Raw genomic sequence first — 112,019 nt, 5'->3', positions numbered from 1 at the left:
AGTCTGCTGCGCACGCTCTCCGGTCGTTATGACCAGGCCGCGCGGGCAGCGTCGACTGCATCTGCCTGAAGCGAAGATGACATCCGCATCAAACGAGCCGGGCGCGCGAGGCGGCAGCACACGCTTCTACCTGCAGGGCGAGCGCTGCGCAGTGATTCATTCCGACGCACCGGCGAGTCTGGCCTGCCAGCGCCGGATCTGGTGGCTGGCCGAAAAGCTGGTGGCCGGCGGGCGATTCCTGGACGTGGTGCCGGGCATGAACAATCTCGGTGTGGTGTTCGATCCGCAGCGGGAGTCCGCCGACACCGTGCTGGCGGATCTGCGCCGGCTGTGGCGCGGTGCTTCGGCAAAAACGCCTGCGCGGCGTGAAGTGCATATTCCGGTGGAATACGGTGGCGAGGCCGGGCCCGATCTTGCGGAGGCCGCCAGGCTTGTCGGCATGAAGCCGGCGCGGCTCGTCAAGGCGCACAGCTCGGCCGAGTACACGGTGTTCTTTCTGGGCTTTCAGCCTGGCTTCGCCTACATGGGCGGCCTGCCGCCCGAGCTTGAGATGCCCCGCCGGACGGAACCCCGTCTGGCCGTGCCGGCCGGCAGTGTCGGCATCGGCGGCGAGCAGACCGGGATCTATCCGGCGCAGAGCCCGGGCGGCTGGCAGCTGATCGGCCGCACCTCACTGAGCCTGTTTGACCCGGGCCGCGAGCAACCCTCGCTGCTGCTGCCGGGCGACACGGTTCGCTTCGTCGCGGAGCGTGTTCATGCTTGAGATCCTCAACCCCGGCCGCTTCAACACCGTGCAGGATCTGGGGCGGGAAGGCCTGCGGCATCTCGGCATCACGCAGGCCGGCGCGATGGATGCGCCTTCGCTGGTGCTGGCGAACCGCCTGGTGGACAACCCGCCGGGCGCCGCCGGGCTCGAAATCGTGTGCGGGCCGGTCGAGATCCGTTTCGAGCGGGACGGCTGGCTGGCCCTGACCGGTGCGCTGTTCGATGCGAAGCTCGATGATCGCGAGCTCTGGTCCGGTTGGCGTGAGCCCTTTCGTGCGGGTCAGCGTCTGCGCCTGAATGGGCCGCGCCGCGGGATGCGGCTCTATCTTGCGGTGGATGGCGGTATTGCGGTGCCGGAAGTGCTGGGCGCGCGTGCCACCGATCTGCAGGCGGGCTTCGGTGGCATGGCCGGGCGGGCGCTGCTGGCCGGCGACCGGCTGCCCCTGGGCCCCGCGCACGCCGCACTCACGGCCCGCTGTGGCGTGCTGCAACTCGAATGGGCGCCCGGCATACGGGTTCTGCCCGGCCCCGAGTTCGAGCAGTTCGAGCCCGCGGCGCGCAAGGCCTTTTTCGATTCGGGCTGGCAGGTCAGCAGCCAGAGCAACCGGATGGGCTGTCGCCTGCAGGGGCCGGTGCTCAAGCGCCGCGGCGCGCGTGACCTGCTCTCTCATCTGGTGCTGCCGGGCGTCATCCAGGTGCCACCTGCGGGGCAGCCGATCGTGCTGCTGGCCGACGCCCAGACCACCGGAGGCTATCCGCGCATCGCCAGCGTGATCGAGGCCGACCTGTGGAAACTTGCCCAGGTACGACCGGGGCAATCCGTGCATTTCGTTCAGACCGATGCCGCCGGCGCCGCGGCGGCGCGCCAGGTCTGGCTGCAGCATCTGAGACGATTCGAGTGGAGTGCCTATGGACACTGACAAGCTTCAGATCGACCTCAACGCCGATCTGGGCGAGGGTTGCGGAGACGACGCGGCGATCCTTGAGCGCGTGAGCTCGGCCAACATCGCCTGCGGCTGGCATGCGGGGGATTCCGACAGCATGCGGCTGGCCGTGCAGGCCGCCCTGCGCTGTGGCGTCGCCATTGGCGCACATCCCGGCTATGCCGATCGGGAGCATTTCGGCCGGCGTGAGCTCAAGCTGTCACTGGATTCCGTTTATTCCGCTGTCCTGTACCAGATCGGCGCGCTGGAGGCGATCGTGCGCGTCGAGGGCGGGCGGCTGGCGCATGTGAAACCGCATGGCGCGCTCTACAACCAGGCGGCGAAAGATCCGGCCCTGGCCGACGCCATCGCGATGGCGATACGCGACTTCGACCCCACGCTGAAGCTCATGGGCCTGGCCGGCAGCGAGCTGATCGCGGCGGCCGGCCGGCACGGGCTGGAGAGCATTTCCGAAGTCTTTGCAGACCGGGCGTACCTCTCGAGCGGCGCGCTGGCACCGCGGGGCCAGCCGGGAGCGGTGATCGAGGATGAAGGGCAGGCGCTGAGCCAGACGCTCGCCCTGGCGCGCGGTGAGCGCATCACGACGCTCGATGGCGGCCAGCTCGAATTGCGCGCAGAGAGCATCTGCCTGCATGGCGACGGCGCGCACGCTTTGGCCTTCGCCACGCGCATCCGCCAGACCCTGCAGGAAAACGGTTTCCGGGTCAGGGCAAGGGAACTGCTCTGAAGAACAGGTGTCATGTGCATGACACAGGTGCCGGCGTAGAGTCCGGCGTTCCGGCCGCGCTCAGCCAAGCGGATAGTTGATAGGGTTTCGCTATCAAAACTTTTGGCGCATTGAATTAGATTAATGCTTCGGCCGTCAGTACCATGGGAACCGTTCTTCAACACCCTTTGTTTTTCAGACAGGAGAGACAGATGTCCTACATCAATTCCGAAGTGAAGCCCTTCAAGGCCACCGCCTTCCACAACGGCAAGTTCATCGACGTGTCCGACGCCGATCTGAAGGGCAAGTGGTCCGTCGTGTTCTTCTACCCGGCCGACTTCACCTTCGTGTGCCCGACCGAACTTGGCGACATGGCCGACCTGTACCCCGAATTCAAGAAGCTGGGCGTCGAAGTGTATGCCGTGTCGACCGACACCCACTTCACCCACAAGGCCTGGCACGACACGTCGGACACCATCAAGAAGATCAGCTACCCGATGATCGGTGACCCCACCGGCACCATCACCCGCAACTTCGGCGTGATGATCGAGGAAGCCGGCCTGGCTGATCGCGGCACCTTCGTGATCGATCCGGAAGGCAAGATCCAGATCGTCGAGATCAATGCCGGTGGCATCGGTCGTGACGCGGGCGAACTGCTGCGCAAGGTGAAGGCTGCCCAGTACGTGGCCTCGCACCCGGGCGAAGTGTGCCCGGCGAAGTGGAAGGAAGGCGAAGCCACGCTGGCTCCGTCGCTGGACCTGGTCGGCAAGATCTGATTGTTCCTTCTTCCTGTGGCTGGCCGGGTTCCCGGCCGGCGCAGGAAAATGCCGGCGGGCTGCAGCCCGCCAGCACAGGCAGGAGCTGCAGATTACGCCCTCCAGCCCCAGAGAGCGCCCTAGCGGCAAGGATCCGGCGCCACCCATGAGCGCCGGACCACACATCGCCTGACCGACAGGCATCCCCGATCCCAACACCCTCCAGCCTCCGGTTAGCAGTCGGAGCCGGATGACTATCGACCAAAGAAAGAGCTGATCATGTTGGACGCTAACCTCAAGACCCAGCTGCAGGGCTATCTGACCCGTCTGCAGCAACCCATCGAACTCGTCGCCGCGCTCGACGACGGGGCCAAGTCGGCTGAAGTCCGCGAGCTGCTGGACGAGATCGTCGCGCTCTCCGACAAGATCACGCTGCGGGAAGATCCCACCGGTTCTGCCCGCAAGCCCTCCTTCGTCGTGCAGCGCGTCGGTCAGCCGATGGGCATCCGCTTCGCCGGCATTCCGTTGGGCCACGAATTCACTTCCCTCGTGCTCGCACTGCTGCAGGCCGGTGGTCATCCGCCCAAGGTGGATGCTGATGTCATCGAGCAGATCAAGGCGCTGCCGGGCAAGTACGCGTTCGAGGTCTTCATCTCGCTCTCCTGCCACAACTGCCCGGACGTGGTCCAGGCGCTCAACCTGATGGCGGTGCTGAACCCGAACGTGTCGACCACGATGATCGACGGCGCGCTGTTCCAGAATGAAGTGGAAGACCGGCAGATCATGGGCGTGCCGGCGGTCTATCTGAACGGCGAGCTGTTCGGCCAAGGCCGCATGACGATCGAGGAAATCATTGCCAAGCTCGACACCGGCGCTGCCGCGCGGGATGCCGAGAAAATTTCCGCCAAGGAAGCCTTCGACGTGCTGGTGGTGGGCGGCGGACCTGCCGGTTCGGCGGCCGCGATCTATGCCGCGCGCAAGGGCATCCGCACCGGTGTGCTGGCCGAGCGCTTCGGTGGCCAGGTGATGGACACGCTGGGCATCGAGAACTTCATTTCGGTGAAGGCGACCGAGGGTCCAAAGCTCGCGATGGCACTCGAAGAGCATGTGAAGGAATACGGTGTCGACATCATGAATCTTCAGCGCGCCAGCGCCCTGGTGCCGGTTGATGGCGGCATCGAGGTGAAGCTCGAGAATGGTGCTGTCGTGAAGAGCAAGACCGTGGTGCTGGCCACTGGCGCGCGCTGGCGCAACATGAATGTGCCGGGCGAGGCGGAGTTCCGCACCAAGGGCGTGGCCTACTGCCCGCACTGCGACGGTCCGCTGTTCCGCGGCAAGCGCGTGGCGGTCATCGGTGGCGGCAACTCGGGTGTGGAAGCGGCGATCGATCTGGCCGGCATCGTCGCGCATGTGACCCTGCTGGAGTTCGACAGCCAGTTGCGTGCCGACGCCGTGCTGCAGAAGAAGCTGCGCAGCCTGCCCAACGTAGACATCATCGTCTCGGCCCAGACGACTGAAGTGACCGGCACCGACAAGGTCAACGGCCTCAAGTACAAGGACCGTGTCAGTGGTGAAGAAAAGCGCATCGAGCTGGAAGGCATCTTCGTGCAGATCGGTCTGGTGCCCAACACCGACTGGCTCAAGGGCACGGTGAATCTCTCCCCGCGCGGCGAGATCGAGGTGGATGCCAAGGGCCAGACTTCGTTGCCGGGCGTGTTTGCCGCAGGCGACTGCACGACGGTGCCCTACAAGCAGATCATCATCGCCATGGGCGAGGGCTCCAAGGCCTCGCTGTCGGCCTTCGATCATCTGATCCGGACCTCCGCTGCCTGATCCCTTCAGGTCGTGGTGGTGCAGGGGCGAAGCTGCGAAAGCGGCTTCGCCCCGACTTTTTTCAGACGCGGAAAAACCGGAAGTCCGGATTGACGAAGTCTTCTACGGACTCGGGCAGGGGCGGCGTGTCGAGTAGCGAGGACGGCAGGCGGCGCAGCCGCAGCCAGATGCTGCAGGCCGCCGCTTCGCGCTCGTCAAGCCAGCCCAGCAGGAGCTCGCTTGCCTCCGCTGCCCCGCAGCTCAGGCGCAGTGCATCGATGGGCTGCCGGCAAGCCAGCATGCGCCCGTCGCCCAGCCAGCCGGTGGCGGCGGAGAAGTGCGCAATGAGTTGTCCGGGCTGGCTTTGCAGAAATGCCATCGGCATCGGCAGGCCATCCTCCGCCGCGCTGCGGAGCGCGCCCAGCAGTGCCTGGTCCGGACCATAGCGCGTTGCCACGCTCAGGCGTGCGTGATCCGGCAGGCTGTCTTCACCAGCATCTGCCAGACACTCCAGTGCGCCGAAGAGCCCCAGCTCGCACCAGCTGCCGAGCCTGCGCGGTCGGCTGCGCAGGCGGGCGAGCAGGCGTTCGCGCCAGTCCGTCGGCGGGGGCGATGCGATGCAGCGACCGAGGATCTGCCAGTGGCTCACGCACAGTCCTCCACAATGACCGTGGCATGACCGCCACCAAAGCCGAGGATGTTGTGGAGAATGAATCGGGCTTGTGGTGCCTCGTCGCACAGGCGCGCGCCGAGCGCCGGGTCGGCCGGTGCGCGGGGCGGCGCCCAGCAGGCCTCTTCGATACTGGCCGTGAGCAGGGCCAGTTCGGCCGCGCCAGAGGCGCCGAGCGTATGGCCCAGCTCCGCTTTCAGACTGGTGAGCGCAGGCAGCTTGCCGAGTGCGGCGCGCAGGCCTTCGAGCTCGGCCAGATCGCTGGCCGGGCTGCCGGCTGCCTGCAGCTTGACGAGGTCGATGTCGCCGGCATCCAGACCGGCTGTCGCGAGGGCCTGCTGCGTCATCCGGGTTACGGCTTCAGTCGAAGCTCCGGCAGGATCCCGGCCATCCACCACGTTTGCGCCGCCGGCCAAGCGCCAGCGCGTGGGTTCGGTGCCGAGCCGGATCGCTCCGATTGCCTCGCCCAGCACCAGCCCGCTGCGGTCTGCCGCGAGCGGGCGAGGGCGTTGGGTATCGAGCAGCTGCATCGCGGCGAAGCCTCCGCAGGTGAAGCGGTTGCGCAGTTCCACGCCCAACACGAGGGCTTGCGAGGCATTGCCCGAGCGGATGCGCTCTGCGGCGGCCAGCAGGGCATTGCTGGCGGAGGTGCAGGCGGTGGAGATCCAGTAGACCGGGCCGTGCCAGCCCAGCCAGCGGGCAATCGTGTCGCTGAAGTCGAGGCAGTCGCCGTGCAGGGCCGGATTGCTTTCGATGGCGCCGATGTGAATCGAGCAGCTGGCGATGAACAGCGGTGCGTCGATGTCGGCGGTGCCGCTTTCGGCCTGGGCGCGGGTGATCAGCCGGTGCGCGCGTGCGAGCCAGTCATCGTCTTCATCGGGAATGCCGAAGTAGGGCCAGGCGGGGGAACCGTCCGGGCCGCAGAGCCGGCCGGGCGCGACGCCGCCTGCCGCGAGGCAGGCTGTCGCACTCCGGAGGTCGGGACCGAGGGCGGAGACAAGTCCGCGGCCCTGGATGAAAACCTCGCGTGTCACGGCAGCCGCGGGCCGAGGTACGCCGCCAGCGTCGCCAGCGAAGCCATCGCGCGGCGAGTGTCCTTGCTGTCTGCAATCCGCACGCCGAGCTGTTTGTGAATGGCGACCGAGATCTGCAGGGCGTCCAGCGAGTCGAGCGCGAGACGGGCTTCCGGGCCGAAGAGAATTTCGTCCGGCGAGAGTCCGCCTTCCGGCTCGTCCTTGTCGCAGGCTTCGAGGATCAGGGTCTTGAGGGTGTCGATCAGTTTCATCATTTCATCCGGCGACGGAAGAGCAGCCCCGCAACGAGGCTCATGAAGAGTGCGAAGGCCAGCAGACGGCCCGCTGCAGGCACGACGGCCGCGACGTCGCCATGGCGCAGCAGGATCTGCAGCAGCCCTTCCAGGCTCCAGTTCATCGGCGACCAGGCCGCCGCTTTCTGCATGACCGGGGGCATCACGAAGACCGGCACCATGATGCCGCCGATCCCGGCCATGAGCAGGTTGCACATGGCGCCCAGCGCCGAAGCCTGGGCGTGACTGCGCACCAGGCTCGCCACCGCGAGTGCGAAGCCGATCGCGGCTGCGCTGATGGCGCCCAGCATGAGGACCAGGGCGAACCAGTCGATGCCGGCGAGCTGCAGGCGGTCTCCGCCCAGTGCGGGCATGAGCCAGACGCCGGCCGAGAGCATGAGTGCCGCCTGGATGGCATTGATGCCGAAATAGGGCAGGGCCTTGGCGAGAATCTGGATCCGGCGAGGCACCCCGAGGCTGCGCAGGCGCGAGAGCGTGCCCTCGGCGGCTTCCTGCACGAAGAGTCCGGCAATCGCGGTGACGACGAAGAACATGCCGAATACGAGCCAGGCCGGCACGTTCTGCTGGACGGCCGTGGGCCGCACGCCGGTGTCGAGCCGCTCCGACGCGACCAGCCGGGTGATGGCGTTGGCGCCCGGCCGGCCGGGTCCGTTGAAGCGCGCCTGGACAGCATCTGCGCGCAGCTCGCCGACGCTGGCGGCAAGCTCGGATTCAAGATTGCGGAACAGTGCGTACTCGAGGCCGGGGTCGGCAATCAGGCGGATCTTCTGCTCCCGCGGCGCATTCAGCGCCTCGATGGCCGTGTCGAAGTCCGGCGCGAAGCGGATCACATAGCGCAGCGTGCCGCTCGCGAGGGCGGCCTGCCAGTCGGCGGGGGCCGGTTGGGGCTGCCCCCGGCGCTTCTGCCATGCCTTGAGCAGGGTGTCGACATGGGCGCCCTGCGGCGCATCGATCACGGCGTAGGCCAGCTCCCGCGTTGAAGGCGTGTAGTAGTCCTTCAGGGCGAGCGACATGATCACGATGAAGACCAGCGGCATCAGGAACAATGCGGCCAGACCATGCGGGTCGCGGCAGAGCGCGAGCAGTTCCTTGCGGATCAGGGCTGCGAGCATCAGTTGTCCCTCAGGCTGCGGCGGGTCAGCTGCATGAAGAGCTGCTCCAGCCCATGACTGCCGTAGCGCACCGACTGCAGCGGAAGCGCTGCAGCCTCGAGCGCGGCCAGCACGCCGGCAGGCGAGCTACCCGGAGCCAGGCGCAGGCTGTATCCACCCTCCGCTTCGGCCTCCACCTGGCCAAAGGGCGCGAGCACAGCGCGCAGCGCGGCGTCGTCGCCGTCTGCACGCAGATGCAGCTGACGGCCTTCTTCTGCCAGCAGTTCGCCCAGCGGCGCGCTGCGCAGCACCCGGCCGTGATCGATGATGACAACATCATCGGCGATGGTTTCGATCTCCTCGATGTAGTGCGAGGTGTAGAGCACCGTGGTGCCTGCCGCCGCCAGCGCGCGGACGGAATCGAGCAGGAAGGCGCGGGACTGGGGATCGACGCCGACCGTGGGCTCGTCCAGCAGCAGGAGTTCGGGCTCGGGCAGCAGGGCGATGGCCAGGTTGAGCCGCCGCTTGAGGCCGCCTGAGAGCTGGCTCGCCTGCCGGCTGGCGAAAGCCTCCAGCTGGGTGAAGGCCATGCAGGCCGCGATCCGTGCGGCTTTGCGCGTGCCTTCGAGCCGGCAGACCGAGGCAAAGCAGGCGAGGTTTTCCGCCACCGTGAGCATGGGGTAGAAGGCATACTCCTGCGGCGCCAGCGTGATCCGCACCGGGTTGCGCGCCCGTGCCCCGGCGAGTGGCTCGCCCGCGAGACGGATGTCGCCTTGCTGGAGGGGCAGCAGGCCTGCAAGGTGAGCGATCAGGGTGGTCTTGCCGGCGCCGTTCGGGCCCAGCAGACCGGTGATGCGGCCCCGCCCGAGTTGCAGCGAAACGCCATCCAGCGCTGCCTGTTGTGCAGCCGGGTAGCGGAAGGAAAGACCGGAGACCGTCAGCATGTCATTTGCATGCCGCGCCCAGCGCGCGGAAGAAGGCTTCCTCGCGGTCGGCTAGTGCCCTCAGGAGCGTGGCGATGGCGGGCGGATCGAGCGGATCGCGCCCCTTGACCATGCGTGCGGCGGCCAGCGCGAAGTCGCGCCAGGCGTCACCGATGTCCATCAGCTGATCGGAGAGTGTCGCGAGCGCAGGGCGCCGGGTGATCACGGAGGCTTCCTGCAGGAAGGCGGCATAGATGAAACGGAAGCCCGCGCCGCCGGTGCCGATTTCTTCCTGCATGCGGACGACATGGCCGATGAAGGGGCTGCTGAGCGGATGAGCCGGATCCAGCCCGGCGATACGCTTGGCCAGCGTACGGATGCCGCGGACGCCGATCAGTGGAATGGGCGCGAGCATGTTGCGCACGGTGCGGCGGATGGCGGGCAACACGGCGGCCGCGTCGACTTCGCCCTGCGGCATGCGCTCGGGAAAATAGAGCAGTCCCTTCGGCGCCAGCGCGCCGCGCGCGAAGCGGGCGCGGGTCATGTCTGCGGTGGCGCAGCGTTGCGGATCTTCGGCGACCGGGTCGCTGACCAGATAGTCGTCTCCGTCCTTGCCGTAGACCAGCAGGTTGTGCGCGTTGAAGTGAAAGCGCATGGTTTCGGGAAAGTAGGGCAGCCAGAACACGGAGGTCTGCAGCCCCACCACCCGGCCTTCGGCCAGCAGTGCATCCAGTCGGGCCTGGCCTGCATCGGCCCGGCCGAATTTCTCGAAACGGAGGCGCGTGCCGAAAGCCGCCGCCGCGCCCTTGATGATGGCTTTCGGCTGCGCACGATAGGCGATCAGGGGCAGGCCGTTGATGCGGACGAAGGGCAGGTAGGCAAAGGAGAGCCCCGACGCGATGCCGAAAGCCAGCGGCTCGGAAATCCGCGCGCCATGGTGGCGCAGCAGGTTGGCGACGGTGCCGCTTTCGCAGTGGGCGGCGTGCTGGTGCTGATAGGTCATGGCTGCTCGGGCAGGCGGGAGATCTGTGCGGGAGAGAGGCCGAGTGCTTCCGCATAGCGTTGCAGCAGGCGGGGCGAGAGGCGGGCGAAGACCGCGGGGCGCAGATGGCGGCGGATGCGCCACTGCCACAGGCCGGTCGTCTGCGAAAGAAGCTCGAGATCCATGCGGCGGGCATACATCCAGTATTCCAGCGGCGCGCTCAGTCCGGCCAGGACACGGGCATGCGCTTCGGCGGCCTGGCCGGCAATGCGGTGGATGGCCTGATCGGTCACGATCTCTTCCACTTCCCAGCCGCGCGAGCTCACCAGCACCATGCGACCCTCGGCGTCGCGCGCGTAGAGCGCCTTGCGATGGCCGCCGAGGGTGTAGTTGCCTTCCTGTGGAACCTCGTCGATCTTCATCAGACAGCTTCCAGCATGATGAAGCCGCTCGAGAAGCGACCGCTTTCCGGTACGAACATCAGGATGCGCTGGCCGCGTTTCACGCGGCCGCTGCGGACCAGTTCATCGAGCATGATGTAGGGAGAGGCGGAGCCGGTGTTGCCCTTGGTGACGAGGTTGGTGAACCAGCGCTCGCGCGGGATCGGCAGGCCGACTTCGGCCAGCGCGGCTTCGACGGGGGCGGCGAAATACAGCGACGAGAGGTGCGGCAGAAACCAGTCGACGGCGTCCGCTTTCAGGCCGCGCTTGGCGATCAGCAGCGAGAGCGGTTCGGCCAGCGTGGCGCGCACGATGTTCTCGTTGAGCAGTTTTACATCCTGCTTGAGCGAGAAGAGCGAGCGTTCGCCGCGTTCGGCATGCGTGGTTTCGCGCCAGCTCGCGAGTGAGCCGTCTGCTTCCTTCTCGGCGCCGCAATACATGCAGGCCGGCAGCTCGTGGGCCGCCGAAGAGAGTTCGATCCAGTCGATGCGCAGCGGCGTCGGGCCGTTGGGCCGGTCTTCCAGCAGCATTGCGCCAGCTCCGTCGGACAGCATCCAGCGCAGGAAATCCTTTTCGAAAGCGAGCTGCGGCTGGGTTTCGAGCATCGCGAGCTGATGTTCGGTTTCGGCTTCGAACTCGCGGGCCCGCAGGCCGATCGATGCGAGCTCCGAACCTGTAGCCACTGCGCGACGGACTTCGCCGCTGCGCACATTGAGCCAGGCATGCTTGAGCGCGGCCGCTCCGGCGAGACAGATGCCGGCGAAGGCCACCGCTTCGAGGCGCGGCCAACCGAGTTCGCCATGCACCATCACTGCGTGATTGGGCATCATCTGGTCCGGCATCGAGGTGCCCACTGCCAGGCAGCCGACCTCGTCGAGATCGTCACCCAGGCTGCGGATGGCCGCTGCGGTGAGCGCGGCATTGGTCATCGCCGCCTTGCCGGTGTCGCGATCAATGGCGTAATGGCGTTGCTGGATGCCGTTGCTGCGCAGGATCAGGCGGCGAGCCTTGGAGGGTTTGCCGCCCGCCATGCCGAGCACGGTTTCCATTTCGTCGTTGGAGACCGGGTCAAGCGGCAGGTATGCGGCGGTACGGGTAATGAAAACTTCAGTCATATTGGGCGAGGCGCTCGGATCCCGAGCCGGAAGGCTGTTCGAAGTAGGCTTTGTGCCCGGCAAGCCGCCCGGCCATCAGCGGGCGGAACAGTGCCTGGACAGTCAGGCTTATCGGCAGGACTGTCAGGATCATCAAGACCAGGAACAGCAGATAAAGGATCAGCAGCGGGGCGCGCAGCGTGCTGCCTGGCTTGCCGGCGGCACGGAGCAGGTAGCCCCAGGCCAGAAAACTGCGCGTGCCGGCGCGCTCGCCCGTCAGCAGGCGAGGGTTGGCTTCAACGGCGCGGAGCCCCTTGAGCAGCGGGGCGCTGCCGCCTTCGCGATCGTCAAGCAGGGCGTCGCGCAGCGCGCGGCCGAAACGGCTGCAGCGGCGGATCTCTTCTTCCCCGATGCCTGCTGGCGGCAAGCCCGGAATGACGTCACGCCGGCCGGTGAGCATCCACGCAGGCGTCGTGAGCAGCGTGGCAAAGGTGGGGGCCCGGTCGGTGAGGACCACGTTGTCGATCAGGCGCGCACCGCAATCGTCGAGCAGTCCCTTCATTTTCTCGAACGCCATCATCCACATGTTGCGGCAGGCAATCACGGATACCACCGGCTTGCCGGCGAGCAGTCTGCGCGCAGCGGGATGTTTCAGAAAGGCCGTCACCGGTTGGCTTGGCGCCAGGAACCAGACCTGCCAGGGAAGGATGATGAGGTCGAAGCGCTCTTCCGGCGCGAATTGCGGGGCTTCGATTGCGCCGGGCGCCAGATGGGCCGATTCGGGGAAGGCATCAAGAAAACGCAGCAGGGGCCACGGGAACGGGAAGGGGCTGCAGGGTCGCAGGATTTCGACCCTGACCGAAATGCGTGCTTCGGCGATCAGGGGGGCCAGGAGACTGTCGGTAATTGCCGCGAGCTGCCCCGTCTGCGAGTAGGCGAGCACCAGCACGCGCTTGTGCGCGGGCGCTTCATGGGCCTCCGGTGCGGTCTGCATCGCCAGTTCGTGCTCGTGGTTGTATGCTCAAGGCGCGGGATTTTAACAGCATGGATGCTGGCCACGCCGCGCCCGCCCTCACTCCGCCACAGAAAGGATGGATTTCATCCGTTCCAGCCAGTCCTTCGCCTCAGGGCTGCTGTCGGCTGGCGCCCAGTCTGCCCGTTCACTGGCGGTCTCCGCGATGAAGGGGCCCTGTTTGACTTCCAGGATGACGGTGCCTGTCTGCAGCGAGACCACGCTGTGCCACACATTGGCGCCAAGCTCTACGCCGCAGCAGGCGCCCGCCGGCTCGACGACCCGGGCGGACGTGACATGGCCGGCGTCGTCGAACAGGATCAGCCCCAGGCTGCCGCGCAGAACAAAAAGATTCTCGCTCGCCGGAAGTGCGGCGTGGCGATGTGGCGCGACGTAGCTGCCTGGCTCGATGGCATTGAAGAGGCGCTGTACCGGTTCGGCGTGGTTCGCGTGCAGGTTGAAATGCTTGCGCAGGCGGGGCGCCAGGCGGGCCTCGTCGCTCAGTGCGTCGAGGAAAGCCTTGTCAATGAAGCGGACGGTCATGGCAGCGGACATCCGCTTACTGACCGAAGGTGAAGGTCGCCCCGAAATTGACGTAGGGATTGAGTCGCAAACCGCTGCCGTAACCGTAGGGATTCAGCCCGGTGGGGGTGCTGCTGGCCGGGCAGCCCACCAGCGGATTGCAGGGCAGGCCCGAGACGAAGGCGGTGCCGACTTCTGCCGAGAGCTTCCAGCTGCTGGCCCTGCGCGAACCTGTTTCCCAGCCCAGTCCGAAGAGCGGCATGGCATCCGGACGGCCTGCCGAACCGGTGAGGCCGGCGGTATTGCTCCAGTCGAGCCCCACCGACGTATGCAGGCCCGAACTGAACATCGGCCAATCGGCGCGCAGCATGTTGCGTGAGCGGGTCAGGCTTGCTTCGGAAATGCTGCCGGATTGCTCCGTGCCGGGCGCGGGGCTGGCCTGCTCGGGCGCTGCGGGCACAAAGCGCAGTTTGAGGCCATTTTCGGCAGCCTGCAGCGTGAGCCCTTCGCTGTATTCCTTCAGGCGCAAACCCGTGCCTTCAGCCTGTGCCGTGTGCACAGTCAGACAGAGCAAAGCAGCGAGGAATGAAAGGCTTCTTGCACGCATGGGGCCGGGGGAAGGCTGGAATTGATTGTTGTGTTTTCAATTCTAGCGGCTGAGCTGTTTCCGCCTGCCTTCCTGCCCACTATTCCGTCCGGCTTTTCCCCGAGCTGTGGGGGCCTTACCACAGGTCTTACTGATAGACGATTTCTACGCTCTCGTTGCTGAGCCATTCCTTCAGGCTATCGAGAAGACTGTCGTCCAGCCGCACCCGCCACTGGTCTCCCAGCGGAAGCTCGCCCTGCGCGTGCTTGTTACGATAGCGGATCCTGATCGGGCAACATCCGTCCTCCCGCGATCCCCGATAGTCGCCGAGAAGCATCTGCAAGTGCTTCACGGCAGCCGGTCCTCCGCCCGCCCTGGCCACTTCTCCGTTGATAGAGAGTCTCAGCAGTCGCGCATAACGGCCGCGCGCTTCCCCGAGCGTGATGAGCTTCTCGGCAATGACCCGGAAGCCGCCGCTGAATTCGTCGTTGGAGACCTTGCCTTCGACGATCAGCACTTCGTCCTGATTGATCTTGCCCTTGTTCGCTTCCAGCACTTCGGCATAGACCGTGATGTCCATCGGCATGCTGCCGTCATCAATGGTCACGAAGGCCACCTTGCCGCGGTTGCCCATCTTGACCCGGATGCCGGTGACGACGCCGGCCAGCATCTGCGGTTCGCGCTTGGCGTCGATGCGCGCCAGCGGCGTCCGGATGAATCGCCGGACTTCCGGTGCCGCGGTGTTGAATGGGTGGCCGGAGAGAAAGAAACCGATGGCGGTCTTTTCTTCCATCAGCAGCTGCTTTTCGGTCCAGGGGCGCGCCTCGACGTATTCCGGCGCGATCTCGGACGCGCCGTCGCCCATGTCGAACAGTCCGCCCTGGCCTGCGCTGGCCGCAGCCTGCTCGGCCGCCTCCATTGCAGTGGTCACCGTGGCCAGCAGTTTGGCGCGATGCGGTTTGCCATCGGGCGTGAGCGGCGCGATCGAGTCCAGCGCGCCGGCCCTGACCAGGGCTTCGACCACGCGGCGGTTGGCTGCACGCCGATCGATGCGGGCACAGAAGTCGAAGATGTCGCGGAAGGGGCCGCCTGATTCGCGAGCGGCGATGATGCCGCGGACGGCCGGCTCGCCACAGCCCTTGACTGCGCCCAGACCGTAGCGGATGGTCTTCGCGTCGGTCGGCTCGAAACGGTAGGGCGAGGCGTTGACGTCCGGCGGCAGGACCTTGATGCCGTTGGCGATCGTGTCTTCGTAGAAGATCTTGACCGTGTCGGTGTTGTCGAGGTCGGACGACATGGTCGCCGCCATGAAGGCCGAGCAGTGGTAGGCCTTGAGCCAGGCCGTGTGGTAGGTCACCACGGCATAGGCGGCGGTGTGCGACTTGTTGAAGCCGTATTCCGCAAACTGCGCCATCAGGTCGAAGAGTTTTTCGGCCAGAGCAGGGTCATAGCCCTTCTTGGCAGCACCTTCCGCGATGGTCGCGCGGTGCTTGTCCATTTCCTCTTTCTTCTTCTTGCCCATCGCCCGGCGCAGCATGTCCGCGCCACCCAGCGAGTAGCCGCCGATGATCTGCGAGATCTGCATCACCTGTTCCTGATACACGATCACGCCATAGGTCGGCTCCAGACAGGCTTTGAGGTCCGGGTGGAAATAGTCGATTTCCTGCTGGCCCTTCTTGCGCAGGATGAAGTTGTCCACCATGCCGGAGCCGAGTGGCCCGGGGCGGTAGAGTGCCAGCACGGCGATGATGTCTTCGAAGCGGTCGGGGCCGAGCTTCTTGAGAAGCTTCTTCATGCCGTCCGATTCCACCTGGAAGATCGCGGTGGTGTTGGCGTCCTTCAGGATCTGGTAGGCGGCCGGGTCTTCGAAGCCCAGACTCATGAGATCGGGCCGGGAGCCGGTGAGCTTCTCGACGTATTTGAGCGCGAGCTCGATGATGGTGAGGTTTCGCAGGCCGAGGAAGTCGAACTTCACCAGACCGATCTGCTCGACGTCGTCCTTGTCGAACTGCGAGACGGTGACCGCATCGTCGCCATCGGCCAGATAGATCGGGCAGAAGTCGGTGATCTTGCCCGGCGCGATCAGCACGCCCCCGGCGTGCATGCCGACGCCGCGCGTCATGCCTTCGAGCGGCAGGGCCAGCTCCCAGAGTTCGGAGACGGATTCGCCGTCGCCGCTGTCGGCCATCATTTCATTGATGCCGGGCTCGACTTCGCGCGCTTTTTCGAGTCCGAGCGGCTTGTTCTGCTCGATCGGGATCAGTTTCGAGAGGCGGTCGCACAGGCCATAGGGCAGGTCCAGTACGCGGCCGACGTCACGCACCACGGCTTTCGAGGCCATGGTGCCGAAGGTGGCGATCTGCGAGACGGCGTCATGCCCGTAGCGGTCGCGCACATAATCAATGACCCTGTAACGGTTCTCCTGGCAGAAGTCGATGTCGAAGTCAGGCATCGAGACCCGCTCGGGGTTCAGGAAGCGCTCGAAGAGCAGGGCGTAGGCGGTGGGGTCGAGGTCGGTGATCTTCAGCGCATAGGCCACCAGCGAGCCGGCACCGGAACCCCGGCCCGGGCCGATCGGCACGCCGTTGTTCTTGCCCCACTGGATGAAGTCCGCCACGATCAGGAAGTAACCCGGAAAGCCCATCTGGATGATGGTGTCGGTCTCGAACTTGAGGCGATCGTAGTAACGCGGACGTTCGCGGTCCCGTTCTTCCACGTTCGGGTAAAGCAGGGCCAGACGCTCTTCCAGCCCCTTTTTTGCCTCGAAAACCAGGAAGTCGTCGAGGCTCATGCCATCCGGCGTGGGGAACTGTGGCAGGTAGTTCTTGCCGAGCACTACCGAGAGCGAGCAGCGCTTGGCGATTTCGACGGCGTTTTCGAGCGCTTCAGGCAGGTCGGCAAAGAGTTCGACCATTTCCGCCTGGGTCTTGAAATACTGCTCCTCGGTAAAGAGCTTGGGCCGGCGCGTATCGGACAGCACATGGCCCTGGGCGATGCAGACCCGTGCTTCGTGAGCCTTGAAGTCCGAGCGCTGCAGGAACTGGACCGGATGGGTCGCCACCACAGGCAATGCGAGTTTTTCGGCCAGCGTCAGCGCTTGCTGGATGTAGGTTTCCGTTCCGGCATGGCCGGCGCGCTGGAGCTCGATGTAGAAGTTGTCCGGAAACCGGGCAGCCCAGTCGCTTGCCAGCGCTTCGGCCGACTTCTCGTTGCCGGCGGCCAGTGCTGCGGCGATGTCGCCCTGCTGGGCGCCGGAGAGGCAGATCAATCCGTCGGCCGATTCTGCGCTCAGCCACTCGCGGCGGATCTCTGCACGGCCGCGGTGCTTGTTTTCGATGTAGGCGCGGGAGAGAAGTTCGCAGAGCTTGCGGTACCCCTCGCGATGCTTGACGAGCAGCAACACGCGGAAGGGCTTGTCCCGCTCCGTGTCATTGGTGATCCAGGTGTCGAGGCCGATGACTGGCTTGATGCCCTTGCCGCGGCAGCCCTTGTAGTGCTTGACCATGCCGAACAGGTTGGCCAGGTCGGAAATGCCCAGCGCGGGCTGACCATCAGCGGCGGCGGCAGCGATGACGTCGTCGATGCGCGTGATGCCGTCCTCGATCGAGAACTCGGTATGCAGGCGCAGGTGGATGAAGGCGGGTGTGGCGGGGGTGATCTCAGGCATCCCGCAATTTTAGCGCGTCGCCGCCTGCCTGCCCCAGGTGTTTGTCAGACGGCTCAGGAGCGGGCGTTACGCTTGAAGAGGCTCATCTGCTCGATTACGGTGGGGACGTAGCGCTGCGTTTCGGGGTAGGGCGGAATGCTGTGACCGTTGCGGATCACGGCGTTCTCTCCGGCATTGAATGCCGCCAGCGCGAGGGATACGTCATCGCGGAACAGGGTCAGGAGCAGGCGAAGGTAGCGTGCGCCGCCGTCCAGATTCTGGCGAACGTCGAACGCGTCCCGAACGCCGAAGCGCTTCGCCGTGGCGGGCATCAACTGTGTCAGGCCCATCGCGCCTTTCGGCGAGCGGGCGTTCGGATTGGCGCGACTCTCGATGGCGACGACGGCCCGGAGCAGGAAGGGGTCCAGTCCATGCGTCCGTGCCGCAGATTCGATCCTTGCGTCCAGCGCGGGCGGCAAGCTGGCCATCAGTGCGCGCGAATCAGGGATGCCGATGGCCTTCGGGCCTTTCAGGTCGCGCCAGAGAAGCCGCGCGCGCGGATCACGCGGGACGTCGGAGTAGTTGTGGACGCCATGCTCGTCGATGAATCCATAGACATCCGCTCGCGCCGGCTCGAGTGGCAGGCCGGCAAGCAGCGCCGCGGCCAGCAGGGTCGGCAGCGTGCGTGAGTTTGTGCGGGGGGCGTTTTTTTCAGGCGGCGTAAGGGCGCAGGGCATCTTCGACAGCATTCAGCTCGCGGAGCAGGGTTTCGGTGAGCTGGGGCAAATCGCTTCGCGCATCCTCTTTTGCAGCCGTTTCCAGCGCCTGGGCTGCGGCCATGGCGTGTCGCGCGCCGAAGTTGCCGACGGCGCTCTTGATGCAGTGGGCCGTCTGGTGAATGGCATTGCGCTCGCCCGACGCCAGATCGGAGGCCAGCTGCCGTTTCAGCCCCTGGCTGTCGGCCAGGAAGACGGTCGCGATATCGCCGAACAGTTCTTCGTCTCCGCCGATCTGGTTGAGCGCCCAGCTCCTGTCTATGGCGCTGTCCTGCGGTGTCCGGGTCGGATTCATGGGCGGTTTTCCGTCGATCAGTCGTTATAGAGGCTGCGGATTTGAAGGATTTCTTCCCAGCATTCCAGAAACAGGTCTACGCATCGGGGATCGAAATGACTGCTTCGCCCCTCAAGCAGGTAGTCTCGCGCGGCTTCGAGCGTCCACGCTGCCTTGTAGGGTCGCACCGAGGTCAATGCGTCAAAAACGTCAGCCACGGCGACGATTCGCCCGACAATCGGGATGCTCTCTCCTGACTTGCCGTGCGGATAGCCTGTTCCATCAAACTTTTCATGGTGGTTCAGTGCGATTTCGGCGGCCATCTGCAACACGGGCGACGCGGAGTTCTTGAGGATCTCGTAACCGATCAGCGCGTGCTGGCGCATGATCTCGAGCTCGTTCTCGTCAAGCCGCCCCGGTTTGAGCAGGATGTGGTCCGGCGTACCCAGCTTTCCCACATCATGCATCGGTGCGGCCAGGAGCAGTGTATTGATGGCTTGCTCGGACATGCCGAGCTGACGAGCGATCAGTGCGGCGTAATGCGCCATGCGGGAGATGTGGGATCCCGTCTCGGGATCCCTGAATTCGGCGGCCCGTGCGAGTCGCAGGACGGTTTCACGCTCGCGCAGGTGCACTTCGCGCAATGCTTCTTCAACGATGGATGCCAGTTCCTCGGCCCGGAGTGCGGTGGCCGCCATGCTGGCGCGCAGGCGAAGCATGTTGCGAACACGGGGATTGAACTCGTTGCGGTCAATCGGCTTGGTCAGGAAATCCGTCGCGCCGGCATCCAGCGCCGCGTAACGGACTTCCTTTTCCGCTGCGGCCGTCACCATCAGGATCGGCTGATCCTGAAGCCCGGGATCGTTCCGGCAGCGACGGATGAATTCGAGCCCGTCCAGGCCCGGCATCATGTAGTCGACGATGATGAGGTCGGGCTTGTGCTCGATCACCCAGCTCAGTCCGAGCAGCGGGTCCGAGAAGATCTGGCACACCAGCCCGCTGTCGAGCCTGCTGACCAGGCTCTGCATGAGCATCAGGTTGACCGGTGTGTCTTCAATGATCGCTATGTTCATGTCGACCCGAGAGGCTGTGTGATGGCAAGGGGATTATCGGCCTTCATCCCTGGGTCTTGATGATCTACGGTCTACGGGTCAAAGCTTTGTGCAGTGCGGCATTCGGCATGAATGCCACACTTGCGGAAGGCTTCAGGGTAAACCCGAAAGAAATTGTGTCAGAATTGATTTGGCACAAATTCGAGGCCATGGGGCAGGTCTAAGGTTCCACCCATAGCAGGTCCCGAAGCAGGCAGAAACGTACACATTGCAGTCGCTCGATACGGGTTTTGTGTTGAAAGAGCTCACGCTGCGTTGTGTTTTTTTTACCCATACGGATAAAAATGCCTGATGGTAGGATTAATTGGGGTTTGTGCTTATACTTAGTGCGCGCAGTGTTCCGGGTGCTGCACGGAGTTTATTGAACCGGTAATTTCAACTAGGAGGACGTGATGAGGTTGATTCCCTCTCGTTTCGCGGTAGCCGTTGCAGCGGCAGCCGTTGCGGCCGTACCTTCGCTGGCAGCAGCCTATCAACAGGCTCCCGCTCTGGCGAATGACAAGGGCTTGCCGCCCGTCGATCAGCGTTTGCCCGAAAAGCCTTTGGTTATCAAGCCCCTGGAGCGTGTTGGTCAGTATGGTGGCACTCTCCGTACGGCGATGCGTGCCAACAACGACCACAACGCCATCCTGCGTGTGATCGGCAACCAATCCCTGGTGCGCTGGGCGCGTGACGGTTTCAACTCCGTCGAGCCGAACCTTGCCGAGAGCTGGGATATCAGCCCGGACGCAACCACCTATACCTTCAAGCTGCGCAAGGGCACGAAGTGGTCCGACGGTACGCCGTTCACCGCTGACGACATCCTGTTCTCCATGAACGACGTGCTCGGCGACAAGACCTTCCTGAACGCACTGCCGGCCGACTTCCAGCCTGGCGGTGACGCTGTCAAGGTCACCAAGACCGACGACTACACGGTGGTCTTCAAGTTTGCCAAGCCCTATCTGCCCTTCCTCGAGAAGCTGGCAACGCCGGTGGCTCAATACCCCACCATGTACCAGAAGAAGTACTGCAGCCAGTTCACGGCCAAGTACAACCCGAAGGTGGGTGATCTGGTCAAGGCTGCGAACGTCAAGGACTGGGCGCAACTGCTGCGCAACAACTGTGGCGACATCGAAATTCCCGCGCGCTGGTCCAACCCGAACCGTCCGGTGCTCGATCCGTGGGTCATCAAGGATCCGTATTCCGGCTCCGCCACCAAGGTCGTGCTCGAGCGCAACCCCTACTTCTGGCAAGTTGACGACAAGGGCAATCAGCTGCCCTATATCGACAAGGTTCAGTTCCAACTGATCTCCGAAGTCGAAACCATCCTGCTGGCAGCCATCAACGGCCAGCTCGACTATCAGCTGCGTCACATCTCCTCGATCCAGAACCGTCCGGTGCTGGCTGAGAACCAGGCCAAGGGCAAGTACAAGCTGTTCCAGTCGTCGGGTATCAACGCCAACCAGGTTGGTCTGTGGCTGAACCACTCGACCCAGAACGAAAAGCTCAAGAAGCTGATCCGTAACCATGACTTCCGTCAGGCTCTCTCGCAAGCGATTGACCGCAAGGAAATCAACGACATCGTCTTCCTTGGTCAAGCCAAGCCCTGGCAGTCTGGTCCGCAAAAGGCTTCGAAGTTCTACAACGAGAAGCTGGCGACCCAGTACCTGAACCTGGATCTGAAGAAGTCTGAAGAACTGCTCGATAAACTGGGCCTCAAGAAGGGTGCTGACGGTTTCCGTACCTACCCCGAAGGTGGCCGTGTTTCGATGGGCATGATCGTCATGATCTCGAACTCCTCGCTGATGGAGTCCGCCGAACTGCTGCGCAAGCAGCTGGCCAAGGTTGGTATCGAGCTGGTGATCAACTCTTCCGAGCGTTCGCTGTTCTATGACCGCGCCAACACCAACCAGTACGACATCTCGCTGGACGTGTTCTCCGGTGGTCTGGACCCGACCTTCAATCCGCGCCCGTGGCTGGCAATCCACCCGCAAGAGTCGCGCATGAGCGTGCTCTGGACGAAGTACTACCTCACCGATGGCAAGCAGGGTGAGAAGCCTTCTCCCTCCATGGAAAAGCGCCTGAAGCTGTATGACCAGTGGCAGGTTGCCAAGACCACTGCCGAAGCTGACAGCCTCTTCAAGCAGATCCTTGAAGAAGCTGCCAACGAGTTCGAAGTGATCGGTGTGGTGGCTCCGGCTCCCAACGCTGGCGTGCGCAATGCCAAGCTGTACAACATCCCTGCTGTGATGCCTGACGGCTGGACCTGGCCGACCCCGGCCCCGGCTCTGGTGCAGCAGTGGTCGTTCTCAAAGTAAGTCTGTAGTCCCTTGCCTGGAGGCCCCGGCCTCCAGGCCCCCCTTCTCGTCGAGGTTACGTTAGAGAGTCAAGCCGTGCTTAACTACATATTCAAACGCATGCTCTCAGCGATTCCATTCATGTTTCTGGTTTCGCTGACGGTATTCATCCTGATCCAGTTGCCTCCGGGTGACTTCGTTGATAGCTATGCGGCGCTGGTGGCGTCTTCTGGCGAAACCCTTACACCTGACCAGATGGTCGAACTGCGCCATCGTTTTGGCCTCGACCAGCCCCTGATCGTTCAGTACTTCCACTGGATCTGGGGCGTGATGCGCGGTGACTTCGGTTACTCCTTCGAATGGCAGTCTCCCGTCAAGGATCTGGTGGGCGAGCGTATCGGCCTGACCCTGATCCTGTCCCTGTCCGCTATGCTCTTCACCTGGGCGCTGTCGCTGCCGATCGGTATCTACTCCGCCGTTCGCCGCTACTCCTTTGGTGACTATTTCTTCACTTTCGTCGGCTTCATCGGTCTGGCAGTGCCTAACTTCCTGCTGGCCCTGGTGCTGATGTTCACTGCGTCGAAGTACTTCCACCTCGACGTGACCGGCCTGTTCTCGTCCGAGTTCGAGAATGCGCCCTGGTCCCTGGATCGCGCGATTGACCTCGGCAAGCACCTGATCATCCCGATGATCATCATGGGTGCCGCTTCAGCCGCCGGTCTGATCCGTATCCTGCGCGCCAACCTGATCGACCAGCTCTACATGCCGTATGTGGTGACCGCCCGTTCCAAGGGCCTGACCGAAACCAAGCTGCTGCTGAAGTATCCGGTGCGTATCGCGCTGAACCCGTTCGTGTCCTCGATCGGCTGGATCCTGCCGAGCCTGGTGTCGGGTGCGGTGATCACCTCCATCGTGCTGAACCTGCAAACCGTCGGCCCGATGCTGTATCAGTCCCTGATGTCCCAGGATATCTACCTGTCCGGCACCATCCTTCTGGTTGTGTGTGCCCTGACCGTGGTCGGTACCCTGATCTCCGACATCCTCCTGGTTATCCTTGATCCGCGTATTAGGCTGGAACAGTAATGAGCGCAGAAAACAAACAAGCAACGACCGTGGCCGCCGCTGCAGCAGCAGAGCCGACTTCCGCCGCGGTCAATATGGCCAACCTGCGTGGCGGTATCGAATACGCTTCGCAGTGGGAACTGATGTGGGCACGCTTCAAGAAGCACAAGGTGGCTTACTGGAGCATGATGTTCGTCGCCTTCCTGTACTTCGTGGCGATCTTTGCCGAGTTCCTTTCTCCGTTCAACCCGGAAGATCCGAGCTCCAGCACGGTGTATCAGCCGCCGCAGATGGTGCATTTCGACGGCATCAAGCCCTACGTCAAGAAATATGACCTGACCCGCGATCCGGAAACCCTGGCGCCGATCTACGTCGAGGCAGAAGAGAAGACTTACATCAAGTTCTTCGTCAAGGGCTTCGAATACAAATTGCTGGGCCTGATCCCGACCGACATGCACCTGTTCGGACCGGATGATCCCAGCCACAAGATCTTCCTGCTGGGTTCGGACCGTCTGGGCCGGGACATGCTCTCCCGTGTGATCTACGGTGCGCGTTTCACGCTCTCCATGGGTCTGATCGGCGTGATCCTCTCGACTTTCCTCGGGATCATCCTGGGTGGTATCTCGGGTTACTACGGTGGCAAGACTGACTGGTTCATCCAGCGCGTCGTGGAATTCATCCTGTCGCTGCCGACGATCCCGATCTGGCTGGCCATGGCATCCGCCATGCCCCGCAACTGGCCGCCCCACCTGGTCTATATCTCGGTGACGGTGATCATCTCGCTGATCGGCTGGACCCACCTCGCACGGGTTGTGCGCGGCAAGTTCCTGGCCATGCGTGGTGAGGTGTTCGTGATCGCTGCCAAGCTGGACGGCTGCTCGGAAGGCCGCGTGATCTTCCGTCACATGCTGCCCTCCATGGCTTCACACGTGATTGCCGCGGTGACGCTGGCCATCCCGTCGATGATTCTGGCTGAAACGACGCTGTCCTTCCTGGGCCTCGGCCTGCAACCGCCCGCCATCAGCTGGGGTGTGCTGCTCAAGGATGCGCAGAAGATCTCCGTGATCTCGAACGCGCCCTGGCTGTTCCTGCCTGGTCTGGCAACCGTGCTGGCAGTGCTGGCAATGAACTTCTTCGGTGACGGCCTGCGTGATGCTGCCGACCCGTACTCGCACTAATTCAGGATGGTTGATACCGTGAATACTGCAAACCAAAACCAGTCGAGCGACATCATCCTCGACGTTCGCAACCTCCGCACCTACTTCGGTACGGGCGAAAAGGCTGTGAAGGCTGTTGATGACATCAGCTTCAAGATGATGCGCGGCAAGACGCTGTGCATCGTGGGTGAATCCGGTTCGGGCAAGTCGGTGACGGCCCGCTCGATCCTCCAGATCGTTGATCCTCCCGGCAAGATCATGGGTGGTGAGGTGATCTACTACGGCAAGGACCCGAAGGGTCAGGATCTGGCCAAGCTGCACGAACGCAGCGCCGAGATCCGCTCGATCCGGGGTCACGAGATCTCGATGATCTTCCAGGAGCCGATGACTTCGCTGTCCCCGATCCACACGATCGGCAACCAGATCTGCGAAACCATCCTGCTGCACCAGAAGGTCGACGAGGCGGAAGCCCGTGCCCGCGCCATCGAACTGCTGCGTCGCGTGGAGATCCCGAATCCGCAAGTCGCGATCGACAAGTACACCTTCGAGTACTCGGGTGGCATGCGTCAGCGCGCCATGATCGCCATGTCGCTGGCCTGCAACCCGAAGATCCTGATCGCCGATGAGCCGACCACTGCTCTGGACGTGACCACCCAGGCCGAAATCCTGGCGCTGATCAAGGAACTGCAGACCTCCTATGGCATGGGCGTGCTGTTCATCACCCACGATATGGGCGTGGTGGCCGAGATCGCCGACGAAATCGGCGTGATGCAGAACGGCCGCATGCTGGAGTTCGGCAGCGCAGAACAGATTTTCTACGAAGCCAAGCATCCCTACACGCTCGAGCTGATCGACTCCGTGCGCAAGCTCGAGAAGTCGGCCCGTGCATCGCGTGGCACCCGTGCGACCGACAAGAAGCTGATGGAAATCCGCAACGTGTCGAAGATTTACCCGGCGCGTTCGAGCTTCATGGGCAAGAAGAACCCCCCGTTCAAGGCTCTGGACAACGTTTCGCTGGATGTGTACGAAGGCGAAAACCTGGGGATCGTGGGCGAGTCCGGTTCCGGCAAGACCACGCTGGGCAACTGCGTGATCCGCGTGCTGTCCTGCTCGGGTGGTGAAGTGCTGTTCCGCATGGCTGACGGTCGCATTTCCGATCTGGCCAAGGCCGGTACGCACGAACTGCGTCAGGTTCACCGCGAAATCCGCATGGTGTTCCAGGATCCGTTCGCTTCGCTGAACCCCCGCATGACGATCGGCCAGATCGTGGGTGAGCCGCTGCTGGTGGCCGGCACCCATACGGGTGAAGCCCTGCGCAAGCGCGTGGAAGAGTTGCTGGCCATGGTTGGCATGCCGTCCGGCGCGATGGAGCGTTACCCGCATGCGTTCTCCGGCGGTCAGCGTCAGCGTATCGGTATTGCTCGCGCACTGGCCCTGAGCCCGCGCCTGATCATCGCCGACGAAGCGACTTCCGCACTGGACGTGACCCTGCGTTCGCAAGTGCTGGATCTGCTGCTGGATCTGCAAGACACGCTGAACCTCTCGTTCATCCTCGTCTCGCACGACATCGGCGTGATCCGCTACTTCTGCGACCGCGTGGCCGTGATGTACAAGGGGCAGGTGGTGGAACACGGTCCGGCAGAAAAGATCTGTTCGAACCCGGATCACCCCTATACCAAGGCGCTGATCTCGGCTGTGCCGGGTACGCACCCGCGCGACAAGCGCATCGTGAATCGTCACCGCTACGACGCCTCGGCTGCAGGCATCCAGTTGTCCGGTTCCTGATCTGCTCGGACTGTTGTCTGGAAAGCCACCTTCGGGTGGCTTTCTTTTTTTTGCTGCCCCGTCCTGGTCCGGGTTGTCACCTTTTCACGTCATGAAAGGGGAAGGCAGATGGAATCAGGGGAGAAGAGGACGCAGCGCGACTACGCGCTGGCTTTTAAGCTGTCAGTGGTGGAGCAGGTAGAAAGAGGCGAACTGACCTGTAAGCAGGCTCAGGAGCGCTACGGGATTCAGGGGCGTTCGACGGTTCTGGTCTGGTTGCGCAAGCACGGTCCCCAGGATTGGGGTGGCGCGGGGCGGGGTCTTGTGCACGGCGGCCCGCCCATGAAGAAAGCGCCCTTGCCCCTCACGCCCAAGCAGCGGATCAACGCGCTGGAGGTTCAGTTGGGGGCCGCCGAAGAGAAAGCACGACTGTTCGAAGCGGTGATCGATGTGCTCAAGCGCGACTACGGAGTCAAAGTCGTAAAAAAGCCCTCGGGCAAGTCCTCTCGCAGCGGCTCATCCAAGGGCTGAGCGTGAGCAGGGCTTGCCGGCACTGGGGGCTGAGTCGCCAGGCGTATGACAAGGGCTTGGCGCGCACGCGCGAGCGTGAATGCCGGGAGCAGCGCGTCGTCGATGGGGTCAGAGGCGTGCGGCGCAGGCAATCTCGCCTGGGCACGTGGAAGCTGCAGCATGTGCTGCGCGAGCCGCTGGCCAAGGCAGGGATTCGGGTGGGGCGTGACGCGCTCTTTGGGATTCTGCGCCAGGCGCGGCTGCTGGTTCTGCCGAGGCGGGCCTATCACAAGACCACGACCAGTCATCATCGCTTCCGCCGTCACCCCAACCTGCTCAGGGAGGGGCCACAGCGGCATTGCGCCGAGGCCAGCGAGCAGATCCGGGGGGGGGGAGGGCGGATATCACGTATCTGCCGACTCAAGCGGGGTGCGTCTGTCTGAGCCTGGTGACCGACGCCGGGTCTCGCCGCATTGTTGGTCATCACGTTCATGACTCGCTGCATCCGGTACTGTTTGTACGAGTACCAGCGGCTGCATGTCCGCCACGGCGTGCGCTGCTCAATGACCGATGGCTACGACTGTTACCAGAATGCGCTGGCTGAACGGGTCAATGGCATTCTGAAGAGCGAGTTCCCGCTCCGCCGCCCGGCAGACCTGGCGCAGGTGCGGCGAATGGTCGATGAGTCGGTGCGGATCTACAACGGGCACAGACCGCATTTGTCGCTGAAAATGAAGACGCCCGATGAGGTTCATCGGGCGTCTATTGCAGCAATCAAGCAGAGCGCAACTTCGCGCTCGCAGGTGTCAACCTGATTCAGGACGGGGCCGTGCCGATTTGCGGGAGTGCTATTCGTTTTCTGCCCGGGTGACTCGCAGGATTTCTTCCAGTGAGGTGACGCCTGCGCGCACCCGCGCGTAACCGTCCTCACGCAGACTCAGCATGCCGTGCTCTGAGGCATGCGCACGCAGCGCCTGCTCGTTGGCACGGTCATGGATGAGGGTTCGCGTGTTCTCGTCGAAGACCATCAGTTCATAAATCCCGCCGCGGCCGCGATAGCCGGATTGCGCACAGGCCGGGCATCCGCCTGCGCGGTAAAGCGCATGCTCCGGGCCGACTCCGAGCAGGGCCTGCTCCGCGCTGTCGGGCGCATAGGGAATTCTGCATTCGGGGCACAGGCGGCGAACCAGGCGCTGCGCCAGCACGCCGATCGACGACGAGGCCAGCAGGAAAGGCTCCACGCCCATGTCAATCAGCCGGGTCATCGCGCTGGGCGCGTCGTTCGTGTGCAGCGTGGCGAGCACCAGGTGGCCGGTCAGTGAGGCCTGTACCGCGATCTGGGCGGTTTCAAGATCACGGATTTCACCGATCAGGATGACGTCCGGATCCTGCCGCAGGATGGCGCGCAGGGCTCTGGCAAAGCTCATCTCGATGCGCGAGTTGATCTGGGTTTGGCCGATGCCGTCGAGCTCGTACTCGATCGGATCCTCGACTGTCATGATGTTCAGCTCGCGGGCATCCATCTGTGCCAGTGCGGCATACAGCGTGGTGGTCTTGCCGGAGCCGGTCGGGCCGGTCACGAGCATGATGCCGTGCGGTTGCGACAGCAGACCCTGCATGCGGGTCAGCGTGGCAGGCGGCATGCCGAGACTGTCCAGATCCAGCCGGTTGGCGGATTTGTCCAGCAGGCGCAGCACCACGCGCTCGCCGTGAGCCGTCGGCAGCGTGGAAACGCGGACATCCACCGGGCGGCCGGCCAGACGCAGCGTGATGCGACCATCCTGCGGCAGCCGTTTCTCGGCGATATCCAGCCCCGCCATGATCTTGATGCGGGAGACGATGGCGGCGTGCAGACCACGCTGCGGCTCGATTACATCCCGCATGGCGCCATCGATCCGGAAGCGGACCGTGGCACGTGACTCGAAGAGTTCGAAGTGGATGTCGGAGGCCTCTTCGCGCAGTGCTTCGGTGAGCAGCGCGTTGATCAGTCGAATGACGGGGGCATTTTCTTCCGCTTCGAGCAGATCCTGGGTTTCGGGGATTTCTTCCAGCAGGCTGGAAAGGTCCACCGATCCGGCAATGTCTTCCACCATCCGGGATGCGCCACCCGAGCCCTGGTTGAACGCTTCGCCCAGACGCTGCTGGAAGGTGGCGAGCGGCAGCACTTCGAGGTCGAGCCCGGTGCCGGCATGACGCTGCAGTTCGGCCAGCATGGTGAAGTCGCCGCCTTCGCGGAAGCAGACCTTCAGCTTGCCGGCGTCGGTCCGGCCCGCATCGAAAAGCCCGAACTCACGTGCATGCGCGAAGCTGATGAGACGCTCGCTCATGGTGTTTTCGTCGTATCTGTTTGCGGGGCATTCGCACTGCCGGCCGCCGCATCTTTCTGCCGCAGATCGATCGGCGCGGCGGCGGGAGGTGTGTCATCGCGGGCCGGCAACTGGGTCAGCGGGCTGTTCGGCAGAACCCAGCTTTCCGGCGGCGTGTATTCCGCCTGACGGGCGCGCAGGTAGTTGTAGCGTTCGTTGGCCAGGCGCGCGTTGTCGGCACTGTCACGCAGCACGGTCGGGCGCAGGAACACCATCAGGTTGGTCTTGCTGTGTGAGCGCGAGCGATAGCGGAACAGATGGCCGATGAGCGGGATGTCGGAGAGCAGCGGTACCCGATTGTCATTGTTGGACTGGCTGTCTTCGATCAGGCCGCCCAGGACGACGATCTGCCCGTCGTCGACCAGCACCTTGGTCTCGATGGTCCGAACCTTGGTGGCGATTCCGGTGCCGCTGGTGTTGACCGAGCTGTCGATGCTGGACACTTCCTGCGCGACATTCAGCGTGATCGCGCCACCTTCGGAGATCTGCGGCTTGATCTTGAGCTTGATGCCGATGTCCTTGCGCTCCACCGTGGTGAAGGGGTTGGAGTTGCTGCTGGAGAGCTGGGTACCGGTGATGATCGGGATGTTCTGGCCCACGACGATCCGCGCTTCTTCGTTATCCAGCGTCTGCAGATTGGGCGTGGAGAGCACATTGCCGTCGCCGGACTTCTCGATGGCCGAGGCCAGCATGCCGAGCGAGGCAGTGCCCTTGGTGGGGTCTCCGTTGAAGATGCCGATGTTGAAGCCTTCCGGCACGGTGGTCGTGCTGCTGTCAGAGGCCAGCGCCGATGCGATGGTCGCGATGCTGTTGGTCGTGCTGGTCGCCAGCGAGGAAATGACGCCTCCGCCGATCTTCGAATTGGCACCGGCAACCGCCCACTGGAAGCCGAACTCTCCGGCCTTTGAAACATTGACCTCGGCGATCATGGCTTCGACATAAACCTGCGCGCGACGCATGTCGAGCTTGTCGACGATCTCGCGGATGTCGTTGTAGATACGGTCGGGCGCGGTGACGATCAGCGAGTTCGTCATCGAGTCGGCCTGGATCATGACCTGCACGCCGTCGATCTTCACGTTGGTCGCCGTGCTGCCGGTGCTCTGGCTGGCCTGTGGCGAGGAGGACGCCGAGGTGCCGCCCGATGTGCTGCTGTTCGCCGTGTTCATGCTGTTGCCCGACGTCGAGCCGCTGCCGCTGTCCTGCCCGGTAAGGATGCCGCGCAGGGTGGCGGCAAGCCGGGTGGCTTCCGCGTTGCGCAGGTAGATCACATGCATGTTGCTCGACGAGGCTCCCGGGCTGTCGAGCATCTCGACGATCTGCTTGACCTGGGCCGCATGGGCGGCGGTCGGGCTGCGCACGATGATCTGGCTGGAGCGCGGATCCGTGACCAGCAGGACGCGCCTGACACCGTCCGGCACCGGGGTGGGGGACGCCGTGCCCTGCAGCACGACCTCCGGCATCAGCCGGGCGATGGTCTGGGCGACGTCCAGTACCGAAGCATTCTTGACCGGTACGGCGAACACGTCGGTGCTCGAAGGCTGGTCAATATGCTCGAGCATGCGGTTGATGCGAGAGAGGTTCTCGGCGTAATCGCTGATGACCAGCACATTGCCGGCCTGGTAGGCCGCGATCACGCTGTTGTTGCCCAGCATCGGGCGAAGCACCTGGGCCAGTTGCGTGGCGGACTCGAAACGCAAGGGATAGACCTGGGTGACGAAGCGGTCTCCCGAGGGGATCTTGCCCGGCGTCACGAGCGGACTCGCATGCTGCTTGGCGTCGCCTTCGGCCAGCACCTTGACGACGGTACCGGTGTCGATCAGCGTGATGCCCTGCTGGCGCAGCGCGCTCTGCACGATGGGCAGGATCAGGTTCCGGTCTACCGGCTGGTTCGACACGATGTTCACCGTGCCCTTGAGCTTCGGATCGATCACGAAACTCTTGCCGGTGATGATGGTGACGGCTTTCAGCGTGGCTTCAAGATCGGAATTGACGAAGTTCAGCGTGACGCGATCATCCGCCGCATGAGCGGAGGTCAGCGCGAAGCAGAGCAGCGTCGCAGCCGCGAGAGTCTTGATTTTCATGGCGTGATCTTGAAATTGATTTGTACGGGTTTGCCATCGCGGAGAATCTGCAGATTCACGTCCTGCGCCTGGCTGAAGTAGTGGTACACCAGCGAGACGTCTGCCAGCTGCTTGATCTCGCGGTTATTGACCTGGCGGATGATGTCGCCGTCCTTGAGGTCCAGCACCCTGGCCAGCGGTTGTTCGGCTGCCGACGTGATCTGGATGCCTCCGCTCGGGAAGTTCGAGAGGCCCTTGTCCCAGTCGCCGAGGTTGCCCGTCTGCGCGATGCTGGTCAGGCGCCCGCGCGAGACGCTGGCGTTTTCCTGGGAGACGGGCGCGGCGTCCGCCTGCCTGTTTTCCGGGGGCGCGGCGCGCGGCGCTTCGGCTGGCATCATGCCGGCAATCAGTGCGGCGGCCGATGCGTGGGCGGGGAAGGGGAGTTCGACGCGGGCGCCGCCCTGATCAAAAACCGCACGATCGCGCTGGACCTCCAGCAGTCGCAGGCCCGGCCGGGCGTCCTTGCCGACCTGAACGGCGACGGGCTGTGCTTCGATGCCGCTGATGAGCGCGACACCGCGTTCCCCTGCGATGACGGCGATCAGCTCAAGCCCCGAAAGCGGCGCAACCGCAGGCTTGCCGGCTTCGGGGGCGGCAAACCAGCGCGCGAGTACGCGCCGTGATCCGCCCGAATCCTCGGCTACCGGAGCGGTCAGTGCCAGCGCCGGTTCGCTCGCGCGCCAGCCGAGCAGGCTGCCGAGCAGATGTGCCGTGCTCCAGCCGAGCGTCACCAGGGCCGCTGCGGTCAGGCAGCGCGTCATGAAACGTGCGTCCGGACGCAGGCCGATGGCAGGGAGTTTCCGGGGGATTGAGCTTCTGAATTTCACGGTGAAAATTTAGCGTGTTCCGGGTAGCAAGTGTTCGAATTTCAGGGATTTCGGCTCAGGATGACGACAGTTTGCTGCGCCGCGCCCACACCACGCGGGGCATGTTCGAACCGTCGCGCTGGAGCAGGGCCTGGTAGCCGGTATGCATCTCGTTGAACCAGGCATCGATGTCGACCAGGAAGAAGCGGGTCTGCACATCGACCGCTTCTTTCGAGGCCGCGCCCTTCACCGATTCGGGCAGGAGTTTCGTGAAATCCTCCGGCGTCTTGAAGGGATTGCCGTTTCTTTGCGCGACGGCTTCAGCGGCCGTGCTGGCGCTGAGGCCGGCGATGGCCGCCTGCAGTACCTCTGCCGTGGCGAAATTCACATTGACGGGCGTTCGTGCCGGCAGGACGACCAGGTTGCGCTCGAGCGCCGGCAGGGTGTCGGCCTGCAGACCGGCGAGACGCACGAGCTCGCTCAGTTCCGGCGTGCTGTAGGGCTCGCGCTTGCGCAGATTCTGGTAGGCGGTCATGAGCCCGGCAAGATCGGATGTGGAGAGGCTGAACGCGCGGGCAACGCGGACGAGATTCGCGTCATCGATGCGAATGGTCGCGTTGGCCGGGGGCAACAGATTGGTGAGGTTGTACCGGCCCTGCAGTTCGGTGATGCGCCCGGCAACCTTGCCTTGCTCGACGGCGATCGGCGGGATCGGAATGGTCCAGGGCTCGAGCAGGTGGTCGTAACGGTTGCGGCGTGCATCGTCGCGCAGCGTGAGACGGGTCATGTCGATCGCCGCGATTGCCACGTCGATCGCCATCGTGAAGTTGTTGCGGTTCTCGATCTGGCGCATCCAGAGCTGCTGTCGCGCGGTAAAGAGCAGCGCGAGGGCGGTGACGATGGCGACCACCAGCAGCGAGATGATCAGTGCGACGCCACGCTGGCGAAAAAGGGATTGTGTGCGCGTGTTCACGGGATGTAATAGACCCGTTCGAAATCGCCGCGGCCATCCAGCGTCAGCCGCAGGCGCATGCCGTGAGGGCGCGTCATGTCTTCGGCTTCTTCGACCGGCCAGTGGCGATAGGGCTTGTTGCTCTCGTCGAAGAAGGTCATCTCGCAGCGACTCACGCCTTCGAGCAAGAGGTAGCTGGGCGGGGTGAGTCCGGGTTGTGACGCGCTGGCGCTGAATGCCACGGGAGGCAGTTCGAGGCTCAGGCGTCCGTCGGCCACGCGGTAGCGCGTGTGCAGCGTTTCGTTGTCATTGCCAAAGCGCAGCACATCGAGCTGGCAGCTTGCGCCATCCTCGCTGCCGGTCGCCTGGATCGGGGAGCGGACCCGGTTGTTGCTGTCGGTCCAGCTGCGCGGCGCGACCTGGGTCAGATCCATGTTGATGCGCTCGAACACGAGTTCGAGCTCGCGCCACTTGCGCATTTCCGTGTCGAGCCTTGCCTTCGCAGTGGTCATCAGATCGAGACCTTTCCAGGCGAGCAGCGTCACGACGGCAAATACGCCGAGCGCCACGAGCACTTCGAGCAGCGTGAAACCTGCGGCGCGCCGGCCCGGCATCATTTGACCTTCGCCACGTAACTGACCTGTCTGGCCACGAGTTCATCGGGCGTGTCGGCAGGATAGACCTTGATCTCCATGCGACGGAAACTCAGGTTGGGCGTCGGGCCGACTTCGCGCACCCAGTTGAACTCGAAGGCCCCCATCTTCGATTTACCCTCGACAGCGCCCATTTCCGGGAAGTCGCGCATGGCCAGCACTTCGTTGACCACATTGCTCGCTACCCAGCCTCCGAGCGTGCGCTGCTGCAGGTCGTGGGCGCGTTGCGCACCGAAGGCGCTGGCGCGCACCGCGGCACCAAGTGCGAGGCTGATCACGGCCAGCGCGATCAGCGTTTCAAGCAGCGTGAAGCCTGTGGTGTTACGGCGCATCGGCATTCACGTCCCGGATGCTGACGCGACCGAGCGCGTCACCTTCCACCGCCACCTGGCTCTTGCCGCCTTCGAGCAGCAGCATGAAGGGCTCGACCATGCCGTCGGCATTGAATACCAGGCGGTCACCGAGAGGCCGGTCCTTGCCATTGACGATCTGGCGCGCAATCCGCACCTGACCCTGCAGCGTGCGAGGCGAGAGCTCGCTGCCTGCCGGCGCCGCGATCCACTGCTTGCGGGCGGTGTCGCCCTGCCAGAACTTGTAGCCCTGCCCGTCGCTCGAAAAGGCCACCGGCTGGCCGGCATAGACCGCTTCGTCACGCGCAGCCTCAAGCCGGATGCTGAGCTCTTCGGCGAACTTGCGCGTGGCGCGCTCGCCCTTGTCATCGAGTTTCACTACGGCCAGCCCGGCCACAATCAGGAGCAGGGCCATGACCACCAGAATCTCGATCAACGTAAAGCCGTGTGCCGACCGGCATGCGGCGCCATGCGGCGTGCATGAGGCAGGATCGGCGACAAGGCGGACGCATCCGGTCACGGAGGCTTACTGCATCCAGTTGCCGAGATCGGCGTCGAAGTTCTCTCCGCCGGACTGGCCATCCGCGCCGTAGCTCATCACGTCGATTTCGCCGTGAAGCCCCGGGTTCAGATAGAGGTAATCATTGCCCCAGGGGTCCTTGGGCATGCGCTCGAGATAGCTTTTTGCGCCCTGACCGCCGACGAGAGCCTGCAGGCCCTTGTCCTGCTCCGGATAGCGGCCATTGTCGAGCTTGTAGAGCTTCAGCGCGGCGACCAGCGAATTGATGTCCTGCTTGGCGGCGACGACCTTGGCCTCGCTCGGGCGATCCATGATCTTCGGCACGATCAGCGCGCCGAGGATGGCGAGGATGGAGACCACCACCAGGATTTCGATGAGGGTGAAGCCCTTGTTGATCCGTTTCTTCATTGCTTGCTCCTACTTGATCAGCTGATTCATTTCGAATACCGGCAACAGGATCGCCAGTACGATGAACAAGACCACTGCACCCATGACCAGCACCACGGCCGGGCCCAGCAGCTGGGAAAAGGTTTCGACCTTGCGCGAGAGCCCGGCGGACTGCTCGGCCGCAGCGCGCTCGAGCATGGTGTCGAGCCGGCCGGTGGCCTCACCGCTGGCGACCAGATGAACCAGGATGGGCGGGAAGGCCTTGGCGGCCGACAGCGCGCGGGCAAGTGACATGCCCTCGCGAACCTGTCTCGCCGCCTGTTCCGCTGCGGCCTTGAGCGGCAGGTTGCTCATCACGCCGCTGGCTGCGGACATGGCGGTCAGCACCGGTACGCCGCTACCCGCCAGGATGGCCAGGGTGCTCGCGAAGCGCACGGTTTCCGCCGCGCGCTCGAGCTTGCCGAACCAGGGCACGGTGAGGCGACGCGCATGAACCCTGAAGCGGAAATCCTCCTTTTTCATTGCCCGCCAGAACAGCAGGGCGGCAACGAGCAGCAAAAGCAGGAGCCAGCCGCCCCAGTTGCCCATGAAATGGCTCACCGCCAGCAGGATGCGGGTCGGCAGCGGCAGAACCTGCTTTGCCCCCTGGAACACCTGCACCATCTGCGGCACCACCCAGGTCAGCATGCCGACGATGACCGAAATCGAGACGAAGATCACGATGCCGGGATAGATGAAGGCCATGGCCAGACCGGACTTCAGTTCCTCGCGCCGCTCCAGGTAATCCGCCAGGCGTGTGAGCACGCCGGGCAGCTTGCCTGACTCTTCACCTGCGCGCACCAGCGCGCGGTAGAAGGGCGGGAACACGCGCTCGAAATGCCCCAGTGAAACCGACAGTGACTGGCCGGAGGCAATGTCCTGCCGGATCAGCGCGAGCAGCGCCTGTTCGCGTTTGTTTTCCGACTGCTCGCCCAGCACGTTGAGTGCTTCATCGATGGCGAGCCCGGCGTCCAGCAGGCCGGCGAGCTGCCGGGTCAGCGTGGCGAGCTGCATGCCGCCCAGACGCAGGCGGCGGCCGCTGCCTTCGCGCTCTTCCGTCAGCTCCAGTACGGCCAGGCCTTGTTCGCGCAACTGGGCACGCGCCTGGCGAGAGGAGTCGGCCTCGACGCGGCCGCGCAGCACGCGCTTCTGGTCGGCGGCTAATGCCTTGTAGTTGAAGCCGGCCATGTCAGCGCGGGAACTCCAGCAGATAGGTGTCACCGTCGCGGGGCAGCGTGGCCAGCACCGGCGACAGGCCCGGCAGGTCGGCCTCTGGTTTCAGCCGCAGGCTGGCCTTGCCCTTTCTGGCTTTCGGGTCAAAAGCGCCCGTGCCTTGGATCAGCAGTGGGCCGTTGAGGGTGCTCATCTCCATCGATGCATTGCCCTGCGCGTCCGTGGATGCCACATAGCGGTAACTGCCCAGAGCGGTCAGCTCGCCAGCCATGGCAGAGCCGACGCGCTGCAGGCTGCCAGTGATCTGGATGGGCTCGTGATTCGCGAGGCGGGCGCTCTCCAGCAGGATGTCGCCGCGCAGACGGATGGCGGTGACCATCGGGTCAAACAGCGTCAGCGGCTCGATCGGCAGTGTCACGCGCAGATTTTCAAGTGCAGCGCCCTGCAGGCCCAGCACCGCCCGCAGGTGGCCTGGTTGTCCGGCATGTTCGCTGTCGAGCTGCCAGGCGATCCGACCCTTGAAAAGCGACAGCGGTTCGAATTTCCAGGCCAGTTTTTCCTGCACGACCAGACCGTTGAGCCCCAGTGCCGTGGCCTTGCCGTGCCAGATGCTGCCTTCAACGCCCGCCAGTGCGAGCGGCCCCGGAAGCACACGGGCAACGAGGGTGGCGGGGAAGTTGCAGAGCAGGAATACCAGCGCAGCCAGGGCTGCAAGGAGCGTCCAGCGGGTGGTGCGACTCATCGACGGCGCTCCAGAATGGCGGTGAACTCGGCGTTGGCGGCATCGGTGGCGCGCAACTGCAGGCTGGCGACACGCGAACCGGAGGCCAGTCGCAGTGCATTGAGCTGACGGAGCGCGGTTTCTCCGTTGCCGGGCGGCAGGCGCATTTCCACGCGATCAGGCGCCAGACCACGCAGTTCGGCCTTGATGTCCTGCTCGGCCAGCAGGCGGAACAGTTCGCTGCGCAGGTCTTCACGTGCTCGTGGCACGGGCGGGCGGTTCTCGCGGGTGCCGGCCGCGATCTCATAACTGTTGAGGGTGAGTTCGGGCAGGCGCTTGCGCAGGGCTTCGATGCGGGTGTTGATGGCCTGGAGGCTGCCGATGTAAATCGCAAGCAGCAGGACGGCTCCGCCACAGGCCAGGATCACTTGCTCGCGCGGGTTGCGGGCCTGCCAGTAACGGAGCATCTGTTCGCGGGTCTGGATCAGCCGGGCGTTCATGGGCGGCCTCCCGGTTTCTGGCGGATGGTGATCTGGGCAAGGCCGGTGTCGGTCGAGCCGGTTTCGAAGACGATGCCCTTCTGCTGCAGCACGGGTTTGAGCGCGCCGGCGTCTGCTGCAGTGAGGGTCAGCTTCAGTTGCATGTCATTGACTTCCACACGCTGCGGATGCAGCACGATGCCTGCCTGTACCGCGAAATCCGCCAAGGCATCCAGTGCGTCCATGCCGGGGCCGCCAGCAGGCTTGCCCTGGCTCTGACGCCATTGCAGGATCGGATCCACGATCGGTACGCCCGGCCTTGCGGCTGCGAAGTTCTGACGGATCGACTGGCGCAGCGCGGCTTCCTGACCGGAGAGCTGGCGCAGCGTTGCAAACTGGGCGAGCAGATAAACCAGTGCGGCGGCGATCAGGAGCAGGGCTGCAGGCTTCAGCAGTTGCGGCGAAAAACCTGCGGCGGCACGTTTGAGCCGTGGCATGCCGGTCAGCAGATTGACCCGGCGGGTGTCAGCGCTGGCGGCGAGCAGGTCCGGCTGGTCGTGCGCGGCCGTGCCGATCAGGGCAAGCGCAAGGTCGCGGGTAGGCAACAGGCCGAACGCTCCCGCCTCGCTGAGAAAGATCCAGCCTGACGGGCTCTCGGCGATCTCGCCTGCGTCGAGGAGGCATTGCTCCGGCGTCAGCCGGGTGGCGACACAGCCCGCCGCAGTAATGGCCTCAAGCAGACTGGCGACCCAGGCGCGTTCGGCGACCCAGACCGTCAGCCATTTGTCCTGACGGGTGCCGCTCACGATGATGCAGCGATCCAGATCGCCCAGCACCCGGTCTTCAAGCGCCTGGCGAACCAGCGCGGCTTCAAAGCGCGCGCCGGAAGCTGGAATTTCCAGCCGGTGTGGGGTCACGCGCCCCGCCGGAATCAGGATTTCGACGGCTTCGGCTGCCGGCAGGCTGTCGAGTGCGCTGCGGCCACGCGTCACAACAGCGCCTGCTGCATTCAGCGCGACCCATTCGGCAGGGATTTCAGCGGGCGACTCCGGCTGGACGCGGACCCGCAGCAGGGCGAAGGGTGGGCTCATCGACGCGAAGTTTTTCTGGAAAGGGTTAACTATAAGGGATCGGTCGGGTGGCAAAAGGAGATTTGCCGCATGGAACACGGCCCTGCAACACACTGTGTTGCAGGGCCGCGAGTCAGAGAGCTTTCAGGCTCCGATTAGAACTTGCCTGCGCCTGCACCGTTTGCTACAGAGGTGGCCAGGCTTGCCGTGCTGTCAGGTGTGTAGTTGTAGTAGCTGGACGGCGTGGCGGTCGGCGTGCCACTGATGAGGCCCGAGGCAAACCAGGGCGTGCTGGTCCAGGTTACTCCGCCAGCCGTGACGCCTGACAGGTCGATGGCGCTGCCGTTCAGCACATTACCGGTCCCGTACGCGTACGCAGAGCAATAGGTGCTCGCATAGGTGCCGGAAGGCGTGTAGGTGCTGGTCGTTTTGTTCATCGTGTCCCTGCAGGTGTCTGCCTTGGTCGAATCCGACGAACCGCTGTAAACGGTGCTTTCGGAGGCTGTCCCGCCACTGATCGCAAACACGTTGTTCTCCATGTACAGCTTGCCGCCCTGACCGGCGACCATGCCGGCCGTCCAGGTGTAGGTGGCACTGCTGTCCAGCTTACCCTCGTAGTAGTTGTTGTAGACATGGACCATGCCGTAACGCACGCGCGGCTGACGCTGTTCGATGTTCTTCCAGTAGTTGTGGTGGAAGGTAATCTTCAGTGCGTTCGGGTTTTCTGCCGAACTGGCGGTAGTGGTATTGACTGTGTCGGTGCCGCCGATCAGGTTGGTCTTGTCGTGATCATGGAAGTGGTTCCACGACACGGTCACATAGTTTGCATTCTTCGTGATGTCCAGCAGGCCATCATGGTGCTGCACCTTCATTGCTTTTTCGTTGTAGGGCGCAGCAAAGACGGGCGGATAGAGATCGTCGGTGTTGCTGCCGTCCGAGAAGGTGTTGTGGTCAATCCAGACGTGGGTGGCGTACATCACCGAAACATTGTCATACGCCGAGTTCCAGCGGCCGCCGGAGTCTGTCGGATCCCATTGAGGGAACATGTCGAAAGCATTTTCGAAGCTGATGTTGCGAACGACCACGTTGTCGACCGGGGCACTCGACGACGCTCCGATGACCAGCGAGCCATTGATGATCTTCGCGGAAGCGCCCTTGCCGATCAGCGACGTATTGGACGGAATCGAAATGTAGACGACCTTCTTCTGGTTGGCCGCTGCGCAGGCACGCGCTACTTCGAGTGGATCACCACTCTTGTCCACCGGGTTGGTTTTCCATGCGCCATTCGGGTCGTATTGCGTCTTGTAGGCATCGAAGCTGTAGAGCGCCGTGACTGAGGTGACCGAACTGCTGTAGGCGTAGCTGGTGCCGACAGCGCAGATGTAGTCGCTTTCTGTGAGCGAGGTGCCGGCTTTGTTCGTGTTCAGGTCGATGGTGCCCGAGATGTAGATGATCTTCGCGCTTGAGTCGAGTGTTCCGCTGGCGATCGTGCCATTGGCATTGATCGTTGCGCTGTTGCCATAGAGCGCCTGGATCAGTTCCGTACGGCTGGTGACCGTATAGGTTTTGGCTGAGGTGGCTGCATTGCCGCCGGTAGTGGCTGATGAGGTGCTCGAGTTGCTGTACCAGGCCGCGTTGACCGCGGCCCAGCCGGTCACGCCCAGCGAGTCCGGCGTTCCCGCGCTGCTGGTCGAAGACGATGCGGCGCTCGAACTGCTGCTCGATTTGCTCGAACTGCTCGCAGCCGAGGATGTGCTGCTTGCACTGCTGGCGGAGGAGCCGCTGCCTGTGCTGGTCGTACTGCTGTCTGAACTGCCGCCGCCCCCGCCGCCGCATGCGGTCAAGAGCCCTGCCGTCAGCAGAAGGCTGACCATCCCCATTTTCTTTGTTGCCACCATTGGTGCTGCTCCTTCGGTTTGATGCATGTGTGTTGTCTTCCGGCGACGGGCCGGAGCTCGAAGTCTTTCGCATGAGCCTGACAATTTAGGACCAAAGGGCAGGAGCTGTGCAACCGGTAACATGATTGCTCAGCGGCTTCTGTGCTGAACTTGTGTTTTTTTCGCACACAGGCGCCCGCCGCTGGGCGAGGCGCATGAAAACCTGATTAGGAAGCAAATTCAGCCGGCATGGCGGTACGGATGGTGAGCTTTCGGCGAGGACGCTGGGATGCGCAGGAAGTCAGCAAAGAGGGCATCAGTGCAGCCAAGTCGAAGCGACGGTTGAACCGGTACTGGAATTCGGCCATGTAGCGCATGGCGTGGCTTTGTTGCACAAATCAGCGCGAGGCCATAACTCACCTGACCTCGACGGATTTATGCCGCGCGCACGGTTTGAGGCGTGCCAAGCTGGGTGAAACGGTTGAGCAGCGCTGCGCGAATTTTCAGCTCAGCGACCTGCCGATCAAAGTCGCGAGCCATCACGCGCTCGCCGAGCAGCTTGAAACAGCGCATCTTGGTTTCGACCAGGCTGCGTCGGTGGTAACCACTCCACTTCTTCCAGATTGCCCGGCCCAAACGGTAGGTGGTCCGGAGAATTTCGTTCCGGGCTCGCGCATCCCCACTTCCTTCCACGGTTTCGCGTTCTTGCGCACGGGAATCAGCGCGCTCGCCACCCCGACTGGCAATGGCGGCGTGACACGCCTTCGTGTCATAGGCGCCGTCGGCGCCGACGCTTTCTATTGGTTCGTCCGGAGGGATTTGTTCGAGCAGGGCTGGCAGCATGGGCGCATCGCCCACGCTGTTGGCCGTCACCTCGATAGCGCGCACTTCCAAGGTCTGTGCGTCGATACCCAGATGCACCTTGCGCCATTGCCGGCGGTAGTCCGCTCCGTGCTTCTTCCGCTTCCACTCGCCTTCGCCCAGCATCTTGATGCCGGTGCTGTCGACCAGCAGATGCAGTGCCTCACCACGGCGCTGATGCGTCAGCGTCGCTTGAAGATGCTTGTGGCGCCGGCTTAAGGTACTGCAATCCGGCATGTCCCAGTCCAGACCGGCTAGCTTCAGCAGGCTCCTGACCATGCCGGTGGTCTGACGAAGCGCGAGCCCGTACAGGTTCTTGATCATCAGACAGAACTGGACGGCCGCATCAGAGAATGAAGGTGAGCACCCTCGCTTGCCACTGGGGGCGCCGGCCCATTCCATGTCCTTGTCGCTCCACAGCAGCAACGCGCCGCGCTCGCGCAAGGATTCGTTATAGGCAGACCAGTTGGTGGTGCGGTACTTCGGCTTCGGCGGCTTGCTCATCCTGCAAGTCTATCGGCTACACGCTGCATGGCCGGGGATCTGTGCAACAAAGCCCACTCTTGTCATAAAGTTGCCGAAGCTGCGGATCGGTGTCATTGCTGCGGTGCCAGCAGGTGATGTCCCAGCGCTGGGCCAGCCTCTGGGCCACGATGAACGATTCAGCTTCGGTATCGAATGACAACAGCTCGTTCAAACGGGGTGGGCCAATGAGACCTGTCCTTTTGCCGATCTCGGTCAGCTCACTTAGGCATATCTCATATGAGTTACCTTGCTCGAACGTATGCACGTAGCAAACCAGTGCCAGGCGGTTGAGCGGGAGGTAGGTCATCTGGACCGGCTTTCGGCTTTCAGGTTCCGTCCGTCGTGAACACCACAGGCGGCGTTCGAAGTCGATCCACTCATGCAATTCCCAAGGCTGGCCATCATTGCTGGCTCGCGCTTTCACATAGGTTTGCACGGCGACATGCAACAGCGATAGAAGTAGACCAGTCCACGCGAACGTCGGTGGCAATCCGATTTTGCAAAGAACACCACACACTAGCGCCACAGGCCAAAACGCCAAAAGGACATAGGCCTTGGCAATAGCCCGCGCTGACTGGCACCCCTCCTGGCAGCTCTGAGCCCGATGCCACAGAAGTAGGCGCGGCGGCAGTGGTTCGGTCAAAAACCCATCACCGTGCTGCCAAGGTTCAAGGTCAGTGGGAAGCTCGGTGTCCTTTTTCGTGAGAGTTGACAAATCGACGTCTATGGTAGGAGCCTTGTTCATACTCGTTGGGGCGCCAAGAACAAAAGGCGCCTTGCTGGTTAGCTACGACGTTTCCTCTGTGGTGTACGAGCCATTCGGCGTAGGTGTCGCGCTCCACGTCAATTTTACCCCTTGGCCCCGCTTACGCGCTCTTGACCCACGGTGCCAGTGAAGAGCGCCGGTGCTCGAAATGTATTCAGAGACGCTTGTCAATCGAAAGGGCGAGACATGAGGGCGCCTAACGAATGAAAGGGACTTCCCCGTCCCGAGGCTGCGGCGGAGGCCGCATGATGGAGTTTCCACGCTTCATCAACACAGCATCGAAAGGGGAAGTCCATGAGCATTATTGTCGTCGGGGGCGATCTCGCCAAGAACGTGTTCGCCGTGCATGGCGTCAATGAGACAGGCCGGCCGGAACTGGTCAAACCTCGTTTGTCACGCGATCAGTTGCTGCCACTGATTGCCAGTCTTCCGCCCTGCCTTATCGGCATGGAAGCCTGCTCGGGCGCGCACCACTGGGCGCATCAGTTCCAGACGCTGAACACTTTGCCTTCGTCGGACCCATCCTCACCGCGCAGCGACTTCAGGGTTGCCACGTAGGTCAGCCACGAATCCTATCTTTTCGGCATAAGCGTTGCGCACAGTCGCGTACAACTGGCTCAGTTGTTTGTAGGTGGCGATCTGGTCACGCAGAGCCGGATCTGGCGAGAGGATCTCCTTGCCGGCAAACCGGAACTTGAGACGCCAGTATTTGCCGCCGTTCGGCTGGATTTCCAGATACAAGCCGGCACTATCGGCCAGACGATAAGGCTTGTCTTTCGGCATGGATTTCTTGGCTTGCAGGTCGGTGAGCGGCACGGCATTCCTCCTTTTGGGGGCATCGACTCTGCGGAGGGGCTTGGTGCCCCCGTTTGTGCCCCCTGCTAGGTGCGCTTTGGGGGCATCTCTTGCAACGCTATGAGACAAGGGGGAAAGAAAAAAGCCCGCTGTGTGCGGGCTTTTGAGAGGTCGTGATACGTTGTGATACTTGTATTTGGTGGGCCCCCCGAGAGTCGAACTCGGCACCAACGGATTCCGGTTTGTGTGGCTTTCGCCACTCCCTGGACTATGCCTTCACCATGGCTTTCGCTACAGGTGGGCGCCGTCTAGTCTCTACACCTTCAACGATGCTCGCGCACCGAAGCTTGGCTCGGCGTTGCCGTATGCGTTGCCGCACCGTAGGTTTCGCCGAATTTGACGCCATCCCGTACGCAGTTTCCACACGTACGGCACAAATTTTATGAGTCCGCTGCTCTAACCAGGCATGAGCTAGAGGCCCGTAAGCCCGCGGTGTGCTGCGGGCTTTCGTGAAGGGGTCAGCCTTCGCCGTCGAGGAAGCTGCGCAGCTTCTCGGAACGGCTGGGGTGGCGCAGCTTGCGCAGTGCCTTGGCTTCGATCTGGCGGATCCGCTCGCGGGTGACGTCGAATTGCTTGCCGACTTCTTCCAGCGTGTGGTCCGTGTTCATTTCGATGCCGAAGCGCATGCGCAGCACCTTGGCTTCGCGCGGGGTGAGCGAGTCCAGGATTTCCTTGGTGGTGCCCTTCAGCGAGGAATACAGCGCCGCTTCGGCCGGGGCCAGGGTGGCGGTGTCCTCGATGAAGTCGCCCAGATGGGAGTCGTCGTCGTCACCGATCGGCGTTTCCATGGAGATCGGCTCTTTTGCGATCTTCATGATCTTGCGGATCTTGTCTTCCGGCATTTCCATCTTCTCGGCCAGGGTGGCGGGATCCGGTTCGGCACCGGTTTCCTGCAGGATCTGACGCGAGATGCGGTTCATCTTGTTGATCGTCTCGATCATGTGCACCGGAATGCGGATGGTGCGGGCCTGGTCGGCGATCGAGCGCGTGATGGCCTGACGGATCCACCAGGTGGCATAGGTCGAGAACTTGTAGCCGCGGCGGTATTCGAACTTGTCCACCGCCTTCATCAGGCCGATGTTGCCTTCCTGGATGAGGTCGAGGAACTGCAGGCCGCGGTTGGTGTACTTCTTGGCGATCGAGATCACCAGACGCAGGTTGGCCTCGGTCATCTCACGCTTGGCACGGCGCATCTTCGCTTCGCCGGTGCTCATCTGCTTGTTGATTTCCTTCAGGTCCTTGAGCGGGATCTGGATGTGTTCCTGCATGTCGATGAGCTTCTGCTGCTCTTCGAGAATGGCAGGCTGCATGCGCATGAGCGTGCCGGCATAGCTGGCGCCCGAGCTGATTTCGCCCTTGAGCCAGTCGAGGTCGGTTTCATTGCCCGGGAAGGACTTGATGAAATGCGGACGCGGCATGCCCGAGCGCTCGACGCAGAGGTCGAGGATCTTGCGTTCATGCTTGCGCACGTTTTCCACCATGTGGCGGACGCCGTCGCAGAGATGCTCGATCTGGCGCGCGGTGAAGCGGATGTTCATCAGCTCGGCGCTGATCTGCTCATGCAGCTTGGTCACGGCCTTGTCCTGCGGGCCTTTCTTGACCAGCACGGGCATCATCTTCTCGTAGAGGGCGCGAATGGTCGCGAAGCGCTCCAGAGCGTCGGCCTTGAGCTGGATCAGCGAAGCGCTGACGGCGCCGGAGCCGCCTTCTTCATCTTCCTCGTCCTCGCTGTCGGATTCTTCTTCGCTTTCCTCTTCTTCGGCTTCCGGCATTTCTTCGGCGGCCTCGACGGCGTTCGGGTCCACCAGGCCGTCGACGAGTTCGTCGATGCGCATCTCGTCCTTGGCGACCTTGTCGGCGAGCGCCAGAATTTCTGCCATGGTCGACGGGCAGGCCGAGATGGCGATCACCATGTGCTTGAGGCCTTCCTCAATGCGTTTGGCAATTTCGATTTCGCCCTCACGGGTCAGGAGTTCGACCGTACCCATTTCGCGCATGTACATGCGTACCGGGTCGGTGGTGCGACCGAATTCGGAGTCGACGGAAGAGAGCGCCTGCTCAGCTTCTTCTTCCGCGGCTTCATCGACCGAGGCGGGTGCTACGCCGTCGGTCAGCAGCAGGTCTTCTGCTGCGGGGGCTTCGTCAAAGACACGGATGCCCATGTCATTGAAGGTCGAGATGATCGATTCGATCTGCTCGGCGTCGACGAGGTCGTCCGGCAGGTGGTCGTTGATCTCGGCGTAGGTCAGATAGCCGCGTTCCTTACCCAGAGCAATGAGGCTCTTGAGGCGCGTGCGGCGGACTTCAGCGTCGTTGCTGTTGTCGGTCGGCACGAGGTCAATGGGAAGAATCTTGTTCTTTTCCTTGCCCCGAACCGCCTTTGCTTTAGGGGTGTCTTTGCGAGCTTCTGGTGCTTTTTCCTTGGCCATCGGGATCCTCGGTTCAAGGGCGAGTTAATTCGGGAAAACCGTAAATTCTAGTTGATCAGGCAGACTTCTGTCCAGATCTAAGCTGCTGTTTTTCCGCGGGAAGCTCCACGTAGCGCCGCTTTTCGTCGGGGCTCAGGGCTTCGCCGTGGGCGAGTCGTTGTTGCAGATTCTGGAACTCGTGGTCGAGCGCCGCGATCTGCAGATTGACGAGGTGTCCGTCGAATTCGACACGTGCCGCTTTCAATTGTTCGATCCGTGTCTCGTCGTCGGGCTTGGGGGTGTTCCTTCCGGAAGGAGCGTCCTCGTCACTTCGGTTGAGCAGTTCTTTCAGGAGTTGGCGGCGGGCGTCGTCCTGGCTTGTTTCGTAGAGGGCTGCCAGGGTGGCCGGGCCGAAGTGGTCGTGGTCGTGAGCGTCGCGAAAACTCTGCAGCAGTTGCGCTTCAATGCTCTCGCCCAGCAGATCGTCCAGCGTGCCGGGCAGGCGATCCAGCAGCTCCGGAAAGCGGGCGGTCAGTTGCAGCAGCTGCCGTTGCGGTCCGGCAGGCGCTACCCGTTGCGCGCGTGGTCGCGCCGCAGCGCCCTTCTTGCTCTTGAAGGCAGGACGCAGTCCGAGTGCCAGGCTGACTTCGTCCGTGCTCATGCCAGCGTCATCGGCCAGAAGGCGAATGGTTTGCAGCTGCAGGATCGGAGCTGAAATTTTCGGGATCAGCGCTTTGGCGTCGTGCACCAGCTTGGCCCGTTCCTCCGGAATGCTCAGGTCGAGATCGGCGCGCAGGGTCTGGAGGAGGAATTCGGACAGCGGCATCGCGTCGCTGGCGGCGCGCTTGAAGGCTTCAAGGCCTTCGGCACGGATGAAGCTGTCGGGGTCGTGTTCCGCAGGCAGGAAAAGAAAGCGGACCTCCCGATCGTCGGCGAGCTGGTCCAGTGCATTCTCGAGTGCTCGGGTTGCGGCTTTGCGGCCCGCCTTGTCGCCATCAAAGCAGAAGACGACCTTCTCGGATTGCCGGAAGAGCTTCTGGATGTGGGTTGCGGTGGTGGCGGTGCCGAGCGTGGCGACGGCCGAGCCGAACCCGTATTGGGCGAGGGCGACGACGTCCATGTAGCCTTCGGTGACGACGACCATGCCGGATTCCCGGATTGCTTGCCGTGCCTGGAACAGGCCGTAGAGTTCCCGGCCTTTCTCGAACAGCGGTGTTTCCGGCGAGTTGAGGTATTTGGGTTCGCCTTGTCCGATGACGCGTCCGCCAAAGCCGATGATGTGCCCGCGCTGGTCGATGATGGGAAACATCACCCGGTCGCGGAAGCGGTCGTAGCGGCGACCGGCGTCATTCTGGATGACCAGGCCTGACTCGAGTAGTGCCGGACTGTCATAGTCCTTGCCGAAAGCCTCGCGCAGGGCATTCCAGTCGTCGGGTGCGTAGCCGATGCCGAACTGGCGCGCGATTTCGCCGGTCAGGCCGCGCTGCTTGAGGTACTCGATGGCCTTGGGCGAGCGGCGCAGCTGTTCCTGGAAGAAGCGTGATGCGCGGGTGGTGGCGTCGAGCAGCGAGCTCAGCTGGGCGCGATCCTGTTGCGGCGCGTCGTCTTCAGGGACTTGCAGGCCGCATTGCTGGGCCAGGTCCTTGATCGCGTCGCGGAATGACATTCCGCAGTATTCCATCAGGAAACCCACGGCCGTGCCGTGAGCGCCACAGCCGAAGCAGTGGTAGAACTGCTTGGTGGGGCTGACCGAGAACGACGGGCTCTTCTCGTTGTGGAAGGGGCAGCAGGCCATGTAGTTGGCGCCGCCCTTCTTGAGAGGAACGTAGCGTTCGATCAGGCCCACGATATCGGTGCGGGTCAGTACATCCTGAATGAAAGACTCTGGGATCACTGTTCGGTCTGGTTTGAACTGCAGGGCGTGGCGGCCGGGCCGCCACGATGGGCTCCGGTTCAGCGGGCCAGTGCGGCCTTGACCTTGGCGGAGACGGCCGTCATGTCCGCGCGGCCGGCGAGCTGGGGCTTCAGGATGGCCATCAGCTTGCCCATGTCGGCCGGACTGCTTGCGCCGCTCTGGGTGATGGCGGCGGCGACGGCAGCTTCGATTTCGGCGTCGGACAGTGCAGCCGGCATATAGGCGGCAAGTACCGCGATCTCGGCCTTCTCGATGTCTGCGAGGTCCTGTCTGCCGGCGCTTTCGTACTGGCTGACGGAGTCTCGTCGCTGCTTGATCAGCTTGTCGGCAATGGCAATGACGCCGGCGTCGTCGAGCGTGATGCGCTCATCGACTTCCTTTTGCTTCATGGCAGCCATGAGCAGCCGGATGGCGCCGAGACGCGCGGTTTCCTTGGCGCGCATGGCGGCCTTCATGTCCTCGGCAATGCGTTCTTTCAGGCTCATCGTGAATCCTTGATCAAAAACACAAAAACCCGACTGCCATCCCGGCGTCGGGTCTTGCTTCATGCAGCCTTGCCCATGGTACCGACCTGCGGCACCCGAAAATCAGAAGAGCTTCGGCGGCAGGGTCTGGCTGCGCAGACGCTTGTGGAGGCGCTTGACTGCAGCGGCCTTCTTGCGCTTGCGCTCAGTCGTGGGCTTCTCGTAAAACTCGCGAGCACGCAGTTCGGTCAGCGTGCCAGCCTTTTCGATGGTGCGCTTGAAACGGCGGATAGCAACTTCAAACGGTTCGTTTTCTTTGACGCGTACACCAGGCATTCTGTGTTCCTTGCTGGACAGACTATGTGAAGAGCTCGCCACTATAAAGCTTTCAAGTCGAAAAACCAAGTCCACATTTTCAGGGCGGGGCTGCGCATGCGCTAGAATGCCGCGCATGAGTACTTCGCAACTTGTCCTGGGCATCGAGACCTCCTGCGACGAAACGGGGATTGGCCTGGCCTCTACGGCGAATGGTCTGATCGCGCACAGGGTGTTCTCGCAGATCGACATGCACGCCGCTTACGGAGGCGTGGTGCCTGAACTGGCGTCCAGGGATCATGTGCGCCGCATCGTTCCCCTGATTCGCGAGACGCTCGCTGCGGCAGGGGGCGGCCTCGATGATCTGGATGCTATCGGTTATACGACAGGCCCCGGGCTGGCCGGCGCCTTGCTGGTCGGTGCGAGCGTGGCAGAGTCGCTGGCCCTCGGCCTGGGCATTCCCGCCGTTCCGATCCATCACCTCGAAGGCCATCTGCTGTCTCCGATGCTGTCTTCCGCGCCGCCCTCGTTTCCTTTCGTGGCCTTGCTGGTCTCGGGTGGACACACCCAGCTGATGCGGGTGGGTGGGGTGGGGGATTATGTGTTGCTGGGTGAGAGTGTGGATGACGCGGCAGGGGAGGCTTTCGACAAGACGGCGAAACTGCTGGGCTTGCCTTATCCCGGCGGGCCGATACTTTCCCGGCTGGCGACGCAGGGAAAGGCTGGCAGTTTCAGATTGCCGAGGCCGATGAAAAATTCGGGGGATCTGATGTTCAGCTTCAGCGGCCTGAAAACGGCCGTGCTGACGGCGACACAGAAGCCGGATTTCACGCCGGACCGGACGGCCGATCTGGCGGCCGAATTTCAGGAGGCGGTGGTTGATGTGCTGTGCGTCAAGGCGCGGGCCGCTCTTGCGCAGACGGGCCTGGATCAGCTTGTGGTTGCCGGCGGAGTCGGTGCAAACGCCCGCTTGCGCGAGCGCCTGCAGCGGGACATTGGCCGTCGGGGCGGCAAGGTGTTTTTCCCTGAGCTCGAATATTGTTCCGACAACGGCGCAATGATCGCGTTTGCCTGCGCAATGCGCTTGCGCGAGGGGCGCGTGGCCGCTCTTGCTTCGGACGGCGCTTTTGCCGTGCGGCCGAGATGGCCGCTGGCGGAGATTGATGCTGCCGGATCCTGAGGGTTTCAGGCGCTTTTTTTCTTGCTGCCGATCTTGCTCTCCTGCCCCTTCAGCAGGCGGGAGATGTTCTCCTTGTGACGCCAGATCAGAACGATCGTCATGACCATGGCTGCGATGGTCCAGTGTTCTGCGCCGGTGATCCATTGCGTCAGCGCGGGCGCTGAAATGGCGGCGACGATCGCAGCAAGGGATGAATAGCGGGAGAGCGCCGCCGTTGCGATCCAGACCAGCAGCACGGCACCGCCGAGCCCGGGATGAATGCCAATCAACACACCGGCTGCCGTAGCCACGCCTTTTCCGCCCTTGCCACGGAGGAATACCGAGAATACATGGCCGAGGAAAACCGCGACCGCAATCCAGGCCAGATCCATCGCCTGCAGCCCCAGGTCGCCGGCGAATGCGCGTGCCGCCCAGACCACCAGACCACCCTTGGCGGCGTCGCCGATGAGGGTGAGCAGCGCGGCTTTCTTGTTGCCGGAGCGGAGGACGTTCGTTGCGCCCGGATTGCCCGAGCCGAAACTGCGCGGGTCGGAGAGGCCCATGGCCTTGCTCACGACGACTGCAAAGGGAATCGAACCGATCAGATAGGCGAGGACAAGCAGGGGTAGAATCAGTGACATTTCAGTTGCGGCCCGAGGCCGGATTGGCATTCATGGATTTCATCTTTATCGAAGGCATGCTCGTGGATGCCAATGTCGGCATTTTTCCGCGCGAGCGGTCCGCCTCGCAGCCACTCGAAATCAACATGACTTTCGGCGTTCCGGATGCGGCTGCGTTGCGCGATGATATCGCGGATACGGTTGGATATGATCAGGTTGTGGAGCGGATACGTGAGGTCCTGCTTCTGCGGCAATTCAATCTGCTCGAAACCCTGGGGGAGTTTGTTGTTGGCCTGATGTTCGAGGAATTCAATGTGCCCTGGGTGCGGGTTTCGATCGCCAAGCCGGGCGTGATGAAGAATGTTCGCAGGGTTGGCGTATTCATCGAGCGCGGGCGGAATGGTGAAGAACCGCCGAATACCGGGCTGGGGCCTTTCGGATTGCCGCGCAGTTGAGAAGACCCCAACAAAAAAGCGACCCGCGGGTCGCCTTTTTGTTTTCGGGGGCGCTGTTTCAGCCCTTGATTGCCAGGTCAGCGAGCGACTTGCCGGCTGCCAGTGCGTCAGCCACCCAGATCGGCTTGCGGCCACGGCCGGTCCAGGTCATCGAGGCGTCTGCCGGGTTGGCGTATTTTGCGGCAACCTTGCCACGCGGCTTTGCGACCGCTTTTTTGGCGCGCGGCGCCTTGCTGGCCTTGCCGGCGCCCTTGGCCGATTTGCCATCCAGCAGCGATTCGAGCGAAATGCCGTGCTTGGCTGCAACGGCCTTCAGCTCTTTCATTGCCTTTTCCTTTGAGCTGGTTTCGCGCTTGGCGATTTCGGCCTTGATGGCTTCTGCGGCCTGGTTCAGGTCTTTTTCACTAGCCTTGTTCAATTGCGATTTGGTCAGCAGCATGATTATCCTTTTCTAACGGGGCAGCCTGGCAGGAGGTCGGGCATTGACGGTTGGAGCCGCCGGTAATGCATGCGCAAGATCCGGCAGATATCTTCTGTATTTATTCTGCCATCAGGAAAGCAATAAATGCAAATGCTGAATCAGCTTATTTGGCTGAATTCACAGGATATTTCAATCTTCCTCAAAGGAGGTCATGCGCGGGGGTGGTGGCGCGAATGAAGCTGGCGCAAGCGCTCACGGGCAACATGGGTATAAATCTGGGTGGTGGAAATGTCGGCATGCCCCAGCAGCAATTGGACCACGCGAAGATCTGCGCCGTGATTGAGGAGATGAGTGGCAAAGGCGTGACGGATCGTGTGGGGGGAAATCATTTCCCGCGGGATCCCCGCCACGGCCGCATGCTGCTTGATGACCAGCCAGAACATCTGCCGTGTCATCGGACCACCGAAGCGCGTCAGGAATACATGTTCATCGGGATTTATCTGCAGCCGCGGACGGCATTCAAGCAGGTAGCGCTCGATCCATTCGAGCGCCCATTCTCCGAGCGGAACGAGTCTTTCCTTTGATCCTTTTCCGGTAATGCGGACCAGCCCCTGGGTGCGATCCAGTTCGCCTAGTTTCAGATTGACGAGCTCCGAAACCCGCAACCCGCTTGCGTAAAGCGTTTCAAGCATCGCGCGATCGCGCAAACCGAATACCGAATCGATCTCCGGCGCAGCAAGCAGTGATTCGACCTGCGCTTCGGTCAGGGTGCGTGGAAAGCGCTCAACCGGAATGGGCGTGCCGAGTTCCAGGCTCGGATCGCGCTGGATTTTTCCCTGTTGCAACAGGTGACGGAAGAAGCGTCTCAGGGTTGAAAGTACGCGACGCTGGCTCGAGGGTTTGCTATGCGCCGAGAGCTCGGAAAAATAGCGTGCAAGCGTGTCGGCAGAGACATCCTGTATTGGAGTGTTGTCCGTGTTTTCGAGCCAGCGGGATAAAAGAACCAGGTCACGCCGATACGCTTCGAGCGTGTTTCGGGACAGCCCGTCCTGCAGCCAGATGTCGTCGATGAATGCATCGATTTCCGCGTTGTGCGCGCTCGTGGGGACCTGCATGTTTCAGGCGCCTTCGTGTTGCAGGAGCCACAGTTTCGTCTGCATCAGCCATCCTGATTCGGCATGTGCGAATCCGCCATTGCCGTGTTTGCCGAGGACGCGATGGCAGGGGGTGAACAGCGGGAAGGGATTGTCGCCGCAGGCTTGACCCACTGCCCGTGCAGAAGAATCGAGCCGGGCCGCCAGTTCTCCGTAATAAGCCGTTCGACCGCGTGGAATTTCACGGATCAATTGCCAGACGTCCTGCTGGAATCTTGTGCCGCATGGTGCAAAAGGCAGTGCCGGCGCCGGCGTGCCATCCAGCCAGTGCGCGACTGCGGCACACAGCGATTGCTCGAGCGGCGTTTGCCGGTTTTTAAGCGGCGTTTCCGGATGCAGAAAAAGAATCGAGGTGATCTGGCCGAGTTCGTTTGCCTGCATGCCGAGTCTGCAACTCGGCAAGTCCATGAGCGCGGGAAGGCTGTCAGCAGGCGAGCGCATGATGGCTCCGAACGGGCTTCGAACTGCGACCTCCTGTGTGTGGCTCGCAATTCGGAAGGGCATGGGCCAGCAGCGATCCTGCGCTGGATTTTTCCAAGGGCCTGCCGGTCCGGACTTCATTGTGTGAATTAGCGAGCCCGTTTGGCCGGCAGCAAACTTCACTTGAGTTCCACAGGTTTCGTAATGTTTGCGAGGATATGCAATATGAATGAATGGCCAGCGCGTTTTTCAGCCTGTAAAAAGCGCTGGCCAACCTGGAGAAAATGTACGGCCATGCCATCGGCATCAAGTCGCGCGCGGGCAACTGTCTGCCGGTAGCACGGGCATTCATGCGCGGACTTCGCCGTTGCCGAATACGACCCATTTCTGCGAGGTCAGGCCTTCGAGCCCGACCGGGCCGCGGGCGTGGATCTTGTCGGTAGAGATTCCGATTTCGGCCCCCAGTCCATATTCGAATCCGTCTGCAAAACGGGTGGACGCATTGATCATGACCGAGGCGGAGTCGACCTCGCGCAGGAAGCGCATGGCCTTGCTGTAGTTTTCGCTGACGATCGCATCGGTGTGCTGCGAGCTGTAGCGGTTGATGTGATCGATGGCCGCGTCGAGCCCGTCCACGACCTTGATGGCGATCACCGGTGCCAGATATTCCTCGGACCAGTCCGATTCCTGTGCCGGCACGAGCCGGGCGCCGGCGATGCCCGCGGCGCCGAGAATGGCGAGCGACTCGGCGCAGCCACGCATTTCAACCCCACGCCCGGCAAGCATGGCGCCGACGCGCGGGAGGAGTTCGGCGGCACGCGAGCGTGCGACGAGGAGGGACTCCGCCGTATTGCAGGTGCCGTAGCGCTGGGTCTTGCTGTTTTCCACGATCGGGATCGCCTTGGCGGCATCCGCTTCGTCATCGAGATAAACGTGGCAGTTGCCGTCCAGGTGCTTGATGACCGGCACACGCGCATCGCGACTGATGCGTTCGATGAGGCCCTTGCCACCACGCGGCACGATCACGTCAACGAATTCCGGCATGGTGATCAGCTCGCCGACCGCCGCGCGATCGGTCGTCTCGATGATCTGCACGCCGGCAGCGGGCAGGCCGGCTGTTTCGAGCCCTTCGCGCACGCAGGCTGCAATCGCCTGATTGCAGTGCAATGCTTCCTTGCCGCCGCGCAGGATGGCCGCGTTGCCGCTCTTGATGCAGAGACCGGCTGCGTCCGCCGTCACGTTCGGGCGGGCTTCGTAGATGATGCCGATCACACCCAGCGGAACGCGCATGTGGCCGACCTGGATGCCTGAGGGGCGCCGCTTGACGTTGCTGATCTCGCCGATCGGGTCGGGCAGGGCGGCGATCTGTTCGAGGCCGGAGGCCATCGACTCGATGCCTTTGGCTGACAGCGTCAGGCGGTCGATCATGGCGGGCTCGAGCCCGTCGGCACGAGCCTGCTCCAGGTCGCGTGCGTTGGCCGCGAGCAGCTCGGGCGCGCGCGCGCGGAGGCTGGCTGCGATCACGCACAGTGCCTGATTCTTGGCGGCGGTGGAGGCTGCGGCCATCTGGCGCGACGCAGCGCGGGCCTTGCGGCCGGTGTCTTGCATGTATTGCTGGATATCCATGGTTTCTGGCGGGTCAGGCGTTGCGGAACTCCCTCCATTAGAGCATTCCCGGGGCTATCCGGGAAACCGCTTGGGCGCCGTCGGCTTGACCACGCAGGCGCTGCGCGCGACACTCGCGCCCCCATGCTGCGTCAGTGCCTGCTTATCCTGCTCTCCCGCGTTCCGGCGGCTTCGCTCTGGCGTGACGCCGGCTTTCTGCGCCTGTTTGCCGCCAACGCGCTCTCCGCGCTGGGCACGGCCGTCTCACTCATGGCCTTGCCGCTGACTGCGGTCGGCCTGCTCAACGCCAGTGCGACCGAGATGGGCATTCTTGCGGCCTGCGAGCTGCTGCCTTTCATTACCATCGGCCTGCCGGCCGGTGTCTGGATTGATCGCGCCAGCAAGAAGCGCCTCGCGGTGATCTTCAATCTTGTCGCTGCCGCGGGGCTGGCGCTGGTTCCGCTCGGTCATGAGGCTGGTTTTCTGTCGATGGGCGTGCTGTATGCAGTGGGCTTCATCGTGTCGATGACGGAAGCCATCGGTGGTTCGGCCACGCAGGTGCTGGTCACGCTGCTGGTGGGGCGCGAGCGTCTGGTGCTGGCCAACAGCAAGCTCTCCGCATCGACTTCGGTTGCCCAGGTCTGCGGGCCCGCACTGGCGGCCCTGCTCATTGCCGGGGTCGGCGCGCCGCTGGCGGTGAGCATTGATGCGCTGAGTTTCGTGGTGGCTGCCGTGCTGATCGGCAGCATCCGGCTGCACGAAGAAATCACGCCGCACGCCGGCGTTTCCGTGGTGGCGCAGATCCGCGAGGGGCTGATGCTGGTCTGGCAGACGCCGATGCTGCGCGGTCTCGTTGCCGTGGTGGCTGCCTGGATCATCATGTCGGATGCGTTCAAGGCGCTCTACGTGCTGCATGCCGCGCGCAATCTCGGGCTGGGCGAGGGGGCGATCGGTTTGATCAACAGTCTGGGCGCGCTGGGCGGGCTGGCCGGCGCGCCGCTCGCGCACGGAGTGGAGCGGCGCTGGGGCATCCGCACGGCCCTGATTGCCGGCGTGGCACTGGCCGGTTTGGGCTATCTGCTTTATGCCGTGCCACACGGCGGCTGGCCTCTGGCCGCGCCGCTGGCGGGGCTGGCGCTGTTCGTCTTCAATGCCGGCAGCACGCTGTACGTGATCAATTACCTGAGCCTCCGTCTGGCCGTCACGCCGGACGGGCTGCTCGGGCGGATGGTGACGTCGATGCGTTTCGTGACCATCCTGCCCGGCCCTCTCGGCACCATTGCGCTGGGCCATGCGGCAGACCGCGTGGGCCTGCCGCCGGTGTTTGCCGGGCTGGGCCTGTGCTGCTTCGTCATGGCGGTGTGCGCCTGGTTCTGGCTGCCGCGTCAGACGCGATTGACGGACTGAGTGCCGCGGCGCTCAGCCTGCCTCCACATGACCGGGGGCGCTGTTGAGCAGACCGGTTTCCGAAAGGCGCCCGAGCTGCAGGTAGCGTTCGTACTGACGCAGCACATCGGCGATGATTTCGTCGTGGCTCATGTATTGCACGTCGTACCCCGCGCGGCCGTCTTCGAAGAAAGTCACCGGTTCGGTCACCGAGCGTTCTTCCTTGCGCAGCGGGTTCAGACGGCTGAGCGTGCGTGTCTGGGGGCGCACGCCGTAGACGAAGTCACGCGCATGGCGCCGCGGGACGGTCAGCGAGATCGATCCGTCTTCCGCGCTGTCGATACGGGCTGGCTTGCCGCGTGCCTGCAGGTCACCCGCGAGCTCCCGCAGGGCGGGTTCGGCCACTTCCTGGATGAAGGCACGGGCTTCGTCAGGCGTCGAGAGCCGCAGCAGATGATCGAGCCGGTCGCGCCACTTCGAGCCGTTCCAGAAACTCGTGGCCGGAGAAAGCTCGCGTGAGGAATGCAGGTGATCGCCGATCAGTGCCCGCCACAGACCGAGGCAGGACGCGAGAATGATCAGCGAGAAGGGCAGGGCCGCGATCAGCGTCATGGACTGCAGTGCTTTCAGCCCCCCGACGCTCATCAGCAGTGCGGCGCTCAAGCCCAGGATCACCGCCCACATCAGGCGCTGCCACACAGGTGAATCGTCCCGCCCCTTGCTGGCGATGCCGTCGAGCACCAGCGCGCCCGAGTCGGCCGAGGTGACGAAGAAAACGATGATCAGCAGTACCGCCACGCCGGAACTGATGCCCGAGCCCGGCAGCAGGTCGAGAAAGTTGAACAGCAGGGCGTCGGCATTGCTCGCCACCGAAGACAGCGCCTGGGCAGCGCCATGCGTGTCGAACCAGATCGCGCCATTGCCGAAGACGCTCATCCACAGGAAGTTGAAGGCACTGGGAACCAGCAGCACGCCCAGCACGAACTCGCGGATCGTGCGGCCGCGCGAGATGCGGGCAATGAAGAGGCCGACAAAGGGTGACCAGGAGATCCACCACGCCCAATACACGATGGTCCAGCCCGAAAGCCAGCCTTTCTTTGCCTCGTCGGCATAGGCGAAGGTGCGGAAGCTGAGCCCCACGATGTCGCTGAAGTAGGCGCCGAGATTTTCGGTGAAGCTCTGCATGATCACGCTGGTGGGGCCGGCAAAGAGCACGAAGAGCATCAGCCCGATGGCCAGCAGCAGATTGAATTCCGACAGACGCTTGACGCCACGCCCCACGCCGGTTGCGGCCGAAATGCCGGCCAGGCTGATGACGGCGGCAATGGTCACGTAGCGGAAGGCCGGGCTGGAGGTTTCCATGCCCGTCAGGCGATGCAGGCCGGCCGAGAGTTGCAGCACGCCATAACCCAGGGTGGTCGCGATGCCGAACACCGTGCAGACGAGTGCGAACACGTCGACCGCATGGCCGACCGGCCCGTTGATGCGATGACGCAGGAGCGGGTAGAGCGCAGAGCGGATGGTCAGTGGAAGGTTGTAACGGAAGCCGAAATACGCGAGCGCCAGGCCGACCGTGGCATAGATCGCCCAAGCATGCAGGCCCCAGTGGAAGAAGGTGGTGACGAGCGCTTCGCGCGCAGCCGCGGGCGTACCGCCCACCGCCGTGGCTGGCGAGCTGAAGTGCATCACCGGTTCGGCTACCCCGAAGTAGAGCAAGCCGATGCCCATGCCGGCCGCAAAGAGCATGGCCAGCCAGGAGGGATAGCTGTATTCGGGCGTGGCGTCGTCGGGGCCGAGACGGATATCGCCATACGGGCTGCTGGCCAGAATGACCAGAAACAGCAGGAAGGCCGCCACGACAAGTACGTAGTACCAGGACAGGCGGGCACCGATCCAGGCCTGGCCTGCGCTGAAGAAGCCCTCCGCCAGCGTCGGGTCGAATGCGCAGAGGCCCAGCAGCAGAAGGATCAGCGCGAGGCCGGGGATGATGACGGGAGCGCTGAGCGTGCAGCGCCAGAACTTGGGGGTGGGGTCAGACATGTTTCCTCCCGGGCAGATGCTCCGGGCTGCCAGACGACAGGCAGCCGGAGCAGACGTGGCGCCGTGTCTGCGGCGCCGCTTCCTGGCGACCTGGGCCGCGAGGGGCCATGGTCGCTCATTTTCTGACAGCGGACTGTGTCAGTCGGTTGCGCGATCGAGCGCCTTCAGGGCTTCGGGATCGTCCGCGTCCTGCATTCGGGCGGCCAGGTCATCGAGCGGCACGACCCGTGGCGAAAGGGACGCCAGCCAGCGGGTAGCGCTGCGTTCGCCGGCATCCAGCGAGTGTCGCAGTCCGGTCAGCAAGGTTCGCGGCAGGCGGCAGAACACGGGCTGCCAGTAAGCGCCCCAGCTGGCGACCGCAGGCGAGCTGCCGGACATGCGCGCGGCATACTCGGGCGGCAGCAGCGGCGCGTCGGTCGGACAGCACAGGATTTCGTCGCCGGAGAGGGCGGTGAGCGCGGCTTCGATGCCCGCCAGCGGACCGGGAAAGTCCGGCCGCAAATCGGACACCACCAGGTGGCCGAAGGCGCGATAGGACTCGAGATTGCGGTTGGCGACGATCAGCAGCTCATCAACCTGGGGTGCCAGGGCTTCCACGACCCACGCCACCATCGGGCGGCCCCGGAACAGGATCAGCCCCTTGTCCTGCCCACCCATGCGGCGGCTGGCTCCACCTGCGAGGATCACCCCGGTTGTGCGCATCGGGCTCAACCGCCGATGTATGACATTTCGATTTTCCGGGAAGGCGCCGTCGCACTGCTGCGCAGCTCCGAATAGCGGTCAGTGCGTGCATGCCAGACGCTGCCGATCCAGGCCGCCAGCTCGGCGTCCGTGCGGCCTTCGCGGAGCAGGGCGCGCAGATCGTGACCGGTGCTGGCAAACAGACAGGTGAAGAGCTTGCCCTCGGGTGACATGCGCAGCCGGCTGCATTCGTGGCAGAAGGCGCGGGTGACCGACGCTATGACACCGATTTCTCCGCCACCATCCACATAGCGCCAGCGTTCGGCAACCGCGTCGGGTGTGGGGCGGTCAAGCGCCTCGAGCGGGAACTCGCTGCCGATGCAGGCGAGGATTTCCTGCGCGCTGAATACTTCATCCATGCGCCAGCCATTGCTGCTGCCAACGTCCATGTACTCGATGAAACGCAGCACATGACCGGAGCCGCGGAAGTGCCGGGCGAGCGGCAGGATCTGGTCTTCATTGAGACCGCGCCGCACCACCATGTTCACCTTCAGCGGCAGCCCTGCTGCCTGGGCCGCATCGATGCCGGCGAGCACTTCATTCACGCCGCAGCCCGCATCGCTCATGCGGCGGAAGCTCGCGTCGTCGAGCGCATCCAGGCTGACGGTGATCCGGTGCAACCCGGCCGCCTTGAGGTCTGCGGCATGGCGTGCCAGCAGCGCGCCGTTGGTGGTCAGCGTGAGCTCCAGCCCTGGAATTTCCGCCAGCATTGCAACCAGTCTGGGCAGGTGTTTGCGCATCAGCGGCTCACCACCGGTCAGGCGGATCTTGCGTACGCCCAGTTGCGCGAACACGGCGGCGAGCCGCGCGATTTCCTCGTAGCGAAGGATCTCGTCATGGGCGAGGAAGGCGTGATCGCGGCCGAACTTGTCGCGCGGCATGCAGTAGGTGCAGCGGAAGTTGCAGCGGTCGGTGACCGAGATGCGCAAGTCATGCAGCGGACGGCCCAGACCGTCGAGCACTTCGCCGGCGGGCGCAGCCGATGCGACGGGACGACGCAGTGAGGAGAGCGGCAGCAGGATTTCTCCGGATTTCATGCGCCTCATTATGACCGCGCCGGCCGCCTGAAGGAATTGCGGCGAGACCTGACCCGGCGCAGCGCTGTTTTTGATTGACCCTCTCGCCCGAAAGGTCACGCCCGAAAGCACTGTCGGATCGCTGCTTACGTCTTTCGACATAGGTGATGAGCGCCCGCTGCTGCCATGCCTGATGCGAGAGCTTGCAGGGCTTGCGCTGAGACCGGTCGACAAATTTCGCGTCGCTTCCGGCGCCCTTTCTTGCCATGGTTTCCCGCGTTGCGGGTTACGGCGTCCGATCAGGCGTACGGGTTGTAGGAAAACGCGGACGCAAGACCCTCAAGCCTCCTGCTGACTAGGGTTTTGAAGCATCAAGCCCCCGCGCCAGAGTCCGTATCAGACCCCATGTCCAGCCGGTTTTACGGCCAGGACTGGCGCCGCAGCCTCTGCGGTCATACAGGGCGGCGCGCAAGACGCCGCCATCGGACAGTGCAAGTGGTGATCAACATGAACAAGAAATACAGACTTCTCCCTGCCGCAATGCTTCTGCTTTCCTGCGCAGCCGCCCAGGCTGCCGAGGACGGTGTGCTTTCCTTCCTGTCGGATCTGAACCGCAGCAAGGAGTCTCTGGGTTATGCCGTGGCGAGTGGTTTTCGCTCGAAGCACATGTCGACGCGTGTCGATTACAACGAAAACAACCGCGGTGTCGGCATCCGGATCCCCGGCGGCTGGACGACCGGCGGTTATTACAACAGCATTCGCCGCTATTCGGTCTATGCCGGACGCGAGTACCAGTGGCGGCTGACCGGTCCGGACTGGCTTCAGCTTCGCGCCGGGGGCGTGGTCGGCGTGGTCTCCGGTTATGAGGATGGCATCCGTCCTGGCGGCACGAAGCATGGCATCCACCTGATGGCCTTGCCCGAACTCGTGCTGGCGGGGCCGCATGTGGAGCTGGCGATGCTCTACATTCCGTCCGCAACCAAAACCCCGGCAACCCTGGCCGCACAGTTGCGGATCACCTTCTGACGCGTGGCCGGAGATGTGGTGCCGGCCATGATGCTGACGGCATGGGTTTGAATGATGCTGATGCTTGAGCCCACGCCCTGACTCGACGAGCCGTTTTTGCCGGCGGCGGACCTTGTCGGCACGGGCGCCCGGCCGCACGGCGAGGCGCGCAAGCCAGCTTTTACGGGCAGACCTGCAGGGTCAGCGGAGCGTCGCCGGCAGGCAGCGTCTTGCAGCGCTTGCCTTCGCAGATCCGGTATTGGCCGCCATGGATCGAGTTGGCCAGCGTGAGGCGTGACTGCGGCGCCAGCGGGGGCCGGTAGTGCCAGCTTCCCTGGCGCAGGACGGCGTCCGGCGGAATTTCCATGCCGGCGCCGGTGCCCTGGATACGTGCCTCGACCAGGCGCAGTTGCTGGCCTGCCACCTGCCAGTCTTCCTCCCAGCGCAGGCGCTGCACCGAGTGCTGCCAGCTCAGCGTGAAGGCATCCTGCGCGATGAGTTGCAGACTGCCCGCGATGAGCGCGCAGACCGTCGCGCTCATTGCAGGACTCGTTGCAGGCGCTGCCGGCGCACGATCTGCCAGGCAAAAAAGGCCGCTGCGAGCGAAAAGCCGGCTTCGTCCGTCATGGGCGCCGCCGCGACCAGCAGCACGGCCGCCATCAGCGCGCCGACGCGCTCCAGCGCCCGCAGCGGCAGCAGTGCATGGCCAGTGACCGTCGCGGCCCAGAGCAGGATCGCAATCACGCATTTGAATACGATGTAGATCACCGCCAGCAGGCCGGGATTGCCCTGCAGCATGAGTGCCGGGTCATAAACCGCGATGAAGGGAATCGTGAAACCGGCGATGGCGATCTGTGTCGCTTTCAGGCCGATCTGCATCGGCGGCGCCTTGGCGATCGACGAGGCGGCAAACGCGGCGAGCGCCACCGGAGGGGTCAGGTCGGCCATGATGCCGAAGTAGAACACGAACATGTGTGACACGATCAGCGGCACGCCCAGCTGGAGCAGGGCCGGCGCCGCGATGGAGCTCGTGATGATGTAGTTCGGAATGGTCGGAATGCCCATGCCCAGCACCAGGCAGACCAGCATGGTCAGCACCAGCGAGAGGATCAGGCTCTTCTCGCCGACATGCACCACATAGCCGGCAAAGCTGGTTGCCGCGCCAGTGAGTGTCAGCACGCCGATGATCACGCCGACAATCGCGCAGGCCAGCCCGACCGGCACGGCCTGGCGGGCGCCGTCGACCAGGGCCGTGTGCAGTTTGTGCAGCGTGGCCTGACCGCCGTGGATCCGGCTGCAGGCGAGCACCAGCACGGCGACCAGCGCAACGATCGCGCTCACGCCGATCTGCCGTCCGTTGTATTCGAGGCGGAAGGCTGCCGCTGACAGGCCGATGGCAATCCAGAGCAGGATGCGGAAGTGCAGCGGGCCGATGCGGGCCGCCAGTGCTACACCCAGGATCAGCACGGCAGTGAGGGCGAGTCCGGTCAGCCCTGCGTACATCGGGGTGAAACCGTGGAACAGCATGGCGACGAGCACGGCCAGCGGCGCGACGAGGTACCAGTCCTGCCGCAGCGCCTGCCATGGGTTCGGACACTGGTCTTTCGGCAGTCCCTTGAGCCCACGGCGCAGCGCCTCGAGATGCACCATCGCGAAGGCTGCGAAGTAGTAGAGCAGCGCGGGCAGGACGGCGGCCTTGACGATGGCGGAGTAGGGCAGGTTCAGCGTCTCGGCCATGATGAAGGCGACGGCCCCCATCACCGGCGGCATGATCTGCCCGCCCATCGAGGCGGTAGCCTCCACTGCGCCGGCAAAGGCCGGGCTGTAGCCGTAGCGCTTCATCAGCGGAATGGTGAATTGCCCCACGGTCAGTACATTGGCGACGCCCGAGCCGGAAATTGTTCCCATGAAGCCGCTCGACACCACGGCCACCTTGGCCGGGCCGCCCCGAGCGGAGCCCACCAACCCCAGCGCGAAGTTGTTGAAGAGATTGATCATGCCGGCCTGCTCGAGAAAGGCGCCGAACAGGATGAACAGGAAGATGTAGGTGGCAGAGACCAGGGTCGGTGTGCCGTAGATGCCGTCCCCACCGAGGAAAAGCTGGTTCACGATCTGCCCGAAGTCGTAGCCGCGGTGGGCGAGGTCCCCGGGCAGATACTGACCGAAGAGGCCGTAGGCCAGGAAGATCGCGCATACGAGCGGCAGCGCCCAGCCCATGATGCGGCGGGTGGCTTCGAACAGCAGCGCGACCTCGATCACGCCGATCGCCAGTTCGAATTGCGTCGGATCGCCGGCATGCTGGATCACGGCGGATTCGTAAATCCAGTGGTAGAGCCCGATCGCGAACGCGACTGCGCCCAGCAGCAGATCATGCCAGGGCAGTCGGTCCAGCCGGCTGCGCGTGCTGAACGGGTGCAGCACGAATGCCAGCGCCAGCAGGAAGCCGACATGGATGGCCCGCGTCGGCAGGCTGGAGAGTGGATGAAAGGCTGCTACCGTCAGCTGGTAGAACGAGAAGCACAGCGCGAGCAGGACGAAGAAGCCGTGAGCCAGTCCGCTCAGGCTGCGGCGCGTGCCGTGCTCCTCGAAGTCGGCAGCAGGCGCATGACCGTGGGACAGGGCTTGGGACGAGTCGTGCATGGTCGCGTTCTCCTGCCGGCGTGCAGTGCCGCCGGCGGACTGGGCTTTGCGGGATTTACTTCAGTGCGCCGGCTTCGCGGTAATAGCGCTCGGCGCCGGGATGCAAGGGGATGGGCAGCCCCTTGGCGGCGGTGGCCAGTTCGATGGATTTCGCTGCGCTGTGCGAGGCGGCCAGTTGCGGCAGGTTCTCGAACATGGATTTCGTCATGCGATAGACGACCTCCTCCGGCACGGCCTCGCTCGTCACGAGCATGTTGCGGATGGCGACCGTAGGAACGTCTGCGGTTTGATTCGGATAGGTGCCCTTCGGGATGCTGGCGCTCTGATAGGCCGCGTCGTCAATCTTCCGGGCCACCTCGACCGGAATGGCGACGAGGGTGATGTCGACCGCGGTGGCGAGATCTTTCACGAAAGCGGCATTGAGCCCTGAGGACTGGATGGTGGCGTCCAGCTGGCGGTTCTTGAGCAGTTCGACGGACTCCGCGTAGCCCAGGTATTCGACCTTGCCCAGATCCGGATAAGCCATGCCGGCGGCCTTCAGGATCTCGCGCGTGTTGAGTTCGGTTCCCGATTTGGCTGCACCGACCGACACGCGCTTGCCCTTGAGGTCTGCCAGCGTCCTGATGCCCGAATCCGTGCGCGCAATGATCTGGATGTAGTTGGAGTAGATGCCGCCGATGGCGCGGAGCTTCTTCAGGGGCGCCTTGAATCCGGCCTCGGTATTGCCGCGCCAGGCATCAGACACCGAGTCGCCCAGCGCGAAGGCGACTTCGCCCTTGCCGTCCTGCAACAGGTTGAGATTTTCGACCGAGGCCTTGGTGGCCTGCACCGAGGTTTTCGCTTCGGGCAGCACCTTGCCGTAAATCTGCGACAGACCGACTCCCAGGGGGTAATACACGCCGCTGGTGCCGCCGGTGAGGATGTTGATGAACTGGGGCGCGGCCCAGGTGCCTGTCGAGAGGATGAGGCTGCCAAGGGCGAGGACGAGTCTGCGCATGTCGGTCTCCTGTTGCCGGCCCGGTTGCCGTGCCGGCGAAACGGTTGGGTGGTGAGGGCGATCGGCAGGCTCTGCGGCCCGTCCGCCGATCAGGCTAAACCTGCTCATTCACCGCAGACATTGCGGATATCCCGCGGGCATGCGCCGGAAAACAAAAAGGACGCCCGAGGGCGTCCTTCCGATGCGGCGGGCAGGTCGCTTATTTCGGCACGCTGCCTTCCACGCCTTCCACGTAAACAGTCATCTTTCTCAGGTCGGCGTCTGCCATGGTCTTGCCGGCGGGGACCAGTTCCTTGCCGGTGTTGTCCTTGAGCGGGCCGGTGAAGGGGTGAAGCGTGCCGGCCTTGATCGCGTCACGACGCTCTTCGGCCAGCTTCTTCGCATCAGCCGGAGTCGAAGGACCGAAGCCGTCGATGTTCACGGCACCTTCCTTCACGCCATACCAGATGTCGGTGGTCTTCCAGCTGCCTTTCTGGACCTTTTCGATCTGCTCGTTGTAGATCACCCCCCAGTTGAGCACCGATGCGGCCAGCTGGGCCTTGGCGCCGAACTTGGACATGTCCGAGTCCCAGCCGAAGGCGTACACACCCTTTTCCTGCGCGGTCTGCACCACGGCGGGCGAGTCGGTGTTCTGCATCAGCACGTCAGCCCCTTGCGAGATCAGCGCCAGCGCGGCTTCGCGCTCCTTGCCCGGATCGAACCAGCCATTCACCCAGATCACGCGGGTCGTGGCCTTCGGATTCACGCTGCGGGCGCCGATGGTGAAGGCGTTGATGTTGCGCACCACCTCGGGAATCGCGATCGAGCCGACCACGCCGAGCTTGCCGGTCTTGCTCATCTTGCCGGCCACCACGCCCAGCATGTAGGCGCCTTCATAGGTTCGCACGTCATAGATGCCGAGGTTCTTGCTCGTCTTGTAGCCGGTCGCGTGCATGAACACGGTCTTCGGGAACTGACGCGACACCTTGTCCATCGCGTTCATGTAGCCGAAGGAGGTGGCGAAAATGATCTTGTGGCCCTTGGTGGCGAGGTCACGGATCACGCGCTCGGCGTCGGCGGTTTCCGGCACGTTTTCAACGAAGGTGGTCTGGACGGCGTTGCCGAACTTCGCTTCGACAGCCTTGCGGCCGACATCGTGGGAGTAGGTCCAGCCATGGTCACCGGTCGGGCCGATATAGAGGAAGCCGGCCTTGAGCGGCTCGGCGGCGTGGGCCGTGCCGAGGGCGGCCAGGGTCAGCGAAACGGCCGCGACGCGGCCAAGATGTTTCAGCAGTTTCATCAGGAGTCTCCTGGATAGCGATGGGAAGAGCGCTGGATGGCACCGGGCGGCCACCCATAAACGCGGGATTATGACCCTAATCAGCGCTGGAAGGCTCATTGATGCTCATCAAAGGGGGCGGGGCTGATAGACTCCGCCCATCGTTGTCCTGTGTTCCTGAGCCCCTCGATGAGTGTCCGGTCGTCCCGCAATTCCACTCCCAGACTCGAGCTGTGTCACATCACCAAACGCTACCCCGGAGTGGTTGCGAACGATGATGTGAGCCTGGTCGTGCAACCTGGCGAGATCCATGCCGTGCTCGGCGAGAACGGTGCGGGCAAGAGCACCCTGATGAAGATCATCTACGGCGCCGTGCATGCGGACGCCGGCCAGATCATGTGGAACGGACGCGAGGTCAGCATTGCCAACCCGGCGGCCGCACGCCATCTCGGTATCGGGATGGTGTTCCAGCACTTCCAGCTCTTCGAAACGCTGACGGTGGTGGAGAACATCGCCCTGGCACTCGAAGGCGAGTTCGATCTCAAGACCCTCGCCAGCCGCGTCACCAGCGTGTCGGAGAAATACGGCTTGACGCTGGATCCGCAGCGCATGGTGCACAGCCTGTCGGTGGGGGAGCGCCAGCGCGTCGAGATCGTGCGCTGCCTGCTGCAGAACCCCCAGTTGCTGATTCTGGATGAACCCACCTCCGTGCTGACGCCGCAAGCCGTGCGCCGCCTCTTCGAGACGCTTCGCCAGCTCGCCAGCGAAGGGGTGAGCATTCTCTACATCAGCCACAAGCTCAATGAAATCCAGGACCTCTGCCATCACGCCACCGTGATGCAGGGCGGCCGTGTCACCGGTGAGACCGATCCGCGCAACGAAACGTCCGCTTCGCTGGCCCGCATGATGATCGGCCGCGAGCTGCCGGTCTGCTCGGTGGAGCCCTATACCGGCGAAGTCCGGCCGGTGCTGGAGCTCAAGGGCCTGAACTATCGCAATGACGACCCTTTCGGCACCTCGCTCGAAGCCATCAACCTGACCGTCAACAGGGGGGAAGTGCTGGGCATTGCCGGTATTTCAGGCAACGGTCAGGCCGAGTTGCTGGCGGCGCTTTCCGGCGAGCTCTTGGTCGACAGTGCCAGCGTACTGATCGAAGGCGCACAGGTCGGCCATCTGCATGCCGGGCAGCGGCGCGACCTGGGTCTGGCCTTCGTGCCGGAAGAGCGTCTGGGGCGCGGTGCAGTGCCCGCCATGAGTCTGGCCGAGAACTTCATGCTGACCGCTCATCGCGATCCGCAGTTGCGCCGTCACGGTCTCCTCAGTTTTGCCCGGGCGCGCGAATTGGCCGCGCGTTGCATCGAGCGTTTCGACGTGCGCTGCAATGGCGTCAAGGCCGCGGCGCGCAGTCTTTCCGGTGGCAACCTGCAGAAGTTCATCGTGGGGCGCGAAATCATGCAGGCGCCGCGGCTGATGATCGTTGCCCAGCCGACCTGGGGTGTCGACGTGGGGGCTGCAGCCTTCCTGCGCCAGACCCTGCTGGACCTCTCCCGCAGCGGCGTGGCCGTGCTGGTGATTTCCGAAGAGCTGGAAGAACTTTTTGAAATTTCCGACCGTATTGCCGTGCTGGCGGGTGGAAAGCTTTCGCAACCCGTTCCGATCGAAGAGACGGACGCCGAACGGATCGGCCTGCTGATGTCGGGCGTTCAAGCACAGGCAGCCTGAAACCATGCAACTTCTCGAAACACGCCCGAATCCTTCCCGCGTCATGCGCTGGGCCGCACCGGCGCTTGCCATCCTGCTGACCCTGCTGGCGGCGGCGCTGATCTTTGCGATGCTGGGCAAGCCGCCGCTCAATGCCTTTCATGTGTTCTTCATCGAGCCGCTCGAAACGGCCAATGGCTGGAGCGAGCTTGCGCTCAAGGCGGCACCGCTGATCCTGATCGCCCAAGGGCTGGCGCTGGGGTTCCGGGCGCGCGTCTACAACATCGGCGCCGAGGGGCAGCTGCTGATGGGCGCCGTCTTTGCCAGTGGTGTTGCGATCTGGACGGATGGCATCGAATCGGCCTGGATCCTGCCCGCCATGGTGATTGCCGGCGCGGTGGGCGGGGGCCTGTGGGGCGCCTTGCCTGCCCTGCTGCGCACGCGCTTCCGCGCCCAGGAAACGCTCACCACCCTGATGCTGACCTATGTGGCGACCTACTTCCTGTCCTGGCTGGTCAGTGGCCCGTGGCGGGACCCGGGTGGCTCGAACTTTCCGCAGTCCATCCTGTTTTCCGATTCGGCGATGTTCGCGCCGATTTTCGAGGGGCTGCGCATCAACAGTTCGATCTGGATTACGGTCGTGGCCGTGCCCTTGTTCTGGCTCTTCGTGAGCCGCAGCTTTGCGGCCTACCAGATCGCTGTGGGGGGCGAAGCCGCTGCCGCGGCGCGCTACGCCGGTTTCTCTGCCGAGCGCACGGTGTGGCTGAGCCTGGTGGTGTCGGGCGCGGCGGCCGGCATCGCGGGGGCGGCCGAGGCCGCCGGTCCCGTCGGACAGCTCACGCTGTCGCTCTCGCCCGGCTACGGTTATGCCGCCATCATCGTGGCATGGGTTGGCCGGCTCCATCCGGTCGGCATCGTGCTGGCAGGCCTGCTGATGGCGCTGATCTATCTCGGGGGCGAATCCGCGCAGGTTTCGATGCAGTTGCCGGCGGCGATCAGCTGGCTGTTCCAGGGCATGCTGCTGTTCTTCCTGCTCGGCGCCGATACTTTTGTGGATTACCGGCTCAAGCGCCGGCGAGTTGAAACCGCTGCCGCGCGCGGCGCGAACGGAGCCTGAACCGTGATTGAACATCTGATTCCGATTCTGGCCGTGACGCTCGCGGCGGCGACGCCGCTCGTTTTTGCCGGGCTGGGCGAACTGGTGACCGAAAAGAGCGGTGTCATCAATCTGGGCGTTGAAGGCATGATGCTGATCGGTGCGGTGGCCGGCTTTGCCGGTGCCCTGCAGTGGGGCGTGTTCGGCGGCCTCATCTGTGGCGCGCTGGGCGGCATGCTGGCCTCGCTGCCCTTTGCGTTCCTGACGCTTTCGCTGGGCACCAACCAGTCGGCGACCGGTCTGGCGCTGACCATCTTCGGGATTGGCCTGTCTGCCTTCATCGGGCAGTTCTTTGTCAGTCAGGGCCTGCCGGGCCTGCAGCCGCTGCGGATTCCGCTGCTTGCTTCCATCCCGTTTCTCGGGCCGATCCTGTTCACCCAGACTTTTGTGGTCTACCTCTCCTGGCTGGCGTTTGCGATCGTGGCCTGGGTGCTGGCCCGGACACGCTGGGGCCTGATTCTGCGTGCCGTGGGCGAGAGCCCGGATGCCGCTCATGCGATCGGCTATCCGGTGATCCGCATCCGCTACTTGGCCACGCTTTTCGGTGGTGCGATGTCCGGCATCGGCGGTGCTTACCTGTCTACGGTCTACACGCCGCTCTGGGTGCAGAACATGACCGCAGGACGCGGCTGGATCGCGGTGGCGCTGGTGGTGTTCGCCACCTGGAAGCCGGGTCGCCTGATGTTCGGCGCCTATCTTTTCGGCGGCATGACCATCCTTCAGCTGCATGCGCAAGGCCTCGGAATTGCCTTGCCCTCGCAATTGCTGGCGGCCGTGCCCTATGTCGCCACCATTCTGGTGCTCGTGCTGATCTCGCGCGACCGCAAACTGCTGCAGCAGAACCTGCCCGCATCGCTGGGCAAGCCCTTCATCAGCAACTGATTCTGGCTATCTTTCCATGCACGCCTGAGGTCCGGGCGTGCGTGCTCACGCCCGCAAGCAGGAGTTTTCCGTGAATCCGACCCCCGACGCCATTCTTGTTCGCGCCTCGATCCTTCACTTTCTCGCTGACCCGGGTGAGCAGGGCGATGCCTCTGCCTGGGCCCACTTTCCGGATGGCGCGCTTTTCATTCAGTCCGGGCGGGTGCAGAAGTGCGGCGACTGGCGCACGGTGCTGGAAGCCTTGCCGACCCTGACCAGGGATTCGGCGCGCTATTTCGATTACCGCGGCAAGCTGCTGATGCCCGGCTTTGTCGACACCCATGTGCATTACCCGCAACTGCGCGTGATGGGTTCCTGGGGGCGACAGCTGCTGGACTGGCTCAACGATTACACCTTTCCTGCCGAGAAGTCCCTCGCGGACATCGAGGTCGCCCGGAAAACCGCGAGCTTCTTCCTGGATCGCCTGCTGGCTCATGGCACGACGACGGCGTCCGTGTTCGCTACGGTTCATCCGCATTCGGTCGACGTGTTCTTCGAAGAAGCGCAGAAGCGCAATCTGCGCATGCTCTGCGGCAAGGTCATGATGGACCGCAACTGTCCGCCGGACCTGCGCGATACGGCCGAAGACTCCCTGCGTGACGGCCATGCCCTCATTGAGCGCTGGCACGGCAAGGGGCGCTTGGGCTACAGCGTCACGCCGCGCTTTGCGCCGACCTCCACCTCCGGCCAGCTCCAGGCTGCGGCCGAACTGTTTCGCTCACGCCCGGGCATGCACCTGCAGTCCCACTTGTCCGAGAATCATGGCGAAATGGCCTGGGTCAGGGAGCTTTTTCCTGATTGCCGCGATTATCTGGATGTTTATGAATCTCACGGCCTCGTCGGGCGCGGTGCCATTTATGGTCATGGCATTCACCTGAGTCCTGCCGAGATGGCTCGTCTCGCCGAAAGTGAAACCGCCATCGCGTTCTGTCCGACTTCGAACCTCTTTCTTGGCAGCGGTTTCTGCGCGCATGCCGATCTCATGCGGGCGGGCGTGTCGCTGGGGCTTGCGACGGATGTGGGGGGCGGCAGCAGCCTGTCGATGCTGCGCACGATGGCGGCGGCTTATGAGGTAGGGCAGGCGGGCGGGCAGACGCTGTCTGCCTGGCGCGCCTGGTATATGGCGACGCTCGGCGCGGCCAGAGCGCTTGCACTCGATGAGCATATCGGCAGCTTCCTGCCGGGGCGGGAAGCGGATTTCGTGGTGCTCGATCCGCAGGCGATCCCCGAGCTGGCTTACCGGACAGGCTTCGCTGAATCACTGGAAGAACAGCTCTTTGCGCTGATGATGCTGGGTGACGACCGTTGCATTGCGGCGACCCATATCATGGGTGAGCGGGTCTGGCAGAGCGGCACTCACCGTTCGGATCCGCTGGCGGCACCGGCAGTCCGTTGAAGGTTCCCCTTCATGGCAGGGCTCTCTATGATCCTTGCCATGACAAACCGCACACACCGTTTCACGCGAAATCGCGTACAAAACACACAAAGCAAAAAGCCAGCATTTCTGCTGGCTTTCTGGAATTTGGCTCCCCGACCTGGGCTCGAACCAGGGACCTACGGATTAACAGTCCGGCGCTCTACCGACTGAGCTATCGGGGAATCGAGAGGACGAATAATAGACACACCCGAAGGGAGTGTCAAGCAATTCCGCGAAAAATTTGTGATGAATGATGGAGGCAGATAAGCTTGCTGCACTGCCGACCGTCTCTGGAGAACCCTGTGACTGCCCGACAAATCCTGCTGCGAACCCTTGCTCTTACCTTCAAGACCATCGTCTGCCTCAAGCTGGCGCTGGCCCTGCCTTTTGCACTGGCTCAGGAAAAGAACACCTGGCTGGGGCTGCCTGTCGAGTTCGGGAAGCAGTCTTATGCTTTCAAGAGTGGTCCGGCCATCGAACTCGAGAAGCCCCGGATCATGACTACCACGCCAGTCGAGTTCAATCGCGCCTGGCTGGTACCTGACTGGGCGGACTGGATCACCCATTTCACGACCCGCAAGGTTCGCGTGATCGCGGGTGACATCGTGGCGCGGCCGAGTTCGCTGGCCCGCCTGGGCTTTGTGGATGGCCCTTCTACCAAAATCGTGACTCGGCTGGAGTTTTCCTCGCTCAAGCTGTTGTTTGGTGACACGCCGCTGACGCTGCCTGAAGGCGAAATGCAGTTTGCGCCCGATGGCGCGCTGGCACGGGTTCGCGTGAATTTCGAGGGCGGAGCCACGCTCGAACTGACGCCGCGTGAAGGCGGGCGCCTGGGGATTCTGGTCCAGACCGGAACCTTCAAGACGCCGGTGCTCGATGCCTTCCGGTTTGACAGCGTGGTGGCCCAGGGCGAGATGGCGGATGACCAACTGGTGCTGGACCGTATCGGAACCAGCGGAGATGGCGGCTCTCTGAGCGGGGTGATCAAGCTGGTGTCTGCCGGCAAGTTCCTGCTCGAAGGGGACCTCAGGATGGAGGGCATTCGTGTGAAGAGCGTGCTCGAGCGGCTCTATCCGCGTGCGGTGGTCGACGGCGTGCTCAGTGGCAACTTCAAGATCAATACCTCGGCGGACAGCTTTGCCGATCTTGGCAAGACGGTCGCTGTGGAAGGCTCTTACGTGCTCAAGTCCGGCAGCCTGGATCGCTTCGGTCTGCTTGAGGGCATGCGTCGCAGCGGTTCCGGCGTGGCTGGCGGCGGTCTGGTGCGTTTCGACCAGATCTCGGGCAAATTCAGTGGCCGGACTGGCGCACCGGCGCAGGCCAGCTTTGTGGATCTGGTGTCCGGTGCCCTGCGCGGCGGCGCCAGCTTCACGGTTGATAACGGTGGTGCCCTGCGCGGTTCGGTTCGCGGTACGCTTAGCCTCCCGGGCGGGGAAATGATCAACCGCAGCTTCACGCTGTCGGGCAAGGCTGACGCGCCGACGCTGATCGCTCCCTGAGCCTGTCTGACTTGATCGCGGACAGCCTGCTTCGGCAGGCTGTTTGCATTTTGCGAAGCGGAAAAAGACGTGCCAGTACCTGCCAAAGAAGCCGAATTCCTTGTGGCCTGCCTGTGTGCGGCCTGGTGCGGAACCTGTCGTGAATACGCGCCCGGTTTCGAGGCACTGAAAGATCGCTTTCCTGATGCCGGTTTTGTCTGGGTCGACGTCGAGGATGAGTCGGACATCGCAGGTGATGTGGATGTGGAGAATTTCCCGACCGTCGTCATCCAGCGAGGCCACGATGTGTTGTTCTGCGGCCCGATGCTGCCGCAGGCCAGGCTGCTGGAGCGCCTGCTCGAAACCCTTCTGACGCAGACGGCGGACGAGTCCGCTGCCTACGCTCGGGGGACGGCCGAGCGGCTCGCTTGGCAGGGGCTCGCGGACATCCGGAGCCGTCTCGGCTGAGCCGGATCCGCGACGCACAAAAAAAGAAAGGGCCCATGGGGCCCTTTCTGTCGAGATGCGTCCGGCGAGTCTTCAGAACACCGGATGCGAGTTGATGACCGATGGCAACCAGGTCGAGAACGACGGGACGTATGTCACGAGCTGGATCGCTGTCCAGATCGCGAGGTAGTACGGCCAGACGGTCTTCATGACCTTGCCGATCGGTACTTCGCCGATGGCGCAGCCGACGAACTGCACGGTGCCGACGGGAGGGTGCACCAGGCCGAGAGCGCAGTTGAGCAGCAGCATCACGCCGAACTGAACCGGGCCGACGCCCATCTTGATCGCCAGCGGCAGGAACAGCGGTGCCGTGATCAGGATGTGGGCAGCCATGTCGAGGAAGATGCCGAGGAAGACCTGGATGATGTTGATGTACAGCAGCATCAGCCACGGGGTGGTGGTGGTGGCCAGCAGTGCGTCCGACATGGCTTCTGGGATTTCCAGCCAGGTCATCTGGAAGCGCAGCATGTTCGACACGCCGATCAGCAGCAGGATCACGCCAGTGGTTTTCGCGGCGCGGGCCAGGGCCTTGAGCAGCTTTTCCCTGGTGAGCGTGCGGTAGATCACGCCGGTCAGCAGCAGCGAGTAGGTCACGGCAATTGCGGCGGATTCGGTGGCGGTAGCAATCCCCTTCATCACCGAGACGAGGATGATGGCGACCACCATCAGGCCCGGAATCGCTTGCAGGAAGGACTTGCCGACCACGCCCCAGCCCGGGAAGGGCTTCACCATCGACACGCCATCGGCGCTCTTCGGGAAGCCGAACTTCACGGCCTGGTAGTAGGCGGCTGCGAGACAGCAGGTCATGATCCAGAAGCAGGGAATCAGGCCGGAGAACATCAGGTCGCCGATCGACACGCCCTTGATCACGTTGTCGCCGATCATGCCGGAAGCGGTGGCTGCGGCGAAGGCGTAGATGATCATGTTGTGCGAGGTCGGCATCAGTGCGCCGGAGAGCGAGGCGTGCGTGGTCACGTTGACCGCGTAATCCGCGCTGTAGCCTTCCTTCTTCATGATCGGGATCAGCACGCCGCCCATCGCGGAGGTGTCCGCCACCGGGGAGCCGGAGACGCCGCCGAACATGGTGCAGGCAAAGACGTTTGCCAGGCCCAGACCGCCACGCCAGTGGCCGACGAGGTTGCGCGCGAAGTTGACGATCTTGTCGGCAATACCGCCGTGCAGCATCAGCTCACCGGAGAAGATGAAGAAGGGGATCGCCAGGAAGGAGAAGATGTTCATCCCCGAGATCATCGTCTGGAAGGCGCCGGCAGCCGTCGTCATGACGGCGTCACCAAAGGTCTGGTGCAGCATGAACGCCTTTTCGGCGCCTTCGACGCCGTAGGCCAGCAGACAGCTCATGCCGATGGCAAAGGCCACCGGCACGCCCAGCAGGATGAAGACAACAAAACTGAGGCAGAGAAGGGTCAGTGCCATGATGCAACCACCTTTTCATTCTTGAACATGGCGATCAGATGTTCGATCGAGAACAGCAGGATGAGGACGCCCGCGATGATGGGAGGGATGTAACGCCATGCCTCGGAGATGCCCAGCGTCGGGATCGAGTGTTCGTAGGTTTCGGTGACCATGACCGAGCAGCCGATCAGCAGGCACAGTGCGAACAGCCCGGTCAGGGAGCCGGCGCAGACGCCGACCCAGAAGCGGGGCTTTTCAGGCAGCAGGCCGACGAGCGAATCCACGCCGATGTGGCCGGCATCGCGTACGCCGGCGGATGCGCCGAACATGGCGACGGAAATGCTCAGAAGAAGGGCGACTTCCTCCATGAACGGAGGGGCTTCATGGAAGCCGTAGCGCATGATGACGCCATAGTCGACGTTGATGACCAGGCCGATGATGCAGGCGCTGGCGATCCACATCGCCCAGCGCGACAGCCTGGAATTAACAGCGGTAAGCCATTGCATTGAGATACTCCTGAAAAAACCCGTGGCGCGGTGCTCCCGCCACGGGTTTTGTGCGGGGTGAAACGATTACTTGGTGTTGACGATTTCCTGGACCAGCGCCTTCAGTTCGGGCGTGGCAGCGAACTTGTCCCACACCGGCTTCTCGGCTTCGACGAAGGCTGCCTTGTTGATCTCGGCTGCCGGAACGATCTTCGCGCCACCCTTGATCACGGTTGCCTTGGATTCCTTCTCCTTGGCTTCCCACAGCTTCACGTAGTAGGGGATCGAATCCTTGGCGGCCTTGCGCAGCGCCGTCTGTTCTTCCTTGGTCAGGGTGTCCCAGACCTTCTTGGAGAACACCACCACTTCCGGCGACATCACATGCATCGTTTCGCTGTAGACCGGCGCGGATTCGTAGTGCTTGGCTTCGTCGTAGGACGGATAGTTGTTTTCGGCGGCATCCACCAGGCCGGTCTTCAGGCCGGTATAGACCTCGGCCATCGGCATCGGCGTCGGGCTGGCACCCAGCGCGCTCACCAGGCTCACCCACAGGTCAGACTGCTGCACGCGGATCTTCATGCCCTTCATGTCAGCGGGCGACTTCACCGGCTTCTTGGCATACACCGAACGTGCGCCGCTTTCGTACATGCACAGGGCGACGAAGCCGGCCTTTTCGAAGGCAGCCAGGATCTTGTCGCCGGCCGGGCCGTACATCGTCTTGCGGAAGTGTTCGATGTCACGGAACAGGAAGGGCAGCGAGGGGATCATCGACTCGGGCACGATGCCGTGGAAGGCGGCGGTGCTCACGCGGACCATGTCCAGCGCACCGATCTTCACCTGTTCGACGGTGTCCTTTTCCGAGCCCAGCATGCTGTCGCCGAACACCTTGATGCGATCCTTGCCGCCGGAAGCGGTCTTGAGCTGGTCGCCCATGAAGGCAACGGCCATGTTGGTGGGGTAATCCTTGGCGTGGACGTCTGCAGAGCGGAATTCGCGTGCATGGGCCGACAGCGCGGAGAACGAGAGCGCCGCAATGGCGACTGCGCTGGCCAGGGTCTTGATAGTTGCTTTCATGGCAGGATCCTCAAGGGTAAGAGTGAAACAGAACTTCGATGAAAGTCCGGTCCGGTTACGGCTGGGTTCCGCGGGCCGGGCCAGTGAATGGGCTTTTGCGCTATCCGGTCCCGCAGAGTTTCCGGCGTGCGTAACCCAAGTGCTGATTCATGGCTTCGATGGCAAACATCGAAGAGCGCTGGCGGATGGCTGAAAAGATTTCCAGGTGCTCCCGGAGCACCTGCGGGTGCCAGCTGCCGTGATCGGCGACGCGTTTTTCGGCGCAGGCGCGGATCATCGATTCGAGCGGTTGCCGGATCGCATGCATGGCGTCGGAGAGGTAGCCGTTGCCTGACATGCGCGAGATCGTCAGGTGGAACGCCAGGTCGGCCTCGATGAAGGCGTCGAGATCCCGGTTGCTCCACGCGGTTTCGAGGCGGTTGATCGTGCCGGCCAGTTCCGCGATGTTTTCGTCCGTGTGGTGTTCTGCCGCGAGGGCCACGCAGGCGGGTTCCACTGCCATGCGGAAGCACAGGCAGCTGCCTGCGTCGTCCTGCTGCGTCGCGCCCTCTGCGCGCTGGACGGCCTTGCGCGTGGCGTAGCTGCCGGAGCCGCGCCGTGACACGATCCGGCGTTCTTCGCGCAGTTGCTCGAGGACCTTGCGAATGGTGGGGCGCGATACCTGATATTGCCGGGCGAGTTCGGATTCGGCAGGCAGGCGGCCTTCGGGAGAGAACTGCCCGCTTTCAAGACATGCGAGCAAGCTGGCATAAACCTGCCGGCTCAGCTTGCCTCCCTTGCCCGTTGCGGGAGCTGCGCCCGTACGTGCCATGCCTTTAGTCTCCTCGTTGTTGTCTGACAATGAGCAAAATTCAAAAGTCAGACAATTGGTGTTTCTGTTTCGCCGGTATTGCGATTACCGGTCAATCCGGCGCGACTTTATGAGCCTCGGAAGGCTTGTGGTATAGGAGTAAACCCAAGCAAAACTTGAGGTTTCTACTCGGATGCTCCCAAAGTTCGCGGCCAGAAACGCCTGGAGGAGTTGTTTTTAGTTGTCAGATAAGCTGTTTTGCTTCGCCCTGAAGTCGGTTTTTACTTGTCAGGCATGAAGGCTCACAGCCGCTCAGGCGGTCAGGTGAGCTGACAAAACTTTGCGGAATCAGGCGTTTGGGGCGAGGACCGGAATGCGTCCGGCATGACGGGGGCCATCAGGCATGCCGGCGGAGGGGCGGCAGGCATCGGGCGGTACGGTGATGCCGTGGCAGAATTCTGTTCCACGGAAGGTCCGGAAAACCGCGTGATGCTTTCTTGATCTGCATCAGGTTTCCGGGAAGCGGCTGCCCGGGAGGCTGCAAAAAGAAACGCCCTGCCGGGGCAGGGCGTTTGTGGTCAGCAATGATTCATGGCCTGAGCCGGCCGAATCGACTGTCCGCGATTACTTCAGAACGGCTGCAATGGCATCGGCCACATAGTCGATGTTTTTGCTGTTAAGTGCCGCGATGCAGATGCGGCCGGTGGAGACGGCATAGACGCCAAATTCCGTCTTCATGCGCTCTACCTGCTCTGCTGACAGACCGGTGTAGGAGAACATGCCGCGCTGCTTCATGACGAAGCCGAAGTCCTGGGCCACCTTGCGCTCGGCCAGCTTTTCGACCAGCGCCTTGCGCATCTCGCGGATGCGGACGCGCATCCCGGCCAGCTCGTCTTCCCATTGCTGGCGCAACTCGGCCGAGGCGAGTACCGCAGCCACCACCGCGCCACCGTGGGTCGGCGGGTTGGAATAGTTGGTACGCACGACACGCTTGACCTGGCTCATGACCCGGCCGGCTTCTTCCTTGGAAGCCGTCACGATCGTCAGCGCGCCGACGCGTTCGCCATACAGCGAGAAGGACTTCGAGAAGGAGCTGGAGATGAAGAACTGCAGGCCGGACTTCGAGAAGGCGCGCACGGCCACGGCATCGGCATCGATGCCCTCGGCAAAGCCCTGGTAGGCCATGTCGAGGAAGGGGACCAGACCACGGGCCTGGCAGACCGCGACGATCTCCTCCCACTGAGCGTCGGTCATGTCGGCGCCGGTCGGGTTGTGGCAGCAGGCGTGCAGCACGATGATCGAACCGGCGGGCAGGGATGCCAGGCAGGCCTTCATGCCGGCAAAGTTCACGCCGCGGGTGGCTGCGTCGTAGTAGGGGTAGTTCTCGACCGTGAAGCCGGCAGATTCGAACAGGGCGCGATGGTTCTCCCAGGACGGGTCGGAGATATAGACCTTCGCCGCCGGGTTCAGGCGCTTAAGGTAGTCGGCGCCCACTTTCAGTGCACCAGTGCCGCCGAGGGCCTCGATGGTGATCGTCTTGCCTTCGCTGATCAGGGCGGAGTCCTTGCCGAAGAGCAGTTCGGCCACGGCCTTGTTGTAGGCGGCCAGACCTTCGATCGGCTGGTAGCCGCGGGCCGGCGCAGCTTCGAGACGGGCTTTCTCAGCCGCCTTGACGGCGCCCAGCAGCGGAATCTTGCCTTCGTCGGTGAAGTACACGCCCACGCCGAGATTGACCTTGGTGCTGCGGCTGTCCGCGTTGAAGGCTTCGTTCAGGCCCAGGATGGGGTCGCGGGGTGCCATTTCAACGGCGGCAAAGATCGAGGAACTCATGGAATCTCCAGCTTCAAAAGAAAGTGGCCGGCAGGTTCGCGCCGGCGGGCGAATTGCGGAATAATCAACGGCTTGCCCTGCGCTGCAGTTGACCGCAGCGGCCTACTGAGCACGAAATTTTATCATGTCAGACATCCCCGCTCCCGTTCCGGTCGTGACCTTTGAAGGCAGTCCTTTCCGCCTTCATCAGCCTTTTCCGCCCGCTGGCGACCAGCCCGCCGCGATCACCGCGCTTACCGAGGGGATCGCCGACGGGTTGATGTTCCAGACCCTGCTGGGTGTGACCGGTTCGGGCAAGACCTACACGATGGCCAACGTGATTGCGCGCTCGGGGCGGCCTGCGCTGGTGCTTGCGCCCAACAAGACCCTGGCCGCACAGCTCTACTCCGAGTTCCGCGAGTTCTTTCCCGAGAATGCGGTCGAGTACTTCGTTTCCTATTACGACTACTACCAGCCGGAGGCCTACGTGCCTTCGCGCGACCTTTTCATCGAAAAGGATTCGGCGATCAACGAGCACATCGAGCAGATGCGGCTCTCCGCCACCAAGAGCCTGCTCGAGCGGCGTGATGTGGTGATCGTGGCCACCGTGTCCTGCATCTACGGTATCGGCGACCCGGTGGATTACCACAGCATGATCCTGCACCTGCGCGAGGGCGAGCGCATGCCTCAGCGCGATGTGCTGGCGCGTCTGGTGGGCATGCAGTACGACCGCAATGACGTGGATTTCCAGCGCGGCTGCTTCCGCGTGCGTGGCGATGTGATCGACGTGTTTCCGGCTGAGAGCGCCGAGCTGGCCTTGCGCATCGAGCTCTTCGATGACGAGATCGAGCACCTCACCCTGTTTGATCCGCTGACCGGTCATCTCAAGCAGAAGCTCACCCGCTTCACCGTGTTCCCTTCGAGCCACTATGTGACGCCGCGCAGCACCGTCATGAAAGCCATCGAAGCGATCAAGGAGGAGTTGCGGGAGCGGATCGAGTTCTATCACAAGGGCGGCAAGCTCGTGGAAGCCCAGCGCATCGAGCAGCGCACGCGCTTTGATCTCGAAATGCTCACCGAGCTGGGCTTCTGCAAGGGCATCGAAAACTACTCGCGTCATCTCTCCGGGCGCCTGCCGGGCGATCCGCCGCCCACCCTGATCGACTACATGCCGCGGGATTCGCTGATGTTCATCGACGAGTCGCATGTGGCGATTCCGCAGGTCGGCGGCATGTTCAAGGGCGACCAGGCGCGCAAACTCAATCTCGTCGAATACGGCTTCCGTTTGCCGTCTGCGGCCGATAACCGCCCCCTGAAGTTCGACGAGTTCGAAAAACTCATGCCGCAAACCGTGTTCGTTTCAGCGACGCCGGCTGATTACGAGGCGGCCAATCAGGGGCAGGTGGTGGAGCAGGTGGTGCGGCCGACCGGACTGGTGGATCCCGTCATCGAAATCCGGCCTGCCATCAGCCAGGTCGACGATCTTCTGGGGGAAATCCGCAAGCGCGTGGCGATCGAGGAGCGCGTGCTGGTCACCGTGCTGACCAAGCGCATGGCCGAAGACCTGACGGACTACCTTGGCGAAAACGGGGTCCGGGTGCGCTATCTGCACAGCGACATCGACACGGTAGAGCGGGTGGAGATCATCCGTGACCTGCGTCTGGGTGAGTTCGACGTGCTCATCGGCATCAACCTTTTGCGCGAAGGACTCGATATTCCCGAGGTGTCGCTGGTTGCGATTCTGGATGCGGACAAGGAAGGCTTCCTGCGTTCGGTCCGCTCGCTGATCCAGACCATCGGCCGCGCTGCACGCCATCTGAACGGGACCGCCATCCTTTATGCCGATCGCATGACCGATTCGATGCGCGCCGCGATCGGCGAGACCGAGCGCCGGCGAGCGAAGCAGATCGCGTTCAATGAGGCGAACGGCATTGTTCCCAAGTCAGTGAACAAGCGCATCAAGGACATCATTGACGGCGTCTACCAGGACGATCAGGCCAATCCGCGAACCGGCAGGGCGGCAGCTGAGCCGGCGGCCGATTACTCGCAGATGGACGAGAAGGCGCTCGCCAAGGCGATCAAGCAACTCGAAAAAGAGATGCAGGAACATGCCCGCAATCTCGAGTTCGAAAAGGCCGCCGCCGCGCGCGACGAGCTTTTCCGGCTCCGGCAGCGCGCGTTCGGAGCCGATCACCACTGAGCAGGCAGATCTTCGCGCCTGTTTCGGAGATCGCCTGATTCATCGGATCCTGGCTTTCGCTGGTCAGGAACTGCGCGCTTTGTGCGGGGCGAGGGTGTTTACTCGTCGGGTCAGTACCCCGTTTGTGAATGGTTGAATGAAACGCATCCTTTTTGTCTGCACGGGCAATATCTGCAGGTCGCCGACCGCAGACGGCGTTGCCCGTCACATGGCCGCGCAGCGCGGCCTTGCCAACCGTTTTGAATTTGATTCCGCCGGCACTCATGCCTACCACAGCGGCGAAGCGCCCGATCCGCGGGCGCAGAAAGCCGCTTACAACCGCGGCTACGATCTCTCCTACCTCCGTGCGCGGCCGGTGCTGCCCGAGGATTTCGAACTCTTCGACCTGATCCTTGCGATGGACAAGGGGCATATGACCTGGCTGCGCCGGGAGTGCCCACGCCACCTTCACCCGCGCCTGGAAATGTTTCTCGACTACTCCGCCAGTCATCTGGGCAGGGATGTTCCCGACCCCTATTACGGAACTCCTGCGGAATTCGAGTTCGTTCTCAACCTGTGCGAAGAGGCCATCCGGGAAATTCTGCTGCAGCACGCCTGACCTTCCCTGAGAGAGGGTCTTCGCGGGTTACAGGGAAAATGAAAAAGCCGCCCGAGGGCGGCTTTTTCATTGATGCGGGAAGCGGTCAGTTACGGGTCTCGACCTGTTGCAGCGGTTCTTCGGCTGCAACCGGACGAGGCCGGCGCTGACGTGCGGCACGCGGTGCAGGTGCTTCTTCGGCGACCGGCGCTGCGCGGACCGCGCTGCTGTCGGTTTCCACCATCTGCAGTTCGCTTTCCTGTGCGGCGAGAATCGCCTTCAGATCAAAGCCCGCAGTGCTGCTGGCTGCCGGCGTTGCTTCTGCAGCAGAAGGGGCTTCCACTGTTGCAGGCGCTGCGGTTTCCGTGACAGGCGCTGGCGCTTCGACTTCTGCAGCGGAGGCTATCTCCGGAGCGGAGGGCTCGAGCGCAGCAGGCGCCGGGCTGATGACCGGGGCGGGCACTGCTTCCACTGGCTCAACGGCTGCGGCGGGCGCAGCGGCTTCGCTGCTGACTTCCACCGCCGGCGCCGGCTCCAGCATTGCTTCGACCGCTGCTACCGCTACGACAGGGATCTGCGCCGGCGCTGCGTCGACCGCAGGGCTTGCTGTTTCAGCCTGCGTGCTCGCAGTGTCGGTGACGACATCGACTTCGGCAGCTTCGCTGCGGCCTTCGGGGTTCTCGCCCTCTGTGCGGCGTTCGCCACGGCCACGACCACGACGGTTGCGGCGGTTGCGACCCTCACGCGGCGGCTCGCCCGGTGCAGCCATGTCGGCCACGACTTCTGCTGCTTCGGCGATCAGGGCTTCGCTGCTGGCGGCTTCTGCCAGTTGCGCGGCCTGAGCGGTGTCGCGCTGTTGCTGCTGGCGCTCGCGGCGCTCCTGATTGCGGTCGCGGCGCGGCTCGCGAGGCTCGGTGCGTTCAGCATTGCGCTCGGCATTCTCGCGGGCCGGCTTGGCGGCTTCGGCAGGCTTCTCCTGGCGCTCGGCCCGCTCTGCGCGATTGCGCTCACGTTCCTGGCGTTCCGGACGCTCACCGCGTTCGCCGCGCTTGCGTTCCGGCTGCTCGGTGCGGGATTCCTTGCGCGGCTCGCTGACTGCCTGCTCGTCGCGGTTGCGGGCGGGCTTGCTGCTGCGTTCCTGGCTTTCGTTGCGGCTGCGGCGTTCCCCGTTGCGGCCTTCGCCACGGCGACCTTCACGGCGCTCGTTGTTGCGCGTCTTGGCAGGAGCAGGTGCAGCAGGCGTTTCGTCATCGCCGGCCAGCCAGTCCAGAATCCGGCGGAAGAAGCCCTTGCTGTCTGCCTTGGCTTCTGCCTTTGCGGTGGCGGGACGCGGTTCGGCGGCAACCGGCGCGGGCTGATCCGGGGTGATGCCCTTGATTGCAGCTTCCTGACGTTGCGGCTTGCCTTCCGTCTGGGCTGAAGGCGGCGCGTAGGCGGGTTCTGCCGGAGCGGAGGCCATGCGGTAGCTGGGCAGGTGATGATCTTCCTGGTTCAGCTGGTCGTGACGCAGGCGGACGATTTCGTGCTGCGGCGTTTCCAGGTGACGGTTCGGGATGATCAGCAGATTGACCTTGTGGCGCAGCTCGATCTTGGCGATGTCGTCACGCTTCTCGTTGAGCAGGAAGGTGGCAACGTCGACTGGAACCTGCGTATGCAGTGCGCCGGTGTTTTCCTTCATCGACTCTTCTTCGAGGATGCGCAGGATGTGCAGCGCTGCTGATTCGGTCGAGCGGATGTGGCCCGTACCGGTGCAGCGCGGGCAGGGGATGTAGCTGGTTTCGGCCAGAGCGGGGCGCAGACGCTGACGCGAGAGCTCAAGCAGGCCGAAGCGACTGATCTTGCCGGTCTGCACGCGGGCGCGGTCGTAGCGCAGGGCATCGCGCAGGCGATTCTCGACTTCGCGCTGGTTGCGCGGATTTTCCATGTCGATGAAGTCGATGACGATCAGGCCACCCAGGTCGCGCAGGCGCAGCTGGCGGGCCACTTCGTCAGCGGCTTCGAGGTTGGTGCGAAGTGCCGTGTCTTCGATGTCCGAGCCGCGGGTGGCGCGACCCGAGTTTACATCCACCGAGACCAGTGCTTCGGTGTGGTCGATAACGATCGCTCCACCGGAGGGGAGATTGACTTGGCGTGAGTAGGCCGACTCGATCTGGTGTTCGATCTGGAAGCGCGAAAACAGCGGCACGTCGTCGCTGTAGCGCTTGACGCGGCTCACGTTTGCCGGCATCACGGTGCCCATGAAGGCACGCGCCTGTTCGTAGATCTCGTCGGTGTCGATCAGGATCTCGCCGATGTCAGGCTGGAAGTAGTCACGCACTGCGCGAATGACCAGGCTGCCTTCCTGATAGATCAGGAAGGCGCCGTTCTGGCTCTTTGCGGCGCCGTCGATGGCGGTCCAGAGCTGGGTCAGGTAGTTCAGGTCCCACTGCAGTTCTTCGGCGCTGCGACCGATGGCGGCAGTGCGGGCGATCAGGCTCATGCCACCCGGAACTTCCAGGGCGTCCATGATTTCGCGCAGCTCGGCGCGCTCGTCGCCTTCAACGCGACGGGAAACGCCACCGCCGCGCGGGTTGTTGGGCATCAGGACCAGGTAGCGACCGGCGAGCGAGACATAGGTGGTCAGGGCTGCGCCCTTGTTGCCACGTTCTTCCTTCTCGACCTGGACGATGATTTCCTGGCCTTCGCGCAGCGCTTCCTTGATGGACGCGCGGCTGTCAGCGCCTTCCCGGAAATAGGAGCGGGAGACTTCCTTGAACGGCAGGAAGCCGTGGCGTTCTTCGCCGTAATCGACAAAAGCGGCTTCGAGACTGGGCTCGATGCGGGTGATGACACCCTTGTAGATGTTGCTCTTGCGTTGTTCCTTGGCGGCCGACTCGATGTCGAGGTCAATGAGTTTCTGACCATCAACAATCGCAACGCGGAGTTCCTCGGCCTGCGTTGCATTGAAAAGCATGCGCTTCATTTAGTTCTTCTCCCGCGCGCGATTGCGGGCAGGGCGAACCGCTGCCATCCCGGATCTTCGGGATGGCATGTGACTCAACTTGTGGGGAACAGGCGTGTCATGTGTTCTTGTGCAAGGAGTGAATCGGGGCTCGCCTTACGATGCCCTGAGCCGTATCCACGGAACTCAGGGCATTCCAGTCTGTTTCGCGTTCGCGCGCAAAATGGGTCGATCAATCAAATGGTTTCGGATACCATCGACCGCTTTGTCTCCGGTCGATCATGTCCTCGCGGTTCTTGTCGCGCAGATGGGCGGGTGGCTGGACTCGCCGGACCTGAAGTTTCTGCGCGCCGGATAACTCTACGGCGCCAACCGCTGCCGACTGGAGCGCGCGAGGCCATCATTGTGCCTGGGGCGCTGCAAACATGCCGGAGGGGGCGAAACAGATCGGTCGGGAGAGCCGTACAACACGGTCGACCCACGGGGCAAACCCGCGAAAACGCTTGCAGTATATTTGAAACAGATGACTTTAGGCAAAGACGCTCAGAAGGATTCCGGCTCCATCTCCGTGCGCCGGGTCCGGGTGCTGGAGGAGGATGCAGGGCAGCGCATCGACAATTATCTGATGCGCGAATGCAAGGGCGTGCCGAAGAGCCACGTCTATCGCATCCTGCGCAGCGGCGAGGTCCGGGTCAACGGCGGCCGGGTCACCCAGACCTATCGTCTCAAGGCGGGGGATGAGGTTCGGATTCCGCCGGTCAGGGTGGCCGAGCCGGTTGCTGCACCCGTCTCGTCCTCGCAGGCGGCAAAGCATGATTTCCGGGTGGTGTTCGAGGATGACGCGCTGCTGGTGATCGACAAGCCGGCAGGGCTCGCGGTGCACGGCGGCAGCGGCCTGAGTTATGGCGTGATCGAGGCGCTGAGGGCGCAAAGGCCGCAGGCGAAGTTCCTTGAGCTGGCTCATCGGCTTGACCGGGAGACCTCCGGGCTGCTGATCATCGGCAAGAAGCGGGCGGCGCTCAATGCCATCCAGGATGGCATGCGCCAGGGCGGCCTCGAGAAGCGCTACCTCACGATGGTGTGCGGGCGCTGGCTCAATCCGATCCAGCATATTCGCGCGCCGCTATATAAATACCTCACGCCTGAAGGCGAGCGACGGGTGATGGTGCGCGAAGATGGCAAGCCTTCACACAGCATCGTTCGCCTGCTCGGCAGGTGGGAGCAGTACAGCTTGCTGGAAGTGGAACTCAAGACGGGGCGAACCCATCAGATCCGGGTGCATCTGAAGTCCCAGGGCTTTCCGCTTCTGGGGGACGACAAGTACGGTGACTTCCCCTTGAACAAGGCGCTGGCGCGAGAGGGGCTGGAACGCATGTTCCTGCATGCGGCGAAGCTGGCTTTCAATCATCCGGTCAGTGGCGAGCGGCTGGAGCTCGAGGCTCCCTTGCCCGCCGAACTCGCTGCATTCGTGCGGCAACTCGATCTCACGCAGAAGAAGGAATATGGCGCAGCGCAACTTTGATCTGATCGTTTTTGACTGGGACGGCACCCTGATGGACTCGACCGCAGCCATTGCGGAGTCCCTGCAGGCGGCCTGTGCGGATCTGGGGCTTGCCGTGCCGCCGCGGGAGCTGGCTTCTCATGTCATTGGCCTCTCGCTGATGGGTGCCGTGCAGACGGTCGCGCCGGGGCTGGATGAGGCGGGCTGCCAGAAGCTGGTCGAGCGCTATCGCTACCACTTTCTGGCGCGGGATCACGAGCTGGTGTTGTTCGAGGGCGTGCGCGATCTCCTTGACGAATTGCGGGAGCAGGGACGGTTGCTGGCGGTGGCGACCGGAAAGGCCCGGCGCGGGCTGGATCGCGTGCTGGAACAGAGCGGGCTCGCGGCCTGTTTTGATGCGACCCGTTGTGCTGACGAGAGTTTTTCCAAACCTCACCCTGCCATGTTGCTGGAGCTCATGGATGAGCTGCTTGTTCCGCCGGAGCGCACGGTGATGATTGGCGACACGACGCATGATCTTCTGATGGCAAGGAATGCTGGTACGCCAGCAGTGGCTGTCAGTCATGGCGCCCATCCGGTCGACGCGCTGGCAGCAGAAGCTCCGCTTGCGGTGCTCGGAAGCATCGCGGACTTGAGGGCGTGGCTCGCGTGTCACGGCTGATCTGTCTGTCCGGAGATCTCATGGACGGCGGTGATGCGCTCCGCTTCGTGCTCGACGACGGCCGGCCGGCTTTCGTTCAGCGCTGGCATGGGCAGGTTCATGCCTATGTGAATAGTTGTGCGCATGTGCCCGTCGAGCTCGACTGGAATCCGGGCAAGCTGCTCGACGACTCGGGCGAGTGGCTGATTTGCGCGACGCATGGTGCGCTCTATGCTCCGGATTCCGGTGAGTGCGTGGCGGGGCCGTGTGCGGGGCGGCGCTTGCAGGCGCTTCGGCTCACGGAAGAGAATGGTGAAGTTCATTTCCACGACAATGAAGGCATGGCTGATGAGTGAAGAAACCAATCGTCCCGGCTGGGAGCGCAGCGTGATCGAAAAACTGGCCTTCGAGAGTTTGCGCGAGGCCCGCAGGAAGCGTCGCTGGAGCATCTTCTTCCGGGGGCTCGGCTTTGCCTATGTGGCGTTCATCCTGTTCATGCTCTGGGGGCGTTCGGAGCCGGAGCGTGCCTTGGGCGGAGCGGAGCATGTGGCGCTGGTCAGGCTGGATGGAACGATTGCTGCCGGTGAGCGCGCCAGTGCAGAAAACATCATTCCGGCGTTGCGTGACGCGTTTGGGGCGGCCTCTGCCAAGGGTGTTATCCTGGAAATCAACAGCCCGGGAGGCAGTCCGGTGCAGGCCGGCATGATCAACGATGAAATCCGCCGGCTGCGCAAGGTGCATCCGGACAAGCCGCTGCATGTCGTGGTCGAGGATGTCTGCGCTTCCGGGGGGTACTACATTGCGGTAGCGGCTGACCGGATCTTCGTCGACAAGGCCAGCATCGTCGGTTCCATTGGTGTGCGCATGGATGGCTTCGGTTTTACCGGCACCATGGACAAGCTGGGCGTTGAGCGACGCAGCATTACCGCTGGCGAGAACAAGGCCTTTCTGGACCCCTTCCTGCCCCAGAATCCCAAGCAAGTCGAGTTTGCGAAGGACATGCTTGCCGAGGTTCATCGGCAGTTCATTGATGTGGTCCGCCAGGGGCGCGGTACGCGCCTCAAGGAGACGCCGGAAATGTTCTCCGGCCTGGTCTGGAGCGGTGCGCGAAGCATCGAGCTGGGGCTCGCGGACCAATTGGGGTCGGTCGACTCGGTGGCCCGCGAGGTCTTCAAGCTTGAAAACGTGAAGGATTACAGCCGCAGCGAAAACGTGGCTGAGCGCCTGGCCAAGCGCTTCGGCGCAGGGGTGACGGGCGGGGCCGTCCAGGCGCTTCAGCGCTTCGGCGTGAACTGACCGGCTCAGCGCGCGAGCAGCAGGAAGACGACGGGCTGCCGGTCAAGATCCGGCGCGGGCGTCTTCTTCCATTCGCGTATGGTGCGAGTCGTGACAAGTTCGCCGGCGGTCGTGAGGCTTCTGGCGATGCACAGGCGGGTGTCGTCCCGGCAGTTCTGGATCAGGCTGGCAAACATCGCTTCGTTGCGATACGGCGTCTCGATGAAGAGCTGTGTGCGTTCGAGCTTGAACGACTCTTTTTCAAGTGCCTGAATGCTGCGGACGCGGTCTTCCGTTTTCTGGGGCAGATATCCGTGGAAAGCGAAACCCTGTCCGTTGAGTCCGGAGGCCATCAGCGCCAGCAGCAGCGATGAGGGGCCGATGTGGGGAATGACGCGGATGCCGAGCTCATGGGCACGCCTGACGATCAGGGCGCCTGGGTCTGCCACGGCGGGGCAGCCGGCCTCTGACATCAGTCCGCCGTCGTGGCCGGACTTGAGCGGCGCTAGCAGCAGGTCAATGGTGCGGGCGTCGAGCTGTGGCGGAAGCTCTTCGATCCGGGCTTCCTGAATCGCGCGGGAATAGCCCAGTCGCTTGAGTTCGGAGCGTGCCGTCTTGGCTCGTTCCGCGATGAAGTAATCCAGCGCATCCAGCGTGCGAAGAACGTGGCCGGGGTGCGTGACGGACGGATCGGCGGGGCCGAGGCCGACCGGGATGAGGTGAAGGAGGCCGGTGCTCATGGAAGTGGTATGCCCTCTGCGCGCAGCATGTTTGCCAGAGCGATCAATGGCAGACCGATGAGCGCGGTGGGGTCGTCTCCACGCATGTATTCGAGCAGCGCAATGCCGAGGCCTTCCGCCTTCGCGCTGCCGGCACAATCAAGGGGGCGTTCGCGCTCGATGTAGCGAGTGATTTCGCGCTCGTCGAGTGTGCGGAAGCGTGCTTCGGTAGGGACTTGAGCGAGCTGGTGCCGGCCGGTGCTCGTGTTGAGCAGGCAGACCGCGGTATGGAAATGAATGGCGTTTCCGCTCATCTCGCGCAGCTGGGCGATTGCGCGTTCGATCGTGCCGGGCTTGTCAAAGCGTGTTTCGCCGCGATGAGCGACCTGGTCACTGCCAATGATGAGGGCGTCCGGGAAGCTGGCCGCGACGGCGCGGGCCTTTTCCAGGGCGAGGCGTGCGGCGGTTGCGACCGGAGGCTCGCCAGGGAGCGGGCTTTCGTCGATGTCCGGACGTGCGGTTTCGAACGGCAATCCGAATCGCTCCAGCAAGGTCTTGCGGTAGGCTGACGTGGAAGCCAGGACGATGCGGGGAAGGGGGGCTTCAGGGGCGGGCGGCACTGGCGCGTCTCCGTCTCGTATAAGCCTTTGACAGGCGAAGCCAAAAATAATAGCATCGCCGGTTTATGTCGCACCAGCCAAAACTCATTCCGGATCCTTACGAGTTCGCACGGCGGGGAGATTCCCTTGCCGGCCAAGCGGACCTCGCCCTGTTTTCAAGGGTGTCGAGTGAGGTTCGGGACGCACAGGGCCGTCAGGTGGCATATGAGCTGCATGGTTTCAGGCAGGGCGACAAGTCCTATCTGGATATTCATGCGACGGCTGTTCTGCCCATGACTTGCCAGCGTTGCCTGGGAGAGGTTGCCTGTACGGTCGAGGGAAGTGCTCGTCTGCTGCTGGTTCCTCCGGGTGAGGCGCTGCCGGATGATGGGCTGGAAGAAGATGATTTCGATCCGGTGCACGTCTGGCGCGACTTCAATGTGCTGGATGCTGTAGAGGAAGAGTTGCTGTTGGCCCTGCCGCTGGCGCCAACGCATGATGATTGCAGGATGCCGGTGGCAAGGGAAAATGGCGACGACAGTTCGCCGTTTGCGGTGCTCAAGGGTCTCAGGACTCCGGGCGCACGTAATACGTAACGATTGATCAAAGAAGTTTCAAGGAGCAAGAAATGGCCGTTCAACAGAACAAGAAGTCGCCTTCCAAGCGCGGCATGCATCGTGCACACGATTTCCTGACCGCCCCGGCGCTCGCCGTCGAACCGACCACCGGCGAGGCTCATCTGCGTCACCACATCTCGCCTTCCGGCTACTACCGTGGCAAGAAGGTTCTGAAGACCAAGGGCGAATAAGCTCTTTCATCAGGGCGTTGCGTATCCGGTGTCGCGGCGCGCGCCCTGTAGCACCATCGTGCATCCATCCGCGTGGCGCCGGGCATGCTCCGGCGTAATCCAGATCCCAGGCAGCTCTCACGTATCGCGCAAGCGGTCGCGTGGCTGCTTGAGCTCGTCTACTGAATCCGTTTCTTGATGCCTATCACCCTAGCAATCGACTGCATGGGCGGAGATCACGGCCCGTCGGTCACGATCCCTGCCGCGTTCCAGTTTCTGGAGGAAGACACGCGTGCGCGCGTGATCCTCGTTGGTCTGCCGGAGATTTTCGATGCCGGTTTCCAGCAAGCCGCTGCGGTGTTCGGTGATCGGGTCATTGTCAGGACTGCATCCGAGGTTGTCGGCATGGACGAAGCACCTGCTTCTGCCATGCGCGGCAAGAAGGACTCGTCCATGCGCGTGTCCATCGATCTGGTCAAGGCGGGAGAGGCCAATGCCGCCGTTTCCGCCGGTAATACCGGGGCGCTGATGGCCATTTCGCGCTTTGTGCTCAAGACGCTGCCCGGAATCGACAGGCCGGCGATCGCGACCATCATTCCATCCATGAAGGGTCAGACCTACATGCTGGATCTGGGCGCGAACGTGGATTGCAGCGCAGAGCACCTGCTGCAGTTCGCGATCATGGGCTCCCTCCTGCTCGAGGCGGTGGAGCACAGTGCTTCTCCGAGCGTGGGGCTGCTCAACATCGGGGAAGAGGACATCAAGGGTAATGAGGTGGTCAAGAAGGCTGCCGAACTGCTCCGATCCTCCGGCCTCAACTTCTACGGCAACGTGGAAGGCAATGACATTTTCAAGGGCACGACAGATGTCGTGGTCTGCGACGGATTTGTCGGAAACGTGGCGCTGAAGTCGGCCGAGGGGCTGGCGCACATGATCACCACCTTCCTGTCTGAAGAGTTCAAGCGCAGCTGGCTGACGAAGCTGGTGGCGCTGATTGCCATGCCTGTCCTCAAGCGCTTCAAGCGCCGGTTTGATCCGGGCAGGTACAACGGCGCGGCACTGCTTGGTCTGCGTGGCGTTGTCGTGAAGAGTCACGGTTCAGCCAGCCAGCTGGCCTATCTCTGGGCCTTGCGCCGTGCGGCGGAGGCTGCCCGTAATGATCTGGTCGAGCGTATCTCGGCGCGCATGAGCGGTTACACTGCCGCTTCTTCTGAATCATCCCCGGAGGGGACGGCAGCATGATTTTTGCGCGTATCGCAGGCACGGGTGGTTACGTACCGGGGCTTCCGGTCTCCAATGATGATCTGGTCGCTCGCGGTATCGACACCTCGGACGCTTGGGTGCGGGAGCGTACGGGGATCGGTTTTCGCCATCTGGCCGCGCCGGGGGAAACCACGCATGGCATGGCTGCGAACGCTGCCCGCCGTGCGCTTGAAGCGGCAGGTCTTGAGCCTGCTGATATCGACCTCATCATCGTGGCCACCACGACGCCGGAAATGATTTTTCCGAGCACGGCCTGTCTGCTTCAGCATGAACTCGGCGTACCGGCCGGGGGGGCAGCGTTCGACGTGCAGGCCGTTTGCAGCGGCTTTGTCTATGCGCTGACCATCGCCGACAAATTCATCCGCTCCGGCTCGCACAAGCGTGTGCTGGTGGTCGGTGCCGAGAAGCTCTCGCGCATTCTCGACTGGTCTGACCGCACGACTTGTGTACTGTTCGGGGATGGTGCCGGCGCAGTGGTGCTTGTGGCGGATGAGGAGACCGGGATTCTTTCGACGGCGATGCATGCCGACGGCTCCCAGACTTCCATCCTTTCGGCTGATGCACAGATGGCAGGTGGCTCGGTGGTGGGCTGCCCCTTCATCCGGATGGATGGTCAGGCTGTTTTCAAGTTTGCCGTCAAGGCGCTTGCCGAAGTCGGGGCCGAGGTACTGGAGCAAGCCGGGCTCGGGCTGGATGGGCTGGACTGGCTGGTCCCCCATCAGGCCAATATCCGGATCATGCAGGCGACTGCCAAGAAGCTGCATGTTCCGAATGAGCGGGTGGTCGCAACCGTGGAAAAGCACGGCAACACCTCTGCGGCATCGGTGCCGATGGCGCTTGATGTGGCGGTGAGAGACGGGCGCATCCAGCGCGGCCAGACCGTGCTGCTGGAAGGCGTGGGTGGCGGATTTACCTGGGGTGCAGTTCTGCTGCGCTTCTGAACCTAGTTTGATGAGGCAGGATATGAAGTCTCTGGATAACCTGGCGGTGGTTTTCCCCGGTCAGGGCTCGCAGTCGGTCGGCATGATGGCCTCCTTTGCGGACAATGCCGTCGTGCGCGCCACCTTTGCAGAAGCATCCGATGCGCTGGGGCAGGATCTCTGGCAACTGGTGGCTGAGGGGCCGGCCGAGGCGCTGGCGCAGACCGTCAATACGCAGCCCGTCATGCTGACGGCCGGCATCGCCGTCTGGCGCGCCTGGCTTGAGCAGGGCGGAGCACGCCCGGTCCTGGTGGCAGGGCACAGTCTGGGCGAGTACGCCGCGCTGGTCGCTGCAGAAGTGCTCGACTTTGCCGAGGCGGTTCGTCTTGTCCGCTTCCGCGCTCAGGCCATGCAGGAAGCTGTTCCGGCCGGAGTAGGCGGCATGGCCGCGATTCTCAATCTTTCGCCGGAGCTTGTTGCGGAGGCCTGCGCTGAAGCGGCGCAAGGCGAGTCCGTTGCTGCGGCAAACCTGAATTCACCCGTACAGATCGTGATTGCCGGACATGCTGCTGCGGTGGAGCGCGCGATGGAGGCTTGCAAGGCTCGCGGTGCAAAGCGTGCCGTGCCGCTGCCGGTCAGCGCGCCTTTCCATAGCGTGCTCATGAAGCCGGCGGCAGATCGCCTTGCCGAAGCACTCGCAAAGGTCAAGTTTTCCGACCCCGCCATTGCGGTTCTCAACAACGTGGATGTGCGCATCGAACACTCTGCGGATGCCATTCGGGACGCGCTGGTCCGTCAGGCATACAGTCCGGTCCGCTGGATCGAGACGGTCGAAGCCATGGCTCCCCGCGGCATTACTGCTGTGCTGGAGTCCGGTCCGGGCAAGGTTCTGGCAGGGCTGTGCAAGCGGATCAATGGTGAGCTGGCCGTCGAGGCGCTCACTGACGCAGAAGCGATCAGCCGCGTGTTGCCGCAGTACCAATGAAGACAACTCACAGGAAACAGTAATGAAGACTCTTGCAGACCAGGTGGTGCTGGTGACCGGCGCTACGCGGGGCATCGGTCGCGCGATTGCGCTCGATATCGGCGCAATGGGGGCGACGGTGATTGGTACGGCAACCTCTCTGGATGGTGCCGCCGCCATCGACGCAGCACTGGCCGAGGCCGGTGTCAAAGGCCGCGGCATGGCTCTGGACGTGACCGACAGCGCGGCTTGCGAGGCGGCTCTCTCGTCGATCGAGAAGGAGTTCGGCGCGGTTTCCGTGCTGGTCAACAATGCCGGCATCACGCGTGACAACATTGCCATGCGCATGAAAGACGAAGAGTGGGATGCGGTGATGGAGACCAACCTCAAGGCGGTTTTCCGCATGTCGCGCCTCGTCATGCGCGGCATGATGAAGGCCCGCAGTGGTCGCATCATCAATATCACGTCGGTGGTCGGCAGCTCCGGTAATGCGGGGCAGGCGAACTATGCCGCCGCCAAAGCCGGTGTCGCGGGCATGACGCGTGCCTTGGCTCGTGAGCTGGGCAGTCGTGGCATCACCGTCAATTGCGTGGCGCCGGGTTTCATCGATACCGACATGACGCGCGATCTGCCGGATGCGCAACGCGATATCCTGCAGTCCCAGATTGCGCTTGGACGTCTTGGTCGTCCTGAAGAAATTTCTGCCGTAGTGAGCTTTCTGGCCTCGCCGGCCGCGAGCTACGTGACGGGGGCCACAATCCACGTCAATGGCGGGATGTACATGGCGTGACAGGCCATACTATGGCGAACGGCGAAGTTGGCTGAAGTTGCGGCCGGTTTCTGCTAGAATATTCGGGTTTTTTCTACCTTTCCGCTTGTAAAAGAAGGAGCGATTCATGGATAACATCGAGCAGCGCGTGCGCAAGATCGTTGCAGAGCAACTGGGCGCTAACGAAGCCGACATCAAGAACGAGTCTTCGTTCGTTGACGATCTGGGTGCTGACTCTCTCGACACCGTCGAGCTGGTCATGGCGCTCGAAGAGGAATTCGAATGCGAGATTCCTGACGAAGAAGCCGAAAAGATCACCAGCGTCCAGCAGGCGATCGACTACGTCAGCGCCCACCTGAAGGCCTGATCGGTTCCTGCGTTCATTTGTACCAAGGAGTGACCTTTGACGCGTCGCAGAGTTGTCGTAACCGGTCTGGGAATCATCTCGCCGGTAGGTAATACCGTTGCTTCCGCCTGGGACAACATTGTCAACGGTCGCTCCGGCATCGACCGGGTAACCCGTTTCGATGCCAGCACCTTGCCTACCCGGATTGCGGGAGAGGTCAAGGATTTCGACGTCGCGTCCTATCTTTCCCCGAAAGAGGCGCGGCGCTTCGATACTTTCATCCATTACGGGCTTGCTGCCGCGATGGACGCAATCAAGGACGCGGGCATCACCGAGAAGCCGGAAAACTCCGAGCGGATCGGCGTGTGCATCGGGTCGGGCATCGGTGGCCTGCCGCTGATCGAAGACACCATGAACGCCATTGCTGCCGGCGGTGCCCGCAAGATCTCGCCCTTCTTCGTGCCCGGCTCGATCATCAATATGGTGTCCGGGCTGCTGTCCATCAATTACGGTTTCCATGGCCCGAACTTCGCGACGGTGAGCGCCTGCGCAACGGGCAATCACTCCATCGGCGAAGCTTCACGCCTGATCGAGTACGGAGATGCGGACATCATGGTGGCTGGCGGTGCGGAGTCGACCGTTTCGCTGCTGGGCATGGGCGGATTCTGCTCTGCCAAGGCCCTGTCCACCCGCAATGATGATCCGAAAACGGCCAGCCGCCCCTGGGATGCCGGCCGCGATGGTTTCGTGCTGGGGGAAGGGGCCGGCGTGCTGGTTCTTGAAGAGTACGAGCATGCGAAAGCCCGTGGCGCGAAAATCTATGCCGAGATCGTTGGCTACGGCATGAGCTCGGATGCGTACCACATCACGGCTCCGGCTGAAGGCGGTGAAGGTGCTGCGCGCAGCATGGGCAATGCGTTGCGCAATGCCGGCATTGCTGCGGACCAGGTGCAGTATGTGAATGCGCATGGAACTTCGACGCCCCTGGGCGACATCGGCGAGACGCTGGCGGCCAAGCGCTGTTTCGGTGCTCATGCAGCCAAGCTGGCGATGAGCTCGACGAAGTCGATGACGGGCCATCTGCTGGGAGCTGCTGCCGGCATCGAGGCAGTGTTTACGATTCTTGCCCTGCGCGATCAGATTGCTCCGCCGACCATCAATCTGCACGACCCTGATCCGGCCTGTGATCTGGATTACGTGCCGAATACTGCACGCAACATGTCGATCGAGTACGCCCTGTCGAACTCCTTCGGCTTTGGCGGTACCAACAGCACTCTGGTCTTCCGCAAGATCTGAGATGCTGTCGCGAAAGCGGAGCGATAAAGGCGCCGGACTTTGATGTCGGCGCCTTTTTCTTTTTCCCTGAAGCGTTCGCCATTGCTCCGAAGCCTGACTGCTCTGGCGCATCTCATGCCGGTGTCGTGCGCGTTTTTTGCGGACACCCGTCCCCTTGTGCTGGCCGTGGTCGGTGCCCTGACGCTGGTGTCCGCAGCAGTGACTTCGCGTCAGGGGCGTGAGCTGGGGCGACTGCGGCTGACGGTGGTGCCGCAGGGTGTGTCAGTCCTGGAGAAGGATGGGCGTGAGCTTGAGGTTGACATTCTTCCCGAGTCGGTTGACCTGGGCTGGCTGATTGTTCTGGCGCTCGTGGAGCGCAACTCGCGCATCAGGCGGAGAGCGGCCCTGACCCGGGGCGCACTGGATTCTGAATCGTGGCGCTCCCTGCGCCGCTTTCTGCGCTGGGAGCTGCCAGACGAAGCTCAGGCGCTTTGATTCCAGCGTTTCAAGTCGCGCGGCCAATGGGGATTTGACAGCACGGTAGGCTTGGCCTTGCTCGCTGTTTGGGGGTAATCCTTCGAAAAGTGAAGCCCGCGAGATTCCTTGCGTCGCATGGCGCTCTGCACGATCAGGTCCGCCGTGGTCACCAGGTTGCGCAGTTCGATCAGATCGTTGCTGACCCGGAAGTTCGCGTAGTACTCGTCGATTTCCCGCTTGAGCAGGCGGATGCGATGCTGGGCGCGCTCAAGTCGTTTGCTCGTCCGCACGATGCCGACGTAGTCCCACATGAAGCGGCGCAGCTCTTCCCAGTTGTGGGAGATGACGACTTCTTCGTCCGCATCGGAAACCCGGCTTTCATCCCAGGGCGGGAGGGTGCTCAGGGGTTTGCGGGGGGTGCCGAGAATGTCCCGGGCGGCTGCCTCACTGAACACGACGCACTCCAGCAGGGAGTTGCTCGCAAGACGATTGGCGCCGTGAAGACCTGAGCAGGAGGTCTCGCCAATGGCATAAAGGCCTGGCAGATCGGTGCGTGCGCGCAGATCGATCTGTACGCCGCCGCAGGTGTAGTGTGCGGCGGGCACGACCGGAATGGGCTGTTTGCTGATGTCGATGCCGAGCTCGAGGCAGCGTGCCGAAATGGTGGGAAAGTGTTCGCGGAGGAACTCCGGGCTCTTGTGCGAGATGTCGAGAAAGACACTGTCGATCCCGCGCTTTTTCATCTCGAAGTCGATGGCCCGGGCCACGACGTCGCGCGGTGCCAGTTCCGCACGCGGGTCGTGCTTGGGCATGAAGCGCGTGCCATCCGGCAGTCGTAGCAGTCCTCCCTCACCTCTGACAGCTTCGGAAATCAGGAAGGATTTGGCTTGCGGATGGTAGAGACAGGTGGGGTGGAACTGGATGAACTCCATGTTCGAGACGCGGCAGCCGGCCCGCCACGCCATGGCGATGCCATCTCCCGTCGAAGTGTCAGGGTTGGTGGTGTAGAGATACACCTTGCCTGCGCCACCGGTCGCCAGCACGGTGTGGCCGGCGGAGAACGCCTCGACCCGGCCGCTGTCCAGATCAAGGATGTAGGCGCCCAGGCAGCCAGAGTCGCGCTTGTCGAGCTTGTGGCCGACGATGAGATCGACGGCCAGGTGGTTTTCGAAGACCTGGATGTCCGGGTGATGTCTGACGCGGTCAATGAGCGTTTCCTGCACTGCGGCGCCGGTTGCGTCGGCCACGTGCACGATGCGCCGGTGGCTGTGGCCGCCTTCGCGTGTGAGGTGCATGCCCCAGCTGGTGTCATCCGGCGTGAAAGGAACGCCCTGGTCGCGCAACCACTGAATGGCGTCCGCGCCGTGTTCGACCACAAACCGCGTGGCGGCCGGGTCACACAGTTGCGCTCCCGCGATCTGCGTATCCTCGTAGTGGGAGGCGGTGGAGTCTGCCGGATCTATGACGGCCGCAATCCCCCCCTGAGCCCAGGCGCTTGCGCCGTCATCCATCTGGCGTTTGGAAATCAGCGCTACCTTGAGGCGACCCGCGAGTCTCAGAGCCAGGGACTGGCCGGCGAGTCCGCTGCCAAGGATCAGAACATCGAATTGCTTCAAGAACGCTTCCTTCCGCCATCAGGTGGTCAAGAGGGCAATGCTAGCCCCAGCCCGACTCAAGGCCAAGAGGCGAGTGCGATGCAGGAATTGTTGCAGGCTGTGTTCGGGCTGAACTTTGTGCCCGGGAGCGGGTCAGAGCGGCATGGGGTCGCGGTGGCTTCGGCTATACTCGCGCGCTGACAGAATCGCACGGGCGACGCAAGCGCGAGGGTAGATGAGCGACAGAGAGATTGATCAGCAGTTGGTCGAGCGGGTACAGCGCGGCGACAAGCAGGCCTTTGGTCTGCTTGTGTCCAAGTATCAGCGCAAGCTGGTGCGCCTGCTGTCTCGCATGATCAGGGATCCGGCGGAGGTCGAGGATGTTGCCCAGGAAGCCTTTATCAAGGCCTATCGTGCGCTGCCCAATTTCCGGGGGGAGAGTGCGTTCTACACGTGGCTCTACCGGATCGGGGTGAATACCGCGAAGAATTATCTGGTGTCGCAGGGGCGTCGTGCACCCACGAGTACCGAGGTCGAGGCAGAGGATGCCGAGCAGTATGAGTCCGGCGAGCTTTTGCGGGACAACGATACGCCGGAGCGTCTGATGCAGACCCGCCAGATCGGCGAGACGGTGAATGCAGCGATGCAGGCCCTGCCGGAGGAATTGCGCACGGCAATCGTGCTGCGGGAAATAGAAGGTTTGAGTTACGACGAAATCGCCTCGATGATGGATTGTCCCATCGGTACGGTGCGATCAAGGATTTTCAGGGCCCGCGAGGCTATTGCCGAGCGCTTGCGGCCGATGCTGGATGTTGCTCCTGACAAGAGGTGGTGAGCATGAAGAACGAACGATTGTCAGCCTGGGTGGACGGCGAGGCGGATGAACAGGATGGCGCCAGTGTCATGCGCGAACTGGCGGGTGAGGCTTCGGTCCGTCAGGATTGCGAGCTGTTCTGGCTGATCGGGGACGCCTTGCGCAGTCCGCAGCAGACCGGCCTGGGGGTCGATTTGACTGCCCGCATCATGGATGCGCTCGAATCCGAGCCGACGGTTCTGGCACCGCGCAGGCAGGTGCTGCGTACAGCTCCGGCAGGGAAAGACCGGTGGTTGCCGGCTGCGGCGGCTGTAGCGGGCGTAGCGGTTGCTGCTTGGATGAGTTTCTCCCTGCTTGCGCCGGCCCGGCAGGAAGTTGCTCGGCCGATGGCTGTCGCAGCGCCTGTGGCAAACGATCCCAAACCTGTGCAACTGGTCGTGGGGGGAGAGCAGGCCTACTACATGGCGCATCAGGCCTCTACCATCGGCGCACCGATCGGCGGGGTGGCCCAATATATCCGGACGGTGGGTGACGAGCAGACGGGAATGCGCTGATGAAGCGGTTGTGCTGGGTAATTGCGGGCTGGTTGTTGATTTCGGCGCTGGCTCAGGCCGAGGATGCGTTTTCCTGGTTGCAGAAGATGAATCAGGCGTCGAGAAGCCTCAGCTTCTCCGGAATCTTTGTCTATCAGAGCCAGGGCAGAACGGAGAGCTCCCGGATCGCCAGGCTGATTGACGGCGCTGGCGAGCATGAGCGTCTTGAAACGCTCGAGGGGACGCCGCGTGAAGTCATCCGGTTCAACGAGGACGTGCGCTGCTATCTGCCAGCGGAAAAGCTCATCGTGCTTGATCGGGCCATTCTGGCTCGGCAGCCGGGAAGGCTGGTTTCGAAGGCCGCCGCCCTCGGTGAAATCTACGATGCAAAGCTGACCGGGAGTGGTCGCATCGCGGGGCGTGACGCACGGATCGTGAATCTGACACCGCGGGACGAGTGGCGCTATGGACATGAGCTTTGGATCGATGCGGCGACCGGTCTGTTGCTCAAGGCCCGTTTGCTGACGGGAGACGCCGGTCTCGTGGAGCAGTTCTCCTTCATGGAGATGGCGCCCGGCGCTGACTTCGATCATGAGCAGTTGCGTGCAAGGTCCAGTCCGACTGATGCATGGCGAGTCATCAATGCCGCTGGTGAAAGTGTTTCGCCGGAAGAGATTCCGTGGGTCTTCCGCAAGCTGCCGGCCGGCTTCAAGCAGGTTTCCCTGGTCCGGAGAAAGCTGCATGCTGACGGCGCCGCGGCCATTCATGCCGCATTTTCCGATGGACTGGCGAACGTGTCCGTGTTCATCGAGCCCACGAGCGGCCGGAGCAGTCAAAACATGCCACACTCCACGGGTGCTGTCGGCATCTATCGACGCTTGGCCGGGAGCTATCAGGTGACCGCCATGGGGGAAGTCCCGGTTGCGGCCCTCAAGCGCGTAGCCGAGGGTGTCGAGCAGCGCAGAAAGTAATGCTTCGTGCCGGCGGGGTACGAGCGGGAAAGGTGCACAGATGCAGGCGGACGGGGTGGTTGTGGGGAGCGCTGCCGGTGTGGCGCGGGTCAGAGTCCAGCGCAGCGGCGGATGCGGGCGTTGCAATGAACCGGGCGGCTGTGGCAATGCCGCTGACTCGCGTTGTGACGAGTTTGTCGTCCTCAACGAATTGAATGTCAGGCCTGGCGATCGCGTATTGATCGACATTCCCGAAGGCGCGGCGCTGCGTGCGGCCATGCTGGCCTATGGCCTGCCTCTGTGCGGGACGGTACTGGGGGCCATTGCCGGGTTTGCGGCCGGTGGCTCCGATATGGCGAGCCTTGCAGGTGCTGCAGCGGGCCTTCTGCTTGCCTTCGCGGGCGTCCGTCTGGGGCGGAGCAGGGGCGTCTCCCGCCCACGCATTGCGGAAATCCTGTGAGCGGGCGCTTCGGTAGCAGCGCGCTGCGGGCCGCAGCGCTGAGCGTGCTGGTGTGTTGCGCACCCCTGAGTGCGAGGGAATTGCCGATCGGGCGTGAGCTGCCACGGTTTGCCGATCTGGTTGATCAGCAGGCTGCGGTAGTCGTCAATATCAGTGCGACCCGTGCGCAGTCTGCACCGCTGGCTCCGGCCTTGAGGGAGTCTCCTCCGGGGCGGATGCCGGAGTGGCTGCGTCGTTGGCTGCCGCAGTCCCAGGACGATCAGGAAGAGGCGCCGGAAGACGATGATCGTGCGGTCGGGTCGGGCTTCATCATTGACAGTCAGTCCGGACATATTTTGACCAATGCGCATGTGGTGGAAGGCGCCAGCGAAATCATGGTCAGACTCAATGATCGGCGGGAGTTTCCGGCAACGGTGCTCGGGATCGATCGACGCACGGACATCGCATTGCTCAAGGTTGACGCCACCCGCCTGCCTCAGGCGCGTCTGGGTCGCGCCTCGGCCTTGAGGGTTGGTGACTGGGTGCTGGCTATCGGCTCTCCTTTTGGTTTCGACAGTTCGGTGACGGCCGGAATCGTCAGCGCGAAAGGCCGAAGCCTGCCGGATGACAGCATCGTGCCCTTCATCCAGACCGACGTGGCCATCAATCCCGGCAACTCGGGCGGGCCGCTTTTCAACATGAAGGGCGAGGTTGTCGGCATCAATTCCCAGATCTACAGCCGCACAGGTGGTTTCATGGGGGTGTCCTTCGCCATTCCCATCGAAGTTGCCATGGATGTGCAGGCTCAGTTGCGCGAGCGCGGGTATGTGCTGCGCGGACGGATCGGGGTACTGGTTCAGGAAATGACTCAGGACATCGCCCGGAGCTTCGGCTTGCAGGATGTCCGTGGCGCGTTGATCAGCCAGGTCGAGGGCGATTCGCCAGCTGCCCGGGCAGGCTTGCGCAGCGGGGACGTGATCCTGAATTTTGATGGCGTCGCGGTCGAGAACTCGCTCGAGCTTCCCCGGGTTGTCGGTGCCACTCGCCCCAATCGGGATGTGAAACTCAGTTACTGGCGCGACCGGCGTCTGCAGCAGGCCGTCATCCGCGTCAGCGTCTTTCCTGAAGAAAAGGTCGTCATGCCGGCAGTCAGCGAGCCGGCGCGCAAGGGTGGAAGTCCGCTCGGACTGCTGGTTCGGGATCTGACACGTGATCAGAAGCGCGAGCTCGCACTGGATGGCGGAGCGGCGATTGAGGAGTCCAGCGGCGTTGCAGCCCGTGCCGAGTTGCGGCCAGGCGATGTCATCGTTTCCGTGACGGTGGATGGCAGGATGCTCCCGGTGCGCTCCGCAGCGCTCTTCAATCGCCTGATCCTGGGGCTGCCCAAGGGCGAGCCGCTGACCTTGCAGGTTAGGCGCGGCGACAGTCAGAGCTTTGTCGGCCTCAAGCTGCCGCGACGCTAGGGTGGCAAAGGGGCTTCGGCTATAATCGCCTGCTTTTTCAGTATTTTGCTGAGGGTGCCGCAAAGGCGCCCTTTTTGTCGTTACTTACGGTTTTCTGATATCTGGCATGCAGCACATCCGCAATTTTTCGATCATCGCCCACATTGACCACGGCAAGTCGACGCTGGCCGATCGGCTTATCCATACCTGCGGAGGGCTTTCCGACCGTGAAATGGAGGCTCAGGTGCTCGACTCGATGGATATCGAGCGCGAGCGCGGCATCACGATCAAGGCCCAGACCGCGGCGCTTCAGTATCGTGCGAAGGACGGCAAGGTCTACAACCTGAATCTGATCGACACGCCTGGGCACGTCGACTTTTCATATGAAGTCAGTCGGTCCCTGTCGGCTTGCGAAGGCGCGTTGCTGGTGGTGGATGCGTCGCAGGGGGTTGAGGCGCAGACCGTCGCCAATTGCTATACGGCGATCGAGCTGGGCGTGGAAGTGCTGCCGGTGCTGAACAAGATGGATCTGCCCTCCGCGGATCCGGAAGCGGCACGCCAGGAAGTTGAGGACGTGATCGGCATCGATGCCACCGAGGCCATTCCGTGTTCGGCGAAAACGGGCATGGGGGTCGATGACATCCTCGAGATGATCGTCGCCAAGGTGCCGGCACCGCGCGGCAATCCTGACGGCGAGCTGAAGGCGCTGATCATCGATTCGTGGTTCGACAACTATGTCGGCGTCGTCATGCTGGTGCGGGTTGTTGACGGCGTCATGCGCCCCAAGGACAAGCTCCTTTTCATGAGCACCGGGGCGCAACACCTGTGTGAGCAGGTCGGCGTATTCAGCCCCAAATCGGTCTCCCGTGACGCTTTGCATGCGGGCGAGGTGGGCTTCGTGATTGCCGGAATCAAGGAGCTGAAGTCGGCCAAGGTCGGCGATACGATCACGGTCGCGACCCGGCCTGCTGCCCAGGCGCTGGAAGGCTTCAAGGAAATCAAGCCGCAGGTGTTCGCGGGCCTCTACCCGGTCGAATCCTCCGAGTACGACCAGTTGCGCGATTCGCTGGAGAAACTCAAGCTCAATGATGCTTCGCTGCAGTATGAACCCGAGGTGTCCCAGGCGCTGGGCTTCGGTTTTCGCTGCGGTTTTCTCGGGCTGCTGCACATGGAAATCGTGCAGGAACGTCTCGAGCGGGAGTTCGACATGGATCTCATCACGACCGCACCGACGGTGGTGTATGAGGTCGTGATGAATGACGGCGCTGTGGTGAAGGTCGAGAACCCGGCCAAGCTGCCCGAAGTGACCAAGATGCAGGAGATCCGTGAGCCGATCATCACCGCCACGATTTTCCTGCCACAGGACTACCTCGGCCCGGTCATGACGCTTTGCAACCAGAAGCGTGGCAGTCAGGTCGACATGCACTACCACGGTCGTCAGGTGAAGCTTGTTTATGACATGCCGATGGCCGAGGTGGTGATGGACTTCTTCGATCGCCTGAAGTCCGTGTCGCGTGGTTACGCTTCGCTCGACTACGACTTCAAGGAGTATCGTCCCGCAGATGTGGTGAAGCTCGATGTGCTGGTGGCCAGCGAGAAGGTCGATGCCCTGTCGGTGATCGTGCACCGGGCGAGCGCGCAGTATCGCGGGCGGGAGCTGGCCGAAAAGCTTCGTGGTCTGATCCCGCGGCAGATGTTTGATGTACCGGTCCAGGCCGCGATCGGATCCCACATCGTTGCGCGCGAAACGATCAAGGCGCTGCGCAAGAACGTGCTGGCCAAGTGTTATGGCGGTGACATTACCCGCAAGAAGAAGCTGCTTGAAAAGCAGAAAGAAGGCAAGAAGCGCATGAAGATGGTCGGTAACGTCGAGATTCCGCAGGAGGCTTTCCTCGCGGTGCTGCGGACGGACGAAGGCAAGTAACCCCTAAGAAAAGAGCAGATCTTGGATTTCGCACTCATCCTGTTTGTCCTGAGCATTGTCTCGGGTGTTTTGTGGTGCTACGACGTTTTCAAGGCACGCAAGTCCCGTCCGAAGGGAACGCCTGACCCGTGGTGGGTCGAGTACGGTGCCAGTTTCTTTCCGGTCATCCTGCCTATCTTCCTGCTGCGCTCTTTCTGGCTGGAGCCTTTCCGCATCCCCTCCGGCTCGATGATTCCGACGCTTCAGGTCGGTGACTTCATTCTCGTGAACAAATATGCCTACGGCGTGCGTCTGCCGGTCATCAACAGGAAAGTCATTGAAGTCGGCCAGCCGCAGCGAGGTGACGTGATGGTGTTCCGTTACCCGCATGACATCCGCCAGGACTACATCAAGCGGGTCATCGGCCTGCCAGGTGACCGGGTTGAGTACATCAACAAGCGTCTCAGCATCAACGGCAAGTCACTTGAAACGACTGCTGCCGGGGATTATCTGATTCCGGGATCCTTCGATGTGTTCCAGCGTTTCGAGGAAAACATCGACGGCCGCAAGCACGCCATCCTCAATAACCGCGACGCCCAGGCCTTCATCCCCGAGCAGCTGATCGTGCCGCACGAGTTCTCTGGCAACTGTCAGCATTCACGCGAAGGGGTGCGCTGTACCGTACCCGCAGGGCATTATTTCGTGATGGGTGACAACCGGGACCAGAGTGCCGACTCGCGTGTGTGGGGATTTGTGCCCGACGAGAACATTGTCGGACGGGCGTTCTTCATCTGGTTCCATGCTGACCGTATCCTTCCTCCGTCCGGCGTTGATTTCAGCCGGATCGGCAGTTTCCATTGATCCGACCGGAGAATCCGACATGAAACGTCAAAGCGGGATGTCACTGATTTCAACCTTGATCCTGGGCGTGGTCGCTATGGCCGTCCTGGTTCTCGGCTTGAGGCTGGTTCCTGTCTATACCGAGTACTTTGCAGTCAAGGGCGCGTTTACCAAAGTCTTGTCCAGCACTGACCCCGGTGCCCCCTTGTCGCAGTTCCGCACGGCTTTCCAGCGCTTTGCCGATATCGACGACATCAAGAGCGTGGATGCTCAGACGATCGTGGTTGAGAAGGATGCCGGCAAGGCCTCCATGCATGTGTCCTATCGCCGCGAAGTCCCCCTGTTCGGCAATGCTGGGCTCTATTTCGATTTTGAAGTGTCCTCGAATTGAGCCTGTCGAAAACCGCAGGGCTGGAATCAGCCCTGGCTTACCGTTTTGCCCGTCCGGAGCTTCTGCGCCAGGCCCTGACGCATTCCAGCTATGCGGCGGATCACAACGAACGGCTTGAATTTCTGGGTGACAGCATCGTGGACATGGTGGTCTCGATGCTCTTGTTCGTGCAGTTTCCGGATTCGCGGGAGGGGGATCTCTCGCGTTTGCGGGCTCAGTTCGTCAAGCAGGATGCCCTGCATGCGATCGCCCTCAGCCTCGATCTGGGAAGCTTCCTCCTGTTGGGCGAGGGGGAGCACCGCAGTGGCGGTCGTCAGCGGCCTTCCATTCTCGCCGATGCGCTCGAGGCGGTATTTGGCGCGATCTATCTGGATGGCGGCTTCGAGGCGATTCGCGATGTCATTGCCAGGCTCTACCGTGACAAGCTGGCCGCCGTTGACCCCGCAGGATCCTTCAAGGACCCGAAAACCGCGCTCCAGGAAGTGATGCAGGCGCGGCGCTTGCCTTTGCCGCGCTATGAAATGGTGGCCGAGCGGGGCGAAGCTCATGCACGCGAATTCGAGGTTCGCTGTGTGCTGGAAGGCTTGTCCCTGAATACCCTTGGTGTCGGCACCAGCCGACGCATTGCAGAGCAGATGGCTGCCCGCACGGCCTTGCAGGAACTGGAAAAATCATGAGCGAAACCATCACGCATACCGGCCTGGTGGCCATCGTCGGTCGTCCCAATGTAGGCAAATCCACGCTGCTCAATCGCCTGGTCGGTCAGAAGATCAGCATCGTTTCGCGCAAGGCGCAGACGACTCGGCACCGCATCACCGGTGTTCTGACCGAGGGCTCACAGCAGTTTGTGTTCGTCGATACGCCCGGTTTCCAGACGCATCACCGCAACGCGCTCAATGCGAGCATGAACCGCACGGTGGGGCAGGTCCTCAACGAGGTTGATGTGGTCATGTTCCTGATCGAAGCCGGGCGTTTCGGTCCGGACGACCGCAAGGTCATGGCCATGCTGCCGCAGGATGCGCGAGTGGTGCTGGTCCTCAACAAGGTTGATCTCGAAGAGGACAAGGGCAAGCTTCTGCCCTTCATGCAGCAGATGGCGACCGAGTTTCCGTTTGCGGAAATCGTGCCGGTCAGTGCCGAGCGCGGCCAGAACGTGGATCAGTTGCTGCGCGCGGTCGGCAAGTATCTGCCCGAGGGTGAGGCGCTCTTCGGCGAGGATGACATTACCGATCGCAGCGAGCGTTTTCTGGCGGCCGAGTTCCTGCGGGAAAAGCTTTTTCGCCTGCTGGGCGAGGAATTGCCCTATGGCATGACCGTCGAGATCGAGAAGTTCGAGGTGGAAGGTCATCTGCGCCGCATCTTTGCCGCGATCATTGTCGACAAGGCCGGGCACAAGGGCATCGTGATAGGCAAGGGCGGCGAGCGTCTGAAGCGGATCTCCAGCGAGGCGCGCGTCGAGCTCGAGAAGCTCTTCGACGGCAAGGTCTATCTCGAAACCTGGGTCAAGGTGAAGAGCGGCTGGGCAGATGACGAGCGTGCGCTCAAGTCCCTGGGATACGACTGAGGCGGATTCCTTGCTCGCATTGAGATGAGCGGTCGCGCACGTATCGATAACGAAACCGGCTTTCTCCTGCACAGCTACCCCTGGCGGGAGACGAGCCTCATCGTCGAGATCTTCTCGCGCGATTTCGGTCGGGTGCCGATGGTGGCCAAGGGCGCGCGCAGGCAGGGGTCCGTCTTGCGTGGCGCACTGATGGCCTTTCAGCCGCTCGAGCTGACATGGTCGGGCAAGGCCGAGGTGAAGAATCTGCACAGTGCCGCCTGGCAAGGCGGGCAGCCCCTTCTGGGCGGAGTCGGTCTGCTCTGCGGCTACTATCTCAACGAACTGCTGCTGCGCCTCCTGCCGCGCGAGGACGCCCATCCTGCCTTGTTCGATGCCTATGCCGGCACGCTCGCGCGTTTGGCCGCCGGTCTGGCTCATGAACCCTTGTTGCGCGCTTTCGAACTCGATCTTTTGCGCGAACTCGGCTACGCGCCAACCCTGACTCATGATGCCGACTCGGGCGAGGCGATCCACGCAGGGAGCGACTATCTCTTCGTGCTTGAACGCGGCCTGATCGAGGCCCCGCCCATGGCTTCAGTCCCTGCAGACCTCGTCGTGCTGCCCGGGCATGTACTGCTGGCCATGGCGGCAGGCGATTTTTCTTCAGCCGAAATCCTGAGTCATGCAAAGGGGCTCATGCGGCGGTTGATCCATTACCATCTGGGAGGGCAGGCGCTGGAGTCGCGCCGCATCCTGATGGAGCTTCAGGCTCTCTGAAACAAGGAAACAGGCATGATCGAACTGGGCGTCAATATCGACCACGTGGCCACCATTCGCCAGGCGCGCCGCACCTATGAACCTGATCCCGTCTGGGCGGCGGTCGAGGCGCATCTCGGCGGTGCCGACGGGATTACCGTGCATCTCCGCGAGGATCGCCGGCACATCCAGGATCATGACGTGAGACGTCTGCGCGAGCTCACGCACATCAAGCTGAATCTCGAAATGGCAGCGACAGAAGAGATGGTCGGCATTGCCTGCCAGATCCGTCCCGAGATGGCCATGCTGGTGCCTGAGGGCCGCCAGGAAGTGACGACGGAGGGCGGGCTGAACATTCTGGCGCAGGAGGCTGAACTCAAGCGCTCGATCCAGCGCCTGGCCGATGCCGGCATCATGACCAGCGTTTTCATCGACCCGGACATTGCCCAGGTCGAAGCGGCCGCGCGCATCGGTGCCAGCGTCTGCGAAATCCACACGGGACCTTATGCCGCGGCTTTCCACACCAAGGGGCGGGATGCGCGCAGTCCGGCGGTGCTGGAGGAGCTCGACAAGATTGCCGCAGCAGGTCGTGCGATCGTCGGGCTCGGCATGCGCTTCAACGCAGGCCATGCGCTCAACTATTTCAACGTTCAGCCCGTTGCCGCCCTGCCTGATGTCCGCGAACTGCATATCGGCCATGCGATCGTCAGCCGCGCCGTGTTCGTCGGCCTGCGCGAGGCGGTTGCGGAAATGAAGCGTCTGATGCGGGAAGCGGATCAGCGCCGCTGAGCAGCATGATGATCTACGGCATCGGAACCGACATCGTCACCGTCGCGCGCATGCGTGATTCGCTCGCACGGCACGGCGTCCGTTTTGCCGAACGCATCCTGCATCCTGATGAACTCGCCGGTTTTGGGGGAGTGCGGGAGCCGGAGCGCTTTCTCGCCAAACGCTTCGCCGCCAAGGAGGCCTTCTCCAAGGCTCTTGGCACCGGATTGCGGCCGCCTGCCACGCTGGCGGCCATCGGCGTCAGCCACGATGCGCTGGGCAAACCTTTCTATGTTTTCGGCGAGGCGCTGGCCGCTCATCTGGAGGGGCTCGGCTTGCGGGCCCACCTTTCGCTCAGTGACGAGCGGGAGCACGTCATCGCCTTTGCTCTCCTGGAGTCCGTTCGATGAATGACAGTGTGATTTCCTTGCCGCTTGGCCCGGTCATGTGCGATGTGGCCGGCTTTGTCCTGACGGATGCCGAGCGCGAGGTCCTGCGTCATCCGCTGGTGGGCGGAGTCATCCTTTTTTCGCGGAATTTCGAGAGTCCGGATCAGCTCGTTGCACTGTGCCGCGAGATCCATGCCTTGCGCTCTCCGGCCCTGATCGTCGCGGTTGATCATGAAGGGGGGCGCGTGCAACGCTTCCGGCAGGGCTTCACGCGCTTGCCTGCCATGCGCAAGCTGGGCGAGCTGCATGCGGCTTCGCCGCGTGACGCGATCCTGTCGGCGCAGGATGTCGGCCATGTGCTTGCGGCCGAGTTGCTGGCCCACGGGGTTGATCTGTCTTTCGCGCCGGTTCTGGATCTCGATTTCGGACAGAGCCGCGTGGTCGGGGATCGCGCTTTTCACCGCGATGCGAATGTGACGGGCATGCTGGCCCATGCCGTGGCCAGTGGCATGCGCGAAGCCGGTATGGGCAGCGTGGGCAAGCATTTTCCCGGGCACGGATATGCCGAGGCCGACTCCCATGTCGAGATGCCGGTTGATGATCGCGACTTCGACACGATCTGGGCCGAGGATATCGCGCCGTACCGCGGTGCGCTCTGCAGCACGCTCTCCGGCGTGATGCCGGCACATGTGGTGTATTCGAGGATTGATCCGGCGCCGGCTGGTTTTTCCGCGTTCTGGCTGCAGGATGTGTTGCGCCAGCGCGTGGGCTTCAAGGGCGTGATCTTCAGTGATGATCTCACCATGGAAGGCGCAACGCTTGCCGGCGACATCGTTTCGCGTGCGGACGCCGCGCATGCTGCCGGCTGTGACATGGTCCTTGTCTGCAACCGGCCGGAGCTGACCCGCGATTTGCTGGCGCGATGGACACCTGCGCTGCGCCCCGAGTCTGCCGCTCGAATTGCCGCCCTGAAGCCTTCGGCTTACCCCTCGCTCGAGGCACTGTCGATTGACAAGCGCTTCACCGAAGCCTGGGCATCGGTACAGGCGCTCGTCTGAGTTTCAAGCCGGGGGGCTGCCCGCTGCGCCCCGCAGGTCCGCTCATTGCAGCTGGAAGCCGTAGCTGTAGTTCCGGCTGGCGCCGTTGACGGTGACGCCGTTGATGGTCACCGTGTAGCTGCCACCGCTGGCCAGTCCGGCCACTTTCCATTGCAGCGAGTTGGCGAGGCCATAGCCTTCGTAGTTCTCGATGCGGTCACTCACCGTGAGCGATTGGCCCGATGCGTTCGTGACGGTGATGGTGGCGCCGGAGAAGCTGACCTGACTGTTGCCATTGGCATATGCGCTGGTCTTGCTCGCGATCGCCGAGAACGAGAGATACCAGCTTGTCGAGAAGTCGCTGGACGGATAGCTGCCGTAGGGATAGGCCACGAAATCGTTTGTCATGCTCACGCTGCTGGCCGCGCCACCGATCGTACGCAGTGCTGAAGCCATGCTCTTGCCGTCATCGGAATCGACCCGGCCGAAGCTGGTCGAGGCGAGGAAGGGGTACAGCACCCAGCGGCGATGCCCCAGCGTGCTCACATTCGAGTCGACCAGATACGCGGTCACCGAGTCTGCGCTGGCCATGTTGCGGGTATTGCTGCCGCCGGCCATGTAGAGATTGCTCTTGCCGGCAAGGCGTGCTGCCTCGCTGGTGTAGCAGCTTCCGCTGCTGTCCGGTGTGTGGGTCAGCTCGCCATTGGCCACCATGTAGAGCGCGGCGGCGGCGGCCGCTGCATCGTCCGAGCTGTCGTAAGTGACCGCAGGCAGGCCGTGACGACTGCGGATTTCATTGATCCGTGCGAGTACGGCATTCTTGTCTGCGGTGCTGACCTGGCCCGCCACGCAATTGCTGACCTGCGGAGAGACGGTGTAGGAGACGCCGCTCACGCTGCCGGCCGAACTGCTGGTCGTGCTGCCGGTGCTGGACTTGCTGCTGGAAGCCGAGCTGTTGCTGCCGGTACGGCTGCTCGATGAGGCTGCATTGCTCGTGGCGACCGAGCTGGCGCTCTGGTTTGTCGTGCTGGTGCCTTCGCTGCCACCACTACCGCCGCCTCCGCACGCGGCGAGCGCGAGTGCAAGCAACTGAACGATGATGAACGATGGGAGGCTGTGACGAGTCGACTGCATGGGAGAGGTCCGGCTGATTCTTCAGATCCGCCAAGCCTAGCGTCTGAGCCGAGCAGCCTGCTTCCACAGGTCGGCGGGAGGGCGCCGGTCATGGTCGGCGGAAGCCGTGGCCCGACATGCGGCGCCCCGTCCGGCAGACTGCGGTAGTATCCCGGGCTCCGGCAGCCTGAGTCCGGATGAAAGCATGGAGTATCCGACGTGAGTTTCGATTACAAGCCTTTCCTGCGATCGCTGACCGAAGCACCGGGCGTCTATCGCATGATCGGCGCGGACGACGAGGTGCTCTATGTCGGCAAGGCCAAGAACCTCAAGCGGCGCGTTTCGAGCTACTTCCAGAAAAATCATCCGAGCCCGCGCATCGCGCTCATGGTGCAGCAGATCGTGCGGGTCGATACGACCGCGGTGCGCTCTGAAGCCGAAGCGCTGATCCTCGAAAACAATCTCATCAAGACGCTCAAGCCGCGCTACAACATCCTGTTCCGCGACGACAAGAGCTATCCCTACATTGCCATTACGGGTGACGCGTCGCCGCGTCTGGCCTATTACCGCGGCGCATTTGAAAAAGGCGTGCGCTACTTCGGCCCGTTTCCGTCCAGCTGGGCGGCGCGTGAGAGCATCCAGTTGCTGCAGCGGCTTTTCCTGTTGCGGACCTGCGAGAACAGCGTCTTCAACAATCGCTCCCGTCCCTGCCTGCTCTACCAGATCAAGCGCTGTTCCGGGCCTTGTGTCGACATGATCGATGCAGAAGGCTACGGCCGGGACGTGAAGCTCGCGACACTGTTTCTCGAGGGCCGTCATTCCGATGTCATCGACAGCCTGACGGCACGCATGCAGGAGGCGTCCGACGCCTTTGCCTTCGAGCAGGCGGCAATCTTCCGCGACCAGATCCGCGCGCTGCAGACCGTGCTGCACAAGCAGTTCGTGGATTCCGGCAAGGACGAGGACGTCGACATCCTGGTGGCGGACTCCGGAGGCGGCCAGGTCTGTGTGAATCTGGCCATGGTCAGGGGCGGGCGCCATCTGGGCGACCGGGCCCAGTTTCCGAGCGCGGGGGAAGGGCTTGGCACCGCCGACGCGCTGCTGGCCTATGTTGATCAGCACTATCGCCTGCATCCCGCGCCTGCGAAGCTGATCATCGAAGGGGCAGATGTCGACGCAGTCAAACTGATTCTGGAGGATGTGCTGGAGCGTCCGCCCATTGTGGCCAATGCGCGTTTCCAGGCCGAGAAGGCATGGGTGGAAATGGCTCAGGTCAATGCCCGGCTTGCGATCGAAACGCGCTTGCGTGAAACCGGGCGGGCCGAGAGTCAGCTCGAGGCCTTGCAGGCTGCACTCGAGCTGCCCGAGCGGCCGAACCGCATCGAGTGCTTCGACATTTCGCATACCCAGGGTGAGGCGACGCAGGCCTCCTGCGTCGTGTGGGAAGGTGCCGGCATGAAGAAGTCCGAATACCGTCGCTTCAACATCAATGGCATTACCCCGGGCGATGATTACGCCGCCATGCGTCAGGCACTGACACGGCGCTACGAAAAGGTTGCGGCCGGCGAGGGCGTGCGGCCGGATCTGATCCTCATCGACGGCGGCAAAGGGCAGGTTGGTGTGGCCTGGGAAGTGCTCACCGAACTGGGGCTCACCAGCATCGCGATGGTGGGGGTCGCCAAGGGAGAGGAACGCAAGGCCGGGCTGGAGCAGCTGATCTGGCCGGATGGCCGGGAGGGCCTGGCGCTGGGGGGCGAGCATCCGGCTCTGCATCTCATCCAGATCGTGCGCGACGAGGCGCACCGTTTCGCCATCACCGGGATGCGCGCCAAGCGCAGCAAGACGCGGCTGAGCTCCCGCCTTGAGGATATTCCCGGCATTGGCCCGACGCGGCGCAAGAAGCTGATCGAAACCTTCGGCGGTCTGGCGGGTGTGCGTGAGGCGACTGTCGAAGATTTGTGCCGCGTCGAGGGGATCAATCGTAAAATCGCCGAGCAAATCCACAACGCCCTGCATTAGGAAGCCCGCGTGAAGCGGTGCCCTGATGAGTGTCCGGACAATCAATGAATTTCAATCTTCCCAACGCCCTGACCTGGGCGCGCATCCTGATGATCCCGCTGGTGCTGGCGGTCTTCTATATCCCGCAGGATGTGTTGTCCCTGCCGAACCAGAATCTGGTGGCCTGCGTGCTCTTCATCGTGGCCGCGATCACCGACTGGTTCGATGGCTGGCTGGCCCGCCGGCTCGGGCTGACCTCCGCGTTCGGCGCCTTCCTCGATCCGGTTGCCGACAAGCTCATGGTCTGCGCCGCGCTGGTCCTGCTGGTCAATCTGGATCGTTGCAATGCCGTGCTCGCCTTCATCATCATCGGTCGTGAGCTGACCATCTCCGCATTGCGTGAGTGGATGGCTCAGCTCGGCAAGACCAAGAGTGTGGCCGTGTCCTTCATCGGCAAGCTCAAGACGACTGCGCAGATGGTGGCCATTCCCATGCTGCTGTACTACGACGACCTGCTTGGGCTGCCCATCTACCGGATCGGTAGCCTGCTGATGCTGGTGGCCGTCGTGCTGACGCTCTGGTCCATGGTCTACTACATGCGGCGGGCGCTGGCAGTCCTCGACGAAGCCTAGAAAATCTTCTTGACAGCGGGCCATAAAGCATTAAAATGCACGGCTCCTGATGCGGGAGTAGCTCAGTTGGTAGAGCGCAACCTTGCCAAGGTTGAGGTCGCGAGTTCGAGACTCGTCTCCCGCTCCA

109 protein-coding genes, 2 tRNA genes and 2 pseudogenes (1 of these 113 cut by a window edge) are annotated in these 112,019 nt (G+C 63.0%); 55 read left to right on the top strand and 58 right to left on the bottom strand.

All coding sequences use genetic code 11. The annotated features are described in order from the left end of the window. The 6 genes from ABDB87_RS02950 to ahpF form a co-directional block, all read left to right on the top strand. Window positions 1–69 carry the final stretch of a winged helix DNA-binding protein gene (locus ABDB87_RS02950; protein ID WP_345923963.1) on the top strand. 471 nt of this gene lie to the left of the window's left edge, so only the last 69 of its 540 coding nucleotides appear in the window; the start codon falls outside the window, past its left edge; it ends in the stop codon at window positions 67–69. A 7-nt stretch (window positions 70–76) separates the two neighbouring features. After that, the gene (gene pxpB, locus ABDB87_RS02945; RefSeq protein ID WP_345923961.1) at window positions 77–763 is read left to right on the top strand and encodes a 5-oxoprolinase subunit PxpB; all 687 of its coding nucleotides are present in this window, start codon (window positions 77–79) and stop codon (window positions 761–763) included. Beyond that, window positions 756–1,685: a 5-oxoprolinase subunit C family protein gene (locus ABDB87_RS02940; RefSeq protein ID WP_345923959.1), complete on the top strand. Its 930-nt coding sequence runs from the start codon at window positions 756–758 to the stop codon at window positions 1,683–1,685. Before pxpB ends, ABDB87_RS02940 begins: the two co-directional genes overlap by 8 nt. Continuing rightward, a complete protein-coding gene (gene pxpA / locus ABDB87_RS02935) occupies window positions 1,675–2,436 on the top strand; it encodes a 5-oxoprolinase subunit PxpA (protein WP_345923958.1) in 762 nt (253 codons plus the stop codon). The genes ABDB87_RS02940 and pxpA overlap by 11 nt, the downstream gene beginning before the upstream one ends. Before the next feature lie 191 nt (window positions 2,437–2,627). After that, on the top strand, window positions 2,628–3,191 hold the full coding sequence (gene ahpC / locus ABDB87_RS02930; RefSeq protein ID WP_345923956.1) for an alkyl hydroperoxide reductase subunit C: 564 nt from the start codon (window positions 2,628–2,630) through the stop codon (window positions 3,189–3,191). A gap of 258 nt (window positions 3,192–3,449) precedes the next feature. Beyond that, window positions 3,450–5,003, top strand: a complete 1,554-nt coding sequence (gene ahpF / locus ABDB87_RS02925; RefSeq protein WP_345923954.1) for an alkyl hydroperoxide reductase subunit F — start codon at window positions 3,450–3,452, stop codon at window positions 5,001–5,003. A 61-nt stretch (window positions 5,004–5,064) separates the two neighbouring features. On the opposite strand, the gene ABDB87_RS02920 is transcribed toward ahpF, so the two are convergent. The 15 genes from ABDB87_RS02920 to ABDB87_RS02850 all read right to left on the bottom strand — a co-directional run bounded on the left by ABDB87_RS02920 (window position 5,065) and on the right by ABDB87_RS02850 (window position 19,398). Beyond that, entirely contained in the window at window positions 5,065–5,631 is a 567-nt protein-coding gene (locus ABDB87_RS02920; RefSeq protein ID WP_345923952.1) for a hypothetical protein, read from the bottom strand. After that, window positions 5,628–6,686 (bottom strand): beta-ketoacyl synthase N-terminal-like domain-containing protein, encoded by a 1,059-nt coding sequence (locus ABDB87_RS02915; protein WP_345923951.1) that lies wholly within the window; start codon window positions 6,684–6,686, stop codon window positions 5,628–5,630. Before ABDB87_RS02915 ends, ABDB87_RS02920 begins: the two co-directional genes overlap by 4 nt. Continuing rightward, window positions 6,683–6,940 (bottom strand): phosphopantetheine-binding protein, encoded by a 258-nt coding sequence (locus ABDB87_RS02910; protein WP_345923949.1) that lies wholly within the window; start codon window positions 6,938–6,940, stop codon window positions 6,683–6,685. Before ABDB87_RS02910 ends, ABDB87_RS02915 begins: the two co-directional genes overlap by 4 nt. After that, window positions 6,937–8,091: an ABC transporter permease gene (locus tag ABDB87_RS02905; RefSeq protein WP_345923946.1), complete on the bottom strand. Its 1,155-nt coding sequence runs from the start codon at window positions 8,089–8,091 to the stop codon at window positions 6,937–6,939. Before ABDB87_RS02905 ends, ABDB87_RS02910 begins: the two co-directional genes overlap by 4 nt. After that, entirely contained in the window at window positions 8,091–9,014 is a 924-nt protein-coding gene (locus ABDB87_RS02900; protein WP_345923944.1) for an ABC transporter ATP-binding protein, read from the bottom strand. The genes ABDB87_RS02905 and ABDB87_RS02900 overlap by 1 nt, the downstream gene beginning before the upstream one ends. A 1-nt stretch (window position 9,015) precedes the next feature. Further along, on the bottom strand, window positions 9,016–9,996 hold the full coding sequence (gene darH, locus ABDB87_RS02895) for a BtrH-related acyltransferase DarH (RefSeq protein ID WP_345923942.1): 981 nt from the start codon (window positions 9,994–9,996) through the stop codon (window positions 9,016–9,018). Continuing rightward, entirely contained in the window at window positions 9,993–10,397 is a 405-nt protein-coding gene (locus tag ABDB87_RS02890) for a DarG family dialkylresorcinol biosynthesis protein (protein ID WP_345923940.1), read from the bottom strand. Before ABDB87_RS02890 ends, darH begins: the two co-directional genes overlap by 4 nt. Continuing rightward, window positions 10,397–11,530 (bottom strand): beta-ketoacyl-ACP synthase III, encoded by a 1,134-nt coding sequence (locus tag ABDB87_RS02885; RefSeq protein WP_345923938.1) that lies wholly within the window; start codon window positions 11,528–11,530, stop codon window positions 10,397–10,399. The genes ABDB87_RS02890 and ABDB87_RS02885 overlap by 1 nt, the downstream gene beginning before the upstream one ends. Beyond that, entirely contained in the window at window positions 11,523–12,503 is a 981-nt protein-coding gene (locus tag ABDB87_RS02880; protein ID WP_345923936.1) for a dialkylrecorsinol condensing enzyme, read from the bottom strand. The genes ABDB87_RS02885 and ABDB87_RS02880 overlap by 8 nt, the downstream gene beginning before the upstream one ends. Window positions 12,504–12,581: 78 nt before the next feature. Then, the gene (locus ABDB87_RS02875; RefSeq protein WP_345923934.1) at window positions 12,582–13,064 is read right to left on the bottom strand and encodes a WbuC family cupin fold metalloprotein; all 483 of its coding nucleotides are present in this window, start codon (window positions 13,062–13,064) and stop codon (window positions 12,582–12,584) included. 16 nt (window positions 13,065–13,080) lie between these two features. Continuing rightward, window positions 13,081–13,572, bottom strand: a complete 492-nt coding sequence (locus ABDB87_RS02870; RefSeq protein WP_345923931.1) for a hypothetical protein — start codon at window positions 13,570–13,572, stop codon at window positions 13,081–13,083. A 205-nt stretch (window positions 13,573–13,777) separates the two neighbouring features. Then, window positions 13,778–17,296, bottom strand: a complete 3,519-nt coding sequence (gene dnaE / locus ABDB87_RS02865) for a DNA polymerase III subunit alpha (protein WP_345923929.1) — start codon at window positions 17,294–17,296, stop codon at window positions 13,778–13,780. 53 nt (window positions 17,297–17,349) lie between these two features. Next, entirely contained in the window at window positions 17,350–18,012 is a 663-nt protein-coding gene (locus ABDB87_RS02860; protein WP_345923927.1) for a lytic transglycosylase domain-containing protein, read from the bottom strand. Further along, entirely contained in the window at window positions 17,987–18,346 is a 360-nt protein-coding gene (locus ABDB87_RS02855) for an Hpt domain-containing protein (RefSeq protein ID WP_345923925.1), read from the bottom strand. Before ABDB87_RS02855 ends, ABDB87_RS02860 begins: the two co-directional genes overlap by 26 nt. Window positions 18,347–18,363: 17 nt before the next feature. After that, complete coding sequence (locus tag ABDB87_RS02850) at window positions 18,364–19,398, bottom strand: HD-GYP domain-containing protein (protein ID WP_345923923.1); 1,035 nt, start codon at window positions 19,396–19,398, stop codon at window positions 18,364–18,366. A gap of 431 nt (window positions 19,399–19,829) precedes the next feature. Here ABDB87_RS02850 and ABDB87_RS02845 point away from each other — a divergent pair, with 431 nt between their 5' ends. The 5 genes and pseudogenes from ABDB87_RS02845 (at window position 19,830) to ABDB87_RS02825 (ending at window position 27,021) form a co-directional block, all read left to right on the top strand. Continuing rightward, entirely contained in the window at window positions 19,830–21,734 is a 1,905-nt protein-coding gene (locus ABDB87_RS02845; protein ID WP_345923921.1) for an ABC transporter substrate-binding protein, read from the top strand. A 75-nt stretch (window positions 21,735–21,809) separates the two neighbouring features. Continuing rightward, a complete protein-coding gene (locus ABDB87_RS02840) occupies window positions 21,810–22,796 on the top strand; it encodes an ABC transporter permease (RefSeq protein ID WP_345923919.1) in 987 nt (328 codons plus the stop codon). Continuing rightward, on the top strand, window positions 22,796–23,953 hold the full coding sequence (locus ABDB87_RS02835) for an ABC transporter permease (protein WP_345923917.1): 1,158 nt from the start codon (window positions 22,796–22,798) through the stop codon (window positions 23,951–23,953). The genes ABDB87_RS02840 and ABDB87_RS02835 overlap by 1 nt, the downstream gene beginning before the upstream one ends. 18 nt (window positions 23,954–23,971) lie before the next feature. Next, window positions 23,972–25,717 carry an ABC transporter ATP-binding protein gene (locus ABDB87_RS02830; protein WP_345923915.1) on the top strand — a complete coding sequence of 582 codons (1,746 nt, stop codon included), beginning with the start codon at window positions 23,972–23,974 and terminating at the stop codon, window positions 25,715–25,717. Window positions 25,718–25,825: 108 nt separating this feature from the next. Further along, window positions 25,826–27,021: pseudogene (locus ABDB87_RS02825) on the top strand (integrase core domain-containing protein). Between the two features lie 33 nt (window positions 27,022–27,054). On the opposite strand, the gene gspE reads toward ABDB87_RS02825, so the two are convergent. From gspE to ABDB87_RS02760, 13 genes are all read right to left on the bottom strand, one after another. Next, entirely contained in the window at window positions 27,055–28,533 is a 1,479-nt protein-coding gene (gene gspE / locus ABDB87_RS02820) for a type II secretion system ATPase GspE (protein WP_345923913.1), read from the bottom strand. Further along, window positions 28,530–30,653 carry a type II secretion system secretin GspD gene (gene gspD, locus ABDB87_RS02815; protein WP_345923911.1) on the bottom strand — a complete coding sequence of 708 codons (2,124 nt, stop codon included), beginning with the start codon at window positions 30,651–30,653 and terminating at the stop codon, window positions 28,530–28,532. The genes gspE and gspD overlap by 4 nt, the downstream gene beginning before the upstream one ends. Beyond that, window positions 30,650–31,453 carry a PDZ domain-containing protein gene (locus ABDB87_RS02810; protein WP_345923909.1) on the bottom strand — a complete coding sequence of 268 codons (804 nt, stop codon included), beginning with the start codon at window positions 31,451–31,453 and terminating at the stop codon, window positions 30,650–30,652. The genes gspD and ABDB87_RS02810 overlap by 4 nt, the downstream gene beginning before the upstream one ends. Window positions 31,454–31,574: 121 nt before the next feature. After that, the gene (gspK, locus tag ABDB87_RS02805; protein ID WP_345923907.1) at window positions 31,575–32,471 is read right to left on the bottom strand and encodes a type II secretion system minor pseudopilin GspK; all 897 of its coding nucleotides are present in this window, start codon (window positions 32,469–32,471) and stop codon (window positions 31,575–31,577) included. Then, a complete protein-coding gene (locus ABDB87_RS02800) occupies window positions 32,468–33,067 on the bottom strand; it encodes a type II secretion system protein GspJ (RefSeq protein WP_345923905.1) in 600 nt (199 codons plus the stop codon). Before ABDB87_RS02800 ends, gspK begins: the two co-directional genes overlap by 4 nt. Continuing rightward, the gene (gene gspI / locus ABDB87_RS02795) at window positions 33,064–33,441 is read right to left on the bottom strand and encodes a type II secretion system minor pseudopilin GspI (RefSeq protein WP_345923903.1); all 378 of its coding nucleotides are present in this window, start codon (window positions 33,439–33,441) and stop codon (window positions 33,064–33,066) included. The genes ABDB87_RS02800 and gspI overlap by 4 nt, the downstream gene beginning before the upstream one ends. Next, window positions 33,425–33,973, bottom strand: coding sequence for a GspH/FimT family pseudopilin (locus ABDB87_RS02790; protein ID WP_345923900.1), 549 nt, complete (start codon window positions 33,971–33,973; stop codon window positions 33,425–33,427). Before ABDB87_RS02790 ends, gspI begins: the two co-directional genes overlap by 17 nt. 6 nt (window positions 33,974–33,979) lie before the next feature. Next, on the bottom strand, window positions 33,980–34,381 hold the full coding sequence (gspG, locus tag ABDB87_RS02785; RefSeq protein WP_345923898.1) for a type II secretion system major pseudopilin GspG: 402 nt from the start codon (window positions 34,379–34,381) through the stop codon (window positions 33,980–33,982). 9 nt (window positions 34,382–34,390) lie between these two features. Further along, window positions 34,391–35,587 (bottom strand): type II secretion system inner membrane protein GspF, encoded by a 1,197-nt coding sequence (gspF, locus tag ABDB87_RS02780; RefSeq protein ID WP_345923896.1) that lies wholly within the window; start codon window positions 35,585–35,587, stop codon window positions 34,391–34,393. A gap of 1 nt (window position 35,588) precedes the next feature. Next, window positions 35,589–36,314 (bottom strand): type II secretion system protein N, encoded by a 726-nt coding sequence (gspN, locus tag ABDB87_RS02775; RefSeq protein ID WP_345923894.1) that lies wholly within the window; start codon window positions 36,312–36,314, stop codon window positions 35,589–35,591. Next, complete coding sequence (gene gspM, locus ABDB87_RS02770; RefSeq protein WP_345923892.1) at window positions 36,311–36,793, bottom strand: type II secretion system protein GspM; 483 nt, start codon at window positions 36,791–36,793, stop codon at window positions 36,311–36,313. Before gspM ends, gspN begins: the two co-directional genes overlap by 4 nt. After that, entirely contained in the window at window positions 36,790–37,863 is a 1,074-nt protein-coding gene (gene gspL / locus ABDB87_RS02765; RefSeq protein WP_345923890.1) for a type II secretion system protein GspL, read from the bottom strand. Before gspL ends, gspM begins: the two co-directional genes overlap by 4 nt. 134 nt (window positions 37,864–37,997) lie before the next feature. After that, a complete protein-coding gene (locus tag ABDB87_RS02760; RefSeq protein WP_345923889.1) occupies window positions 37,998–39,500 on the bottom strand; it encodes a pectate lyase family protein in 1,503 nt (500 codons plus the stop codon). Between ABDB87_RS02760 and ABDB87_RS02755 the strand changes: the two genes are divergently transcribed. After that, on the top strand, window positions 39,478–39,762 hold the full coding sequence (locus ABDB87_RS02755; protein WP_345923887.1) for a hypothetical protein: 285 nt from the start codon (window positions 39,478–39,480) through the stop codon (window positions 39,760–39,762). The two genes, ABDB87_RS02760 and ABDB87_RS02755, sit on opposite strands and share 23 nt — an antisense overlap. 392 nt (window positions 39,763–40,154) lie before the next feature. Here ABDB87_RS02755 and ABDB87_RS02745 read toward each other — a convergent pair whose 3' ends face one another. Beyond that, on the bottom strand, window positions 40,155–41,084 hold the full coding sequence (locus ABDB87_RS02745) for an IS5 family transposase (RefSeq protein ID WP_345923885.1): 930 nt from the start codon (window positions 41,082–41,084) through the stop codon (window positions 40,155–40,157). A gap of 16 nt (window positions 41,085–41,100) precedes the next feature. Continuing rightward, window positions 41,101–41,850, bottom strand: a complete 750-nt coding sequence (locus ABDB87_RS02740; protein WP_345923883.1) for a hypothetical protein — start codon at window positions 41,848–41,850, stop codon at window positions 41,101–41,103. A gap of 315 nt (window positions 41,851–42,165) precedes the next feature. Between ABDB87_RS02740 and ABDB87_RS02735 the strand changes: the two are divergent. Next, a pseudogene (locus ABDB87_RS02735) lies at window positions 42,166–42,363 on the top strand (IS110 family transposase); the annotation flags it as partial. 33 nt (window positions 42,364–42,396) lie between these two features. On the opposite strand, the gene ABDB87_RS02730 reads toward ABDB87_RS02735, so the two are convergent. The 5 genes from ABDB87_RS02730 to rpsU form a co-directional block, all read right to left on the bottom strand. Further along, window positions 42,397–42,687, bottom strand: a complete 291-nt coding sequence (locus ABDB87_RS02730; RefSeq protein ID WP_345923881.1) for an Arm DNA-binding domain-containing protein — start codon at window positions 42,685–42,687, stop codon at window positions 42,397–42,399. A gap of 497 nt (window positions 42,688–43,184) precedes the next feature. Then, window positions 43,185–45,155, bottom strand: coding sequence for an RNA polymerase sigma factor RpoD (gene rpoD, locus ABDB87_RS02725; protein ID WP_345923879.1), 1,971 nt, complete (start codon window positions 45,153–45,155; stop codon window positions 43,185–43,187). Window positions 45,156–45,210: 55 nt separating this feature from the next. Next, window positions 45,211–47,028: a DNA primase gene (gene dnaG / locus ABDB87_RS02720; RefSeq protein ID WP_345923877.1), complete on the bottom strand. Its 1,818-nt coding sequence runs from the start codon at window positions 47,026–47,028 to the stop codon at window positions 45,211–45,213. 59 nt (window positions 47,029–47,087) lie between these two features. Continuing rightward, window positions 47,088–47,534: a GatB/YqeY domain-containing protein gene (locus tag ABDB87_RS02715; protein ID WP_345923875.1), complete on the bottom strand. Its 447-nt coding sequence runs from the start codon at window positions 47,532–47,534 to the stop codon at window positions 47,088–47,090. Window positions 47,535–47,636: 102 nt separating this feature from the next. Continuing rightward, window positions 47,637–47,849 (bottom strand): 30S ribosomal protein S21, encoded by a 213-nt coding sequence (gene rpsU / locus ABDB87_RS02710; protein ID WP_345923873.1) that lies wholly within the window; start codon window positions 47,847–47,849, stop codon window positions 47,637–47,639. A gap of 115 nt (window positions 47,850–47,964) precedes the next feature. Between rpsU and tsaD the strand changes: the two genes are divergently transcribed. Continuing rightward, the gene (gene tsaD / locus ABDB87_RS02705; RefSeq protein WP_345923871.1) at window positions 47,965–49,008 is read left to right on the top strand and encodes a tRNA (adenosine(37)-N6)-threonylcarbamoyltransferase complex transferase subunit TsaD; all 1,044 of its coding nucleotides are present in this window, start codon (window positions 47,965–47,967) and stop codon (window positions 49,006–49,008) included. 5 nt (window positions 49,009–49,013) lie between these two features. On the opposite strand, the gene plsY is transcribed toward tsaD, so the two are convergent. Then, window positions 49,014–49,628, bottom strand: a complete 615-nt coding sequence (gene plsY / locus ABDB87_RS02700) for a glycerol-3-phosphate 1-O-acyltransferase PlsY (RefSeq protein ID WP_345923869.1) — start codon at window positions 49,626–49,628, stop codon at window positions 49,014–49,016. Between the two features lie 32 nt (window positions 49,629–49,660). Between plsY and ABDB87_RS02695 the strand changes: the two genes are divergently transcribed. Beyond that, complete coding sequence (locus ABDB87_RS02695; RefSeq protein ID WP_345924676.1) at window positions 49,661–50,062, top strand: dihydroneopterin aldolase; 402 nt, start codon at window positions 49,661–49,663, stop codon at window positions 50,060–50,062. A gap of 58 nt (window positions 50,063–50,120) precedes the next feature. On the opposite strand, the gene ABDB87_RS02690 is transcribed toward ABDB87_RS02695, so the two are convergent. The 4 genes from ABDB87_RS02690 to ABDB87_RS02675 all read right to left on the bottom strand — a co-directional run bounded on the left by ABDB87_RS02690 (window position 50,121) and on the right by ABDB87_RS02675 (window position 53,683). Then, on the bottom strand, window positions 50,121–50,501 hold the full coding sequence (locus ABDB87_RS02690) for an H-NS histone family protein (RefSeq protein WP_345923867.1): 381 nt from the start codon (window positions 50,499–50,501) through the stop codon (window positions 50,121–50,123). Between the two features lie 191 nt (window positions 50,502–50,692). Continuing rightward, a complete protein-coding gene (xerD, locus tag ABDB87_RS02685) occupies window positions 50,693–51,598 on the bottom strand; it encodes a site-specific tyrosine recombinase XerD (RefSeq protein ID WP_345923865.1) in 906 nt (301 codons plus the stop codon). A 3-nt stretch (window positions 51,599–51,601) separates the two neighbouring features. Beyond that, a complete protein-coding gene (locus ABDB87_RS02680) occupies window positions 51,602–52,018 on the bottom strand; it encodes a methylated-DNA--[protein]-cysteine S-methyltransferase (protein ID WP_345923864.1) in 417 nt (138 codons plus the stop codon). Window positions 52,019–52,405: 387 nt separating this feature from the next. Next, complete coding sequence (locus ABDB87_RS02675) at window positions 52,406–53,683, bottom strand: glutamate-5-semialdehyde dehydrogenase (RefSeq protein ID WP_345923862.1); 1,278 nt, start codon at window positions 53,681–53,683, stop codon at window positions 52,406–52,408. Window positions 53,684–53,806: 123 nt separating this feature from the next. Between ABDB87_RS02675 and ABDB87_RS02670 the strand changes: the two genes are divergently transcribed. Further along, the gene (locus ABDB87_RS02670; RefSeq protein ID WP_345923860.1) at window positions 53,807–55,069 is read left to right on the top strand and encodes an MFS transporter; all 1,263 of its coding nucleotides are present in this window, start codon (window positions 53,807–53,809) and stop codon (window positions 55,067–55,069) included. Window positions 55,070–55,081: 12 nt separating this feature from the next. Here the strand turns inward: ABDB87_RS02670 and ABDB87_RS02665 are convergent, their stop codons facing one another. The 3 genes from ABDB87_RS02665 to moaA all read right to left on the bottom strand — a co-directional run bounded on the left by ABDB87_RS02665 (window position 55,082) and on the right by moaA (window position 58,866). Continuing rightward, entirely contained in the window at window positions 55,082–57,088 is a 2,007-nt protein-coding gene (locus tag ABDB87_RS02665; protein WP_345923858.1) for a BCCT family transporter, read from the bottom strand. A gap of 138 nt (window positions 57,089–57,226) precedes the next feature. Beyond that, window positions 57,227–57,790 (bottom strand): molybdenum cofactor guanylyltransferase MobA, encoded by a 564-nt coding sequence (mobA, locus tag ABDB87_RS02660; protein WP_345923856.1) that lies wholly within the window; start codon window positions 57,788–57,790, stop codon window positions 57,227–57,229. A 5-nt stretch (window positions 57,791–57,795) separates the two neighbouring features. Then, on the bottom strand, window positions 57,796–58,866 hold the full coding sequence (gene moaA, locus ABDB87_RS02655; protein ID WP_345923855.1) for a GTP 3',8-cyclase MoaA: 1,071 nt from the start codon (window positions 58,864–58,866) through the stop codon (window positions 57,796–57,798). A 486-nt stretch (window positions 58,867–59,352) separates the two neighbouring features. Between moaA and ABDB87_RS02650 the strand changes: the two genes are divergently transcribed. Further along, on the top strand, window positions 59,353–59,871 hold the full coding sequence (locus ABDB87_RS02650; RefSeq protein ID WP_345923854.1) for a hypothetical protein: 519 nt from the start codon (window positions 59,353–59,355) through the stop codon (window positions 59,869–59,871). 160 nt (window positions 59,872–60,031) lie between these two features. Here the strand turns inward: ABDB87_RS02650 and ABDB87_RS02645 are convergent, their stop codons facing one another. From ABDB87_RS02645 to ABDB87_RS02630, 4 genes are all read right to left on the bottom strand, one after another. Further along, window positions 60,032–60,391, bottom strand: a complete 360-nt coding sequence (locus ABDB87_RS02645; RefSeq protein ID WP_345923851.1) for a DUF1850 domain-containing protein — start codon at window positions 60,389–60,391, stop codon at window positions 60,032–60,034. Further along, window positions 60,388–62,490 carry a TRAP transporter permease gene (locus ABDB87_RS02640; RefSeq protein ID WP_345923849.1) on the bottom strand — a complete coding sequence of 701 codons (2,103 nt, stop codon included), beginning with the start codon at window positions 62,488–62,490 and terminating at the stop codon, window positions 60,388–60,390. The genes ABDB87_RS02645 and ABDB87_RS02640 overlap by 4 nt, the downstream gene beginning before the upstream one ends. A 55-nt stretch (window positions 62,491–62,545) precedes the next feature. Beyond that, on the bottom strand, window positions 62,546–63,487 hold the full coding sequence (locus ABDB87_RS02635; RefSeq protein ID WP_345923848.1) for a TAXI family TRAP transporter solute-binding subunit: 942 nt from the start codon (window positions 63,485–63,487) through the stop codon (window positions 62,546–62,548). Between the two features lie 199 nt (window positions 63,488–63,686). Beyond that, window positions 63,687–64,766 (bottom strand): BMP family ABC transporter substrate-binding protein, encoded by a 1,080-nt coding sequence (locus tag ABDB87_RS02630; protein ID WP_345923847.1) that lies wholly within the window; start codon window positions 64,764–64,766, stop codon window positions 63,687–63,689. 168 nt (window positions 64,767–64,934) lie between these two features. Between ABDB87_RS02630 and ABDB87_RS02625 the strand changes: the two genes are divergently transcribed. The 4 genes from ABDB87_RS02625 (at window position 64,935) to guaD (ending at window position 69,919) form a co-directional block, all read left to right on the top strand. Then, entirely contained in the window at window positions 64,935–66,467 is a 1,533-nt protein-coding gene (locus ABDB87_RS02625) for an ABC transporter ATP-binding protein (protein WP_345923846.1), read from the top strand. Window positions 66,468–66,471: 4 nt separating this feature from the next. Then, a complete protein-coding gene (locus ABDB87_RS02620; protein ID WP_345923845.1) occupies window positions 66,472–67,563 on the top strand; it encodes an ABC transporter permease in 1,092 nt (363 codons plus the stop codon). Window positions 67,564–67,566: 3 nt separating this feature from the next. Further along, window positions 67,567–68,484, top strand: a complete 918-nt coding sequence (locus ABDB87_RS02615) for an ABC transporter permease (protein WP_345923843.1) — start codon at window positions 67,567–67,569, stop codon at window positions 68,482–68,484. Window positions 68,485–68,554: 70 nt separating this feature from the next. Continuing rightward, window positions 68,555–69,919 (top strand): guanine deaminase, encoded by a 1,365-nt coding sequence (gene guaD / locus ABDB87_RS02610; protein WP_345923841.1) that lies wholly within the window; start codon window positions 68,555–68,557, stop codon window positions 69,917–69,919. A 127-nt stretch (window positions 69,920–70,046) separates the two neighbouring features. Here the strand turns inward: guaD and ABDB87_RS02605 are convergent. Continuing rightward, a tRNA-Asn gene (locus ABDB87_RS02605) sits at window positions 70,047–70,122 on the bottom strand. Window positions 70,123–70,242: 120 nt separating this feature from the next. On the opposite strand from ABDB87_RS02605, the gene ABDB87_RS02600 reads away from it, so the two are divergent. Beyond that, the gene (locus ABDB87_RS02600) at window positions 70,243–71,439 is read left to right on the top strand and encodes an AsmA family protein (RefSeq protein WP_345923839.1); all 1,197 of its coding nucleotides are present in this window, start codon (window positions 70,243–70,245) and stop codon (window positions 71,437–71,439) included. 69 nt (window positions 71,440–71,508) lie between these two features. After that, the gene (locus tag ABDB87_RS02595; protein ID WP_345923837.1) at window positions 71,509–71,886 is read left to right on the top strand and encodes a thioredoxin family protein; all 378 of its coding nucleotides are present in this window, start codon (window positions 71,509–71,511) and stop codon (window positions 71,884–71,886) included. 72 nt (window positions 71,887–71,958) lie between these two features. Here ABDB87_RS02595 and ABDB87_RS02590 read toward each other — a convergent pair whose 3' ends face one another. The 5 genes from ABDB87_RS02590 to ABDB87_RS02570 form a co-directional block, all read right to left on the bottom strand. Beyond that, a complete protein-coding gene (locus tag ABDB87_RS02590; RefSeq protein WP_345923836.1) occupies window positions 71,959–73,359 on the bottom strand; it encodes a TRAP transporter large permease in 1,401 nt (466 codons plus the stop codon). Then, the gene (locus ABDB87_RS02585; protein ID WP_345923835.1) at window positions 73,350–73,844 is read right to left on the bottom strand and encodes a TRAP transporter small permease; all 495 of its coding nucleotides are present in this window, start codon (window positions 73,842–73,844) and stop codon (window positions 73,350–73,352) included. Before ABDB87_RS02585 ends, ABDB87_RS02590 begins: the two co-directional genes overlap by 10 nt. A gap of 66 nt (window positions 73,845–73,910) precedes the next feature. Next, the gene (locus tag ABDB87_RS02580; RefSeq protein ID WP_345923834.1) at window positions 73,911–74,897 is read right to left on the bottom strand and encodes a TRAP transporter substrate-binding protein; all 987 of its coding nucleotides are present in this window, start codon (window positions 74,895–74,897) and stop codon (window positions 73,911–73,913) included. A 100-nt stretch (window positions 74,898–74,997) separates the two neighbouring features. Continuing rightward, window positions 74,998–75,708 carry a FadR/GntR family transcriptional regulator gene (locus tag ABDB87_RS02575; protein ID WP_345923833.1) on the bottom strand — a complete coding sequence of 237 codons (711 nt, stop codon included), beginning with the start codon at window positions 75,706–75,708 and terminating at the stop codon, window positions 74,998–75,000. Window positions 75,709–76,311: 603 nt separating this feature from the next. Next, entirely contained in the window at window positions 76,312–77,517 is a 1,206-nt protein-coding gene (locus ABDB87_RS02570; RefSeq protein ID WP_345923832.1) for an amino acid aminotransferase, read from the bottom strand. Window positions 77,518–77,641: 124 nt separating this feature from the next. On the opposite strand from ABDB87_RS02570, the gene uvrB reads away from it, so the two are divergent. Both uvrB and ABDB87_RS02560 read left to right on the top strand, forming a co-directional pair. Beyond that, a complete protein-coding gene (gene uvrB / locus ABDB87_RS02565) occupies window positions 77,642–79,696 on the top strand; it encodes an excinuclease ABC subunit UvrB (RefSeq protein ID WP_345923830.1) in 2,055 nt (684 codons plus the stop codon). Between the two features lie 136 nt (window positions 79,697–79,832). Further along, complete coding sequence (locus ABDB87_RS02560; protein ID WP_345923828.1) at window positions 79,833–80,294, top strand: low molecular weight protein-tyrosine-phosphatase; 462 nt, start codon at window positions 79,833–79,835, stop codon at window positions 80,292–80,294. Window positions 80,295–80,379: 85 nt separating this feature from the next. Here the strand turns inward: ABDB87_RS02560 and ABDB87_RS02555 are convergent, their stop codons facing one another. After that, window positions 80,380–83,235: an Rne/Rng family ribonuclease gene (locus ABDB87_RS02555; protein ID WP_345923826.1), complete on the bottom strand. Its 2,856-nt coding sequence runs from the start codon at window positions 83,233–83,235 to the stop codon at window positions 80,380–80,382. Window positions 83,236–83,737: 502 nt separating this feature from the next. On the opposite strand from ABDB87_RS02555, the gene ABDB87_RS02550 reads away from it, so the two are divergent. The 4 genes from ABDB87_RS02550 to ABDB87_RS02535 are packed head-to-tail and all read left to right on the top strand — an operon-like array spanning window position 83,738 to window position 86,651. Beyond that, window positions 83,738–84,736: an RluA family pseudouridine synthase gene (locus ABDB87_RS02550; protein ID WP_345923824.1), complete on the top strand. Its 999-nt coding sequence runs from the start codon at window positions 83,738–83,740 to the stop codon at window positions 84,734–84,736. Next, window positions 84,717–85,376: an HAD-IIIA family hydrolase gene (locus tag ABDB87_RS02545; RefSeq protein WP_345923822.1), complete on the top strand. Its 660-nt coding sequence runs from the start codon at window positions 84,717–84,719 to the stop codon at window positions 85,374–85,376. Before ABDB87_RS02550 ends, ABDB87_RS02545 begins: the two co-directional genes overlap by 20 nt. Continuing rightward, window positions 85,355–85,711 carry a Rieske (2Fe-2S) protein gene (locus ABDB87_RS02540; RefSeq protein ID WP_345923820.1) on the top strand — a complete coding sequence of 119 codons (357 nt, stop codon included), beginning with the start codon at window positions 85,355–85,357 and terminating at the stop codon, window positions 85,709–85,711. The genes ABDB87_RS02545 and ABDB87_RS02540 overlap by 22 nt, the downstream gene beginning before the upstream one ends. Continuing rightward, window positions 85,704–86,651, top strand: coding sequence for a S49 family peptidase (locus tag ABDB87_RS02535; protein WP_345923818.1), 948 nt, complete (start codon window positions 85,704–85,706; stop codon window positions 86,649–86,651). Before ABDB87_RS02540 ends, ABDB87_RS02535 begins: the two co-directional genes overlap by 8 nt. A gap of 5 nt (window positions 86,652–86,656) precedes the next feature. Here ABDB87_RS02535 and ABDB87_RS02530 read toward each other — a convergent pair whose 3' ends face one another. Both ABDB87_RS02530 and ABDB87_RS02525 read right to left on the bottom strand, forming a co-directional pair. After that, the gene (locus ABDB87_RS02530; protein WP_345923816.1) at window positions 86,657–87,370 is read right to left on the bottom strand and encodes an SAM-dependent methyltransferase; all 714 of its coding nucleotides are present in this window, start codon (window positions 87,368–87,370) and stop codon (window positions 86,657–86,659) included. Continuing rightward, the gene (locus tag ABDB87_RS02525) at window positions 87,367–87,969 is read right to left on the bottom strand and encodes a Maf family protein (protein WP_345923814.1); all 603 of its coding nucleotides are present in this window, start codon (window positions 87,967–87,969) and stop codon (window positions 87,367–87,369) included. Before ABDB87_RS02525 ends, ABDB87_RS02530 begins: the two co-directional genes overlap by 4 nt. Before the next feature lie 197 nt (window positions 87,970–88,166). Between ABDB87_RS02525 and ABDB87_RS02520 the strand changes: the two genes are divergently transcribed. The 9 genes from ABDB87_RS02520 (at window position 88,167) to ABDB87_RS02480 (ending at window position 94,767) form a co-directional block, all read left to right on the top strand. Beyond that, entirely contained in the window at window positions 88,167–88,544 is a 378-nt protein-coding gene (locus tag ABDB87_RS02520; protein WP_345923812.1) for a YceD family protein, read from the top strand. Window positions 88,545–88,576: 32 nt separating this feature from the next. Next, window positions 88,577–88,756: a 50S ribosomal protein L32 gene (gene rpmF, locus ABDB87_RS02515; RefSeq protein WP_345923810.1), complete on the top strand. Its 180-nt coding sequence runs from the start codon at window positions 88,577–88,579 to the stop codon at window positions 88,754–88,756. A gap of 177 nt (window positions 88,757–88,933) precedes the next feature. Beyond that, complete coding sequence (gene plsX, locus ABDB87_RS02510; RefSeq protein ID WP_345923808.1) at window positions 88,934–89,977, top strand: phosphate acyltransferase PlsX; 1,044 nt, start codon at window positions 88,934–88,936, stop codon at window positions 89,975–89,977. Next, window positions 89,974–90,939, top strand: coding sequence for a beta-ketoacyl-ACP synthase III (locus ABDB87_RS02505; protein WP_345923806.1), 966 nt, complete (start codon window positions 89,974–89,976; stop codon window positions 90,937–90,939). The genes plsX and ABDB87_RS02505 overlap by 4 nt, the downstream gene beginning before the upstream one ends. Window positions 90,940–90,961: 22 nt before the next feature. Then, window positions 90,962–91,903 (top strand): ACP S-malonyltransferase, encoded by a 942-nt coding sequence (gene fabD / locus ABDB87_RS02500; protein WP_345923804.1) that lies wholly within the window; start codon window positions 90,962–90,964, stop codon window positions 91,901–91,903. A 22-nt stretch (window positions 91,904–91,925) separates the two neighbouring features. Continuing rightward, window positions 91,926–92,672, top strand: a complete 747-nt coding sequence (fabG, locus tag ABDB87_RS02495) for a 3-oxoacyl-ACP reductase FabG (RefSeq protein WP_345923802.1) — start codon at window positions 91,926–91,928, stop codon at window positions 92,670–92,672. A gap of 106 nt (window positions 92,673–92,778) precedes the next feature. Continuing rightward, window positions 92,779–93,018: an acyl carrier protein gene (acpP, locus tag ABDB87_RS02490; protein WP_345923800.1), complete on the top strand. Its 240-nt coding sequence runs from the start codon at window positions 92,779–92,781 to the stop codon at window positions 93,016–93,018. 36 nt (window positions 93,019–93,054) lie between these two features. After that, the gene (gene fabF, locus ABDB87_RS02485; protein ID WP_345923798.1) at window positions 93,055–94,293 is read left to right on the top strand and encodes a beta-ketoacyl-ACP synthase II; all 1,239 of its coding nucleotides are present in this window, start codon (window positions 93,055–93,057) and stop codon (window positions 94,291–94,293) included. 42 nt (window positions 94,294–94,335) lie between these two features. Further along, a complete protein-coding gene (locus ABDB87_RS02480) occupies window positions 94,336–94,767 on the top strand; it encodes a protein YgfX (protein ID WP_345923796.1) in 432 nt (143 codons plus the stop codon). Here the strand turns inward: ABDB87_RS02480 and nadB are convergent. Then, complete coding sequence (nadB, locus tag ABDB87_RS02475) at window positions 94,755–96,365, bottom strand: L-aspartate oxidase (RefSeq protein WP_345923794.1); 1,611 nt, start codon at window positions 96,363–96,365, stop codon at window positions 94,755–94,757. The genes ABDB87_RS02480 and nadB overlap by 13 nt on opposite strands. A 214-nt stretch (window positions 96,366–96,579) precedes the next feature. On the opposite strand from nadB, the gene rpoE reads away from it, so the two are divergent. The 14 genes from rpoE (at window position 96,580) to nagZ (ending at window position 108,170) form a co-directional block, all read left to right on the top strand. Continuing rightward, window positions 96,580–97,179: an RNA polymerase sigma factor RpoE gene (gene rpoE / locus ABDB87_RS02470; RefSeq protein WP_345923792.1), complete on the top strand. Its 600-nt coding sequence runs from the start codon at window positions 96,580–96,582 to the stop codon at window positions 97,177–97,179. A gap of 2 nt (window positions 97,180–97,181) precedes the next feature. Beyond that, entirely contained in the window at window positions 97,182–97,712 is a 531-nt protein-coding gene (locus ABDB87_RS02465) for a sigma-E factor negative regulatory protein (RefSeq protein WP_345923790.1), read from the top strand. Beyond that, window positions 97,712–98,662: a MucB/RseB C-terminal domain-containing protein gene (locus ABDB87_RS02460; protein ID WP_345923788.1), complete on the top strand. Its 951-nt coding sequence runs from the start codon at window positions 97,712–97,714 to the stop codon at window positions 98,660–98,662. The genes ABDB87_RS02465 and ABDB87_RS02460 overlap by 1 nt, the downstream gene beginning before the upstream one ends. A gap of 40 nt (window positions 98,663–98,702) precedes the next feature. After that, the gene (locus ABDB87_RS02455) at window positions 98,703–99,101 is read left to right on the top strand and encodes a SoxR reducing system RseC family protein (RefSeq protein ID WP_345923786.1); all 399 of its coding nucleotides are present in this window, start codon (window positions 98,703–98,705) and stop codon (window positions 99,099–99,101) included. Next, complete coding sequence (locus ABDB87_RS02450; protein ID WP_345923784.1) at window positions 99,098–100,543, top strand: Do family serine endopeptidase; 1,446 nt, start codon at window positions 99,098–99,100, stop codon at window positions 100,541–100,543. Before ABDB87_RS02455 ends, ABDB87_RS02450 begins: the two co-directional genes overlap by 4 nt. Window positions 100,544–100,649: 106 nt before the next feature. Continuing rightward, window positions 100,650–102,446 carry a translation elongation factor 4 gene (lepA, locus tag ABDB87_RS02445; RefSeq protein WP_345923782.1) on the top strand — a complete coding sequence of 599 codons (1,797 nt, stop codon included), beginning with the start codon at window positions 100,650–100,652 and terminating at the stop codon, window positions 102,444–102,446. Between the two features lie 21 nt (window positions 102,447–102,467). Beyond that, complete coding sequence (gene lepB, locus ABDB87_RS02440) at window positions 102,468–103,286, top strand: signal peptidase I (RefSeq protein ID WP_345923779.1); 819 nt, start codon at window positions 102,468–102,470, stop codon at window positions 103,284–103,286. Between the two features lie 19 nt (window positions 103,287–103,305). Further along, window positions 103,306–103,656: a DUF4845 domain-containing protein gene (locus ABDB87_RS02435; RefSeq protein ID WP_345923777.1), complete on the top strand. Its 351-nt coding sequence runs from the start codon at window positions 103,306–103,308 to the stop codon at window positions 103,654–103,656. Further along, window positions 103,653–104,333, top strand: a complete 681-nt coding sequence (gene rnc / locus ABDB87_RS02430; RefSeq protein ID WP_385918346.1) for a ribonuclease III — start codon at window positions 103,653–103,655, stop codon at window positions 104,331–104,333. The genes ABDB87_RS02435 and rnc overlap by 4 nt, the downstream gene beginning before the upstream one ends. Further along, window positions 104,330–105,220: a GTPase Era gene (gene era / locus ABDB87_RS02425; protein ID WP_345923775.1), complete on the top strand. Its 891-nt coding sequence runs from the start codon at window positions 104,330–104,332 to the stop codon at window positions 105,218–105,220. The genes rnc and era overlap by 4 nt, the downstream gene beginning before the upstream one ends. A gap of 24 nt (window positions 105,221–105,244) precedes the next feature. Then, a complete protein-coding gene (gene recO, locus ABDB87_RS02420) occupies window positions 105,245–105,976 on the top strand; it encodes a DNA repair protein RecO (RefSeq protein WP_345923773.1) in 732 nt (243 codons plus the stop codon). Between the two features lie 15 nt (window positions 105,977–105,991). After that, window positions 105,992–106,744: a pyridoxine 5'-phosphate synthase gene (locus ABDB87_RS02415; RefSeq protein ID WP_345923771.1), complete on the top strand. Its 753-nt coding sequence runs from the start codon at window positions 105,992–105,994 to the stop codon at window positions 106,742–106,744. Between the two features lie 8 nt (window positions 106,745–106,752). Beyond that, a complete protein-coding gene (gene acpS / locus ABDB87_RS02410) occupies window positions 106,753–107,133 on the top strand; it encodes a holo-ACP synthase (protein ID WP_345924672.1) in 381 nt (126 codons plus the stop codon). Beyond that, complete coding sequence (nagZ, locus tag ABDB87_RS02405) at window positions 107,130–108,170, top strand: beta-N-acetylhexosaminidase (RefSeq protein ID WP_345923769.1); 1,041 nt, start codon at window positions 107,130–107,132, stop codon at window positions 108,168–108,170. The genes acpS and nagZ overlap by 4 nt, the downstream gene beginning before the upstream one ends. Window positions 108,171–108,212: 42 nt before the next feature. Here nagZ and ABDB87_RS02400 read toward each other — a convergent pair whose 3' ends face one another. Then, the gene (locus tag ABDB87_RS02400; protein WP_345923767.1) at window positions 108,213–109,283 is read right to left on the bottom strand and encodes a CAP domain-containing protein; all 1,071 of its coding nucleotides are present in this window, start codon (window positions 109,281–109,283) and stop codon (window positions 108,213–108,215) included. Between the two features lie 258 nt (window positions 109,284–109,541). On the opposite strand from ABDB87_RS02400, the gene uvrC reads away from it, so the two are divergent. The 3 genes from uvrC (at window position 109,542) to ABDB87_RS02385 (ending at window position 112,019) form a co-directional block, all read left to right on the top strand. Beyond that, on the top strand, window positions 109,542–111,281 hold the full coding sequence (uvrC, locus tag ABDB87_RS02395) for an excinuclease ABC subunit UvrC (protein WP_385918557.1): 1,740 nt from the start codon (window positions 109,542–109,544) through the stop codon (window positions 111,279–111,281). A 44-nt stretch (window positions 111,282–111,325) separates the two neighbouring features. Then, entirely contained in the window at window positions 111,326–111,892 is a 567-nt protein-coding gene (gene pgsA, locus ABDB87_RS02390; protein ID WP_345923763.1) for a CDP-diacylglycerol--glycerol-3-phosphate 3-phosphatidyltransferase, read from the top strand. A gap of 51 nt (window positions 111,893–111,943) precedes the next feature. Then, window positions 111,944–112,019 (top strand) — tRNA-Gly (locus tag ABDB87_RS02385).

It is taken from the genome of Uliginosibacterium paludis, assembly GCF_039631355.1.
GTDB classification, from domain to species: domain Bacteria; phylum Pseudomonadota; class Gammaproteobacteria; order Burkholderiales; family Rhodocyclaceae; genus Uliginosibacterium; species Uliginosibacterium paludis.
The sequence above is the reverse complement of the archived record's forward strand: the minus strand, read 5'-3'. Positions and strand labels throughout refer to the sequence as shown.

Bases quoted from the DNA above. Each gene is read 5' to 3' on its own strand.
- tsaD (WP_345923871.1), top strand. From the start codon at position 47,965: ATGAGTACTTCGCAACTTGTCCTGGGCATCGAGACCTCCTGCGACGAA.
- ABDB87_RS02845 (WP_345923921.1), top strand. From the start codon at position 19,830: ATGAGGTTGATTCCCTCTCGTTTCGCGGTAGCCGTTGCAGCGGCAGCC.
- gspL (WP_345923890.1), bottom strand. From the start codon at position 37,863: ATGAGCCCACCCTTCGCCCTGCTGCGGGTCCGCGTCCAGCCGGAGTCG.
- ABDB87_RS02630 (WP_345923847.1), bottom strand. From the start codon at position 64,766: ATGAAACTGCTGAAACATCTTGGCCGCGTCGCGGCCGTTTCGCTGACC.
- ABDB87_RS02570 (WP_345923832.1), bottom strand. From the start codon at position 77,517: ATGAGTTCCTCGATCTTTGCCGCCGTTGAAATGGCACCCCGCGACCCC.
- nagZ (WP_345923769.1), top strand. From the start codon at position 107,130: ATGAATGACAGTGTGATTTCCTTGCCGCTTGGCCCGGTCATGTGCGAT.
- gspI (WP_345923903.1), bottom strand. From the start codon at position 33,441: ATGCCGATGCGCCGTAACACCACAGGCTTCACGCTGCTTGAAACGCTG.
- ABDB87_RS02435 (WP_345923777.1), top strand. From the start codon at position 103,306: ATGAAACGTCAAAGCGGGATGTCACTGATTTCAACCTTGATCCTGGGC.
- ABDB87_RS02640 (WP_345923849.1), bottom strand. From the start codon at position 62,490: ATGCACGACTCGTCCCAAGCCCTGTCCCACGGTCATGCGCCTGCTGCC.
- ABDB87_RS02535 (WP_345923818.1), top strand. From the start codon at position 85,704: ATGAGTGAAGAAACCAATCGTCCCGGCTGGGAGCGCAGCGTGATCGAA.
- gspF (WP_345923896.1), bottom strand. From the start codon at position 35,587: ATGGCCGGCTTCAACTACAAGGCATTAGCCGCCGACCAGAAGCGCGTG.
- pxpA (WP_345923958.1), top strand. From the start codon at position 1,675: ATGGACACTGACAAGCTTCAGATCGACCTCAACGCCGATCTGGGCGAG.
- ABDB87_RS02670 (WP_345923860.1), top strand. From the start codon at position 53,807: ATGCTGCGTCAGTGCCTGCTTATCCTGCTCTCCCGCGTTCCGGCGGCT.
- ABDB87_RS02460 (WP_345923788.1), top strand. From the start codon at position 97,712: ATGAAGCGGTTGTGCTGGGTAATTGCGGGCTGGTTGTTGATTTCGGCG.
- plsX (WP_345923808.1), top strand. From the start codon at position 88,934: ATGCCTATCACCCTAGCAATCGACTGCATGGGCGGAGATCACGGCCCG.
- ABDB87_RS02860 (WP_345923927.1), bottom strand. From the start codon at position 18,012: ATGCCCTGCGCCCTTACGCCGCCTGAAAAAAACGCCCCCCGCACAAAC.
- ahpC (WP_345923956.1), top strand. From the start codon at position 2,628: ATGTCCTACATCAATTCCGAAGTGAAGCCCTTCAAGGCCACCGCCTTC.
- ABDB87_RS02580 (WP_345923834.1), bottom strand. From the start codon at position 74,897: ATGAAAGCAACTATCAAGACCCTGGCCAGCGCAGTCGCCATTGCGGCG.
- fabG (WP_345923802.1), top strand. From the start codon at position 91,926: ATGAAGACTCTTGCAGACCAGGTGGTGCTGGTGACCGGCGCTACGCGG.
- ABDB87_RS02620 (WP_345923845.1), top strand. From the start codon at position 66,472: ATGCAACTTCTCGAAACACGCCCGAATCCTTCCCGCGTCATGCGCTGG.
- mobA (WP_345923856.1), bottom strand. From the start codon at position 57,790: ATGCGCACAACCGGGGTGATCCTCGCAGGTGGAGCCAGCCGCCGCATG.
- ABDB87_RS02575 (WP_345923833.1), bottom strand. From the start codon at position 75,708: ATGGCACGTACGGGCGCAGCTCCCGCAACGGGCAAGGGAGGCAAGCTG.
- dnaE (WP_345923929.1), bottom strand. From the start codon at position 17,296: ATGCCTGAGATCACCCCCGCCACACCCGCCTTCATCCACCTGCGCCTG.
- ABDB87_RS02690 (WP_345923867.1), bottom strand. From the start codon at position 50,501: ATGCTGCTGACCAAATCGCAATTGAACAAGGCTAGTGAAAAAGACCTG.
- ABDB87_RS02680 (WP_345923864.1), bottom strand. From the start codon at position 52,018: ATGCAGGCAAACGAACTCGGCCAGATCACCTCGATTCTTTTTCTGCAT.
- lepA (WP_345923782.1), top strand. From the start codon at position 100,650: ATGCAGCACATCCGCAATTTTTCGATCATCGCCCACATTGACCACGGC.
- ABDB87_RS02555 (WP_345923826.1), bottom strand. From the start codon at position 83,235: ATGAAGCGCATGCTTTTCAATGCAACGCAGGCCGAGGAACTCCGCGTT.
- ABDB87_RS02675 (WP_345923862.1), bottom strand. From the start codon at position 53,683: ATGGATATCCAGCAATACATGCAAGACACCGGCCGCAAGGCCCGCGCT.
- ABDB87_RS02550 (WP_345923824.1), top strand. From the start codon at position 83,738: ATGACTTTAGGCAAAGACGCTCAGAAGGATTCCGGCTCCATCTCCGTG.
- ABDB87_RS02415 (WP_345923771.1), top strand. From the start codon at position 105,992: ATGATCGAACTGGGCGTCAATATCGACCACGTGGCCACCATTCGCCAG.
- ABDB87_RS02800 (WP_345923905.1), bottom strand. From the start codon at position 33,067: ATGATGCCGGGCCGGCGCGCCGCAGGTTTCACGCTGCTCGAAGTGCTC.
- ABDB87_RS02480 (WP_345923796.1), top strand. From the start codon at position 94,336: ATGTCGGCGCCTTTTTCTTTTTCCCTGAAGCGTTCGCCATTGCTCCGA.
- era (WP_345923775.1), top strand. From the start codon at position 104,330: ATGAGCGAAACCATCACGCATACCGGCCTGGTGGCCATCGTCGGTCGT.
- ABDB87_RS02855 (WP_345923925.1), bottom strand. From the start codon at position 18,346: ATGAATCCGACCCGGACACCGCAGGACAGCGCCATAGACAGGAGCTGG.
- ABDB87_RS02875 (WP_345923934.1), bottom strand. From the start codon at position 13,064: ATGACCGTCCGCTTCATTGACAAGGCTTTCCTCGACGCACTGAGCGAC.
- ABDB87_RS02545 (WP_345923822.1), top strand. From the start codon at position 84,717: ATGGCGCAGCGCAACTTTGATCTGATCGTTTTTGACTGGGACGGCACC.
- ABDB87_RS02505 (WP_345923806.1), top strand. From the start codon at position 89,974: ATGATTTTTGCGCGTATCGCAGGCACGGGTGGTTACGTACCGGGGCTT.
- xerD (WP_345923865.1), bottom strand. From the start codon at position 51,598: ATGCAGGTCCCCACGAGCGCGCACAACGCGGAAATCGATGCATTCATC.
- darH (WP_345923942.1), bottom strand. From the start codon at position 9,996: ATGACCTATCAGCACCAGCACGCCGCCCACTGCGAAAGCGGCACCGTC.
- ABDB87_RS02900 (WP_345923944.1), bottom strand. From the start codon at position 9,014: ATGCTGACGGTCTCCGGTCTTTCCTTCCGCTACCCGGCTGCACAACAG.
- ABDB87_RS02625 (WP_345923846.1), top strand. From the start codon at position 64,935: ATGAGTGTCCGGTCGTCCCGCAATTCCACTCCCAGACTCGAGCTGTGT.
- fabD (WP_345923804.1), top strand. From the start codon at position 90,962: ATGAAGTCTCTGGATAACCTGGCGGTGGTTTTCCCCGGTCAGGGCTCG.
- rpsU (WP_345923873.1), bottom strand. From the start codon at position 47,849: ATGCCTGGTGTACGCGTCAAAGAAAACGAACCGTTTGAAGTTGCTATC.
- rpoE (WP_345923792.1), top strand. From the start codon at position 96,580: ATGAGCGACAGAGAGATTGATCAGCAGTTGGTCGAGCGGGTACAGCGC.
- acpS (WP_345924672.1), top strand. From the start codon at position 106,753: ATGATCTACGGCATCGGAACCGACATCGTCACCGTCGCGCGCATGCGT.
- acpP (WP_345923800.1), top strand. From the start codon at position 92,779: ATGGATAACATCGAGCAGCGCGTGCGCAAGATCGTTGCAGAGCAACTG.
- uvrC (WP_385918557.1), top strand. From the start codon at position 109,542: ATGATCGGCGCGGACGACGAGGTGCTCTATGTCGGCAAGGCCAAGAAC.
- ABDB87_RS02650 (WP_345923854.1), top strand. From the start codon at position 59,353: ATGAACAAGAAATACAGACTTCTCCCTGCCGCAATGCTTCTGCTTTCC.
- recO (WP_345923773.1), top strand. From the start codon at position 105,245: ATGAGCGGTCGCGCACGTATCGATAACGAAACCGGCTTTCTCCTGCAC.
- ABDB87_RS02740 (WP_345923883.1), bottom strand. From the start codon at position 41,850: ATGAACAAGGCTCCTACCATAGACGTCGATTTGTCAACTCTCACGAAA.
- ABDB87_RS02590 (WP_345923836.1), bottom strand. From the start codon at position 73,359: ATGGCACTGACCCTTCTCTGCCTCAGTTTTGTTGTCTTCATCCTGCTG.
- ABDB87_RS02850 (WP_345923923.1), bottom strand. From the start codon at position 19,398: ATGAACATAGCGATCATTGAAGACACACCGGTCAACCTGATGCTCATG.
- moaA (WP_345923855.1), bottom strand. From the start codon at position 58,866: ATGAAATCCGGAGAAATCCTGCTGCCGCTCTCCTCACTGCGTCGTCCC.
- gspG (WP_345923898.1), bottom strand. From the start codon at position 34,381: ATGAAGAAACGGATCAACAAGGGCTTCACCCTCATCGAAATCCTGGTG.
- ABDB87_RS02835 (WP_345923917.1), top strand. From the start codon at position 22,796: ATGAGCGCAGAAAACAAACAAGCAACGACCGTGGCCGCCGCTGCAGCA.
- ABDB87_RS02940 (WP_345923959.1), top strand. From the start codon at position 756: ATGCTTGAGATCCTCAACCCCGGCCGCTTCAACACCGTGCAGGATCTG.
- gspN (WP_345923894.1), bottom strand. From the start codon at position 36,314: ATGAGTCGCACCACCCGCTGGACGCTCCTTGCAGCCCTGGCTGCGCTG.
- ABDB87_RS02665 (WP_345923858.1), bottom strand. From the start codon at position 57,088: ATGTCTGACCCCACCCCCAAGTTCTGGCGCTGCACGCTCAGCGCTCCC.
- rpoD (WP_345923879.1), bottom strand. From the start codon at position 45,155: ATGGCCAAGGAAAAAGCACCAGAAGCTCGCAAAGACACCCCTAAAGCA.
- ABDB87_RS02645 (WP_345923851.1), bottom strand. From the start codon at position 60,391: ATGAGCGCGACGGTCTGCGCGCTCATCGCGGGCAGTCTGCAACTCATC.
- ABDB87_RS02455 (WP_345923786.1), top strand. From the start codon at position 98,703: ATGCAGGCGGACGGGGTGGTTGTGGGGAGCGCTGCCGGTGTGGCGCGG.
- ABDB87_RS02910 (WP_345923949.1), bottom strand. From the start codon at position 6,940: ATGATGAAACTGATCGACACCCTCAAGACCCTGATCCTCGAAGCCTGC.
- ABDB87_RS02880 (WP_345923936.1), bottom strand. From the start codon at position 12,503: ATGCAGACCGCACCGGAGGCCCATGAAGCGCCCGCGCACAAGCGCGTG.
- ABDB87_RS02715 (WP_345923875.1), bottom strand. From the start codon at position 47,534: ATGAGCCTGAAAGAACGCATTGCCGAGGACATGAAGGCCGCCATGCGC.
- ahpF (WP_345923954.1), top strand. From the start codon at position 3,450: ATGTTGGACGCTAACCTCAAGACCCAGCTGCAGGGCTATCTGACCCGT.
- ABDB87_RS02465 (WP_345923790.1), top strand. From the start codon at position 97,182: ATGAAGAACGAACGATTGTCAGCCTGGGTGGACGGCGAGGCGGATGAA.
- pxpB (WP_345923961.1), top strand. From the start codon at position 77: ATGACATCCGCATCAAACGAGCCGGGCGCGCGAGGCGGCAGCACACGC.
- ABDB87_RS02530 (WP_345923816.1), bottom strand. From the start codon at position 87,370: ATGAGCACCGGCCTCCTTCACCTCATCCCGGTCGGCCTCGGCCCCGCC.
- ABDB87_RS02810 (WP_345923909.1), bottom strand. From the start codon at position 31,453: ATGACGCGCTGCCTGACCGCAGCGGCCCTGGTGACGCTCGGCTGGAGC.
- ABDB87_RS02885 (WP_345923938.1), bottom strand. From the start codon at position 11,530: ATGACTGAAGTTTTCATTACCCGTACCGCCGCATACCTGCCGCTTGAC.
- gspM (WP_345923892.1), bottom strand. From the start codon at position 36,793: ATGAACGCCCGGCTGATCCAGACCCGCGAACAGATGCTCCGTTACTGG.
- ABDB87_RS02635 (WP_345923848.1), bottom strand. From the start codon at position 63,487: ATGCGCAGACTCGTCCTCGCCCTTGGCAGCCTCATCCTCTCGACAGGC.
- rpmF (WP_345923810.1), top strand. From the start codon at position 88,577: ATGGCCGTTCAACAGAACAAGAAGTCGCCTTCCAAGCGCGGCATGCAT.
- plsY (WP_345923869.1), bottom strand. From the start codon at position 49,628: ATGTCACTGATTCTACCCCTGCTTGTCCTCGCCTATCTGATCGGTTCG.
- ABDB87_RS02890 (WP_345923940.1), bottom strand. From the start codon at position 10,397: ATGAAGATCGACGAGGTTCCACAGGAAGGCAACTACACCCTCGGCGGC.
- uvrB (WP_345923830.1), top strand. From the start codon at position 77,642: ATGTCAGACATCCCCGCTCCCGTTCCGGTCGTGACCTTTGAAGGCAGT.
- ABDB87_RS02585 (WP_345923835.1), bottom strand. From the start codon at position 73,844: ATGCAATGGCTTACCGCTGTTAATTCCAGGCTGTCGCGCTGGGCGATG.
- ABDB87_RS02745 (WP_345923885.1), bottom strand. From the start codon at position 41,084: ATGAGCAAGCCGCCGAAGCCGAAGTACCGCACCACCAACTGGTCTGCC.
- ABDB87_RS02905 (WP_345923946.1), bottom strand. From the start codon at position 8,091: ATGCTCGCAGCCCTGATCCGCAAGGAACTGCTCGCGCTCTGCCGCGAC.
- gspD (WP_345923911.1), bottom strand. From the start codon at position 30,653: ATGAAAATCAAGACTCTCGCGGCTGCGACGCTGCTCTGCTTCGCGCTG.
- pgsA (WP_345923763.1), top strand. From the start codon at position 111,326: ATGAATTTCAATCTTCCCAACGCCCTGACCTGGGCGCGCATCCTGATG.
- ABDB87_RS02695 (WP_345924676.1), top strand. From the start codon at position 49,661: ATGGATTTCATCTTTATCGAAGGCATGCTCGTGGATGCCAATGTCGGC.
- ABDB87_RS02400 (WP_345923767.1), bottom strand. From the start codon at position 109,283: ATGCAGTCGACTCGTCACAGCCTCCCATCGTTCATCATCGTTCAGTTG.
- gspE (WP_345923913.1), bottom strand. From the start codon at position 28,533: ATGAGCGAGCGTCTCATCAGCTTCGCGCATGCACGTGAGTTCGGGCTT.
- ABDB87_RS02560 (WP_345923828.1), top strand. From the start codon at position 79,833: ATGAAACGCATCCTTTTTGTCTGCACGGGCAATATCTGCAGGTCGCCG.